Here is a 113330-nt window from a genome sequence, read left to right on the forward strand (position 1 = left end):
CCTCGGGAAGGGCCCCGCACCCTCGCCTCGGGAAGAGCCCCGCACCCTCGCCTCGGGAAGAGCCCCGCACCCTCGCCTCGGGAAGAGCCCCGCACCCTCGCCTCGGGAAGAGCCCCGCACCCCCGCCTCGGGAAAGGCCCCGCACATGCCCACGTCCACGACCACCCAGCACCCCAACCCCGTCCTGCGCACCGCCCCCGCCGCCCCCACGGAAGCCGCCGCCTACTTCCGCGCCTCCCTCCGCTTCCACGCCGACGTGGCCGACGTCGCCGCCGCGCTCGCCACCACCCGCACCCCCGGCACCCCGGGTGACCCCGGATTCGTCCTGCTCGACTCCCGCTCCACCGAGTCCTGGGACCAGGGCCACATCCCCGGCGCCGTCCACCTCCCCACCGCCCTCATCCCCGAACAGGCCGAAGCCCTGCTCGACAAGTCCGTCCCCGTCGTCACCTACTGCTGGGGCCCCGGCTGCAACGGCGCCACGCGTGCCGCCCTCGCCCTCGCCGAACTCGGCTACCAGGTCAAGGAGATGCTCGGCGGGTTCGAGTACTGGGTGCGCGAGGGCTTCGCCTACGAGACCTGGCAGGGGCCGGAGCGCCGCGACGCCGACCCGCTCAGCGCCGTCGCGGGCCCCTGCGGCTGCTGAAGCGACGCCGGGACGGCACGGGCTCTACGACGACGGGCGCGTCCAGGCGCGGACGGCCAGCTTGCCGGTGGTGCCGAGATCGAGGTGGGGCGTCACCGTCACCGGGTCGGCGCCCCGCTTCGCCCACACCCTCACGTACGGGACGTCGACGGCGGTGCCGAACCCGGTGGTGTTGCGCCACATGAGGCCCGACACGGCGCTCTCGCCGGGCTTGAGGACCAGCGGGCGGGCCGGGTCGTCGAAGCCGGTACCGGTGCTGATGCCGCCGTTCCCGTGGAGGATCCGGATGCCGTGGACGGGGGCCAGGTCGCCGTCCAGCAGTTCCAGTCGCGGGTAGCCGGCGAGCGCGTATGTGCGCTTCCCGCAGTTCTCCAGGCGCAGGCCCACCACGCGCAGCCCCATCGCGGCGTCGCCGTCGTCGGCGGTGAGGCGGATGCCGGAGGGCGGGCACGCGCCGGGCGCGGGCGGTGCCTCGGCGGCGGGCACCTTGGTCACCCGGGCGACCTTGACGCGGCCCACCCGGGACGATCCGGGGCCCGGCGCCCCCAGCCGGACCGTGCCGCGCTTCGTCGCGCCGGGGCCGACCGAGCGCACGGTCTCGCGGCGGTTGCCCATGACCTCGCCGGCGTCCGTGGTGAAGTCGAACAGGATCGTGTACGTCAGCGCCTCGGTGCCGTGGTTGGTGACCTCGTAGGCGGCCGAGATCCCGGAGTCGGCGGCGGGGAGACGGTCGGCGTGCACCAAGAAGTCGGACGGGGTGGGGCTGGGCGCGGCGGAGGGAAGGGTCACCGAGGTGATCCGGACGCCGTCCATGGGCGGATCGGTGACGGGAACCCCCGACGCACCCCCGGACCCACCCGCGGACCCACCCCCGGACCCACCCGCGGACCCACCCGCGGACCCACCCCCGGCACCGCCCGCGTGTTCGGACCCGCACGCCGCGAGCAACAGGAGCGCGGCGACGGCCGGAAGAAGTGAGGTGACATGGCGCATCAGCGCATCCCATCAGCGCCGCGAGCAACGGGCCATGGTGGAAGCCACAGTTCCGGCCAGAAGTGTCCCGCCCTCTGAAAGCCGGGCCACGCAACCCGATACGGGCCCGTGCCCTCTTCCTGGACGACGGATCGATGGGGCGAACCGGCCCGGCCGTCGGTCACCGAAGGGGAATCGTTGTTCCGTAACGCAGTCCGGGCCCTGAGCGCCGTCGGCCTTGTCGCAGTGTCCCTGCTGGGAGCGGCCCCGGGAGCAGTGGCCGACGGAGCGGGCCGGGCGTCGTCCGGGAGCCCCGCCCCTGGCGTCCGCCTGGAGTACCACGTACCCGGAGGCAGGCTCCTGACCGCGGGCGACCCGCTCTGGTTCAGCATCGACGGCATGGCGCCGGGCTGGGACAGGGTCACGGTCGCCTCTCCGGCCCTGGAGAAGCCGGTCTTCCTGGTCCCGGTGCGGAAGGGCGCGAGGCAGTCGACGGAACTGGACGAGATCGCGGCACCTCTCGTCCGGCCGGGTCTGCGCGCGGGCACCTACCCGGTCACGGCGACCAGCCACGGCCGTACGGTCGCCACCGCGCGCCTCAGGGTCGCGGCGGCGGACGCGGCGGAGATCTCCCGGTTCGTCATCGGCCCCACGAACAGGTTGCCGGGCGGCGACACGTCCGCCCCGGTACGGCCGGGCAGTGACGTCCGGCTGGTCCTCGTCGATCTGAGGCCCGCGTCGGAAGACAGCCTGACCGTCAGGTCACCCATCTTCGCCGGCCCTGTGACCATCAGGACGGGCAGCGCCGACGACCCCGGATGCAAGTGCGACGATCCCGGCACGGTCTACGCGGGCCACGCACGGGTGCGGGGGGACGTGCCCGCGGGCCGCTACCCGCTGACCGCCGTCAGCCATCACGGGCGGCAGACCACCGAGCGGCACGTCACGGTGGTCGGCGCGCCCGCCGGCCACGGCGGCGGTCACGGGCCGGCCATCGGCGCCGCCGCGGCCGCCGGGGCCGTCCTCGTCGCGGGCGCGGTGGTCGCGGTGCGCCGCCGCGCACGCGCGACCGCGTCGTCCGGGTGACGTCGGACCCGGCACCGGCGGCCCGCTCCTCCCGCGGGTGACGTCACCGGCCGGAGCGCGCCTCGCCGGTGCCCCCTGTCTTCTTCCGCCCGCTCCGGCCATGCCTCCCTGACGCCTTTCTCCGGCCGCTTCCGGTCCGGAGAAAGCCCCCACCACCCCGACCCAGAAAGCGTTCCTTGCCTACCTCGCCCACCTCACGCAGACGAATATCGCGCCTTGTCGTCTCGGCGGCCGGAACCGCCCTGCTCCTGTCGAGCGGGACGAGCCTCGCCCACGCGGCCGAGCCGCACTGGTCGGACGCCGACGCCGTCCGTTTCTGGACACCGGAACGCATGGCCTCGGCCACTGACCCGGCCCGGCCCGCGCAGCCCGCCGGCCCACCCTCACCCGCACGACCCACCGCGGCCGCGGCGGCCGCCATGCCGACCGCCCAGCACACCCCCGGACTGAGATCCGTCGGCACGATCTTCAGCTTCACCACGGACCCGACCACCGACCGGATGCGGGCCCACAAGTGCTCCGCCAGCGTGGTGGAAAGCCCGGGTCACGACCTGATCCTGACGGCCGGCCACTGCGACGGGGGCAAAGCCGTCTTCGTCCCCATGTACACCGCCGCGTACCCGCTCGACAAACAACCGTTCGGCTTCTACCGGATCTCCCGCTGGTACGCCGACAACCGGTACGTGCACGGAACCAAGAAGCCGGTCTCCGACCTGGACTTCGCCTTCGGCCGGCTGGAGCCCTCCGAGAGCGGCGCGCAGGCACAGGACGTGGTGGGCGCGAACAAACTGGTCCGCACTCCCGGCTACCTGAACAAGGTCACGATGGTCGGCTACCCGTCCAGCCACAACCCGAAGGACCAGGCCGTGCGCTGCCCGGCGCAGACGGAGGCACTGCCCGGCTTCTACCAGATCCAGGCCAAATGCCGTGGCATGTGGGGTGGCGTCTCCGGCGGCCCCTGGTTCTCCGCGGTCGACTGGTCGAAGGGCACCGGGACGATCATCGGCAACGTCGGCGGCTACAACGGCGGCGGCAACGACGCCGACGTCGACTGGCTCACCTACAGCCCGATGTACGGCGACTGGTTCTTCCGCCTGTACGAGGAGGCGAAGAGCGACCACCCCACCTCGCACGGCACGTCCTACCAGCAGCCGCCGCTGCCGTACTCCATGGGCGACGGTGAGACCTGGTCCCACGCCCGGCTGCTGGCGTCGGGCGAGTACACGGGGGACGGCAAGGGCGACCTGATCGTCGTGTGGACCGACGGCGAGGTCACCCTCTACACCGGCGACGGCAACGGCGGCTTCACCGGCGAACGCCGGCTCGCCGCGCCCAACGGCACCTGGAAGAACGTGAAGTCCCTCACCGGCGGCGACTTCTCCGGCGGCACCGGCTCGGACCTGCTGGCCGTGTTCGGTTCGGGCGAGGTCAGGCTCTTCCCCGACGTGGGGACCAAGGGCCTGGCGGGCGGGACCAGGCTGGCGGGGTCCGGCTCCGTCTGGAAGAACGCCGCCCAGATCACCGCGGGCGGTTTCGGGACCGGCACGTACGTCACCGACCTGCTGGTGCGCTGGAGCGACGGCGAGGTCACCGACTACACCGGGGTCGGCGACAAGGGCTTCGGCACCGAGCACCGGCTCCAGAAGCCGAACGCCACCTGGAAGCGCGCCACCCTCCTCGCCGCGGGTCAGTTCACCGGAGGCGACCGGTGGGACACCCTGGTGCGCTGGTCGGACGGAAGGGTCTCCCAGTTCCAGGACACCGGCCCCGGCGGCCTCGGAGATCAGCACACCATGTCCTCGGCCGGCAGCGTCTGGTCCCAGGACTCGGTCATGACCGCGGGCGGCTACGACCCCGACGGCAGGCCCGACGACCTCGTCGTCCGCCGGTCCGACGGGGAGACCGGTATGTACGCCCACACCGGCGCGACCTTCGGCACGGAAAGCATGCTCGTCGCTCCGAAGTAGGGGCCCCGCCGCGCGGGGCTCGCCGGGAACGAGCCGCCCGGCATGACCATCCGGCACCCATGTATTAGAGTTATCTCGACATCGAGATATCTGCCGAGGCGCACCGTGGTCGCCACTCCGGTGAGGCGAGGCTGACTTAGCCTGACCTCACTGGACCGGCCGAGCCGGCGTGGCGGCAGGATTGCGGTGGTAGCGCACATCAATGAAGGAGACTGTCGTGTCGGCGAACAGCTTCGACGCCCGCAGCACGCTGCAGGTGGGCGACGAGTCGTACGAGATCTTCCGGCTGGACAAGGTGGAGGGCTCGGCCCGGCTGCCGTACAGCCTCAAGGTCCTGCTGGAGAACCTGCTCCGCACGGAGGACGGCGCGAACATCACCGCCGACCACATCCGTGCCCTCGGCGGCTGGGACTCGCAGGCCCAGCCCAGCCAGGAGATCCAGTTCACGCCGGCCCGCGTGATCATGCAGGACTTCACCGGCGTGCCCTGCGTCGTGGACCTCGCCACCATGCGTGAGGCCGTGAAGGAGCTGGGCGGCGACCCGGCGAAGATCAACCCGCTGGCGCCGGCCGAGCTGGTCATCGACCACTCCGTCATCGCCGACAAGTTCGGCACCAGCGACGCGTTCAAGCAGAACGTGGAGCTGGAGTACGGCCGCAACAAGGAGCGCTACCAGTTCCTGCGCTGGGGCCAGACCGCCTTCGACGAGTTCAAGGTCGTCCCGCCGGGCACCGGCATCGTGCACCAGGTGAACATCGAGCACCTGGCCCGCGTGGTCATGGTCCGCGACGGCAAGGCCTACCCGGACACCCTGGTCGGCACCGACTCGCACACCACGATGGTCAACGGCCTCGGCGTCCTCGGCTGGGGCGTCGGCGGCATCGAGGCCGAGGCCGCCATGCTCGGCCAGCCGGTCTCCATGCTGATCCCGCGCGTCGTCGGCTTCAAGCTCACCGGTGAGCTCCAGCCCGGCACCACCGCCACCGACCTCGTGCTCACGATCACCGAGATGCTGCGCAAGCACGGCGTCGTCGGCAAGTTCGTGGAGTTCTACGGCGAGGGCGTGGCCGCCACCTCCCTGGCCAACCGCGCCACCATCGGCAACATGTCGCCGGAGTTCGGCTCCACCGCCGCGATCTTCCCGATCGACGACGAGACCCTGAACTACCTGCGCCTGACCGGCCGCAGCGACCAGCAGGTCGCCCTGGTCGAGGCGTACGCCAAGGCCCAGGGCCTGTGGCTGGACCCGAAGGCCGAGCCGGACTTCTCCGAGAAGCTGGAGCTGGACCTCTCCACGGTCGTCCCCTCCATCGCCGGCCCGAAGCGCCCGCAGGACCGCATCGTCCTCGCCAACGCCGCGGAGCAGTTCAAGCAGGACGTCCGCAACTACGTGGACGTCGTGGACGAGGCGGGCCAGGAGTCCTTCCCGGCCTCCGACGCCCCGGCCGTCCACCCGAACGGCGGCCCGTCCAACCCGGTCCAGGTCACCGCCGCCGACGGCACGACCTACACGATCGACCACGGCGCGGTCACCGTCGCGGCCATCACCTCCTGCACCAACACGTCCAACCCGTACGTCATGATCGGCGCCGCCCTGGTCGCCAAGAAGGCGGTCGAGAAGGGCCTGACCCGCAAGCCGTGGGTCAAGTCCACCCTCGCCCCGGGGTCGAAGGTCGTCACCGACTACTTCGACAAGGCCGGCCTCACGCCGTACCTGGACAAGCTGGGCTTCAACCTCGTCGGCTACGGCTGCACCACCTGCATCGGCAACTCCGGCCCGCTGCCGGAGGAGGTCTCCAAGGCGGTCAACGACCACGACCTCGCCGTCGTCTCGGTCCTCTCCGGCAACCGGAACTTCGAGGGCCGTATCAACCCCGACGTCAAGATGAACTACCTGGCGTCCCCGCCGCTGGTCGTCGCGTACTCCATCGCGGGCTCCATGAGGGTGGACATCACCCGTGACGCCCTGGGCACCGACCAGGACGGCAACCCGGTCTACCTGAAGGACATCTGGCCCTCCGAGGCCGAGGTGAACGAGGTCGTCGCCGCCGCGATCGGCGAGGACATGTTCGAGAAGTCGTACGCGGACGTCTTCGCGGGCGACGCCCAGTGGCAGTCGCTCCCGGTCCCGACCGGCAACACCTTCGAGTGGGACACCGAGTCCACCTACGTGCGCAAGCCCCCGTACTTCGAGGGCATGGGCATGGAGCCGGCCCCGGTCGAGGACATCACCGGCGCCCGCGTGCTGGCCAAGCTGGGCGACTCGGTCACCACCGACCACATCTCCCCGGCCGGTGCGATCAAGGCCGACACCCCGGCCGGCCAGTACCTCACCGAGCACGGTGTGGAGCGCCGCGACTTCAACAGCTACGGCTCGCGCCGCGGCAACCACGAGGTCATGATCCGCGGTACGTTCGCCAACATCCGCCTGCGCAACCAGATCGCGCCGGGCACCGAGGGCGGCTACACCCGCGACTTCACCCAGGCCGACGGCCCGGTGTCCTTCATCTACGACGCCTCGCAGAACTACCAGGCCGCCGGCATCCCGCTGGTCGTCCTGGCGGGCAAGGAGTACGGCTCCGGTTCGTCCCGTGACTGGGCGGCCAAGGGCACCGCGCTCCTCGGCGTCAAGGCCGTCATCGCCGAGTCGTACGAGCGCATCCACCGCTCGAACCTCATCGGCATGGGCGTCCTGCCGCTCCAGTTCCCGGAGGGCGCCTCGGCCGAGTCCCTCGGTCTGACCGGCGAGGAGACCTTCTCCTTCTCCGGCGTCACCGAGCTGAACAACGGCACCACGCCGCGCACGGTCAAGGTCACCACCGACACGGGCGTCGAGTTCGACGCGGTCGTCCGCATCGACACCCCCGGTGAGGCCGACTACTACCGCAACGGCGGCATCATGCAGTACGTGCTGCGCAGCCTGATCCGCAAGTAAGCGGCCAGGAACGGCGGTCGAGGGCCGCATCCCCGGTGCGGGGGTGCGGCCCTCTGCCGTGCCCCGCGCCTGCTCACCAGTCGCCCGGGTCCGGCGAAGCCAACGACTCCAGCGAGAGACCCGGCACACCCGCCGGCGCCCGCAGCGCCATCTCCGCCCAGATCACCTTGCCCTGCGGCGAGTACCGCGTCCCCCACCGCTCCGTCATCTGCTGCACCAGGAACAGCCCCCGGCCACCCTCGTCCGTCGTCGCCGCGTACCGCAGATGCGGCGAGGTGTTGCTCCCGTCGGCCACCTCGCAGATCAGCGCCCGGTCCCGGATCAGCCGCAGGCGGATCGGTTCGGAGCCGTACCGGATCGCGTTCGTCACCAGCTCACTCAGCACCAGCTCCATCCCGAAGGCCAGATCGTCCAGGCCCCACTCCTCCAGCCGCCCGGTCACGGCGCGCCGCAGCCCGGAGACGGCGGACGGATCGCTGGGCACGTCCCACTCGGCCACCTGCTCGGACGTGAGCGCGTGCGTGCGCGCGACGAGCAGCGCGACATCGTCCTTGGGCCCCTTGGGCAGCAGCTCCTCCACCACCGCCCCGCAGCTCGCGTCCGGGGAGCGGTCGGGATGCCCGGCCAGCGCCCGGCGCAGCAGCTCCATGCCCTCGTCCAGATCGCGCGCGCGGTCCTCGACCAGCCCGTCGGTGTACAGCACCAGCTGCGTCCCCTCGGCCAGCTCCAGCTCCGCCGTCTGGAACGGCATGCCCCCGAGCCCCAGCGGAGGCCCGCCCGGCAGCTCGGGGAAGGTGACGCTGCCGTCGGGACGCACCAGCGCGGGCGCGAGATGCCCGGCCCGCGCCATCGCGCACCGGCGCGTCACCGGATCGTAGATCGCGTACAGACACGTGGCGCCGACGACGCCCGAGTCCTCCGCCAGGCCCTCGTCCTGGTCGATGCGCCCGACCAGGTCGTCCAGGTGGCTGAGCAGCTCGTCCGGCGGCAGGTCGAGGGTCGAGAAGTTGTGTACGGCGGTCCGCAGCCGGCCCATCGTGGCGGCGGCGTGCAGCCCGTGCCCGACGACATCGCCGACGACCAGCGCCACCCGGCTGCCCGGCAGCGGGATCACGTCGAACCAGTCCCCGCTCACCCCCGACTGCGCGGGCAGATACCGGTAGGCGACGTCCAGGGCGCTCTGCTCGGGCAGGGCGCGCGGCAGCAGGCTGCGCTGGAGGGTGACCGCGAGGGTGTGCTCACGGGCGTAGCGGCGGGCGTTGTCGACGCTGACGGCCGCGCGGGCGACCAGCTCGTCCGCGAGCGACAGGTCCTCCTCGTCGAAGGGGTCCCGCTTCGCCCGGTAGAAGTTGGCCATGCCCAGGACGACGCCGCGGGCCTGGATCGGGGAGGCGATCAGCGACTGGATGCCGTAGTCGAGGATGGCCCGGGTGCGCCGCGGGTCCTGGGCCTGCCAGCCCGTGGCGGCGGTCAGGTCGGACACCAGTTCGGAGTGGCCGGTGCCGTAGCCGCGGGCCTGGGGGGTGGACGGCTTGAAGTCGATCAGCCGGCCCTTCTCGTAGAGGGGATGGTCGTTCCGTATGCCGTGGACCGCGATGCGCCGCAGGGTGCCCGCGGTCGGGGCGGGCTCCTCGCCGTGCAGCACGCCGTCGTCCAGGTCCACGGTGACGTAGTCGGCGAAGCGCGGTACGACGATCCGCGCCAGCTCCTCCGCGGTGCGCCGCACGTCCAGGCTGGTGCCGACGCCGAGGCCGGCGTCGTAGAGCAGCTTCAGCCGCTCCCTGGCGACCTCCGCGCGGCCGGAGATGGCCTGGAGCTCGGTGGTGTCGCGCAGGGTGGCCACGGTGCCGCCGGGGACGCCGCCGTGCTCGGTGGGCCGCTGGCTGACCGCGAGCAGCCGCTCCCCGGCGAAGAGCACCTCGTCGGTGGCCTCGCGCCCGGAGGCCAGCAGTTCCAGGGTCTCGGGGTCGAGGCCGGGCAGCTCGGACAGGTGGCGGCCCTCGGCTTCGGGCGGCAGGCGCAGCAGGCGGCGGGCCTCGTCGTTGGCGAGCAGCAGCCGGCCGTCGTCGCCGACGATGAGGACGCCCTCGCGCACCGAGTGCAGCACCGTGTCGTGGTGCTCGTACATCCTGGTCATCTCGTCGGGAGCGAGGCTGTGGGTCTGCCGCCGCAGCCGCCGCCCGACCAGCGCGGTGCCGCCGGTCGACACCGCGAGGGCGCCGGCCCCGCTGCTCAGGATGATCGGGACCTGCCGGTTCACCTCGCTGGTGACGTTCTTGACCTTGAGCCCGGCGGAGACGAGGGCGGTGACCTTGCCGTGGTCGTCCTCGATGGGCACGGTGGCCTGCATCTCGTGGCCCAGGGGTCCCTCCACGCTCTCCGTGTAGGTCTGCCCGGCGAGCGAGGGCGCGATCCTGCCGACGAACCGATGGCCGATCTTGCTCGGCATCGGGTGCGTGTACCGGATGCCGTGGGTGTCCATGACGACGATGAAGTCGACGCCCGCCGCCTTGCGGCCCGCCTCGGTGAGCGGCTGGAGGATCTTGGAGGGCTGCGGGGCGGCCAGTGCCTGGAGGACGCCGGGGGAGTGGGCGAAGGTCTCCGCCACCGCCATGGAACGGCGCTTGGCCTCGGCCTGGGTGTCCCGTTCGGACTGGAGGTAGAGGGCGACGACACCGCTGATCACCAGCAGCACCACCAGGGCCGCCTGGAGCAGGAAGACCTGCCCGGCCAGGGTCCGCTGTCTCCTGCCGACCACAGAACGCCAGAGGAGGCGTCTGAATCGCGCAACGGTGTCCGACATGCGGCATTTGTAGCACCGAGGTCCGCGGTGTGGCCACGGGTCGTCCACAAGGTGGACGGATGTTCTAGGGAGCGGACCGCAGGGGCCGGTGGTGGCTGGTCGGGGCCGGTGCGGCGCAGTCGTGTGCCTACGCCGACCGGCTGGAGGCCGAGGCGTAGGCAGAGGGCGGGTGGGTCAGGCGGTCGCGTAGACGCGGTGGGCGAACTCGGCGACCTGGGTGTCGCTGAGGCTCTTGGCCACGTTGGCCTCGGAGATCATGCCCACCAGCTGGTGACCGCCCTTGACGTCGATCACCGGGAGACGCTTGACCTTGTGCTGCTCCATGGCGCGCAGGGCGTCGGCGGCGGGCGCGTCGGCGTCGATCCAGAAGATCTCGCTCCGCATCGACCCGGCCTGCACCGTCGCCGGGTCGATGCCCTCGGCGCAGCACTTGATGACGATGTCCCGATCGGTGACCATGCCCGCCAGCTTGTTGTTGTCGCCGCAGATGGGCAGCGCGCCGACCTTGAGGTCACGCATCATGCGCGCCGCGTCCTGCAACGACTGGTGCTCGCCGACGCATTGCACGCCGCCGGTCATGATGTCCCGGGCTCGGAGGTTGCCGGCCATGATTCCTCCCGCGATCGCAGGCTTTCACTCCGGAGCGCTTGTCGCTCTCCTGTTCGATGACATCACGGATGGCACAAGATCGCTTCCGGGCCCCGATGTCCCGGTGGTCCGGAGGTCTAGAGCGAGTCGAGACCCAGCTCGTGGTTCTTGATCGCCTCGCGTACGGCGCCCACGAAGCCGTTCCAGAAGTGGTCGGCGCAGGGGCTGCCCGTGCTCGGCACACCGGCGGTCGCCCTGCGCTTGGCCGCGCCCGAGAAGTCGCCGAACATCGCCTTGCGCAGTGCCGTGGAGATCTCCAGCTGGGCGCCCGCGCCGGTACGGGTGCGGTTCACGATGTTGGCCGGGTCGTCGCCGTCGATCGAGGTCGAGGCGTCCGCGAGGACCACGGTGACGTCCCGGTCGGGGTCGGCGGCGGGCGAGGTCAGGCCGTACTTCGTGAACGCCGCGAGCAGGTTGCGCCCCAGCCGCGCGTCCCGGCCGCCGATGATCACCTTCTTCTCGGTCGTCTCGTCGAACCCGTGCAGCGAGACGGCGTAGAGGTTCCCGGTGCAGACGGCGAGCGCCGCCGGGTCGTCGCAGTGGGTGGAAGTGACGTGCTGCGCCGCGGAGTTGGCCAGCGTCTCGAACATCCAGTAGTCCCGCTGCGGCTCGCCCGCCACGGCCGCGCTCGCCGGGTCGGTGTCCGCCTCGAAGGGCGTGTACCCGGAGATCGCCATGCACAGCTCACTCGTACCGGCCTCGATCCCGCCCCCGTGCGGCGCGATCACCGCGGTGCTGCCGAGCGGGCTGCTGGTGGCGCGGGCGTTGTCCGTGACCTGCGCCGGCGCGCCGATCCGGAACCGGCGCACCCAGTCGGTGCCCTCCTTGTCGGCGGTACGGGTGTACAGCTCCGTGTTGGACCCGTACTGGTCCGCGGCGGCGGCCGGGGTGGCACCGGCACCGCTGACGACGGCGTTGACCGTGGGCAGCCCGGCCGCGAGCGCGGCGACGGAGGCGAGGACGGCGCGTCTGCTGTTCATTTGACCGAGGAGGTGAAGGCGGCCCAGGTGAGGGGGCCGACGCGGAGGGTGGGGGCCTTGGCGGGGTCCTGCTTCGAGTCACGGATGTGGAGGGAGTGGGGGCAGGAGGCGACCTCGACGCACGCGCCGCCTTCGCTGCCGCTGTAGCTCGACTTGCGCCAGGCGACGGCCACTTCGAGGCATTCGCCGCCCTCACTGCCGCTGTAGGTCGACTTGAACCACTGAAGCGCTTCGGTGCTCATTGCCCTCCTAGCAGGCGGTCGCGGCGAGTCAAGCTTGGTGAGGGCCTGTGTCCGCAGCATCGCATACGTGCGCGCCATGATGGACACCTCGTCTGCGTCGGAAACCCACTGGCTGCCGCGCTGGCCTTCGATGTATGCCAGGTGCTGATGGTCGGGGGTCTCCAGCAGGACGAAGGGGCCGTCCAGGCCCGCGTGGACATTGCCGGCGAGGGGCAGGAACTGCAATGACACACAGGGGAGCTGAGCCGGTTCGCGCAACTGCTGCAACTGCTCGCGTCGGCCCTCCTGGCCTCCGACTGCCGGACGCAGCACAGGCGCCCGGATGACGAAGCTGAGAGGAGGCGGGAATTCGTGGACGCCGCCACGGACGAGGGCGGGCGCGGGCTGCTGCTGGTGTCGGTGCCGGCCGACGAGCGGGGCGTGGGCGAGCGGCTGCCCGGGAAGATCGTGTGGTGCGAGTTCGCCCTGGCCACACCTGTGACGGGAACGTCGGAAGACCTCCGGCGCCCGGCTACTTCCCGCCCTTCTCGTCGTTCTCCTTGAAGCAGACGACGAACGAGTCGTCGGGACCTGTCTCGGTGAGTGAGCCGGTGGTGCCCGGGACGTCGGAGCACGAGAAGGTGTCGACGATTCCGTTCTTGTCCATCTTCAGGACCTTGTAGTCCGCGTGCGGGTCGGCGCAGTCGAGCTTCCTGGCCTTCGCCGCCTTGTTCGTCCCGATGTTCTCGAAGCAGTCGCCGACCTTGAGCGCCGCGGACTGGTCCTTGGCGTCGCGCGGGCCGAAGGCGCTGAACGCCACCAGGCCGGCGACGACGACGACCAGACCGAGGAGGATCAGGCGGTTGCGGCGTATCTGCGCCGGGGTGTACGAGACGTTCGGGCCGCTCTGGGGCGGTACTTGGGACACGGGCGATTCCTCATGCAGTGGGACCGACGAAGGCGACCACGAACCTAACCCACCCGTCCGCGGTCGTCCTTCGCCCCCCTGCCCCGACCCGCGTCAGCCCAGCAACTCCACCTCCGCCAGCGTCGCCGAACCGTGCAGCACCAGCCGGTACTTGGCGTACGCGCCCGGCGAGGCGATCGTGAACGCCCTGGTCTGCCGGTTCCACGGGAACGCCTCCCCGGAGCGGTGGTCCAGCGTCCGCCACGTCGTGCCGTCGTCGGAGCCCTGGAGGGTCCAGCCCGTCGGGGCCCTGGTGTGGTCCGCCGGGGACGTCAGCGTGTACTGCACCGGCTTCACCGTCCGGCTCACCGGCAGTTCCACGGAGCCGACCGTCGCCTCCGTCGCCGAGGTGTCGTCGAACAGGGCGCCCGCACCGCGAAGGACGTCGGCGCGTGGCGCGGGCACCTTGTCGTCCTGGGTGATGGAGACCGGCCCGGCGTTCTTCCCGGAGCCCCACGCCGAGGGCTTGGGCCCCATGGCGAACGTCAGCTCCCCGCCCTCGGCGAGCAGCGACTGGGGAAGTGAAGTCGACGTCCACGGGCGGCCGTTGAACGTCACACGCTGGATGTAGACGTTCTTCGCGCTGTTCCCCGGCGCGTTCACCACCAGGTCGCGGCCGTTCTCCAGGTGCACGGTGACCTTCCTGAACAGCGGGGACCCGATGGAGTAGTCGCCGCTGCCCATGACCAGGGGGTAGAAGCCGAGCGCGGAGAACAGGAACCAGCCCGACTGCTCGCCGTTGTCCTCGTCGCCGTGGTACCCCTGTCCGATCTCGCTGCCGAGGTACAGCCGGGACAGGATCTGCCGCACCGCCGCCTGTGTCTTCCACGGCCGGCCCGCCGCGTCGTACATGTACGAGACGTGGTGCGCGACCTGGTTCGACTGCCCGAGCATGCCCATGCGCACGTCCCGCGCCTCGGTCATCTCGTGGATGACGCCGCCGTAGGAGCCGACGAACTCGGGGGACGCCGTCTCGGGCGTGGAGAAGAACTCGTCCAGCTTGTCGGCGAGCCGGCTCCGGCCGCCGTACAGGTTGGCCAGGCCACGGGTGTCCTGCGGGGCGGTGAAGGCGTAGCCCCAGCCGTTGGTCTCCGTGTAGTCGTAGCCCCAGACCCTCGGGTCGTAACTCGCCGAGGCCACCCGCCAGTCGCCCTCGGCGTCCTTGCCCTGGAAGAAACCGGCCTCCGGGTCGAAGAGGTTCACGTAGTCGCGGGCCCGGTTGAGGAAGTAGTCCGACTCCTCCTTGTAGTGCTTCTCGCCCGTCTTCTTGTAGAGGGCCGCGCCCATCTCCGCGATGCCGTAGTCGTTGACGTACCCCTCCATCGCCCAGGACAGCCCCTCGGCGGTGTCGGTGCTGGTGTAGCCGAGGAACGGCGAGGTGCTCATGCCCTTGCGGCCGACACCGGACGACGGCGGCACGACGGTCGCGTTCTTCAGCGCCGCCTCGTACGCCGCCTTCGCGTCGAACCTCACGCCCTTCACGTAGGCGTCCGCGAACGCCACGTCCGAGGAGGTGCCGGTCATCAGGTCCGCGTACCCCGGCGAGGACCAGCGCGAGGTCCAGCCGCCGTCCTTGTACTGCTGCACGAACCCGTCGATCATCCGGCCCGCCTGAGAGGGCGTCAGGAAGGAGTACGCCGGCCACGTCGTCCGGTACGTGTCCCAGAAGCCGTTGTTGACGTACACCTTGCCGGACACGATCTTCGCGCCGGTGTGCGTCGGGGTGTCCTGGCTCTGCATCGGCGAGAACGGCGACGCGTACTCGTCCCGGCCGCCCACCTTCTCGAAGCCCGAGTTCGGGTACAGGTACAGCCGGTACATGCTGGAGTACAGCGTGGTCGACTGGTCCGGCGTCGCGCCCTCCACCTCGACCTTGCCGAGCAGCCTGTCCCAGGTGCGCTGCGCCCGCGCCTTCACGGCGTTGAAGGAGGTGCCGTCCGGGATCTCCTGGCGCAGGTTGTCCTTCGCCTGGTCGACGCTGATCAGCGAGGTCGCCAGACGCAGCGTGACGGTGTGGTCGGCGCCCGCCGCGAAGCGCAGATAGCCCTTGACCCCGCTGGACGCCCCGTCCGTCACCGGCTTGTTGAACACCCCGTACACGAACAGCCGCGTCGCGCCGGTCGACAGGCCCGACTTGACGTCCGAGTAGCCGGTGACGACGCCGTGTTCCTTGTCCAGGGTCAGGCCCGCCTGCTCGGTGACGTTGTCGAACAGCACGCTCGCGTCGTCGCCGGGGTAGGTGAAGCGCAGCGCCGCCGCGTGGTCGGTCGGCGCCATCTCCGCCCTGAGCCCGTTCTCGAACCGTACGCCGTAGTAGTACGGCCGCGCCGTCTCGTTCTCGTGCCGGAACGCCAGCGCACGCGCCTGCCGTCCGGTGTCCGGGGTGCCGGCCGCGGCCGACGGCATCACCTGGAAGGTCTGCCGGTCGCCCATCCACGGGCTCGGCTCATGGCTCGCGCTGAACGCCTGGATCGTCGGCAGGTTGGCGTCGTTGTTCGCATGTGCGTACTCGTAGAGCCAGCTCAGCGAAGACGCGTTGGTCACCGGCGTCCAGAAGTTGAAGCCGTGGGGCAGCGCGGTCGCCGGGAAGTCGTTGCCGCGCGAGAAACTGCCGCTGGAGTTGGTGCCGCGCGTGGTCAGCGCGTAGTCGGACAGGTGCGCCTTCGGCCGCTCCGGCGCGACCTGCTTCAGCGACACGTCGTCGATCCAGCCGCGGAACTTCGCCGGCCCGCCGGGGGAGTCGTACCCGACGAGAATCCGGTCGACCGTCTTCCCGGCGGCGACCGCACCGATCCGCGAGACGACGTTGTTCCACTGGTTGACGTACAGCGACTTCGAGTCGCCCTGCCCGCGCGGCGACAGCGGGAACCCGTGCTGGTCCAGGGCGCCCAGGTCGCTGAGGTAGGTGCCGTCGGTGAAGGCCAGGTCGAGGGAGACGTTCGTCGCGTCGTAGTCCCGGTCGCCGTCGGCCATCGAGGGGAAGATCCGGTACGACAGCCGCGTGTCGCCGCCGACCCTGACGTTCACGTCGAACACCTTGTCGTACGAGTACGCGCGGCCGCTCGCCGTGTGCCGCCCGGCGTAGCGCAGCGCCCTCGTGCCGGTGAACCCGACCCGCGCCTTGGCCGTCGGTGAGGCGGTCGGGCCCTTGTCGACCAGCGTCAGCATGTCCTGCGGCACCGGCCCGCCGCTGTCGCCCGTGGAGAACTGCACGTCCGCGAGCTGGAGGATGCCCGACGCGCCGTTGTTCGCGGTCACCTCCAGCCGGAAGTGCTGGTACTCGGCCGGCTGCTGAAGGCCGTACGACTTCGTCTGGAACCGCTCGGCGAAGGTTTCCCCCGAGCGGGAGTCGAGGCTCTTCCAGTCCTTGCCGTCCGTGGAGCCGAGCAGCGTCCAGTCCCGCGGGTCGCGTTCGGCGTAGTCGTTGGCCGAGGTCAGCGCGTACGTCCGCAGCGTGACCGGTTTGTCCAGGTCGAACTCCACCCAGCCGGTGGGCTGGAAGGTCAGCCACTTGGTGCCGGGCTCGCCGTCGGTCAGGTTCTCCTTGACCTCGCCCGCCCCGGTGTTCTCGCCGCTCGCGCGGACCTCGGTGACGTGGTCGTTCACATTGCCCGGTATGCCGGTGCTGTAGCCGCCGTCCACGCCCGAGGCGCGCGGGGTGCCGTCGGGGCCCGTGTCGACCGTGTTCAGCCAGTCCGGCGCGGGGTCCCCCGCTTCGAACGAGGACGCGAACTCCCGGTCGGCCGCCGGGGCCTTGGCGGGCAGGGCGACCGCGGCGCCCTGCCCGCCCACGGCCATGACGAAGGCGGCCGTGAGGACGGCCGCCGGGCTCCATCTGTGCCGAGTTCTCCGCTGCATGTACGGAATTCCCTCCCTGCGCCGATGCGGACAACGTTGTCAGAAGCGGGACACAGGAACCAAGTAGGTGGTCAAGTGAGGGGTGGTGTCAAGGGTGTTGGGCGTGTCATTCCGGGGTTGATGTCGCGCCGATTTCCCAAAGGTCTCACACAGCCCGTTCCCATGTCCGTGAGGTCTCAACTCGGAAAAGACCCGCCGCGAACCCTGTATTCGATCTTGCTCCGCCGACGGGAAGTGGACTATACCTGTCGGCGCCCGGTACAAGAGCAATCCCGGTAGTACACGCACTGCATGCACGAAGAACTTCCTGCACCACCCAGCTTGACCCGACCGCGGTGCCGGGCAGGATCCGGTTCACCGCCTGAGTCCTGGAGAAGGCGAGGACTTGAGCATGGGATCCACTGCGCACCACGACCGTGAGGGTGTCGGCCGCCGAGAACTGATCAGGCGGTCCGCCGCGCTCGGCCTGGTCGCCGTCCCGGGGATGGGCCTGTTGTCCGCCTGCGCGAGCAGCGGGGGCGACGGCCAGAACAAGGCCAAGGCCGGGAAGAAGACCGCCAAGAACCCGCTCGGCGTGAACGACACCGCCAAGATGGAGTTCGTCCTCTTCGACGGCGGCTTCGGCAAGGAGTACGCGCAGGACGCGGTCAAGATCTACGAGAAGGACTTCCCCAAGGCCACGGTGAAGTTCGCCGCCACGCAGAAGATCCAGTCCACGCTCCAGCCCCGCTTCAACCAGGGCAACCCGCCGGACCTCATCGACAACTCCGGCGCCGAGCAGATGGACATGGGCGTCCTGGTCGGCAAGAACCAGCTGGCCGACCTCACCCCGCTGCTCGACGCGCCGTCGTACGACGACCCGAGCAAGAAGGTCCGCGACACGCTGCGCCCCGGCATCGTGGAGATGGGCCAGTTCGACGGCGAGCCGGTGTGGATCCTGTACTACGCCTACACGGTCTACGGCGTCTGGTACTCGCAGAAGGCGCTCGACTCGCTCGACGCCGAGTACCCGAAGACCTGGGACGAGATGCTCCAGGTGTGCGCGAAGGCCAAGAAGAAGGGCATGGCGGGCTGGACGTACGCGGGCAAGTACCCGTACTACATCCCCTTCTCGCTCTACCCGATGATCGGCAAGGTCGGCGGCCGCGGGGTCCTGGACGCCATCGACAACCTGGAGCCGAACGCCTGGAAGCACCCGGCCGTCAAGGCGTGCTTCGAGGCGTACTACGAGCTGTTCAAGAAGGGCTACGTCCTCCAGGGCACCCCGGGCCTCGACCACATCCAGTCGCAGACCGCGTGGGCCAAGGGCGAGGCCCTGTTCATCCCGAACGGCTCCTGGGTGGAGAACGAGTCGGCCAACGTCATCCCCGCGGACTTCGACCTCGCGGTCTCGGCGCCGTCCGGCATCGACAGCAGCGACAAGATGCCCTTCGGCACCATCTGGGCCTCCGGCGGTGAGCCGTTCATCGTGCCCGCCAAGGCGGCGAACCCCGAGGGCGGCATGGAGCAGCTGCGCATCATGCTGTCCGAGGCGTCCTCGAAGAACTTCACCGCCAAGGTGAAGTCGCTGACCGCGTACAACGGCGGCACCAGCGGCGTCGAGCTGACCCCCGGCCTGAAGTCGGGTGTGGCGGCGCTCCAGCTGGCCGGGTCCAACGTGGTGAACCCGCGCCTTCAGGACTGGTACGTCCAGTTGGAGAAGGAAAAGATCGGTGTGGGCGCTCTCGGCGAGATGATGGCGGGCCGGCTCACCCCGGCCGAGGCCATAAAGAAGATCCAGGGCTTCGCGGACGAGGCGGCCAAGGACACCTCCATCAAGCACTACAAGCACCAGTAACCAGCACCCCCGAGCGCACCGGAGTGGCGATGCAGCACGGCAAGTACCGGTTCATCGTGGGGTTCCTGGCAGTGCCCCTGGGACTGTACGCGCTGTTCGTGGTGTGGCCGTTCATCCAGTCCATCTACTACTCGTTCACGGACTGGACCGGCCTGAGCCCCGAATTCAAGATGGTCGGCTTCGACAACTACAAGAGGATGCTGGACGACGACATCTTCTGGAAGTCGTTGCAGCACAGCCTGCTGTTCGCCCTGGTGCTGCCGATCGTGACGATCAGCCTGGCGCTCTTCTTCGCCTTCATGATCAATGTGGGCGGACGGCGCAGAAGGGGAGGCCCCGCGATCACGGGTGTGCGGGGCTCCTCCTTCTACAAGATCGTTTATTTCTTTCCGCAGGTTCTGTCCATCGCGATCGTGGCGCTCCTTTTCCAGTTCGCGTACAACCCGGACAGCGGAGCGATCAATTCGCTCCTGCGCGGCATCGGACTCGATCACGTGCAGCCCCTGTGGCTGGGCGATCCGAGCCTCGCCCTGTGGTGTGTGATGGCGGTGCTCGTGTGGTCCACGACCGGGTTCTTCGTGGTCCTGTTCTCCGCGGGCATGGCCTCGATCCCGGCCGAACTGTACGAGGCCGCGCTGATCGACGGCGCGAGCCGCGCCACCACCTTCTTCCGCATCACCCTGCCCCTGCTGTGGGACACCGTGCAGTCCGGCTGGGTCTACATGGGCATCCTCGCGCTCGGCGCCGAGTCGTTCGCGGTCGTACAGATCATGACGACCGGTCCGGGCGGGCCGGACTACTCGACCACGGTGCTGGTCCTGTACGTGTACCAGAAGGCGTTCCGGGACGGTCAGGCCGCCTACGCCACCACCATCGGCGTCGCCCTGCTGGTCGTCACGCTCGCCTTCGCGGCGATCGTGATGCGGCTGGGCCGTCGCGAGCGGCTGGAGTTCTGAACCGATGAAGACGACCGAGACCCCCGCCCCGCTGCCGGCCGAGCCCGGTGCGAGCGTCTCCAAGGCGGACGTGCCGGTTCCGAAGCCCGGCCGCCGCAAGAGGGAGGGCGCCGTCCTCAACGTCTTCTCGCACGGCGTGCTGGTCATCTGGGCGATCATGGTGGTCATGCCGCTGCTGTGGGCGGTGATGACGTCCTTCAAGGACGACGGTTCCATCTTCGGCTCGCCCTGGGCGCTGCCGGACCGGCTGCACTTCGAGAACTGGGCGCGGGCCTGGACCGACGCCAACATGAGCGACTACTTCCTCAACACCGTCCTGGTGGTGGGCGGCTCGCTCGTCGGCACCCTGGTGCTCGGCTCGATGGCGGCCTATGTGCTCGCCCGCTTCGACTTCCCGGGCAACCGCTTCATCTACTACCTGTTCATCGGCGGGATGAGCTTCCCGATCATGCTGGCGCTGGTCCCGCTGTTCTACGTGGTGAACAACATGGGCCTGCTGAACACCATCCACGGGCTGATCCTGGTCTACATCGCGTACTCGCTGCCGTTCACCGTCTTCTTCCTCACCGCCTTCTTCCGCACCCTGCCGACCTCGGTGGCGGAGGCGGCGTTCGTCGACGGGGCTTCGCACACGCGTACGTTCTTCCAGATCATGCTGCCCATGGCCAAGCCCGGTCTGATCAGCGTGGGCATCTTCAACTTCCTGGGCCAGTGGAACCAGTACATGCTGCCCACGGTCCTCAACACCGATCCCGACAAGAAGGTGCTCACCCAGGGCCTGGTCCAGCTCGCGGTCAGCCAGGGCTACAAGGGCGACTGGTCGGGGCTCTTCGCGGGCCTGGTGATGGCCATGCTGCCGGTCCTCGGGGCGTACATCGTCTTCCAGCGGCAGGTGGTCCAGGGACTCACCGCGGGGGCGCTGAAGTAGCCCTCCCTTCGAGCGGTATCGCTCTCCGTGAGTGTTCGTGCGCACGCCGTTCCGGTCCTCCGGGCGGCGTGCGCCGCTGTGGCGTACCCCGGATCCGGCTCAACCTCTTGACGTGAGTCGCCCCGAAAGGCTCAGCTTAGAGTTCACTAGTTGGACATACACGGGGCCTCGTCGAAGCGGCCCCGCGCTCAGGAGGTCGTCGTGGAGACTCCAGGGTCGCAGTCGTCGCTGCACCGAGCCAACCTGGAGCGGGTGGTACGGGCCGTCCGGCTGGCCGGATCGCTCACGCAGGCGGAGATCGCGCGGACGACCGGCTTGTCCGCGGCCACGGTCTCCAACATCGTGCGGGAGCTGAAGGACGGCGGGACGGTCGAGGTCACACCCACCTCCGCGGGCGGGCGCCGGGCCCGCAGCGTCAGCCTCAGCGGGGACGCGGGCATCGTGATCGGCGTCGACTTCGGGCACCAGCACCTGCGGGTCGCGGTCGGCAACCTCGCCCACCAGGTGCTCGCCGAGGAGGCCGAACCGCTCGACGTGGACGCCTCCGCGGCGCAGGGCTTCGACCGGGCCGAGGAACTCGTCAGCCGGCTGATCGTGGCCACCGGGGTGGACCGCTCCAAGGTCGCGGGCGTCGGGCTCGGCGTGCCGGGCCCGATCGACCTGGAGTCCGGCACCCTCGGGCACAGCGCCATCCTGCCCGGCTGGGGTGGCACCAAGCCCGCCGAGGAGCTGCGTGAACGTCTCGGCGTGCCGGTGCACGTGGACAACGACGCGAACCTCGGCGCCCTCGGCGAGCTGGTCTGGGGCAGCGGCAAGGGCGTGCGCGACCTCGCCTACATCAAGGTCGCCAGCGGTGTCGGCGCCGGCCTGGTCATCGACGGCAAGATCTACCGCGGGCCCGGCGGCACCGCGGGCGAGATCGGTCACATCACCCTGGACGAGTCGGGCCCGGTCTGCCGCTGCGGCAACCGCGGCTGCCTGGAGACCTTCGCGGCGGCCCCGTACGTGCTCCCGCTGCTCCGGCCGAGCCACGGCCCCGATCTGACCATGGAGGGCGTCGTACGGCTCGCCAGGGAGGGCGACCCGGGATGCCGCCGGGTGATCGCCGACGTCGGCCGCCACATCGGCAGCGGCGTGGCCAACCTCTGTAATCTGCTCAACCCCAGCCGGGTGGTCCTCGGCGGCGATCTCGCGGAGGCCGGCGAGCTGGTCCTCGGGCCCATCAGGGAGTCCGTGAGCCGCTACGCGATCCCCAGCGCCGCCCGCCAACTCACCGTGCTTCCCGGGGCACTTGGGGGCCGCGCCGAGGTGCTCGGCGCCCTTGCCCTCGCCCTGAGCGAGATGGGCGATTCGGCGCTTCTGGACGGTTCTGCGGCAGGCACTCCGGCCGTGACCGCGCCTGCCTTCACTTAGAGAACGGATGGCACCGTTGCCATCTCGTTAAGGATTTACTTCTTGACGTCGCACGTGTGGCCGAGTTGACTTCCAGCCACCTCGGCCGCAACGACGCGGCCTCGTCAGGGAGGTTTGAGAAGTGAACACGCGTATGCGTCGTGCGGCCTTCGCCGTTGCCGCTGGTGCCATGGCCGTCTCGCTCGCCGCTTGTGGCAGCGCCAAGGAGTCCGGCGGTGGAAGCAAGTCCTCCGGCGGCGCCAAGAAGGGCGACGCCATCAAGGTCGGTCTGCTCCTTCCGGAGAACCAGACGGCCCGTTACGAGAAGTTCGACCGCCCGTTGATCGAGAAGAAGGTCAAGGAGCTGACGAACGGCAAGGGCCAGGTGGTCTACGCCAACGCCAAGCAGGACGCCAGCACGCAGAACCAGCAGGTCGACACGATGATCACCAACAAGGTGGACGTCCTCATCGTGGACGCCGTGGACTCGGCGGCGATCAAGAGCTCGGTGCAGAAGGCCAAGGACGCCGGCATCCCCGTCGTCGCCTACGACCGCCTGGCGCAGGGCCCGATCAGCGCCTACACCTCGTTCGACAACGAGACCGTCGGCAAGACCCAGGGCGAGGCCCTGCTGAAGGCCCTGGGCTCCAAGGCCAAGGCCGGCAAGATCGTGATGATGAACGGCTCCATCACCGACCCGAACGCCGCGCAGTTCAAGAAGGGCGCCCACGAGGTGCTCGACGGCAAGGTGAACGTCGGCAAGGAGTACGACACCAAGGACTGGAAGCCGGAGAACGCCAACTCCAACATGGAGGCCGCGATCTCGGCGCTGGGCAAGAAGAACATCGTCGGCGTCTACTCCGCCAACGACGGCATGGCCGGCGGTATCATCACCGCCCTCAAGGCGGCCGGCGTCTCCGTCCCGGTCACCGGCCAGGACGCCGAGCTGGCGGGTGTGCAGCGCATCGTCGCCGGTGAGCAGTACATGAGCGTCTACAAGCCGTACGCCCCGGAGGCCGACGCCGCCGCCGAGATGGCCGTGGACCTCGCGCAGGGCAAGTCGCTCGACTCCGTCGCCAAGGACAAGGTCGACAGCCCGACCACCCAGCAGGTGCCCTCCGTCCTCGTCCCGGTCACCGCGCTGACCAAGGACAACATCAAGGACACCGTCATCAAGGACGGCGTCTACACGGTCGCCGACATCTGCACCTCGCAGTACAAGGCCGCCTGCGACAAGCTCGGCCTGAAGTAAGCCGCCGTCACGCGCCTTCTCCCCAGGGGAGTTCACCCCCGTAGCTCCCCGGGGCCCCCTTTCGTGAGGGGAAAGGCGTCCCACTGTCCTCCGGCGTCCCGCGACATACACAGCCCCGCAAGCTCGGCGCGGGGCGCCGGACGGAACCCCCCAGAAAACTTCTGCACAACCTCCCGCCGGGTCAGGCGGCGAAGGAGATGGTTCACGTGTCCGCTACGCCCGTGCTGGCGTTGCGCGGGGTCTCCAAGCGGTTCGGTGCCGTCCAGGCGCTCACCGACGTAGAGCTTGAGGTCCACGCCGGTGAGGTGGTCGCCCTGGTGGGCGACAACGGTGCCGGAAAGTCCACGCTGGTCAAGACGATCGCCGGCGTCCACCCCATCGACGAGGGCGTCATCGAATGGGAAGGCCGCCCCGTCCAGGTCAACCGGCCCAACGACGCCCAGGGTCTGGGCATCGCGACGGTCTACCAGGACCTCGCGCTGTGCGACAACATCGACGTGGTCGGCAACCTCTACCTGGGCCGGGAGCTCCGCACGCGCGGCATCCTGGACGAGGTCGAGATGGAGCGCCGCTCCCGTGAGCTGCTCGACCAGCTGTCGATCCGCATCCCCAGCGTCCGCATCCCGATCGCCTCCCTCTCCGGCGGTCAGCGCCAGGTGGTGGCCATCGCCCGCTCCATGCTCGGCGAGCCCAAGCTGGTCATCCTGGACGAGCCGACCGCCGCGCTCGGCGTCGAGCAGACCGCACAGGTGCTCGACCTGGTCGAGCGGCTGCGCGAGCGCGGTCACGCCGTCATCCTCATCAGCCACAACATGGCCGACGTCAAGGCCGTCGCCGACAAGGTGGCGGTGCTGCGCCTCGGCCGGAACAACGGCGTGTTCGACGTCGCCGCGACCTCGCAGGAAGAAATCATCTCCGCCATCACCGGCGCCACGGACAACGCCGTCACCCGGCGTGCGGCGCGTACCGTCAAGGAGGTCCAGAAGTGAGCCTGGACAAGACCTCCACGCCTCCCGAGGACCACACTCCCGAGGACAGCGCCGTGGAGAACACCGAGGCGGCGGCCGGTACCGTCACCGCCGTCGACCCCCGCCTGCTCGTGCGCGAGCAGGGCTTCGCGGGCTACATCACCGAGTTCAAGCGGAAGATGAAGGCCGGCGACCTGGGCGCGATCCCGGTCATCATCGGCCTGGCGATCATCTGGATCATCTTCCAGAGCCTGAACTCCAACTTCCTCACCGCGGGCAACCTCTCCGACATCTCCGTCACCATGGTCGGTACGGGCATGATCGCCGTCGGCATCGTCTTCGTGCTGCTGCTCGGTGAGATCGACCTCTCGGTCGGTTCGGTCTCCGGTGTCGCGGGCGCCTCCTACGCGGTGCTCACCGTCACCCACGGCATGTCCGCGTGGCTCGCCCTCGTGCTGTCCATCCTGGTCGGCACGGCCGCGGGCGCGCTGCACGGCTTCTTCTTCGCGAAGATCGGTGTCCCGGCGTTCGCCGTCACCCTGGCCGGTCTGCTCTTCTGGAACGGCTTCATGCTCCAGGTCCTGGGCGACAGCGGCACCATCAACCTGGACAGCGAGGGCCTGGTCGCCAAGCTGACCAGCTACTACTTCTCCGACGTCGCCGCGGCCTATGGCCTCGCGCTCGTCGTCACCGTGCTGTTCTTCCTCACGTCGTACCTCGGCAACCGGCGCCGTGAGGCCGCCGGGGTGCCCTCGCGCCCGCTGAGCGAAACCATTCTGCGCACGGTGCTGCTCGCGATCGTGTCCTTCGCCGTCGCGGCCGTCTACAACCAGTACAAGGGCCTGCCGCTGGCCGTCGTGATCTTCGTCGCGGTGCTCGTCGTCACGGACTTCGTACTGCGCCGCACGGCGTACGGCCGCAAGGTGTTCGCGCTCGGCGGCAGCGTCGAGGCGTCCCGGCGCGCCGGCATCAACGTCGACCTGGTCCGCATCTCGGTCTTCGCGATCTCCGGCACCTTCGCGGCGATCGGCGGCCTGTTCCTCGCCTCCAAGATCGCCTCGGCGAACCAGGGCGCGGGAAGCGGTGACCTGCTGATGAACGCGATCGCGGCTGCGGTCATCGGCGGCACCTCGCTCTTCGGCGGCCGTGGCCGCACGTGGAACGCGCTGCTCGGTGTGCTCGTGATCGTCTCGATCCAGTACGGCCTCGCGCTTGAGGGCATCGCGTCGCCGGTGCAGTACATGATCACCGGTGGCGTGCTGCTCGCGACCGTGGTGATCGACGCGGTCACCCGCAAGACGCAGAAGACGGCCGGGCGGGCGTAACACACCCCGCCCCGGTGAACCGCATGTGCCCGGCACCCCGCAAGGTGCCGGGCACGTTCATGCCGGGCGTCGTCGGAAAGTTAGACTCTGGCGAGCCCGGCAAGCTCGATCAGCTCTAATTGCAAGGAGGCACGGGTGCCGCTGCTGACCCGCATCACGGGACCGCGCGATCTGGACCGGCTCAGCCTGGAGGAGCTGGATCAGCTGGCAGGGGAGATCCGGACCTTCCTCGTGGAGGCGGTCTCCAAGACCGGCGGACACCTCGGCCCCAACCTCGGAGTGGTCGAGCTCACCATCGCCCTGCACCGGGTCTTCGAGTCCCCGAAGGACAAGGTGCTCTTCGACACCGGCCACCAGTCCTATGTGCACAAGCTGCTCACGGGCCGGCAGGACTTCTCCCGGCTGAAGATGAAGGGCGGCCTGTCCGGCTACCCCGCGCAGGCCGAGTCCGCGCACGACGTCATCGAGAACAGCCACGCCTCCACGGTGCTGGGCTGGGCCGACGGCATCGCCAAGGCCAACCAGCTCATGAAGCGCGACAGCCACGTCGCCGCCGTCATCGGCGACGGCGCGCTGACCGGCGGCATGGCCTGGGAGGCGCTCAACAACATCGCCGCCGCCAAGGACCGCCCCCTCGTCATCGTCGTCAACGACAACGAGCGGTCGTACGCCCCCACCATCGGCGGCCTGGCCAACCACCTGGCCACCCTGCGCACCACCGACGGCTACGAGCGCTTCCTCGCCCGCACCCGCGAGGTGCTGGAGAAGACCCCCGTCGTCGGCCGGCCGCTGTACGAGACGCTGCACGGCGCCAAGAAGGGACTGAAGGACTTCATCGCCCCGCAGGGCATGTTCGAGGACCTGGGCCTGAAGTACGTCGGCCCGATCGACGGCCACGACATCGAGGCGCTGGAGTCGGCGCTGTCCCGTGCCAAGCGGTTCGGCGGCCCGGTGATCGTGCACTGCCTCACCGAGAAGGGCCGCGGCTACCAGCCCGCCCTCCAGGACGAGGCCGACCGCTTCCACGCCGTCGGCAAGATCCACCCGGACACCGGCCTGCCGATCGCCGCCTCCGGCGCCGACTGGACCTCCGTGTTCGGCGAGGAGATGGTCAAGCTCGGCGAGGAGCGCGAGGACCTCGTCGCCATCACCGCGGCCATGCTCCAGCCGGTGGGCCTCGACAAGTTCGCCAAGCGCTTCCCCGACCGCGTCTACGACGTCGGCATCGCGGAGCAGCACGGCGCCGTCTCCGCCGCGGGCCTCGCCCACGCGGGCGTCCACCCCGTCTTCGCCGTCTACGCCACCTTCCTCAACCGCGCCTTCGACCAGGTCCTGATGGACGTGGCCCTGCACAAGTGCGGCGTCACCTTCGTGCTCGACCGGGCCGGCGTCACCGGCACCGACGGCGCCTCCCACAACGGCATGTGGGACATGTCGATCCTTCAGGTCGTGCCGGGCCTCAGGATGGCCGCGCCGCGCGACGCCGACCAGGTGCGGGCCCAGCTGCGCGAGGCCGTCGCCGTCGAGGACGCGCCGACCGTGGTGCGCTTCTCCAAGGGGGCCGTCGGCCCCGCCGTACCGGCCGTCGGCCGCGTCGGCGGCATGGACGTGCTGCGCGAGGCGGGCACCGAACGCCCGGACGTGCTCCTGGTCTCCGTCGGCGCCCTCGCCCCGATGTGCCTGGAGATCGCCGACCTGCTCGACAAGCAGGGCATCTCCACCACCGTCGTCGACCCGCGCTGGGTCAAGCCGGTGGACGAGGCGATGGCCCCGCTGGCCGAACGGCACCGGGTCGTCGTCACCGTCGAGGACAACAGCCGCGTCGGCGGCGTCGGCTCCACCATCGCCCAGGCGCTGCGCGACGCGGGCGTGGACGTCCCGCTGCGCGACTTCGGCATCCCGCCGCGCTTCCTCGACCACGCCTCGCGCGCCGAGGTGCTCGCCGAGATCGGGCTCACCGCGCCCGACATCGCACGCCAGGTCACCGGCCTGGTCGCCAAGCTGGACGGCCGGTTCGACCGTACGGCGGACACGGTCGGCTCCGTGGAACCCGCGCGCGACTAGGACGAGTGCTCGACCGGGCCGGTCCCGCCGCTTCTTTGCGGTGGCGGAACCGGCCCGTGTGCGTAAGCCTGCCTGTCACGGGGCACTCGCGTCCCGATCCTCTCGATCATGTCGAGCCAGGTCGAGGACGACAAGCGTGGGAGGCAGCAACGTGAGCAGCTCGCTCTTCCGGACGAAGAACGTCGAGCAGTCGATCCGGGACACCGAGGAACCGGAGCACGCGCTCAGGAAGTCCCTCTCCGCGCTCGATCTGACCGTTTTCGGCGTCGGCGTGATCATCGGTACCGGTATCTTCGTGCTGACCGGACAGGTCGCCAAGAACAACGCCGGACCCGCCGTCGCCCTCGCCTTCGTCGCCTCCGGCGTGGTCTGCGCCCTCGCCGCCCTGTGCTACGCCGAGTTCGCCTCGACGGTCCCGGTGGCGGGCTCGGCGTACACCTTCAGCTACGCCTCCCTGGGTGAGCTGCCCGCCTGGATCATCGGCTGGGACCTGGTCCTGGAGTTCGCGCTCGGCACCGCGGTGGTCGCGGTCGGCTGGTCCGGCTACATCCGCTCGCTGCTGGACAACGCGGGCTGGCACCTGCCCGAGTACCTCTCCGGCCGCGACGGCGCCCACGGCTTCGGCTTCGACATCCTCGCCGCGCTCCTGGTGCTCGTGCTGACCGCGATCCTCGTCCTCGGCATGAAACTGTCGGCCCGGATCACCTCGCTGGTCGTCGCGATCAAAGTGGCCGTCGTGCTCATCGTGATCATCGCGGGCGCGTTCTTCGTGCGGGGCGACAACTACCGCCCGTTCATCCCGCCGGCCCAGCCGGTGCCGGCCGGCGCCAGCCTCAAGGCCCCGCTGGTGCAGCTGATGTTCGGCTGGGCGCCCGCCAACTTCGGCGTGATGGGCATCTTCACCGCCGCGTCCGTGGTGTTCTTCGCCTTCATCGGCTTCGACATCGTGGCCACCGCCGCCGAGGAGACCCGCAACCCGCAGCGGGACGTGCCGCGCGGCATCCTCGGCTCGCTGTTCATCTGCACCGTGCTCTACGTGGCCGTCTCCATCGTCGTCACCGGCATGCAGAACTACACCCAGCTGTCCGTGGACGCCCCGCTGGCCGACGCCTTCAAGGCCATCGGGCACCCCTGGTACGCGGGCGTGATCAGCTTCGGCGCCGCCATCGGCCTGACCACCGTGTGCCTGATCCTGCTGCTCGGCCAGACCCGGGTGTTCTTCGCGATGAGCCGCGACGGGCTGCTGCCGCGCTTCTTCTCCCGGGTGCATCCGCGGTTCCGGACCCCGCACCGGCCGACCATTCTGCTCGGTGTGATCATCGCGATCGTCGCCGGTTTCACCAGCCTCAGCGAGCTTGCCGAACTGGTCAACATCGGCACCCTGTTCGCCTTCGTGGTCGTCGCGATCAGCGTGATCATCCTGCGCAGGACGCGACCGGACCTGCCCCGGGCCTTCCGCACCCCGTGGGTTCCGTTCGTTCCGATCCTCTCCGTGTGCGCCACGCTCTGGCTGATGCTCAATCTGCCCGCCGAGACCTGGCTGCGGTTCGCGATCTGGATGGTGATCGGTTTCTTCGTCTACTTCCTCTACGGCCGTTCGCACAGCCGTCTCGCCCATCCCGAGCAGCCGGAACCGGAGCCCGCGCCGCCCATGTCGTGACCCGCGCCGGGGCCGTCGTCACCCACCGGGCGGCGCGGCCGGCTCAGCCGAGCACCGCCCGCGGCCCGGTGACCCGCGCCCCCAGCGCCGACACCCGCCGCCGCAGCTCACGGTCCGCGGTGACGACCAGACAGGTACGGTCCCCGGCCCGCGCCGCCAGCTCCACGATCAGGTCGTCCCCGCTGCCGGGCGCCTCCTCCACCCGCACCCCCGGCACGGACGGCACCCCGCGGGCGGCGCCCTCGACCACCAGCACCAGTTCGAGCGGGCCGGGCAGTTCCGCCGTACCGGAGTCCGCGTACGCCACCAGGCGGTCGCGCAGCCGCTCGGCGGCCCCGCGCCGGTCGCGCCACCAGCCGTCGGGGACGGAGCCGACGACGTTGGCGCCGTCGACGACGAGCAGGGGCAGGACCGGGTCCGGGGCGTCCGGGGTGTGCGTCATGCCTGCCATGCTGCCCCCTCGCCCGCACGGGGGAGGGCGCAGGCCGCGGGCGGTGTGCCCCGGCTTAGAGTGACCGGGTGAACGGAGACTGGCTCCTTCGCGGCCGAGACGGCCGGCTCAGTGTCTACCAGTCGTCGGGCGACGCCGTCCTGTGCCGGGCGGAGCACGGCCCCGGCGGCACCTGGACCGGCCCGCGCAAGGTCGGCGGCGAACAGAAACTGCATCCCGTCCTGGCCCTCGGTCAGGGCGCCGACGGCTATGCCCACCTGGTGTCCTGGCGGCCCACCGCCAAGGGCGAGTCGGGCCTCGTGCACTCCACCCACTTCCGCGCCCACCTCGCCGCCCTGGACTGGAACCCGGTCGGCCACCCCGACAAGAAGGGGGACCGCACCGGTTGGCCCGCCGTCGCCGTGGACGCCGAGGGCCGCGCCCATGTCTTCGTCCGCAACGCGGGGGGCGGCGTCAGCATGCTCGCGCAGAAGGAGAAGGGCGGCTGGGAGCCCTGGCGGGACCTCGGCGGCAAGGACGTCCAGGACGGACTCGCCGCGGTGACGGGGGAGTCCGGCCGGGTCGAGCTGTACGCGGCCACCCCCGAGGGCGTCCTGTACTGGCGTCAGGAGGCCCCCGGCGCCCAGCCGGTACTCCAGGACCCGCTGAAGGCGGCGGTGCGCCCTGGGACCCTCCACGCGCTCGCCACGTCCGCCGAGCGTACGACGCTGTACTACACCGGCACCGGGGGCGATCTGTGCGCCTGGCGGCCCGGTGGCGAGCCGGTCGCCCTGCTGCCCTCCGCCGGGCACGGCCCGGTCGCGGCGGTGCGCTGCGAGCTCGACGGCCACGACTGCACCCTGCTGGCCCAGCGTTCCGCGAGCGGCCGGGTCGCCTTCGCCGCCTATCCGACCGAACTGGAGTCCGCGGGCGCCTGGTGGACCGAGTCCGGCCCCCGGCTCACCGTGGACGCCCGGGTGTGCCTCGCGACGGACGAGGACGGGCGGGTGGTCGCGGCGACGCTGTCCCCGTCGACCGGTCAACTCCTGCTGACCCGCCGCAAGGACGAGGCGGGACTCGCCCTGGAGGCGTGGCGGGCGGTCTGAGCCCCGTCCCGCCCCTGCCTCGGCGAGGGCGTCCGGACCGGCGGGGGTCGCACGGTCCACGCCCTTGGAGTCGTCGCCCGCGACCCTGGAATGCTTGTCCGACAGGCCCACGGCACCGCTTCCCCCTCACCGGTAAGGAACCACGCCATGACCACCCCGCACGCCTTTCCCCTGGAGCCCACCCCGATCCATGTGCCCGAGGAGGTCCTCGACGACCTGCGCGCCCGTCTGGCATCGACCCGTCCGCCGCTGGACGAGGGGAACGACGACTGGTCCTACGGCGTCCCGGACGGCTATCTGCGTGAGCTGGTCGCCCACTGGCGGGACGGATACGACTGGCGCGAGGCCGAGGCCGCCATCAACGCCTACGAGCACTACCGGGTGAGCGTCTCCGGCGTCCCGGTGCACTTCATGCGCAAGCCCGGCCGCGGCCCCCGCCCCGTCCCGCTGATCCTCACCCACGGCTGGCCGTGGACGTTCTGGCACTGGTCGAAGGTGATCGACCCGCTCGCCGACCCGGCCGCGTCCGGCGGTGACGCGGCCGACGCGTTCGACGTCATCGTGCCGTCCCTGCCCGGCTTCGGCTTCCCCGGCCCGCTCACCGGCTTTCCCGACGTCAACTTCTGGAAGGTCTCCGACCTCTGGCACACCCTGATGACCGAGACCCTGGGATACGAGAAGTACGCCGCCGGGGGCTGCGACATCGGCGGGATCGTCTCCAGCCAGCTCGGCCACAAGTACGCCGACGAGTTGTACGGCATCCACATCGGCTCCGGGCTGCCGCTCGACTTCTTCACCGGCCCCCGCGCCTGGGACGTCGCCCGGAACCGGCCCCTCACCGACGACCAGCCCGCCGACGTCCGCGCCCGCCTCGTCGAGCTGGACCGCCGCTCGGCGTCCCACCTCGCCGTGCACATGCTCGACGGCGCCACCCTGGCCCACGGACTCAGCGACTCACCCGCCGGACTGCTCGCCTGGCTGCTGGAGCGCTGGAACGCCTGGAGCGACAACGGCGGTGACGTCGAGTCCGTCTTCACCAAGGACGACCTGCTCACCCACGCCACGATCTACTGGGTGAACAACTCCATCGGCACGTCGATGCGTTACTACGCCAACGCCAACCGCTACCCCTGGACTCCCGCCCACGACCGCACGCCCGTCGTGCAGGCCCCGGTCGGCCTCACCTTCGTCACGTACGAGAACCCGCCCGGCGTCCACGGCACCGAGGAGCGCGTCCGGGCGTTCGAGACCGGCCCGCAGGCCGCCTGGTTCAACCACGTCAACGTCAACGCCCACGACCGCGGCGGCCACTTCATCCCCTGGGAGAACCCCGACGCCTGGGTGAGCGACCTGCGCCGCACCTTCCGGGGCCGCAGGCCCTGACGACCCAGCGGGCTCGGGCGCGTGCGAAAGGGCCCCCGCCGAGGCGGGGGCCCTTCACGCCGTCACCGGTGTCACGCCGGAACGCTCGCCACGCCCGGGGCCAGGAACGGCTTGCCGTTCACGCGCTCCGATACGCCCTCGCGGTCCAGGTACGGCGTGATGCCGCCCAGGTGGAAGGGCCAGCCGGCGCCCGTGATCAGGCACAGGTCGATGTCCTGCGCCTCGGCGACGACACCCTCGTCCAGCATGAGCCCGATCTCCTGCGCCACCGCGTCCAGGACGCGGTCGCGCACCTGCTCCTCGGTCAGGACGACATCGCCCTGCTTGAGGAGCGCGGCGACCTCGGGGTCCAGCTCCGGCTTGCCGCTGTCGTAGACGTAGAAGCCGCGCTTGCCGGCCTCGACCACGGCCTTGAGGTTCGGGGAGACCTTGAAGCGGTCCGGGAAGGCCCGGTTGAGGGTCTCCGAGACGTGCAGGCCGATCGCCGGGCCGACCAGTTCGAGCAGGACCAGCGGGGACATCGGCAGGCCCAGCGGCTCGATCGCCTTCTCGGCGACCTCGACCGGGGTGCCCTCGTCGATGACGTCCTGGATCTCGCCCATGAAGCGGGTCAGGATGCGGTTTACGACGAACGCCGGGGCGTCCTTGACCAGCACCGCGGTCTTCTTCAGCTTCTTGGCGACCGCGAAGGCGGTGGCCAGGGAGGCGTCGTCGGTCCGCTCGCCGCGGACGATCTCCAGGAGCGGCAGGATCGCGACCGGGTTGAAGAAGTGGAAGCCCACGACCCGCTCGGGGTGCTGGAGCTTCGAGGCCATCTCCGACACCGACAGCGAGGAGGTGTTGGTCGCGAGGACCGCGTGCGCCGGGGCGACCGCCTCGACCTCCGCGAACACCTTCTGCTTGACGCTCATCTCCTCGAACACGGCCTCGATGACGAAGTCCGCGTCCGCGAAGCCCTCGGCCTTGTCCAGGACGCCGGTGACCAGCGCCTTGAGGCGGTTGGCCTTGTCCTGGTGGATGCGGCCCTTGGCGAGCAGCTTCTCGATCTCGCCGTGGACGTAGCCCACACCCTTGTCGATGCGCTCCTGGTCGATGTCGGTCAGCACGACCGGCACCTCCAGGCGGCGCAGGAAGAGCAGCGCGAGCTGGCTGGCCATCAGACCGGCGCCGACGACGCCGACCTTGGTGACCGGGCGGGCCAGGCTCTTGTCCGGGGCGCCGGCGGGGCGCTTGCCGCGCTTCTGCACCAGGTTGAACGAGTAGATGCCCGCGCGCAGTTCGCCGCCCATGATGAGGTCGGCGAGGGCCTGGTCCTCGGCGTCGTAACCCTGCTGGAGGTCACCGTCCTTGGCGGCCTCGATGATCTCCAGGGCGCGGTAGGCGGCCGGGGCGGCGCCGTGCACCTTGGAGTCGGCGATGAAGCGGCCCTTGGCGACGGCCTGGTCCCAGGCCTCGCCGCGGTCGATCTCCGGGCGCTCGACGGTGACGTCGCCCTTGAGGACCTTCGCCGTCCACAGGAGCGACTGCTCCAGGAAGTCGGCGCCCTCGAAGATGGCGTCGGCGATGCCGAGCTCGAAGACCTGCTTGCCCTTGAGCTGCTTGTTCTGGTTCAGCGAGTTCTCGATGATGACCGAGACGGCCTTGTCGGCGCCGATCAGGTTCGGCAGCAGGGTGCAGCCGCCCCAGCCGGGGACCAGACCGAGGAAGACCTCGGGCAGCGAGAACGCCGGGATCGCCTGGGAGACGGTCCGGTAGGTGCAGTGCAGGCCGACCTCGACGCCGCCGCCCATGGCCGCGCCGTTGTAGTAGGCGAAGGTCGGCACGGCGAGGCCCGCGAGGCGCTTGAAGACCTCGTGACCGCCCTTGCCGATGGCGAGCGCGTGCTCGTGCTCCTTCAGCAGCTCGACGCCCTTGAGGTCGGCGCCGACGGCGAAGATGAACGGCTTGCCGGTGATGCCGATACCGGCGATCGCACCCTCGGCCGCCTCCTTCTCGACCTGGTCGATCGCCGCGTTCAGGTTCGCGAGCGAGGCCGGGCCGAAGGTGGTCGGCTTGGTGTGGTCCAGGCCGTTGTCCAGCGTGATCAGCGCGAAGCGGCCGGCGCCGAGGGGGAGGTCGAAGTGGCGGACGTGCGCGCTGGTGACGACCTCGTCGGGGAACAGGCCCGAAGCCTGCTTCAGAAGCTCGGTGGTGCTCACTTGTCCCCCTCGAAGTGCGGGTTCTCCCAGATGACCGTCGCGCCCATGCCGAAGCCGACGCACATGGTGGTCAGGCCGTAGCGGACGTGCGGCTGCTCCTCGAACTGGCGGGCCAGCTGCGTCATCAGACGGATGCCCGAGGAGGCCAGCGGGTGACCGAACGCGATGGCGCCGCCGTACTGGTTGACGCGCGCGTCGTCGTCCGCGATGCCGTAGTGCTCCAGGAAGGCCAGCACCTGGACCGCGAAGGCCTCGTTGATCTCGAACAGGCCGATGTCGGAGATGGACAGGCCCGCCTTGGCGAGCGCCTTCTCGGTGGCCGGGATCGGGCCGTAGCCCATGACCTCGGGCTCCACGCCGGCGAAGGCGTAGGAGACGAGGCGCATCTTGACCGGGAGGCCGTTCTCGCGGGCGAAGTCCTCGCTGGCGATGATCGACGCGGTGGCACCGTCGTTCAGACCGGCCGAGTTGCCGGCGGTGACGCGGCCGTGGACGCGGAACGCCGTCTTGAGGTTGGCCAGGCCCTCCAGGGTGGTCCCCGGGCGCATCGGCTCGTCGGCGGTCACCAGACCCCAGCCGGTCTCGCCGCCCACGGGGGTGGTGCGGCGTACCGAGATCGGTACCAGGTCCTGCTGGATCTTGCCGTCGGCGTACGCCTTGGCGGCCTTCTCCTGCGAGCGCACCGCGTACTCGTCGGAGCGCAGCTTGGTGAGGCTCGGGTAGCGGTCGTGCAGGTTCTCCGCGGTCATGCCCATGAACAGGGCCGACTCGTCCACCAGCTTCTCGCTCACGAAGCGCGGGTTCGGGTCGACGGCCTCGCCCATCGGGTGGCGGCCCATGTGCTCGACGCCACCGGCGATGACGGCGTCGTAGGCGCCGAACGCGATGGAGCCGGCCACGGACGTCACGGCGGTCAGGCCACCGGCGCACATGCGGTCGATGGAGTAACCGGGCACGGACTGCGGCAGCCCCGCGAGGATGCCGGCGGTGCGGCCGAGGGTCAGGCCCTGGTCGCCGATCTGCGTGGTCGCGGCGATGGCGACCTCGTCGATCTTCTTCGGGTCCAGGCCGGGGTTGCGGCGCAGCAGCTCCCGGATCGCCTTGACGACGAGGTCGTCGGCGCGAGTCTCGTGGTAGATGCCCTTCGGGCCCGCTTTGCCGAACGGGGTGCGGACGCCGTCGACGAAGACGACGTCCCTGACGGTACGAGGCACGATGGCTCTCCTCCATGGTGCGGGACGCTGAGCGCTTGCTTAAGCCCATGCTACTTGCGAGTAATGTAGCTGCCCAGTCCTGCCGGGGCCAGCGGCGAAGGTCACACCGGTGGCGGACGCCCCACAGCGCGGCGGCGGTCCGCAGGTTGGCGTGATCTGTGCGGCCCGGTCGCACCTCCCGTCAGGGGCGCGGGAAAACGCGCGAGCGGCCACGGGAGACCCGCGGCCGCTCGACGTCACGTACTCCTGCGGCGCTTACGCGCCCTTGGCCGACAGCGCGTCCACCAGGACCGGCGTCACCAGCTCCACCTGCCACGGACGCGCGCCGTACCCCGCGAGCGCCGCGGAGACGGACCCGGCGTCGACCACGGCCGGCGGCTGCCAGCACACGCGGCGGACCGTGTCCGGGGAGACCAGGTTCTCCTGCGGCATGGCAAGCCGCTCGGCGAGGGCGGTCACCGCCGCCCGCGCGGCGGAGAGGCGGGCCGCCGCCGAGGGGTCCTTGTCGGCCCACGCCCGCGGCGGGGGCGGACCCGTCACCGGCTGTCCGGGCTGCGGCAGCTCCGACTCCGGCAGGGCCTTCGCCCGGTCCACCGCCGCCTGCCACTGCTCCAGCTGCCGCCGTCCGGTCCGGTGGCCGAACCCGCTCAGCGCGGCCAGGGCGTGCACATTGCCCGGCACGGCCAGCGCCGCCTCGACGATCGCCGCGTCCGACAGCACCTTGCCCGGCGACACGTCACGCCGCTGTGCGATGCGGTCCCGCGTCTCCCACAGCTCCCGTACGACCGCCAGCTGCCGGCGGCGCCGTACCTTGTGCATCCCGGACGTACGGCGCCACGGCTCCCTGCGGGGCTCGGCCGGCGGGGCGCTCGCGATCGCGTCGAACTCCTGGAGGGCCCACTCCAGCTTGCCCTGGCGGTCCAGCTCCTTCTCCAGGGCGTCGCGCAGGTCCACGAGGAGTTCGACGTCCAGCGCGGCGTAGCGCAGCCAGGGCTCGGGCAACGGGCGGGTGGACCAGTCGACGGCGGAGTGGCCCTTCTCCAGGACGAAGCCGAGGACGTTCTCCACCATCGCGCCGAGGCCGACGCGGGGGAACCCGGCGAGCCGGCCGGCCAGCTCGGTGTCGAACAGCCGGGTGGGGAGCATGCCTATCTCGCGCAGGCACGGCAGGTCCTGCGTGGCCGCGTGCAGCACCCACTCCACGCCGGACAGCGCCTCGCCGAGCGCGGACAGGTCGGGGCAGGCGACGGGGTCGATCAGTGCGGTGCCGGCGCCCTCGCGGCGCAGCTGCACCAGATACGCGCGCTGGCCGTAGCGGTACCCGGAGGCGCGCTCGGCGTCCACCGCGACGGGCCCGGAGCCGGCGGCGAAGGCGGCGACCGCCTCGGCGAGCGCGGCCTCGTCGGCGATCACGGGCGGAATGCCCTCGCGGGGTTCGAGCAGGGGTGTCGGCGCCTCCGTCACAGAAGATCCGGCGTCGTCGGGAGGCGTGTCTCCACTGGTGCGCCGGGTGCTGTCTGCTGCGGTGTCTTGGGCGTCGGTCACCTGTCAAGGGTATCCATGCGTGGACAGCACCCGTCGCCGGAACGTTCCGTCGACGGGCGCCGAGGGGTCGTAAACCAGTCAGCCCGGTGAAACCGCCGGTTCACGGGAGTGAAGCGGTCGCCGTCCGGGAGCGGTCGGTGGAGGGGGAGGCGTAGGGGAAGACGGGGCGTAGGGGGGTGTGGACGGGGCAGGGGGCGGGGGAGCGGAGACGGTCAGTGGATGATCCCGGTGCGCAGGGCCACGGCGACCATGCCGGCCCGGTCGCCGGTGCCCAGCTTGCGGGCGATGCGGGCGAGGTGGCTCTTCACGGTGAGGGCGGACAGGCCCATGGACACACCGATCGCCTTGTTCGACTGGCCCTCCGCGACCAGTCGCAGCACCTCGACCTCGCGTCCGGACAGTTCGCGGTAGCCGCCCGGGTGGCTCGGGGCACCCGGGGGGCGGCGGTGCATGCGGGCGGCGGCGCCGAGGGGGGCCGCACCGGGGCGGGTGGGGAGCCCGATGTTGGTGCGGGTGCCGGTGACGACGTAGCCCTTGACCCCGCCCGCCAGGGCGTTGCGGACCGCCCCGATGTCGTCGGCGGCGGAGAGGGCGAGCCCGTTGGGCCAGCCCGCGGCGCGGGTCTCGGACAGCAGGGTCAGGCCGGAGCCGTCGGGCAGGTGGACGTCGGCGACGCAGATGTCGCGGGGGTTGCCGATGCGGGGACGAGCCTCCGCGATGGACGAGGCCTCGATCACATCGCGCACACCGAGCGCCCACAGGTGGCGGGTGACGGTGGAACGCACGCGCGGGTCGGCCACGACCACCATGGCGGTCGGCTTGTTCGGGCGGTAGGCGACCAGGCTTGCGGGTTGCTCAAGGAGAACGGACACCAGGCCTCCTGGGTGGGGGGACGGGGCCGGCTTGTGGGGAAGAAGCCGGGACGAACCGTGCTTTCAAGGTCACAGTCGTCTTCGGCAGCAAACCTGTCCGCCTTTAGAGAGTGATCACGATCTAGTGAGTAACAATCCGTACAATTCGGACACGCGATCGATCACCCGAAGATCGAATCGGTCCGAGCGGATGCGATTCGAGTGCACAATGTGGCCGTATCGACAAAGAGATGGTCAATAAGGCGCCCTTGAGGGGGACGGCGGCCGTGACACGCCGTCACATCACCGGGACTGCGGGCCCCTGCGCTGCGGCAGCGTCACCACCGAGGCGTCGCCCGGACCGGCCGGCGGCAGACCCCCGACCTGGGCCAGCAGATCGCACCAGGAGGCCAGGTGGGCGGCCGCGTCCGGCACCCCGCCGAGCCCCTCGCGCGGCGTCCAGGAGGCACGGATCTCGATCTGCGAGGCGGGCGGCCGGTCCGCGAGCCCGCCGAAGTAGTGCGAACCGGCGCGCGTGACGGTGCCGCTCGGCTCGCCGTAGCCGAGGCCGCGCGCCCCCAGCGCCCCGGTCAGCCAGGACCAGCACACCTCCGGCAGCAGCGGATCGGCCGCCATCTCCGGCTCCAGCTCCGCCCGCACCAGCGTCACCAGCCGGAACGTGCCCCGCCAGGCGTCGTGCCCGGCCGGGTCGTGCAGCAGCACCAGGCGCCCGTCGGCCAGCTCCTGCTCGCCGTCGACCACCACCGCCTCCAGCGCGTACGCGTACGGCGCGAGCCGCTGCGGTGCGGGGGTCGGCTCCACCTCCACCTGCGGGCGCAGCCGGCAGGCGCGCAGCGCGTCGACCGCGGTCCGGAACGCCGGCGGACCCGCGGCATCCGAGTGCCGGTCCGCCTCCTCGGTGTCCTTCACGTCGCCCAATCCGTCAGCGCCATCCGACCTGTGTCCGTGAGCCGCAGCCATGCGGGGAAGAGTAAGGGGAACCGGGCCTCTGCGCAGGCAGGACACCCCGCGACGTGCGGTTCCTCGCCGCCTGTGCACGGCCCCTCCACGCGGTCGTGCGAGACTTTCCCCGTGACCGCCAACGAGGCCCCCCGGGGCAAGCAGCCGACCGCGACGTACGACAGCGCCTTCCTCAAGGCGTGCAGGCGTGAACCCGTGCCGCACACGCCCGTGTGGTTCATGCGCCAGGCCGGCCGCTCCCTGCCCGAGTACCGCAAGGTGCGCGAGGGCATTCCGATGCTGGAGTCCTGCACGCGGCCCGAGCTGGTCACCGAGATCACCCTCCAGCCGGTGCGCCGGCACGGCGTGGACGCGGCGATCTACTACAGCGACATCGTCGTCCCGCTCAAGGCCATCGGTCTCGACCTCGACATCAAGCCCGGTGTCGGCCCGGTCGTCGAGCGGCCGATCCGCACCCGCGCCGACCTGGCCCGGCTGCGCGACCTCACCCCCGAGGACGTCTCGTACGTCACCGAGGCCATCGGGATGCTCACCCGCGAGCTGGGCCCCACCCCGCTGATCGGCTTCGCCGGCGCTCCCTTCACGCTGGCCAGCTACCTGGTCGAGGGCGGCCCGTCGCGGACGTACGAGAACGCCAAGGCGATGATGTACGGCGACCCCGAGCTGTGGGCCGACCTGCTCGACCGCCTCGCCGACATCACGGCCGCCTTCCTGAAGGTCCAGATCGAGGCCGGCGCCTCCGCGGTGCAGTTGTTCGACTCCTGGGCCGGCGCGCTCGCCCCCGCCGACTACCGGCGCTCGGTGCTGCCCGCCTCGGCCAAGGTCTTCGACGCGGTCGCGGGCTACGGCGTACCGCGCCTCCACTTCGGTGTGGGCACCGGCGAGCTGCTGGGCCTGATGGGCGAGGCCGGCGCGGACGTCGTCGGCGTCGACTGGCGCGTTCCGCTGGACGAGGCCGCCCGCCGCGTCGGCCCCGGCAAGGCGCTCCAGGGCAACCTGGACCCGACCGTGCTGTTCGCCGGCAAGGACGCCGTCGAGGCGAAGGCCCAGGAGGTGCTGGACGCCGCCGCGGGCCTGGAGGGGCACGTCTTCAACCTCGGCCACGGCGTGATGCCCCACACCGACCCGGACGAGCTGACCCGGCTCGTGGAGTACGTCCACTCCGCCGGCGCCCGCTGACGCTCACCACGTGGAGCGGGGCCGCGCGCGCCTGCCGAACAGCAGGCCGGGCGGCTCCGGCGGGGGCGGTGTGCCGGGCTTGAGCGGCAGGGCGACGAGCAGGCCCACGAGGAAGCCGATCACGTGGGCCGCGTACGCCACCGTTCCCGCGTCGGAGACCCCCTGCCCGGACGAGTACACGGCCTGGAGCGCGAACCAGAAGCCCAGCACCAGCCAGGCCGGCAGGCGCAGTGGCAGGAAGACCAGGAGCGGCACCAGCACCCAGACCCGCGCCCTCGGCCACAGCACGATGTAGGCGCCGAGCACCCCGGCGATCGCCCCGGACGCGCCGATCAGCGGGTCCGCCGAACCGGCGTTGAGCAGTGCGAAGCCGTACCCCGCCGCGTAGCCGCAGACGACGTAGAAGACGAAGAAGCGGATGTGGCCCATCCGGTCCTCGACGTTGTTGCCGAAGATCAGCAGGAACAGCATGTTGCCCAGCAGGTGCAGCCAGCTGCCGTGCACGAACATCGCCGTGAACACCGACAGCGGCGGCGACTTGTGGAAAGCGCGCGGCGCCACCACGCAGCCGGGCCCGTGCGGGCCGACGCCCACCCCGCCCGTCGGCACCAGATGCGGCGTCTGGTGGTGGATCAGCTCCCTCGGGACCGCCGCGAAGCGGTCCATGAAGGCCTCCAGATGGCACAGCTGCGCCAGATTCCCCGCGCCGGTCAGGGAACCGGCCATGCCGGGCGTCGACAGGAACACGAGGACGTTCGCGATGATCAGGGCGTACGTCACCCAGGGCGTGCGGCGCACGGGATTGATGTCGCGGACGGGGATGACCACACAGGAGTAGTGCCCGGCGAAACCCCGGCCAATCGAGTGGTCCCCGCGCCGGTCAGTTCCCGCGCACCCGCTGGGCCGCCTTGCGCGCGGCCACCAGGACCGGGTCCCACACCGGCGAGAACGGCGGCGCGTAGCCGAGGTCCAGGGCGGTCATCTGCTCCACCGTCAGCCGCGCGGTCAGCGCCACCGCCGCGATGTCCACCCGCTTGGCCGCGCCCTCGCGTCCCACGATCTGCACGCCCAGCAGCCGACCGGTGCGGCGCTCGGCGAGCATCTTGACCGTCATGGGAGAGGCCCCCGGGTAGTAACCGGCCCGGCTGGTCGACTCGATGGTCACCGCCTCGAACTCCAGGCCGACCCGGCGCGCGTCCTTCTCGCGCAGTCCGGTGCGGGCGATCTCCAGATCGCAGACCTTGCTGACCGCCGTACCGACCACGCCCGGGAAGGTGGCGTAGCCGCCGCCCGCGTTGGCGCCGATGACCTGGCCGTGCTTGTTGGCGTGGGTGCCCAGCGGGACGTACTGCTCCTGCCCGGAGACCAGGTTGAGCACCTCCACGCAGTCGCCGCCCGCCCAGATGTTCTCGTGGCCGCGCACCCGCATGGCCAGGTCGGTGAGCAGCCCGCCATGGGCGCCGAGCGGCAGCCCGGCGGCGCGTGCGAGGGCGGTCTCCGGGCGGACGCCGATGCCGAGGACCACCACGTCGGCCGGGTACTCGGCGTGCTGTGTGGCCACCGCGCGGACCCGGCCGTCCTCGCCGGTGAGGATCTTGGTGACCTCGGCACGGTTCACCATGGTGATGCCCAGACCCTCCATGGCCCGGTGCACCAGGCGGCCCATGTCGGGGTCCAGGGTCGACATGGGCTCCCGGCCGCGGTTGACGACCGTCACCTCTAAACCCCGGTCGATCAGCGCCTCGGCCATCTCCACGCCGATGTACCCGGCGCCGACGACCACCGCGCGCCGCCCCTGGGTGCGGGCCAGGGTGTCGAGGAGCGCCTGCCCGTCCTCCAGGGTCTGCACCCCGTGCACCCCGGGGGCGTCCGCGCCGGGCAGCTCCGGGCGGACCGGGCGGGCCCCGGTGGCGATCACCAGTTTGTCGTACGACGTCCACGACTCGGCTCCGGAACCGACGTCCCGCGCGCGTACCCGCTGCCCCGGTACGTCGATCTCCGTGACCTCGGTGCGCAGCCGCAGGTCGATGCCCCGGGCGCGGTGCTCCTCGGGGGTGCGGGCGATCAGGTCGTCCCGCCCGGGGACGGCGCCGCCCACCCAGTAGGGGATGCCGCACGCCGAGAACGAGGTGAAGCGACCGCGCTCGAACGCCACGATCTCCAGCTCCTCGGCCCCTTTCCGCCGCCGCGCCTGCGACGCCGCCGACATACCCGCGGCATCCCCACCGATCACGACCAGCCGCTCTCGCCCCTGACGCATGCTCATGGGGACACGCTAGAGGGTCTCGGCGGCGGGGTGCGGGCATGGGGCCCGAGAGCCCCGGGGGCCGGGCCCGTCCGAGGGCGCAGGGGCGGGGTCCTGGTGGCCGGGCGGCGTGGGACCTACGGCCCTATCAGGACTCTCAGCGGGGTCTGAGAGAGTGGAGACCATGAGCGCAACGGGTACGAGTTCGGGACACGTCGTCGTCATCGGAGCCGGCGTCGCCGGTCTGGCCGCCGCCCACCGGCTGCTGGAGCGCGGCGCGCGGGTGACGGTGCTGGAGGCGTCCGAGCGGGTCGGCGGCAAGCTGCTGCCCGGCGAGATCGCGGGCGTCCGGGTGGACCTCGGCGCCGAGTCGATGCTCGCCCGCCGCCCCGAGGCCGTGGCCCTCGCCCGCGAGGTCGGCCTCGCCGGCCGGCTCCAGCCCCCGGCCGTCGCGAGCGCCGCGATCTGGACCCGCGGCGCGCTGCGCCCCATGCCCAAGGGCCATGTGATGGGCGTGCCCGGCACCGCCGCCGCGCTCGCCGGCGTGCTGTCCGACGACGGCCTGGCCCGCATCGAGCAGGACGCCGTGCTGCCCCGCACCGAGGTCGGCGACGACGTGGCGGTGGGCGAGTACGTGGCGGCCCGGCTCGGCCGCGAGGTCGTCGACCGCCTGGTCGAACCCCTGCTCGGAGGGGTGTACGCGGGCGACGCGTACCGCATCTCGATGCGCTCCGCCGTCCCCCAGCTCTTCGAGGCCGCCCGCGCGCACGCCTCCCTCACCGAGGGCGTCCGCGAGATCCAGGCCAGGGCCGCGGCCACGCAGCAGACCGGGCCCGTCTTCATGGGCATCGAGGGCGGCGTGGGCACCCTGCCGCTCGCGGTCGCCGAGTCCGTCCGCTCGCGCGGCGGCGAGATCCGCACGAACACCCCCGTCACCGGGCTGCGCCGCGACCCCGCCGGCGGCTGGCGCGTCACCGCGGGCGAACAGCAGCTGCACGCCGACGCCGTCGTGGTCGCCGTACCCGCCCCGGCCGCCGCGCGGCTGCTGCGCCCCGAGTCCCCGGCGGCCGCCGCCGAACTGGCCGCCGTCGAGTACGCGTCGATGGCCCTGATCACCCTCGCCTACCGGCGTGCCGACCTGTCCCTGCCCGAGGGCAGCGGCTTCCTGGTGCCGCCCGTCGACGGACGCACCATCAAGGCCTCGACGTTCGCCTCCCAGAAGTGGGGCTGGATCGCCGAGGAGGACCCGGACACGGTGGTGCTGCGCACCTCGGTGGGGCGGTACGGCGAGACGGCGGTCCTCGGCCGCGACGACGCCGACCTGGTCGAGGTCTCCCGGCACGATCTTCGCGAGGCAGTCGGCATCGAGGCCGCGCCCGTCGAGACCCGGGTCACCCGCTGGACCGACGGGCTGCCCCAGTACCCGGTCGGGCACCACGGGCGCGTGGCCCGCGTCCGCGAGCACATCGCCAAGCTGCCGGGCCTCGCGGTCTGCGGCGCGCAGTACGACGGCGTGGGCATCCCCGCGTGCATCGCGAGCGCGAACGCGGCCGTCGACCAGTTGTCCGGCGATCTGCGCGGGGTCGAGGAGCTGACCGCCCACCCGGTGCAGAGCCTTCACGGCGGAGCAGGAGAATAGGAACATGAGTGACGACGCCCCCATCATCGAGTCCGGCAGGGTCCCCAACAAGGGCAAGCTGGCCAAGGACCTGAACGAGGTCATCCGCTACACCCTGTGGTCGGTCTTCAAGCTGAAGGACGTGCTGCCGGCCGACCGCGCGGGCTACGCCGACGAGGTGCAGGAGCTGTTCGACCAGCTCGCCGCGAAGGACGTGACGATCCGCGGCACGTACGACCTGTCCGGCATGCGGGCCGACGCGGACCTGATGATCTGGTGGCACGCCGAGACCAGCGACCAGCTCCAGGACGCGTACAACCTCTTCCGCCGCACGAAGCTGGGCCGCGCGCTGGAGCCGGTGTGGTCCAACATGGCGCTGCACCGCCCCGCCGAGTTCAACCGCTCGCACATCCCGGCGTTCCTCGCCGACGAGACGCCGCGCGACTACGTCAGCGTCTATCCCTTCGTGCGCTCGTACGACTGGTACCTGCTGCCCGACGAGGACCGCCGCCGCATGCTCGCCGACCACGGCAAGATGGCCCGCGGTTTCCCGGACGTGCGCGCCAACACCGTCGCCTCGTTCTCGCTGGGCGACTACGAGTGGATCCTCGCCTTCGAGGCGAACGAGCTGGCCCGCATCGTCGACCTCATGCGCCACCTGCGCGGCTCCGAGGCCCGCATGCACGTCCGCGAGGAGATCCCGTTCTTCACGGGCCGCCGCAAGGACGTGGCCGACCTGGTGGCCGGGCTGGCGTAAGGCTCAGCCCGCCGCCCGGCCCCGGCCGGGCTCGGGTTCGGCGCGGGGCGCGCACGACGCGTTCCGCGCCGGGAGGCGGCCCCCGAGCAGGTAGTCGTTCAGGTAGCCGTTGACGCAGTCGTTGGGGCCGCCCCCGATGCCGTGCGTGCCCGCGCCCCGCTCGGTCACCAGCAGGGAGCCGGCCAGCCGCCGGTTCATCTCCAGGGCCCCCGAGTACGGCGCCGCCGCGTCCCGTTCGGCCGCCAGGATCAGCACCGGTGGCAGCGCGCCGGGGCCGGTGCGCACGTCCGGCGGCCGCTGCCGCGGCGCGGGCCAGTACGCGCACGGCAGGTTCATCCACGCGTTGTCCCAGGTCTCGAAGGGCGCGACGCGGGCCAGCCGGGTGTTGTCCCGGTCCCACACCGCCCAGTCCGTGGGCCAGGGCGCGTCGTTGCACTCGACGGCCGTGTACACCGCGTCGCCGTTCTCCGCCGCCGCGGCCGACCCGGCGCGCGGCGCGGCCAACTCGACCAGCGGCTTCGGGTCGCCGTGCAGATACGCGGAGAGGGCGGCGGCCCGGCTCGGCCAGTAGTCGTCGTAGTACCCGGCCGTCAGGAACGCGTTCTGCAACTGGCCCGGCCCGACCTTCCCGCCCGCCGGCTTCCGGGCGAGCCGCGCGGCCGCCGTGGCGTAGGCCGCCTGCACCTTCTTCGGCGTGTCGCCGAGCCGGTAGACGTCGTCGTGCCGCGCGATCCAGTCCCGCACGTCCGCCCAGCGCCTCTCGAACGCGACCGACTGGTCGAGGTTGCCGCGGTACCAGATCTTCGCCGGGTCCGGGTCCACCGCCGCGTCCAGCACCATCCGGCGCACATGGGAGGGGAACATCGCCGCGTACAGGGAGCCGTAGTAGGTGCCGTACGACGCGCCCATGAACGTCAGCCGGTCCTCCCCCAGCGCGGCCCGCAGGACCTCCAGGTCCCGCGCGTTGTTCAGGGAGTTGAAGAAACGCAGCCCGGGTCCCGAGCGCCGGGCGCAGCCGCGGGCGTACGCCTTCGCCTCGGCGACGCGCCGCCGCTTGTACGAGGCGGAGGGGTGCGTCGGCGCCTGGGTGGGGCCCTTGCCGAACTGTTTCGGGTCCGCGCAGGACAGCGGCGCGGAGCGGCCGACGCCGCGCGGGGCGTAGCCGACGAGGTCGTAGGCGGCGGCGATGTGCCGCCAGACGGGCAGCGTGCCGGCCAGCGCGAAGTACATGCCGGAGGCGCCGGGGCCGCCCGGGTTGTAGACGAGGGCGCCCTGCCGGGGGACCGCGCGCTTGCCGTCCTCGCCGGTGGCGGGGGTGCGGCTGACGGTCAGCCGGATCTGCTCGCCGTCGGGGCGGGCGTAGTCGAGCGGGACGGAGACGGTGCCGCAGCGCAGGCCGGCGGGGGAGTGCGGGACGGGCGGCACGTCCGCCGGGTCGCAGGCGCCGTAGTGGATTCCGCGCGCGCCGGCTCTGAGGGCGGCCACGACGGTGCCGCGCAGCTCGGCGACCCCGGAGAGGTCCTGCGCGGTACCCCCGGCCGGGGCGGTGGCCAGGGTGGTCAGCAGCAAGGAAGCGGCGGCCGAGCAGAGGGCGACGGCTTTCATCCAGCATCCCTTCGGTCCTGCGGTGAACACCAGGGATGTTTCGTTCCGCCGCCGGGGAAGGCAAGCACCGCCCGGCCGGTGTCGGCCGGCCGTGCCCCGATGCGCCCCCTACCCCCGGTGTGGCGCGTCGCGGTGGGCGAAGGCGGCACGCAGCTCCGGCTCGCCGATGGCGCGGATGCCGCGCAGCGCGACGGAGACGAGGAACGGCCTCTCCACGCCGTCGCGCTGCCGCAGCAGCGCGCCCAGGAGCCGCTGCCCGGCGGGGGAGGCCCAGGGCGAGTACGGGTGCACCTCGAACCGCGCGATGGCCAGGCAGCTCAGCGACAGTATGAACGGCAGGAGGAACCACAGGCCGACCATGAGCCGCGAGGTGTCGGCCTGCGCGGGCAGCAGCAGCGCGGCGACGGCGAGGACCGCCACGGCGAGTGCGGCGGCCCGCACCTGGCGTACCGCCGCGCCGATGGTGAGGCCCGCGGCGTCGGGGACGGCGAGGCCGGTCCGCACGAGGCGGTCGGCGAGGTGTCGTACGGCGTCGGTGCGGGCGGCGCGGGTGCGCACCGGCGCGATCCTCGACTGGCCCTCGGGACCGATCGCTCCTATGACGGACCGCTCGATGTCGTCCCTGCCGTGCGGGTCGACGACGGTGGCCCAGCCGGTGTGGGCGAGGAGCAGGCGCCGCTGGCGGGCCATGGAGACGAGGGTGACGTCGGCGACGCGGGTGGGTCCTCCGGACAGGAACGCCGCCTCGTACAGCGTCAGATCGCGTTCTGCGCCCACCGCTCCGCGGTCCGTGACCGTGTCCGTGGCCGCGGCACGGACCGCCGCCAGGCAGAGCCGGGTGCAGGCCGTACCGGCGAACACCCAGGCCGGGAGCAGGAGGAGGAGCCAGAGCATGAGGTGCTTTGTATGTCAGGGGTGCGGGTGGGCGCCAGGTTTTTTCACATACGGAGCGGACCTTTCCGGTTCGGTGTCCGTCGCCGGGCGCGGGAGCGTCGTGGCCGGTCACGGCCACGCGGCGGAGCCGTGTCCCGGCACCGCCCCTCACTTCACGGGGCGCCCTGGCCGCGGGCGGTCCTGCCCCCTCGGTCCGTGGCTCAGGCCCGCCGCGACAGCACCCTCCGCGCCGCCCGCGCCACCCGCCCCCTCGGTGCCGGTCCCGACCGGTCCAGCCACCACTCCCGCAGCTCCCGCCGCGGCACCCCGGCCCGCTTCCCCTCCAGCAGGAACCCCGCGAAGTCCAGCGCGTCCCACCGGTACCCCCCGCGCATCGGCCGCTCCCGCGCGTACTCCTCGAACGCCTCCCGGTACGACGCCCCCAGCATCACCGGCAGCTCCGGCGCCACCTTCGCCACCACATCGGCCCGCTTCGAGGCGAGCGCCCGCGCCTGAACCCCCATCCGCACCCGGTCGAACCCCTCGGGCAACGGGGTCCCGGCCACCAGCGAGGACAGGACGGCGGCCTGCGCGACCCCGAGCCGCTGCCGTGCCTCCCCGGCATCCGCGTCCCGCGCGTCCTGCGCGTCCTGAGTGACCTTCACGTCCTGTGCGTCCTGCGCGCGCACCGACGGACCGGGCCGCGCGGCCGCGTCCACCCGGCCCCCGCCCTCCACCACCTTCCTGATCTGCGCCAACTCCCGCTCAAGCTCGCCCGGTTCGGGGAAGTTCTCGTCGCGCTCCAGCAGAACCCCGGGCGGGGCCACCCGCGCGGCGAGGTCGGCCAGGATGCCGAGCACCGCGTCCGGCACGGGGTGCGCGTGGCTGTCGTGCCACACGCCGCCCCGCTCGACACCCCCCGCGACATGGACGTAGGCGATCGCCTCCAGCGGCAGCTCGCCCAGCGCCCGGACCGGCTCCTCCCCGCGGTTGACGTGGTTGGTGTGCAGGTTGGCCACGTCGACGAGAAGCCGTACGCCGGTCCGCTCGGCCAGCTCGTACAGGAACTGCCCCTCGGTCAGCTCCTCACCCGGCCAGGAGAACAACGCGGCGATGTTCTCCACGGCGAGCGGCACCGGCAGCGCGTCCTGAGCGATGCGCACGTTCTCGCACAGCACGTCCAGCGCGTCCCGGGTACGCGGCACGGGCAGCAGATGACCCGCCTCCAGCCGTGGCGAGGCGGTGAGCGCGCCGCCCGCCCGCACGAACGCGATGTGCTCGGTGACCAGCGGCGACCCGAGCGCCTCCACGCGCTCGGCGAGCGCCGCGAGCCGCCCGGCGTCGGGCCGCTCGGCGCCGCCGAGTCCGAGGGAGACCCCGTGCGGCACCACGGTCACCCCACGCTCCCGCAACCGCCGCAGCGGCTCGGGGAGATGGCCCGGACAGACGTTCTCCGCCACCACCTCCACCCACTCGATCCCGGGCATGCGCTCCACCGCGTCCGCGATCTCCGGCCGCCAGCCGATGCCCGTCCCCAGTCTCCGCATGACCGTCCCCCTCCGCGCCCCCCGGCGCCCGCGTCGTACATGACCCCGCCGGCCCGCCCCGAATCCCCTCCGGCCGCCTTCAGAGCAACATTTGAGGTTCGGCCCGGCGGAAGCGGATCTCCGACGAGCCGGCCGCGCCTGTCTCCTCGGGCCGGCCACCGGCATCGTGCGCGGTGGTCATTGAAGGGGGCAAGGAGCCCGGCGCCCGGACGGGCCGGCCGGCCCGCACGCCAGGCGTGACGACCCGCCGCCGCTCGGGAGCGGCCGCGCGTCCGCCCGCGGTACGGCGCGCGCAGCGGGACTCGGCCGTGACCGGCCCCGAGCGCGGCGGCCGGGGACCGCACCTGCGCGGCGCCCGCCCGGGAAGCACTCCGCGGTGCACGGCGTCGGGATCCGCCGCCACGGTCCCGCGGAGGTGTCCGTCGGCCGGGGCAGGGCCGTGCCCGGGGCCATGTAGGGTTACCCGGGGATGAACGACGCAACGGAGCGGCTGCGCTCGGCGATTGCCGCGAACCTGCGATACGCCCGGCACGCCCAGGAACTGAGTCTTCGCGACCTCGCCGACCGCGCGGGTGTCAGCAAGGCCCTGCTGTCGCAGCTGGAGCGGGGGGTCGCCAACCCCACCCTTGAGGTGCTCCTGGCGGTCGGCGCCGCCCTCGGCCTGGATCTCGCCGAGCTGATCCGGACCCCGCTCTACGAGCCGCAGGTGCTGCCGGCCCATGTGGTGGAGGCCGGTACCCGCACCCTGTTCTCCAGCCCGGACCGGCGTCGTGTGGAGTTCTACGAGGCCACCGTGGCCGCCCGGCACTCCCACGAGAGCGCCCCGCACGGCCGCGGGTCCGACGAGTTCACCTATGTGGTGTCCGGGCAGGTGACGCTGGAGGTCGGGCAGTGGTCGGTGCCGCTGCGGACGGGTGAGGCGGTGCGTTTCTCCGGCGAGGCCGAGCACCGGTACGTCGCAGGCGGGCGGCCGGTGCGGCTGGTCACCGTGCTGTCGATGCCTTCGGAGTGACAGCCGCCGGGCGGACACCGGACGCATGAGGGCCGCCCGGTGCCGGTGCCCCGTGCCTCAGTGGCCCACGCCCTCGCCGCGCAGCAGCAGCAGGCCCCGGTAGCTGGGCTTTCCGTACCAGGCCAGCCGGTCCAGGGTTGCCGCGGGCAGCGGGAGGTCGTGCGCGTCCAGGTAGGTCTCGCCCAGGTGCGCGTCGGTCCACGGATCGTTGGCGTAGAAGGTGTCCCCGTCCACGTCGTGCACCACGATCCAGTGCGGACAGCTCTCGTCGTGCATGCCGAACTGCTCGACCAGGACCAGCGCGAGGGCGCCGTCGGCGAGTGCCGCGCGCAGGGTGTCCAGGTCGAAGGTCTCGGTGCGTACGCTCAGGCCGCGCTCGGCGGCCTCCGCGCGGAAGCCCCGCTGGACGAAGGCGCGCAGATCCCGGTCCTCGTCGTCGCGGCACAGTTCCAGCAGGACGGGCCGTTCGGTGGACAACAGCACCTGGGGGACCGCGCCGCGGTCGGCCGCCGCCAGGGCGAGGCCCAGCGGGTCGCAGCCGCCGGCGGTGGTGGCCCGGCGCCACAGCCGCAGCTCCTCCTCCCGGGTGGGCTGCGCGAGCAGCCCGAGCGCGGACAGGCCCATCTGCAAGGCCACCGGCCCGCAGGTGAAGTCGGTGGTCTGCCGCATGTAGGGCACCGTCCGGCGAGGGGCTCCGCCGCGGTGGCGCACCTGGCCGAAGACGGTTCCGGGCTGGTGCGGTCCGGCCACCGGTCCGGCCCAGCGGGGGGTCGGCGCCTCCGCCCAGCCGGAGTCCAGCGAGCGCTGCCAGGCGTCGTCCCGGGCACGGAACTCGCGCTTGACCACGACGGCACCCTCGCGCCAGGCCCGCTGCTCCAGGGTCTCGACCAGCAGCCGCTCGGTGAGGGGTTCCGGCGCCCAGACGTCGACGATCTTCCGGTACGTGGTCAGCGGGCGGTGTACCTCGAAGGCGGCTCCCACCAGTTCGCCGTCGATCCTGGCGGTGGCCAGGGTGGCGACCTGGACACCGCCGCGCCGGCTCCAGCGCCGCAGCAGTTCCTCGGGCAGGGCGCCGAGCCCGTCGGCGACGTCGGCCACATCGCCGGTCACCGGTAGTACGTCGACGTGCACAGACACGGGTTCTTCCTCTTTCTCGCTCGGTATGCCAGGCGTGGCCCGGCTTCCGCCGCGGCTAACGGGCGGCGGGCCGACAGGCCAGCAGACGCCGGGTGTACGGATGGGTGGGGGCGGACAGCACGGTGTGCGCCGGGCCGCTCTCCACCACACGCCCCCGGTACATGACGTGCACCCGGTCCCCGACCTGCCGGGCCACGGCCAGGTCGTGGGTGATGAAGACCAGGGACAGCCCCAGTTCGCGGCGCAGCCTGGACAGCAGGTTGAGCACCCCGGCCTGCACCGAGACGTCCAGCGCGGACACCGACTCGTCGCAGATCAGGACCTTGGGGCGCGGGGCGAGTGCCCGTGCGATGGCCACCCGCTGCCGCTCCCCGCCGGACAGCGCGCGGGGCCGGCGGCGGGCGTGGTCGGCGGGCAGCCCGACGAGGGCGAGCAGTTCGGCCACATCCGAGGCCGGCCGCCCGGCGACGGCCAGTGCCTCACGCAGGCAGGCACCGATGGTGAGGCCGGGGTTGAGCGCGGAGTACGGATCCTGGAACACGATCTGTATCCGCTGAGGTCCGGCCGGGAGGCCGGGAATCTCGACGGTGCCCTCGTCGGGCCGCTCCAGGCCCACGATGCAGCGCGCCAGCGTGGTCTTGCCGGAGCCGGATTCGCCGACCACGGCGACCGCCTCGCCCTGGCGTACCGTCAGGTCGACCCCGTCCAGCGCCGGGTGCGGGGCGCCCCGGAAGCGCTTCGCGAGACCGCGGACGGTCAGTGCCGGGGCAGCCCCCTCCCGCGCACTGCCGTGCTCGGGTGCCTCGGCGACCGGCGGCCGCGGGTCGGCCTGCCCGATCCGCAGGCAGGCCGCCAGATGGCCGGGGCGCACCTCGACCGCCCGGGGCACGGTGGTGCGGCAGGCGTCGACGGTCAGGGCGCAGCGCGCCGCGAAGGAGCACTCGACGCCCACGGTGTGCGGCGGCGGCACCGATCCGGGGATGGCCGGCAGCGACGCCAGCCGCAGGTCCAGCGGCGGGTCGCAGGCGGCCAGCCGTGCCGTATAGGGGTGTGCGGGCCGCTCCAGGACCTCGCTGCCCGGACCTCTCTCCAGCACGCGCCCGGCGTACATCACCATGATCTGGTCGGCGCGGCTGCGGGCCACGGCGAGGTCATGGGTGATGAGGACGACGCCCATCCGCCGGACGCGCTGCAAGCGGGCGATCAGGTCCAGCACCTCGGCCTGGGTGCTCACGTCCAGGGCCGTGGTCGGCTCGTCGGCGATGAGCAGCTGGGGGTCGCCCGCAAGGGCGGCGGCGATGGCCACCCGCTGGCGCATCCCTCCGGAGAGTTCGAAGGGGTGGCGGCGGGCCACCTCGGCGGGCAGCCCGACCTCGGCCAGCAGTTCGGCCACCCGCTGGGCGCGGCGGTGCCGGTCGGTCACCGCCCAGCCGATCTGTGTTCCACAGCGGTGGAGCGGGGAGAGGGAGGTGAACGGATCCTGCGGCAGGGTGACGATCCGGGAGCCGCGGATCCGCCTCCACTGCGGCGCCGAGCCGTCGGGGTCCAGCGGTTCGCCGTCCAGTTCGATCTCGCCGGTGGCGTGCAGGCCGCGCGGCAGCAGGCCGCTGAGCGCCTTCACGGCGAGCGACTTCCCGGAGCCGGACTCGCCGACGACGCCCAGCGTGCCGCCGTGTTCCAGGCTGAGGTCCACATCGGTGACGATGGTGCCCTGCGGGCCGGTGACCCGCAGGCCGCGGACGCGCAGCAGCGGCGCGTTCATCGGACCGCCACCGTACGGTCCAGACGCTCGAAGACCCAGTCGCCGAGCAGGTTGACGGCGGTCGCGGTGAGGATGATGAGTACTCCCGGGACGATCGAGGCGAGCGGGTTGTCGCCGAGCAGGTCACGGCCGTCGGCCAGTTGTCTGCCCCAGTCCGGCGCGCCCGGGGGCGCACCGAGCCCGAGGTAGGACAGCGAGGACAGCGCGACCAGGGCGAAGGCCACGTTGAGCAGCACGTTGGCGACGACGGTGGGCACGATGTTGGGCAGGATGTGCCGGATCATGATCCGTCCGGGCCTGATGCCCAGCAGCCGCGCCGAGTCGATGTACGGGCGGGTGGTCTGCTCCAGTACGGCGGCTCTGACCAGGCGGACGTCCGAGGGCGAGAACAGCACCGTCAGAACGGCGACGGTGACCCAGTAGCCGCCACCCAGCAGCCCGGCCACCACCACGGCGAGCAGCACCGCGGGGAGCGCCAGCACCAGATCGGTGTAGCGGCCGACGAGCGCGTCCAGCACTCCGCCGTGGTAGCCGGCGATCATGCCGAGCCAGGCGCCGAGCAGCATGGAGCCGCAGGCCACCAGCACCGGGCCGACCAGCGCCGAACGTGCCCCGGCGACCGACAGTTGCAGGATGTCGCGCCCCAGCTGGTCCGTGCCGAGGAGATGGCCGTCCACCCCGGCGCCCACCACACCGGTGTAGAGGTCCTGGTCCAGTGCGTGCGGGGCGATCAGGGTGCCAGCCGCCGCGCACAGCGCGGCGGCCACCAGCAGCAGGGCCGAGAGGGCGGGGGCCAGCGGCCATCGGGTTCTTGTCGTCCTCACCATCCTCCTCACCGCGCCATCCGGTTGCGTATGCGCGGGTCGACCGTCAGATAGGCGAGGTCGGCCAGCAGCGCGGTCAGCGAGATCAACACGGCCACCACCACGGTCAGTGCCTGCACCACCGGGAAGTCCTTGAACAGGACCGACTGCTCCAGGAGCGCGCCCAGGCCGGGCAGCGCGAAGGTCACCTCGGCCAGCAGGGTGCCGCCGAACAGGTAGCCGACCATCAGCGCGAGGCTCGTGAGGACGGGGACGGCGGCGTTGCGCAGCACGATCCCCAGTACCCTGGCGCGTCCCAGGCCCCGGCTGCGGGCGAAGACCACGTAATCCTCGTCCAGCTCGCGGGCCACCGCCGCCCGGGTCAGCTTCACCACGAAGGCTCCGAGGCCCAGGGCGAGGGTGACCGCGGGCAGGACCAGGTGCCACAGGCTGTCGAGGAACCCGGAGCCGGTCCCGTAGACCGGGAACCAGCCCAGGCCCACCGCGAACACGTACAGCAGGATCAGGCCCACCGCGAACCCGGGGGCGCTGATCCCGACCACGGACCAGCCCACCAGCCCCCGGTCCAGCCATTCACCGCGGTGCAGCGCCGCGACCACCCCGGCGGGGACCGCGGCCAGCACCGACAGCAGGAAGGCGAGACCGGAGACCGCCGCCGTCAGACCCAGGCGCTCGCGCATCATCCGGCCGACCGGCGCACCGGTGCGGATGGAGGTGCCGAAGTCACCGGTGAGCGCGTGCGACAGCCAGTGCGTGTACTGCCACAGGAAGGGCTTGTCCAGGTGGTACTGCGCCCGGACCTGTTCGAGCGCCTGAGGTGTGGCGTTCCTCGTGCCCAGCAGGTTGCGGGCGATGTCCCCGGGCGCAAGGAACATCAACCCGTACACCAGCAGCGACAGTGCGAGCAGCAGCAGCACCGTCATGCCCAGGCGGCGGACGAGGAAGACGAGGATCTGCCGGGTCATTTCGCCGCGTACACCCGGCTCGGCCACTCACCCAGCAGGGTGTAGGAGGTGTAGTCCTTCAACCCCACCGCGTCGGTCAGCGCGACGGCGGACCGGCCCCACCACAGCGGCGCGTAGGCGACGTCTGCGGCCTGGGCGCTCTGCGCCTGGATGAGCAGCTCGGCGCGCTTCGCCGGGTCCGACTCGGTTCCGGCTTCGGTGAGCAGGGTGGTGACCCGGCGGTTGGCGTACCGGGCGGGGTTGTCCGCGCCGAGCAGCCAGGAGGCCAGCTCACCGGGGTCGCCGGTGGTGTTGAAGTACCACATGTAGCCGAGGCCCGGGTGGGTGCCGAGCCGGGAGAGCCACTGCTCGATGGGGAGTTCCTCGACGTGCAGGGTGATGCCGATCTTCTTCAGGTCGGCGGCCAGCGCCAGCGCGGCGGTGCCCAGCTGCGGGCCGGTGTCGGGGTAGGAGATGCTCGTGGTGAAGCCCTTGGGCACGGAAGACTCGGCCAGTTCCCGCCGGGCCTCGTCCAGGCTGTAGTCGTACTGCGGGACCGCCGCCAGCCGCCGGGTGGCCTCGGCGGAGCTCCACAGGCCACCGAACTGCTCGGGGGTGGACAGCGCGGTGGCGACTGCCCCGTGGCCGCGCAGGATGTCCCGGACGATCGCCTGCCGGTCGACGGCGTGGGCGATGGCCTTGCGCACGTGCGCGTCGTCGAACGGTTTGACGCTGGTGTTGAAGGTCAGTCCGACGTAGGAGCGGTCCGGGCTGTAGACGACCCGGGTGCGCGGGGCGCTCTCCCACTGGCGGAAGGCGGCCGGCGGTACGTTGAGCGCGAGGTCCGCCTTGCCGGCCTTCCAGGCCAGTAGCCGGGTGTTGTCGTCGGGGATGAAGTCGAACCGGATCCTGGCGGCCTTCGGGGCGGTGCCCCACCAGGTGTCCACCCGCTCCAACTCCACGTGCGAGTCGGGGGCGAAGTCGGTGACCTTGTACGGGCCGGAGCCCAGCGGCAGCGCGGAGGCCGTGCCGATCCTGCCCTCGGCCTTCTGCCAGGTGCTCTTGGGGAGGATCCACAGGGCGTCGGCGTTGGAGGGGAGCCAGACGAAGGACTCGTCGCCGCTCTTGCTGGTGAGGGTGATCTCGTGGTCGCCGGTCTGCTCGGCGGTGTCGAGGTCCGCCCAGTAGGCGGCGGTGCTCGGGGAGGCCGCGGTGTCCCGGGCCCGCTCGATGGAGTAGAGGATGTCCGCCACGGTGACCGGGCTGCCGTCCTGGAACCTCGCGTTTGACCGGATCGTGTAGACGTACCGCTTGGCGCCTGCCTTGCGGACCTTGGTCGCCAGGCCGGGCACGAGCTGCCCGGACGGATCGACGCCGAACAGGCCCTCCATGCAGATGCCGGCCACGATGTAGTTGAGGATGCCGGACTCCTGACCCGGATACAGGTTGGAGAGCGAGCCGGGCAGGGCCACTCGCAGGAGGGCGATCTGCTTGCCGGTGTCCGCGCCGGCGGTCGCGGCCGCGCCGGCGGACGCCTTCCCGGACGGCTGGGCCCCGCACGCCTCCAGGAGCGCCGAGGCCGACAGCACGCTCGCCCCGGCGAGAACGGTCTTGAGTAGGGTGCGCCGGCCGGAGGAAGCCGGTCCTGAGGTCGATGGCATGCTGAAGCACCTTCCAGACGTCTACTGGAATAGGCCGATTGGGATGCCTCAGTAAACACCTGGGTTCGTGACTCCGCTAGCGGCGACTTTCGCGGGGCGGCCCTCGGGTATCGGCCCCAGGGGCGGGTGCGCCCGAGGGCCGCGGTCACGTCGCGGGACCGTGATGCCCCTCAAGTTCGCTTCGGCTCGGGGAAGTTGCGGAACCCCGGATGCCCGGGCCGGCGGGGGTCGGCCGGGTCCCACGGGCAGCGGGACACACCGCCGTTACACAGAAGACAAGAAGATGTCGCACTGCGGCACGCGCCGACCGGCGGGGCCGGCCGGGCGGAGCGGCTCATCGGCCGCGCACCGTACCGGGAAGCCACCCCCATCCGGGAGCGGCGCAGATGGACGGCGGTCGCGGCCTCTTGCGCGCCCGCGTCGTCCGCGGCGCCCTCAGCGCCGCGGCGGTGATCACGGGTCCACCGGTGGACTGCCGGGCAGGACCTAGCTCAGCGGTCCGCTCCGGCGCAGCGCCGGATGATCCGCGACCACCGTGCACGAACCCGGCGCGATCTCCGTGAAACCCGCGTCGCGGACCAGCGGCAGGCCGCTGTGGGTGAGCCGGGTCCACTCCGCGGGGGTGGCGGTGCGGACGGAGAGGGGGTAGCCGGCGTCCCGCCAGGCGGTGCGGGACTCCTCGGGCAGGGCCCACCAGGCCAGTTGGGCGCCGTGCCCGGTCTGGGCCATGGCCTTGCCGGCCGACATCGCCAGCCCCGGGTTGAGCCACAGCACGGGCCCGGCGCGGTCGGCGTCGAGGGGCGGCTCGGGGTCGTCCAGGTCGGTGCCGGAGACCTGGAGCCTGGCCAGGTCCTTGGGCCAGCCGTCCAGGGGGATCGGCGGGAAGACCCGTACCTCCGCGGACTTGCCGGTCACCGTGATGCCGGGCAGCGTCCCGGCGCGCCGCCACTCCGCGCCCCGGGCCCGCCGGACCACCTTGCGGATCCGGGCGTCCTCCCAGTTCCGCACCGCCTCGGCCCACTCGCCGTCGCCGAGCGCCCGCTCGTCGCCGAGCAGTGTCAGGACCGCCCGCGCGGACGTCTCCAGCGCGTCGGTACGGGCGGGCGGCGCGTCGCGCTCGATACGGACGACGAGGGGCAGCACGAACTGGGGGGCCTCGTCGCGGGGGCTGTCGGCGGGGATCGGGGAATCACTCACGGCAGACCACCCTACGAAGCCGGCAGCCCGGCGATCAACGCGCGTCCCGCATCGCGGGGACCGGCCCCGCGCGGCCGGTGCGCTGCACAAGAATGGCCCCATGCACCGTGACCTGCGCCTGACCGCCGTGGGCCGTCGCTACGGCGTCCGCGGCCCCTGGGTGTTACGAGGCGTCGACCTCGCCATCGCCCCCGGCACCCTGACCCGTGTGGAGGGGGCGAACGGCACCGGCAAGTCGACCCTGCTGCGCCTGCTCGCCCGGCTCGACGCGCCCACCGAGGGCCGGATCACCGGCCGGCCCCGCACGGCGTACGTGCCGGAGCGGTTCCCGTCCGCGCTGCCCTTCACGGCCGCCGGCTACCTGACCCGGCTCGGCACCGTCCACGGCCTGTCCCGCGCGTCCGCCGCCCGCGCCGCCGGGACCTGGCTGGAGCGGTTCGGCGCGGCCGCGTACGCCGGCACGCCGATGGCCCGGCTGTCCAAGGGCGGCAGCCAGAAGATAGCCGTCGCGCAGGCGCTGCTCGCCGACCCCGAGCTGCTCGTCCTGGACGAGGCATGGACCGGGCTCGACGCGGACGCGCGCGACGAACTGGAACGCGCGGTCGCCGAGCGGACCGCCGCGGGCGGCGCCGTCGTCTTCGTGGACCACGACCCGCGACGGCTGGCGGGGGCGCCGGACGCGACGTACGCCGTGGTCGACGGCGGGCTCAAGCCCTGTACGGACGGCGGCGGTCCGGTCGTCGGGCCGCTCGCCGCCGTGGTCGTGCAAGGCGTCGGGCCGGTGCCGCCCGAGGCGGCGCGGCTCGTCACCGCCGCCGAGCAGACCGGCCCCGGACGCCACCGGCTGACCGTCCCCGCCGCCCGATCCGACGTCCTGCTGCGCACCCTGCTCGCGGCCGACCCGCCGTGGCATGTCGTCAGCGTCGTACCACCCCTCGACCCCGGGAGCCGGGCATGACCGCACTCCTGCGTTACCACGCCGAACTGCTGCTGCGCTCCCAGCGCTGGCTGGCGCCGGTGATCCTGTACGCCGCGTTCCTCGGGGTGGGGGTGCAGAGCGGTCAGCCGGTGCTGGACTCGCTCGGGTACACGGCCGCCGGGCTGCTGCCGGTCGCCGCCTGGCTCGTGCGGATCTGTGTCACCGGCGAACCGCCCGCCGCCCGCGCCGTCGTGGCCGCGCCGCACGGGCCCGGCCGGGCGCACCTGGCCTGTCTGCTGACGGCGCTCGTCGCGGCGGCTGTCCTCGGTACGGCGGCGACCCTCGTCGTCACCCTGATCAGCGCCCCGGCGAGCAACGGCGCCCGATTCCGGGTGCCGCGCCTGGACGCCGGCGCGGCCGGACTGTCCGCCGTGCTCACCTGCGCGCTGCTCGGCACGGCCGTCGGCGCGCTCACCCACTGGCCGCTGCTGCGCACCCCCGGCCGCGCGGTGCCCGCGATGCTGCTGGGCGCGCTGCTGGCGACGGTGCTCGTGGGCTCCCCGGCGCAGGCCGCGGTCAGCGGCCTGGTCACCGGTTCGCAGTCCGGCCGGGTGCCGGTTCCGCTGCTGCCGCTGGGCGGGGCGGCCCTGCTCGCCGCCGCGGCCTTCGCCGCGGCCTGCGCGCTCACCGCCCGCAGAACGCCCTGAGCGTCAGCGGTGGCCCCGGCTCTCGCCGATCAGCTGGGAGACCTTCACGAACGTGTAGCCGCGCTTGCGCAGTTCCGGTACGACGGTGCGCACGACCTGCTCGGTGGTGGGGGCGGCGCTGCGGGTGCAGTGCATGATGACCACCGAGCCGGGTTGCACCCCGTCCAGCACCTGCTTGGCCACCGCGTCGGCGTCCGTCGCGAACGCGTCCCCGCTCACCACGTCCCACTGGATCGCGGTCATCCCGAGCCCGCTGAGCGCGCGCAGCGACCGCTGGTCGTAACAGCCGCCGGGGAAGCGGAAGTACGGCAGCGCGTTGCGCAGGCCCGCCTTGCGGAACGCGGTGTACGCGCGCTCGACGTCCGAGCGCATATGGGCGGTGTCGACGGTCGGCAGCCCGTAGCAGCTCGGGGTGAACGCGTAGTGGCTGTAGGAGTGGTTGGCGACCTCGAACTGCGGGTCGCCCCCGAGGCTGCGCGCCTCGTCCGGGTACTGCTCGGCCCAGCGGCCGGTCATGAAGATGGTCGCGGGCACCTTCAGTGTGTGCAGGGCGCCGATCAGACCGGGGTTGTCGAAGTGCTCGCCGGCGGCGGCGCGTGGGCCCTCGTCGGCGGTCATGTCGGCGTCGAAGGTGAACGCCACGGTCTTGCCCCGATCGCGCGGGCCGTGCTCGAAGACCGGGGTGAGACCGCCGGGGCCCGGGGCGAGCACGGGCGGCCGGGTGGCGGAAAGGGAGGCGGAGGCGGGGGACCTGGCCGGGGCCGGACGGGTGCTGCGTGCGGGGTCCGTGGTCCCGCAGGCGGCGAGAGCCGCGCCCAGGGCGCAGACGGCGGTAATACGGCGTGCTAGTGGGATCACCGTACGAACGTAGGACTGATTGATGGTTTGTGTGGCGATATGTCCTATGGCGCGACGATACGGTCACCCGCGCGGCGGCCTGGCCGGGGGTACGGGCGTCACCCCGGCGTCCGCTCCACCGTCACTCGGCGTCCTGCTCGGCGTCGTCCGGTGCCGTGCTCGGGGCGCACTCGACGTCCCGTTGCTCCAACGGCCGGACCGCGGGTCCCTGGAGGACGCGGCCGTCGACGTCGAAGCGGGAGCCGTGGCAGGGGCACTCCCAGGCGCGTTCGGCGCGGTTGAAGGCGACCAGGCAGCCCAGATGGGTGCAGCGGGCCGACACGGCGTGCAGCGCGCCCGCGTCGTCGCGGTGTACGGCGAGCCGTTGCTCCCCGGCCTTGACCAGGGCGCCGTCGCCCGGTTCCAGGGCGTCGAGGTCGGCCGGCGGCTTCAGCCGGTCGCCGACGAAGTGCCGGGCCACCTCCGCCTGCGTCTTCAGCAGCGCGGACGCCTCGCGCACCACCGACTTCAGTCGCCGGGGGTCGTACAACTCCCGCCACGGGCTGTCCCGGCCGGTGATCAGCGCGGTCAGCAGCAGTCCGGCCATGATGCCGCCGCTGAGCCCCCAGCCGCCGAAGCCCGTGGCCACGTACGTGTGCCGGGCGGCCGGGTGCAGCGGGCCGACCAGCGGCACGGTGTCGGTGGCGTCGTTGTCCTGAGTGGCCCACGCGTGGTCGAGCCGCACCCCGGGGAAGTGCTGCTCGGCCCACGCGGCGAGCCTGTCGAATCCTGCGCCCGGATCGCCGGTGCCCGGCGTGAAGTGCTCCCCGGTGACGACGAGCAGCCGCCCGCCGTCGTACGGCGCGGTGCGCACCGAGCGGGTGTTCTCCTCGGGCGTGATGTACATGCCCTCGGGATCGGGGCCCTCGCCCAGCGGCCCGGCGACGACCAGTTCGCGGCGCGGATGCAGCCGGGCGAAGAGCAGCGCGCGGTCGAAGATCGGGTAATGGGTGGCCACGACGACGTCCCGGGCGGTGACGGTGCGGCCCGTCTCGGTCGTCAGCCGGCACGGTCCCGAGGTGCCGCCCTCGTCCAGGCCGACGACGCGCGTCCCCTCGTACACCCGGCCGCCGCGCGCGAGCAGGTCCTCGGTGAGCGCCCGCAGGTATTTCACCGGGTGGTACTGCGCCTGCCCGGTCACCCGCACCGCGCCGGCGACCGGGAACGGCAGCCCGGTCTCCGTGGTGAACGAGGCGTCCAGGCCCGCCTCCCGCGCGGCCCGCGCCTCCGCCTCCACCTCGGCCACGCGCTCCCGGTCGCGGACGTAGGTGTACGCGTCGCGGGTCTCCCACTCGCAGTCGATGCCCAACTCGGCCACCAGACGCGCCGCGTGCTCGATCGCCTCCGTCTGCGAACGGGCGTACAGCCGCGCCCCCTCGGGCCCGCGGGTGCGCCGCAGCCGGTCGTAGACCAGGGTGTGCTGGGCGGTCAGCTTGGCGGTGGTGTAGCCGGTGACCCCGGCCGCCACCCGGCCGGCCTCCAGCACCACCACCCCCAGCCCGGACCGGGCCAGCTCGTACGCGGTGCTCAGCCCCGCCATCCCGGCGCCGATGACGGCCACGTCGGCCTCGGTGTCCTCGGTCAGGGCGGGGTGGGCGGGACCCGGGGCGGTGCCCAGCCAGTACGACTCGGTGACCTTGCGCATGTCCGCCGGGTACCCCCGGCCGGGACCGGCTCACGTCTCCTTCAGCAGCCGCTCCCGGCACTCGGCCAGATCGAATCGGGACTCCGGGTAGCGCGGGTCCAGCTCGCGGAGGTGTTCCAGGAGGAGGCGGCCGACGGCCCAGTTCCGGTACCACTTGTGGTCGGCGGGGATCACGTACCAGGCCGGTTCGGCGCAGTGTTCGAGGGCCAGTTCGTACGCCTCCTGGTAGGCGGGCCACAGGGCGCGCTCGTCGATGTCCGAGGGGGCGAACTTCCAGCGCTTGTCGGGGCGGTCCAGGCGGCGCAGCAGCCGGCGGCGCTGCTCGTCGTAGGACAGGTGGAGGAAGCACTTGACGAGCGTCACGCCGTCCTCGGCGAGGGCGCGCTCGAAGTCGTTGATCTTGCCGTAGCGGCTGCCGATCACGTCGGGCGGGACCAGGTGCCGGACGCGGGCCACCAGCACGTCCTCGTAGTGCGAGCGGTCGAAGATGCCGATCTCGCCGGGCTCGGGGAGCGCCCGGCGCACCCGCCACAGGAAGTCGTGGCGCAGCTCCTCGCCGGTGGGTGCCTTGAAGGCGTGGATACGGCAGCCGGAGGGGTTGAGATGGCCGATCACATGCTTGACCGTGCCGCCCTTGCCGCTGGTGTCCATCCCCTGGAGCACCAGCAGCACCCGGCGCCGGTCGCCCGCGGTGCTCGCCGCCCACAGCCGCTCCTGGAGCCCGGCCAGCTCCTCGCCCATGCGCTCGGCGTCGGCGAGCGAGGTGTGCTTGTCGCCCGGGGCGGCGGGGGTGGCGGCCGGGTCGTGGGCCGACAGGTCGACGCTCTCGCCCGGTGGGAGGCGCAGCAGTCGCCGTAGATCCTTCTTCGCCACGGGCGTCCTTCCGGGTAGGCGTCCTTCGACGGAGCGTCGGCCGGTGCCGGAGTCGCCGGCCCGGTCCGCTCAGTGACCGTAGCGGCCCGTCAGCGTGCCCGTGGCGAGGGTGTGGCCGGACAGCGCGCGCCGGAGGTCGTCGGGGGAGGCGCCGGGGGAGAGGGGCGGTCGGCGGTCGGTGGCGTAGACCGTGAGGACGTAGCGGTGCGGGCGGTCGCCGCGTGGCGGGCAGGGGCCGTTGTAGCCGGTCCTGCCGAAGCTGTTGCGGCCCTCGGCGGCGCCCCGGGGACGCTCCCCGGCGGACAGGCGGCGGGTGCCCGCGTCGATGCCCCAGATCAGCCAGTGGGTGAACGGGGCGCCCGGGGCGTCGAGGTCGCGCACCGTCACGGCCAGGGAGTCCGTGCCCGCGGGGACCCCGGAGAGGGCGAGCGGCGGCGAGACGTCCTCGCCGTCGCAGGTGAAGCGGCGGGGGACGGTGCCGCCGTCGGGGTAGGCCGTGCTCGTCACGGTGATCCGGTGAGGGGCGGCGGGGGTGGTGGTCGTCATGGTGATGGGGGAGGCGGCGCCGGTCGTCCTGGCGGTGCCGCCCGCGCAGCCCGTGACGGTGGTCAGGAGGGCCGCCGCGATCGCCACACTCTTGTTCATGTCCGGCACGTTAGTCCGGGCGGGGGCCTCCGCCGGGGTTCGGCGCGAGGGTCTGGTGGCCGATCTCCAGGTCCGGGGCCGGTGCGCCGTTCACGTCCGGGCCCGGCGCGCGGTCGCCGTTCGAGGTGAACTCCCGAGGGGCGATCTCCGTGGGGCTCTGGTCCGGCTTCTGTCGCGGCTCCCGGTCCCGCTCCGGGCGCGCGTCGTCGGCCGGCGCGTCCCCCCGGTTGCCCCGCTCCAGGAAGTGCAGCAGTTCCACCGGGATCGGCAGGACCAGCGTGGAGTTCTTCTCGGCCGACACCGCCATCACGGTCTGGAGCAGCCGCAGTTGGAGCGCGGCCGGGGTGCCGGACATCTGCTGGGCGGCCTCGGCGAGCTTCTTGGAGGCCTGAAGCTCGGCGTCGGCGTTGATGATCCGGGCCCGGCGCTCCCGGTCGGCCTCGGCCTGGCGGGCCATGGACCGCTTCATCGTGTCGGGCAGCGAGACGTCCTTGATCTCGACCCGGTCGACCTGGATGCCCCAGCCCACGGCCGGACTGTCGATCATCAGCTCCAGGCCCTGGTTGAGCTTCTCGCGGTTGGAGAGCAGATCGTCCAGGTCGCTCTTGCCGATGATCGACCGCAGCGAGGTCTGCGCCATCTGTGAGACGGCGAACTTGTAGTCCTCCACCTTCACCAGCGCGCTCGTCGCGTCGACCACCCGGAAGTAGACGACCGCGTCCACCCGCACGGTGACGTTGTCACGGGTGATGCCCTCCTGGGCGGGGATCGGCAGCGTGACGATCTGCATGTTGACCTTGGCCAGCCGGTCCACGAAGGGAATGATCATTGTGAACCCCGGTGGCCGCACGTCGTCGGCCACCCGGCCGAGCCGGAACAGCACCCCGCGTTCGTACTGCTTGATCACGCGGGCCGCCATCCCCGTGTACACGAGGGCGACGCAGAACAGCGCGACGATCGCCCCCACCAGCTCCTGGACCATGACGACCTCCCCACAGAGGCCCGTTTCATCTGTCTATGCAACGATATGCCACTTTTGACCTAACCCGGAGGGGCACCTCGAAGGGGCGGCTCCGGCTCAGAGCGACTCGAAGGTGTCGGTGTCGGCCCGGTGGGCCCGCACCGCGCCGGTGTGCACCTCGTAGTACCAGCCGTGCAGCCCGAGGCGGCCCTCCGTGAGTCCCCGCTCCACGCACGGATACGAGCGCAGCCGCAGCAACTGGGTCAGCACATGGCTCTGCACGCCCTCGGCGACCTCCGGGTCCTCGGGCGCGCCGGAGGGGCGCGGCGCGGCATGCGCCAGCCAGTCGCGCACGGCCGGTACGGCGGTCAGGTCGTCGCCGCGCACCAGGGCGCCGACGGCGCCGCAGTGCGAGTGGCCGCAGACCACGATGTCGCGGACGCCGAGCACCTCCACCGCGTACTCGATGGTGGCCGCCTCGCTGGTGGGGTGGGTGGAGGTGTGCGGCGGCACGATGTTGCCCGCCGTGCGCAGCTCGAAGAGCTCGCCGGGGCCGGCGCCGGTGATCAGGGCCGGGACGACCCGGGAGTCGGAACAGGTGATGAACAGGACCTGCGGAGACTGGCCGTCGGCGAGCCGGGCGAACTCCTCAGGGCGGTGTCCGAAGTTGCGGGCGTTGTCGATGAGGGGCTGCATAGGGGTTCACGCCTCTCGTGCGAGCCAACCATTGGTCAACGGAAGGTCAAGAAAGACGTTAGCGTGGCAAAGCCCGCCATGGGAGGTGATTCACCCGTTGGGGGGATAGGGCAAGCCCGGTCGGAGGCACTGCCGGGGGCCCGGGGCGGGGCCCCGCGGTCAGGAGCCGACGAGCCCCTTCGCGTCCCGGGCGAGCGCGGTGAGGCGGGATATCGCACGGAAGTACTTCTTGCGGTAGCCGCCCTTCAGCATCTCCTCGCTGAACAGCTTGTCGAACGGCAGTCCGGACGCCAGGACCGGGACCTCGCGGTCGTAGAGCCGGTCGGCGAGCACCACCAGGCGCAGCGCCGTCGACTGGTCCGGCACCGGGCGCACATCGGTGAGGCAGACCGCGGTCAGGCCGTCGGTCAGCGCGCCGTACCGGCTCGGGTGCACCTTGGCCAGGTGCTCCAGCAGATGCGGGAAGTCGTCCAGGGAGGCGCCCTCGGTGGCGTACGCCGCCTTGGCCACCTGCTCGTCGGTGAAGGGCGCCGGGGCCTCGGGCAGGCCCCGGTGGCGGTAGTCCTCGCCGTCGATGCGCAGGGCGCGGAAGTGGGCGGACAGGCCCTGGATCTCGCGCAGGAAGTCGGCGGCCGCGAACCGGCCCTCGCCCAGCTTGCCGGGCAGCGTGTTGGAGGTGGCGGCGAGCGCCACACCGGCCTCGACCAGTTTGCCGAGCAGTGTCGAGACCAGCACCGTGTCGCCCGGGTCGTCCAGCTCGAACTCGTCGATGCACAGCAGCCGGTGCTCGGACAGGGTCTGCACGGTCTGCTGGAAGCCGAGGGCGCCGACCAGGTTGGTCAGCTCCACGAAGGTGCCGAACGCCTTGCGGGAGGGCTCGGCGGGGGTGGCGTGCCACAGGGAGGCGAGCAGGTGGGTCTTGCCGACGCCGTAGCCGCCGTCGAGGTAGACGCCGCGGGGGCCCGCCGGGGTCTTGGGCGCCTTCGCGCGGCCGAAGCCGAGGAAGCCGCGCCGGCCCGCGCCGGAGGCGTGCGCCCCGCCGAGCCCGGCGGCGAAGCCCTCCAGGACCGTGACGGCCTCGCTCTGGCTGGGCTGGTTCGGGTCCGGTATGTAGGTCGAGAAGCGCACCGAGTCGAAGCGCGGCGGCGGCACCATCTCGGCGACCAGCCGGTCCGCGGGGACGTGCGGCTCGCGCTCGCAGAGGGAGAGGGGGCCCGCTTCGGTCAGGGCGCTGGATCCGGGGGCGGTGGTGGAGGACGACACGGTTACCCATGCTAAGCGCCGTGTCACACTGCACGACATGCGACGCCTGTTCCCTGTGACCTACGAAACACCAGCCCAGGCCTCCGGCGGGGGCGGGGACGCCGCCGTGACCGCGGGCCGCGACGAGGGCTTCGCGCGGCCGGCCGCCGAGCGCGACGGGGGCCTCGCCCGGTTGACCGCCGACCACGAGTGGAGCCTCGCGGAGCTGGCCGCCGCCTACGCCTACCCGGCACGGGGGCCCTGGCTGCGCGGCAACATGGTGTCCTCCCTCGACGGTGCCGCCCAGCACGACGGCCACTCCCAGCCCATCTCCAGCGCCACCGACATGCGGATCTTCGGCACGCTGCGGGCGCTCGCGGATGTCGTGGTCGTCGGCGCAGAAACGGTACGGCAGGAGGGGTACCGCCCCGCTCGCGCGCGGGCGGAGTTCGCCGCGGCGCGCAAGGCGGCCGGCCAGGGCCCTGCCCCGGCGATCGCGGTCGTCACCGCGAGCCTCGACCTGGACTTCTCGCTCCCGCTGTTCACCTCGCCCCTCGTGCCCACCCTGGTCCTGACCGGGGCCGCGGCCGCGCCCGAGCGGGTCGCCGCGGCCGAGCGGGCCGGCGCCCGGGTGGTCGTCGCCGGGGAGGGCATGGGCGTCGAACCCGAGCGTGCGGTGCGGGCTCTCGCGGGGCTCGGGCACACCCGGCTGCTCACCGAGGGCGGGCCCCGGCTGCTCGGCCAGCTGATCGCCGCCGAGGTGCTGGACGAGCTGTGCCTGACCCTGTCGCCGACGCTCACCGCGGGGGACGCGCAGCGCATCGCCGGGGGGCCGTCGGTGGCCGTGCCGCGCCGGTTCGAACTCGTGTCCCTCCTGGAGGAGGACGGTTTTCTGTTCGGTCGTTACCGTCGGCCCTGAAAATGGCGGAATGTACCGTTCCGGTCGCCTTTCGGCGGGCACACTTGAACCCGCAGTACCCGTGCAGGCACGGGGAAGGATGGTTTCCGCAGGGGCCTGGCCGTGGCCCCCGGAGGAGAAGAGGCGTTTGGTGTTCACAAGCGTTCTGATGATCGAGAAGGCGCTGACGTCCGCGGACGTCGAGTTCGTCACCACGTTGCACGGCGACGAGCCGGTCGCCTTCCATGTGCTTCTCCAGCCGCGCGGCGACCAGGCGGACCGCCTGCTGCGGGCCATCGACGACATCGCGCTCGGCGAGCTGGACGAGGCGGTGCGCGAGCGCGAGACGCCGGAGGGCGAGGACGCGCGGAGCGTCGGCCGGCAGGCCCTGGACGTTTCCCTGACCGCCCTGCGGGCGTCGGGCAGCGTGGCGGACGGGCGGCTGGTGGAGGACCATCCGCTGGACGCGCTGAAGGCGATGGTGGCGGAGGTGGGGGCGGACGAGGTGATCGTGCTCACCGATCCGCACTACGTGGAGGAGTTCTTCCACCGGGACTGGGCCTCGCGGGCGCGGCACAAGGTGGGAGTGCCGGTGCTGAAGCTGTTCTCCCACAGCAAGGCGTAGGGGCTTCACCGAGGGCGGGGGCCGAGCGCATAGGCTAGGGCCTGCTCAAGCTCGTACCGTCTCTGGGGAGAAACGCATGGCACCCGGCCTTCCTGCCGCCATGGACCGACCGCACTTCATCGGCATCGGCGGCGCCGGGATGTCGGGGATCGCGAAGATCCTCGCCCAGCGCGGGGCGAAGGTGGCCGGCAGCGACGCCAAGGACTCGGCGACCGCGCAGGCGCTGCGGGCGCTCGGGGTCACCGTGCACCTCGGGCACGCCGCCGAGCACCTCGCAGACGACGCCAGCTGCGTCGTCGTGTCGTCGGCGATCCGCCAGGACAACCCGGAGCTGGCCCGCGCCGCCGAGCTGGGCGTCCCGGTCGTGCACCGCTCGGACGCGCTGGCCGCGCTGATGACGGGGCTGCGCCCGATCGCCGTGGCCGGTACGCACGGCAAGACCACCACCACCTCGATGCTGGCGGTCTCGCTCGGCGAGCTGGGCCTGAAGCCGTCGTACGCCATCGGCGGCGACCTGGACGCGCCCGGCTCCAACGCGCTGCACGGCGAGGGCGACATCTTCGTCGCCGAGGCGGACGAATCGGACCGCAGCTTCCACACGTACGCGCCCGAGGTCGCCATCATCCTCAACGTCGAGCTGGACCACCACGCCAACTACGCCTCGATGGACGAGATCTACGAGTCCTTCGAGACCTTCGCCGGGAAGATCGTGCCCGGCGGCACCCTGGTGATCTCCGCCGACCACGAGGGCGCGCGCGAGCTGACCCGACGCCTCGCCCAGTCCGTGAGGACGGTGACGTACGGCGAGGCCGCGGACGCCGACGTCCGAGTGCTCGCCATCGTGCCGCAGGGGCTGAAGAGCCTGGTCACCGCGGTGATCGACGGCGAGGAGCTGACCTTCACGGTCTCCGTGCCCGGCCGCCACTACGCCCTGAACGCCGTCGCCGCGCTCGCCGCCGGCGCCGCGCTCGGCATCCCGGCCACCGAGCTGGCGCCCGCGCTCGCCGCGTACACCGGGGTCAAGCGGCGCCTCCAGCTCAAGGGTGAGGCCGCCGGGGTGCAGGTGATCGACTCCTACGCCCACCACCCCACCGAGATGACCGCCGACCTGGAGGCCATGCGGGCCGCCGCCGGCGACGCCCGGATCCTGGTCGTCTTCCAGCCGCACCTGTTCTCCCGCACCCAGGAGCTGGGCAAGGAGATGGGCCAGGCCCTCGCGCTCGCCGATGCCTCGGTGGTCCTGGACATCTACCCGGCTCGCGAGGACCCGATCCCGGGCGTGACCAGCGAGCTGATCATCGAGGCCGCGCGCGCCGCGGGCGCCGACGTCACCGCGGTGCACGACAAGGCGGAGATCCCGGCCGTGATCGCGGGAATGGCGAGGCCGGGTGATCTCGTTCTCACCATGGGCGCGGGCGACGTGACCGACCTGGGCCCGCTGATCCTGGACCGCCTGTCGCAGCAGTAAGGGGCTGAGACCCATGTCGTACGACATCGAGAAGCCGGACGAGCAGTGGCGCGCGGAGCTGAGCCCGAAGGAGTACGCGGTGCTCCGCCAGGCCGGGACCGAGCCCGCGTTCACCGGTGAGTACACGGACACCACGACCAAGGGCGTCTACTCCTGCCGCGCCTGCGGGGCCGAGCTGTTCACCTCGGCCACCAAGTTCGCCTCCCACTGCGGCTGGCCGTCCTTCTACGACCCGAAGGACACCGACGCCGTGGAGCTGATCGAGGACCGCTCCCACGGAATGGTCCGCACCGAGGTGCGCTGCGCCCGCTGCGGCTCGCACCTCGGCCATGTCTTCGAGGGCGAGGGGTATCCGACCCCGACCGACCAGCGGTACTGCATCAACTCGATCTCGCTGCGACTGGAGCCGGACGAGGGCTGACCACCGCACTTCCGCAGGCGGGAGAGCCTGGCCAAGGACGAGTTGTTCGCTGCGCTGGGGCAACTGATCGGCGAGGACCGGTAGTCGCGGCGCCGCCTGGAACTGGCGGCGCCGCGAGCGTGCGCGGGGACCTCGCCGCCGTCCGGACCCGCATCCGCGATCGGCGCGCCGAGCGGCTCCGGCCGGGCCGCCGACGCGATCACCCTGGCCCGGGAGGCGATGCGGCTGCCGGCCGAGGCGGTGGAGAGCGTCGTCGACTCGGACGGATGGCTCGGGCGGATCGGGGCGGGCCTCGCCGACGCCCGCTCGAAGCGTGCCGTGCGGCACGCCCCGACCCGAAGAACTCGCGCGCCGGCTGGTCGGTCATGCGCTCGGCGACGTCGGCGACGGCCTGACCGACATCGATCCGCTCGATGACGCCGAGACGGAGGCGAACGGTTACCGACCCCGACCTGGTCCTCGTCTAGCCCGTCGCGCTCGCCGGCGGTTGACACGCCCGGCAACTGCCGCCGGAACACCGGGGGGTTCGCCGTCTAGACTCTCGCGGCAACGGCCCGCGTGTCGTGGACCGGCGGGCCGTGGGCGGGCGGACAGCTGTCAAACCCGGGGGTGTTCGGCGTTTTGATACGGATAGATGCAGTCACGAAGCGGTACGACGACGGCACGGTCGCGGTCGACCGGCTGTCGCTGGACATACCGGACCGCGCGATCACCGTCCTCGTCGGGCCCTCCGGCTGCGGCAAGACGACGACCCTGCGGATGATCAACCGGATGGTGGAGCCCACTGAGGGCGGCATCCTCCTGGACGGCGTGGACATCCGGCGGCAGCCGGTCAACTCCCTGCGGCGGTCGATGGGTTACGTCATCCAGAACGCCGGTCTGTTCCAGCACCGCACCGTCCTCGACAACATCGCCACCGTGCCCCGGCTGCTCGGCTGGAGCAAGCAGAAGGCGCGCGGCCGGGCCGCGGAGCTGATGGAGCGGGTCGGCCTCGACGCCTCGCTCGCGCGGCGCTATCCGTACCAGCTCTCCGGCGGCCAGCAGCAGCGGGTCGGCGTGGCCCGCGCGCTCGCCGCCGATCCGCCGGTGCTCCTCATGGACGAGCCGTTCTCCGCCGTCGACCCCATGGTCCGCAAGGGGCTTCAGGACGAACTACTCCGTATCCAGGACGAGTTGGGCAAGACCATCGTCTTCGTCACGCACGACATCGACGAGGCGATCAAACTGGGCACCATGGTCGCCGTGCTGCGCGAGGGCGGCCGGCTGGCCCAGTTCGCCCCGCCCGCCGAACTGCTCAGCGCGCCCGCCGACGCGTTCGTGGAGGACTTCCTCGGCGCGGACCGCGGTATCCGCAGGCTGTCCTTCTTCCCGTCCGCCGGGCTGCCGTTGGAGACCGCGCCGCTCGTCCCGCTGGACGCGGACGCCGAGCGGCTCGCCGCCGGAGCCGACGCTCCCTACCTCCTGGTCACCGACGCCGACGGGAGACCGCTGGGCTGGGCCGAGCCCGGCCGCCCCCTGGAGCGAAACCAACTCCTCGATTACGGGCGGCCGTTCAGGCCCGGCACCGACTCGCTGCGCTCCGCCCTCGACGGGGCCGTGCTGTCGCCGACCGGGTGGGCGGTCGCGGTGGACGGCGAGGGGCGCGCGATGGGTGTCGTATCGCAGCAGGTCATCGGGGAGGCGATCCGCGCCGCCCACGGCCGGGCGGGCGCCGATGCGAAGGCCGTCCGATGAACGGCTTCTTCGATCTGCCGAGCGACCTCCAGTACAGCTATGCCGGCCTCGTCGGCCTGCATCTGCGCGAGGCGCTGATCCCGGTGCTGGCCGGGCTGGTCATCGCGCTGCCGCTCGCCCAGCTGTGCGTCCGGTTCCGCTGGGTCTACCCGCCCGTGCTCGGTCTCACCACCGTGCTCTACTCCGTCCCCTCGCTCGCCTTCTTCGTCGTCCTCATCGACTACTTCGGGCAGAGCGAGACCACGGTGATGGTCCCTCTCGGGGTCTACAGCCTGGTGGTGCTGGTCCCCGGCATCGTGGACGGCGTCCGCTCGGTGCCGCGGGAGACGCTGGCCGCCGCCGAGGCGATGGGCTTCGGCCCGCTGCGCCGCTATCTCCAGGTCCAACTCCCCATCGCCGCCCCGGCGATCATCGCCGGCCTCAGGGTGGCGGTCATCTCCAGCCTGTCCCTGGTCAGCGTCGGCATGCTCATCGGCAACCAGGGCGCGCTGGGCAACATGCTCTACGACGCCAACACCTACCACCTGCCCCTCCTCGCCGTTAACTCCGTACTGACCACGGCGGTGCTGGGCATCCTCGCCGACGCCCTGCTGGTCCTCGTCCGCCGCCTGCTGATCCCCTGGATGCCGCGGAAGGGCGCCGCCCGGTGAACGCACTGAACCTCGCGCGCGCCTTCTTCGGCGACGGCGCCCACTGGCACGGCTACGACGGCATACCGGCCCGGCTCGCCGAGCACGTCACCTACTCGCTGGTGGCGCTGCTGCTCGCCGCCGTGATCGGGCTGCCCGTCGGCCTGGTCACCGGGCACTACGGCCGGGGCGGCAACGCGCTCGCGCTGATCGCCACCGCGGGGCGGGCGCTGCCCAGCTTCGGGCTGCTGGTGCTGATGGTCCTCTGGATCGGGCTGGGGCTGGTGCCGGTGATGATCCCGCTGGTGGTGCTCGCCGTACCGCCGATCCTGGTCACCACCTACGAGGCGGTGCGCACCCTCGACCCCTCCCCGGTGGACGCCGCCCGGGGCATGGGGATGTCCGAGGCCCGGGTGCTGTTCCGGGTCGAGGTGCCGGTCGCGCTCCCGCTGATCCTCTCCGGGCTGCGCACGGCGGCCGTCCAGATCATCTCCACCGCCACCATCGCCGCGTACGTCGGGCTCGGCGGCCTCGGCCGGTACATCATCGACGGCCTCTACCAGCGCGACTACGAGAAGGTCGTGGGCGGTGCCGCCCTCGTCGCCTCGCTCGCCCTGGCGACGCTCGCGCTGTTCTGGGCGGCCTCCCGCCTCACGGTGTCGCGGGGGGTGCGCGCACCCGATTGACCGTCAACTGGACTGAATCACAAAGAGTTTGACGTCCCGACGGGCCGCGCCGCCTTCATCAAGAATGCGTTACAAGAGCGAGACGCGTGGTTGACGGGGCGTCAAGCGCCTGGATTGGATCAGGTGGTGACTTCAACCACCCATATCAGCAGGTCCATACGGAGGAACCGGGGCGCGGCGGCCGCTGTCGCGCTCGCGATGGCGACGGCCCTGCTGGCGGGCTGCTCCTCCAAGTCCGACGGCGTGGTCGTCGGTTCCAACAACTTCCCCGAGAGCAACCTGCTCGCCGACATCTACGGCGAGGCACTCAAGGCCAAGGGGATCGACGTCACGTACAAGCCGAACATCGGCAGCCGCGAGACCACGTACGGTCTGCTGAAGAACGGCTCCCTCGCCGTCCTGCCCGAGTACAACGGCGCGCTGCTGGCCTACCTCGACCCCAAGGCGACCCCGAAGACCGCCGAGGAGACCACGGCGGCCATCAAGGCCAGGCTCGACCCCAAGCTGACCCTGCTGGACGCCTCGTCGGCGCAGGACAAGGACTCCCTGGCGGTCAACGCCGCGACCGCACGGAAGTACCACCTCACCACGCGGTCCAGCGCCGCCGACCTGAAGCCCGTCGCCAAGGACCTGGTGATCGGGGGATCGCCGGAGTTCCAGACCCGGCAGCAGGGCCTGGTGGGCCTCAAGTCCGTCTACGGCCTCGACTTCAAGTCCTTCAAGGCGCTGGACGCGGGCGGCACGCTCACCCAGACGGCGCTGAAGAAGGACGACGTCCAGGTCGCCGACATCTTCAGCACCGATCCCACCATCGCCAAGGAGAAGTTCGTCGTCCTCCAGGACCCCGAGAACCTCTTCGGCTTCGAGAACGTCCAGCCCGTCGTCTCCAGGACCGCCCTGCCCAAGAAGGGCGTCGCCGCGCTCAACGCCGTGTCCGCCAAACTCGACACCGCGACCCTGCTGGACCTGGACGCCCAGGTCCAGCTCCGGCACAAGGACCCGCTGGACGTGGCGAAGGCGTGGCTGAAGTCGGCGGGGCTCGGCTGAGGCCCGCGGTACGCGAGGCGCGGGGGCGCGGCCGGGGACTCCCGGCTGCGCCCCGCCCGGGTCACCCCGCTCAGAGGTCGAACTCGTGCGGCGGCAGCTCCAGCGTGTAGCACGCCTCGCGGACGACGGCCTGTTCGGTCTTGTCGAAGTCGCCGTCGGCGCCGCCGATGACGATGCCGATCTGGACCACGGCGCGGGCCTCGGCGGGCTTCTTCTTGGCCTTGGCGATTTCCTGGAGGACGCTCACCTTGCCGAAGGCGAAGTCGGTGGTGAGCTTGTTCAGGTTGTCCTCGAAGCGGCGGCGCAGGTCGTCCGCGGGGAAGTTCTGCAGCACCTCGTTCGTGGCGATGAGCTGGGCCACGCGCTGGCGCTCGGAGGGGTCGACGGTGCCGTCGGCGGCGGCGACGAGGGCGCACATGGCCATGCTCGCGTCCCGGAAGGCACCGCTCTTCAGGTCGTTCTTCTTCGCCACCAACTGGGTCTGCATCTGCGATGCGGACTCCTTGAGGCGGTCCCACAGGGCCATGCTCGCTCCTCGTGTCCACGGCCGGTGCCCCACGGCACCCACCGGCAACTTCTACAACACAGTAGAAACTGGCGGTGGGGCCGGAAAGTTCCGGGACGTCATGCCGCGGTCGTCTCGGCCTCCTTGGCGAGGGCCCGAGCCTGGCGGCGCTTGCGACGGCTCCTGCGCGGCTCCTGGTCCGGCAGCCAGCCGAAGGCGAGGCAGCTGCCGACGACGCCGAGCAGCAGGCCGATGAAGAAGCCGCCCAGGTTGGAGGTGACCCAGGTGCCCAGCGACAGCAGCACTCCGGTGATGGAGTAGAAGAGCCGCTGGGCGGGGTTGAAGAGGATCAGCAGGCCCAGCAGTGCCATCAGGGCCGGCAGCAGGTAGCCGGCGAGCCCCTGCATGCCGATGTGCATCACGACCTTCAGCGACGCCTTCTCGGACAGCAGGATCTCGGCCCCGCCCAGGGCGAGCAGCAGCCCGCCCCAGAACGGCCGGCGGGACCGCCAGGCCCGGAAGGCGCGCCTGGGTCCCCGTCGTGGACTCTCCGTCACGACGCTCAGCAACCCGAGTCGCTGAAGCGCAGCTTGAGGCCAGGCAGCTTGAACACCCCTGCCGTGGTCGCGTAGTTGGTCTGCCGCAGGTTGTCGATGTGCACACGGTCGGCCTGCTGGCTGAAGACGCCCTTCGGGCCCTTGGCGTTGGCCTCGGTGAGCGTGCTCGCGTCGTTGCCGAGCTCGATGTGGTGGAACAGCGCGTCACCCGACATCTCGGTGGAGTCGGTGGTCAGATCGGACGCCTTGACCTTGGCGGCGCCGTTGCCGGCGGTGATCAGCAGGTTGGTGCCGCCGAGGTCGACGCTCTGGCACAGCTTGGTGAGCGTGGCCTCCTTGATCGCCGAGGTGACGACGAGCACCTGGCCGCCGGTGTCACCGGCGTTGGGGCTGCCGTCGGCCATGTTGTCCAGGCCGCCGAACTGCTCGAAGCCGGTGCCGTCCAGCTGGCTCGCGGCGACCGTGAACGGCATGCCGGAGATCGCGAACTGCACGCCCAGCGCGCCCTGCGCGGTGAGAACCGCGAGGCCGGCGGCGACGAGGGTGGCCGGCACCGCCATCACGGCGGCGCGGCGGGCCCGGACGCGGCCCCGTCTCTCGGCCGCGGTGGTGCCTGTGCTGCTCAGTGCTTCGGACGGCGAACCGCCCGGGTTCTCGGGGGTGTTGTCGGTGGACGGGACGTCCGGGGACGAGGCCATGTCTGCTCCCATGGGCATGGATCAATGCGGGTTGGGCTTCAGTGGCGCGATGTCCTGGCGCGGACAGCGGCCGCCGCGGACGCCTCCTCGCACTCCCGGCGGGTGCAAGGGCTTTCTCGTTACGCGGCGGTAGCCTTTCGAGGAAGTTACCGCCGGTTACTTTTTGGGGTCAAGGGAGATGTGAAAAAAGAGTGTCGACGGTGCGTGCGGGTCGTTCGGGATCTCAACTCCCTCTGCTCATGCAGAAGTTGAACAGTCCAATGACTTGACGCCGATGGTTGACGGGGCTACAAATTCCCCAGATTCCACGGATCCGTGGCGCCGGATCCCCAGAGCGGCAGCGGCCGTGTCCCGCAAGGGCACCGGCCGCGTTCCCGGCCCTCACGCGGCAACCGCTCCATCGCACGGCCGATCGTCTCGAACGCGGGTCGCCGCCACGCCGGCCCTTTCGAGCGGTGGCCGTTTCGCACGGTGATCCCCCCGCACTTCGCGCGAGCACGGCACGGACGGCTCCCCCACGGGTCCGTACCGGCACCCCCCTGTTCGTCCGGCCCGGCCGATTCCCCCCGGGTACCGGCCGGTGTCCGGCCCGCCGCCGTCGCCGGTCCGTCGCGTACGGAGAAGGCGTGACGGACCGCGTCGGCGGCGACACCGCACCACCGGCACCACCGGCACCGCCACGCACCACCAGCACCACCAGTACCGCTCGCACCACCCCCGCACCGCTGCGCACCGCCCACGTCCTGATCTCCCCCACTCATCAGAGAGGCACCCGCATGCGTACGCGAACCCTCATCGCCCTCGCCGGCGCCGCCACGGCCACCACGCTCGCCCTCGTGTCGGCCGGACCCGCCTCCGCGGCCGGCTCCGTCCTCACCACGGGCAGCGCCGGCGGTACCGCCGTCGCGGTCGGCGACACGTTCACCGCGCCCCTGGCGAGCGGCACCTCCGCCACCTTCTACTCCAGCTCGACCGGCACCAGCGGCGTGAAGTGCGGCACCTCCCAGTTCACCGCCAAGGTCACCGCCAACCCCACCGCGCCCGGCACCGCCACCGAGTCCGTCACCGCGCAGACCTTCAGCGGCTGCACCAGCAACGTCACCGGCGTCCTCGGCGTCAACAGCGTGACCATCGACAACCTGCCCTACACGGCATCGGTCAGCTCCGGCGGCGGCCTCACCGTCGCACCCCCGAGCGGCTCCGTCATCCAGTCCACGGTCAAGCTGAGCACCCTGCTGGGCAGCGTCACCTGCGTCTACCAGGGCCCGAGCCTGTCCGGGACGGCGAGCAACGCCGACAACAGCATCACCTTCACCAACCAGCAGTTCACCAAGACCTCCGGGTCCTCGCTCTGCTTCTCCACCGCCTACTTCAGCGCCAAGTACGCGCCGGTGACGGACGGCGGAGCCTCGGTCTACGTCAACTGACCCCCCAAGGCGGCCCCTTCGGGTCGTCGTGAGCACAGCGCCCAGGCGGCGTCGTCCCGGTGCACCCCGGCACCGCGGCGGCGCCGCCCTGCTGTGTGCCGTCGGCCGCGTCGCGGCCGTACTCCCTTACAGGACAGACCAGTTGACCTGTTTCGGACCTCCGGTGAGATCCCGTTGAGGAGCCGGCGGTCCGCCTCGTATCGTGGCGATCATGGGTGCGGCACCGGGTGTCGAGTGTCCGTTCGATGCCAGGGTGCCGGTGCGGGTGGCACGTGTCCCGCAAACGGGTAGCAATCCGGACTCCCGTTGTCATTCGGTGAGTTATCGTATGCAAGGGGTTAAAAACAAACCGCATGTCCCGTTCGTTCGTCTCGCGAGGAGGGGTCCCAGGATGGCGAGGCAGTTACGCGCCGAACAGACCCGGGCCACGATCATCACGGCCGCCGCCGATCTGTTCGACCAGCACGGCTACGAGTCCACGAGTCTCAGCGACATCGTCGCACACGCGAAGGTCACCAAGGGCGCTCTCTACTTCCACTTCGCCGCCAAGGAGGACCTGGCGCACGCGATCCTGGAGCTGGAGGCCCGCGCGGCCCGCCGTCTGGTGGCCGATGTCGAGGGCCGCGGCTTCTCCTCTCTGGAGGGCCTGATGCGCACCACCTTCGGGATCGCCCGGCTCGCCGTGGACGACCCGGTACCGCGCGCCGGGCTCCGTCTCGCCACCGCCGACGTCACGGTGCGGCCGCCGCTGCGCCACCCCTACACCGAGTGGCTGGAGTTCGCCGCCCGCAAGTTCACGGGGGCCGTGCGCGAGGCCGATGTCCACGGCGACCTCGATGTCGGCGCCGCCGCCCACTCGCTCGTCTGCTTCTTCTTCGGCACCCGGGTCGCCGGCCGGTTCGAACCCGTGGGACGCCTGCCGCGCCGGGTCGCCGAGATGTGGCATCTGATGATCCGCGGCCTGGTCCCGGTGCACCGCCGCCCCCGCTACGTCACCCTCGCCACGCAGCTGGAGCGGGAGATCAGAACCGCGTGAGGCGCGCGGTACCGTGACGGACATGCCCGAAACCCCGTTCGCACCCGTGATCCTCGGCAACGAACCCGGCTCGTTCCCGCACGGGGTGCTGACCGAGCGGCACCCGGCGATCATCCGGCAGGTGCGGGCCGCCTTCCCGTACGGACCCGGTCAGCACCGGGCACTGGACGAGCTGCAGGAGAGCTGCGCCGGGGGGACCGTCGAACCCCTGCCCGCCGACGCCCCGGACCGGCCGGCGTGGCACGCGTGGGGCCTGGCCGAGTACGCCGGGCGGTCCTGGTTCGACGTGCCGTGGCTGTGGTCCGAGAGCTACTTCTACCGCCGACTCCTCGAAGCCGTCGGCTACTTCGGCGCCGGGGCCTGGGGGGCCATCGATCCCTTCCGGCCCTTCAAACGCGCCGAGCTGGACGCGCCGGAGACCGACCGGGAACTCGCCGCGCTGGACGACCTGCGGGAGCTGCCGGAGCGGGAGCGGGGGCGCGCCCTGCTGCACGGCTCGCTGTGGGGAAACCGCGCCGACCTCGGCTTCCGGATCTCCGCCGCGGGCGCCGAGGCCCGTGAACCGGCGCCGGCGCTGGTCGCCGACGACAGTGAACGGCTGTGGTCGCTGTTGCCGCCCGGCGGCGCCGCCACCCTCGTCCTGGTCGCGGACAACGCCGGCCGCGAACTCGTCCCCGACCTGCTGCTGATCGCCCACCTCCTCGCCGGGGACCGGATCGCGCGGGCGGTCCTGCACGTGAAGCCGTACCCGTACTACGTCTCGGACGCGACGACGGCCGATGTGATCGACGCCCTCGAACGGGTGCGCGCGGCGCCGGGCGCGGCCGGTGACCACGGGCGGCTGCTGTGGTCCGCCATGGCCGACGGCCGGCTCACGGTGCGCGCCCACCCCTTCTCCTGCGCCCCGCTGCCGTATGCGCGGATGCCCGCGGAGCTGCGGGCCGAGTTCGCCGCGGCCACGCTCACCGTCCTCAAGGGAGACCTCAACTACCGCCGCCTGGTGGGCGATCGGATGTGGCCGCCGACCACGCCCTTCGCGACGGCGACCGCGTACTTCCCGGGCCCGGTGGCCGCCCTGCGCACCCTGAAGTCGGAGGTCGTCACCGGACTGTCCGCCGCCACCGAAGCGAGCCTGGTGGCGGCGGAGGGACAGCGCTGGCGCACGGACGGCACGCACGCGCTGATCCAGGTCAGCCGGTCCGCACCGGCAGCGACTTGATCCCGTTGATGAAGTTCGACACCAGCCGCTCGGCCGGTCCCGCGGGCCGCAGCACGGGCAGGGCCCGCAGCACCTCCGCGTAGAGCAGCCGCAGTTGGAGCCGGGCGAAATGGGCGCCCATGCAGACGTGCGGTCCGTCCCCGAAGGAGACGTGCGGGTTGGGGGAGCGGGCGAGGTCCAGCCGGCCGGGATCGGCGAAGGCCCGCTCGTCGCGGTTGGCGGAGGCGTGGAGCACCACGACCTTGTCGTCCGCCCGGATCCGCCGGCCCGCCAGCTCGGTGTCCTGCGCGGCGGTGCGCCGGAAGGTCAGCACGGGCGGGTGCCAGCGCAGCAACTCATCGACGGCCAAGTCGAGTTCTCCCTTCCCGTCGCGCAGCAGGCGGTACGGCTCCGGGTGCTCGGCCAGTGCCAGCAGGCCGCCGGGGGCCGCGCTGCGGACGGTGTCGTTGCCCGCGACCGTGAGCAGGAAGAAGAACATCTCCAGCTCGGGCCCGTCGAGTTCGGGGTCCTGGGCGAGCGTGGTCATGATGTCGTCGGCGGGGTGCCGGCGTTTGTGCCCGGCCAGCTGGTGGGCGTAGGCGAACATGTCGCGCAGCATGGCCGGGGAGCGCGGGTTCAGCGGCCTGCCCGACGCGTCCAGTACCGACGGGCCCGCCTCGTCCGGGTCCTGGTAGCCGATCACCTGGCGCGTCCAGCGCAGCAGCAGCCGCCGGTCGCTTTCCGGGACGCCCAGCAGGTCCGTGAGGTTGAGCAGGGCGTACTCGTCGGTGACGGCCGCCACCAGGTCGACCGTGCCGTCCCCCCGCGCGGCCCGCTCCAGCGCCGCCGCAAGCAGCGTCCGCGCCCGCTCCCGGGCGACCGCGGCGAACCGCTCGATCCGCCCCGGCGTGAACGCCCGGCTCACCAGGCGCCGCAGCCGGCCGTGACCGGGCGGGTCCTGGTTGAGCATCATGCGCCGGATGAACGGCAGGTCCTCCGGATCGGGGTCCCGGATCTGGGTCGCGCCGAGGTGGGACGAGTACGTGGCCGAGTCCTTCAGGACCCGTACGACGTCCGCGTGCCGGGACACCGCCCAGAAGCCGGGCCCGGCCGGCCAGCCGAGCACCTCGGGCTCCTCCTGCCAGGCCACGGGGTGCTCGTCGCGCAGGACCCGGTAGGCGTCGTACGGCACCCCGGCGGCGTACCGGCGCGGGTCGAAGACGTCGGGCACCGGCACCGCCTCGCGCACGCTCACGCGGGGCCGTCCGCGCGCAGGAAGTCCTCCACCACCCGGATCAGCTCCAGCGGCGTCTCGTCCATCGCGTAGTGCCCGGCCCCGGGCAGGGCGACCAGGTGGCCCCGCGGGTACCAGGACAGCCAGGTCCGCCGCATCAGTTCGGGGGACAGCGCCGGGTCCAGCTCGCCCGCGACGGCCAGCGCGGGCACCTCGCTGCCGGCCACCTCGGCGTGGAAGTCCTCGCCCGCCCACGAGTCCAGCCAGGCCCGGAACGCCTTCGCGTCGCTGCGCCGGAGCGAGGCCGCGACCATCCGGTCGAGCCAGGCGGCCGGGCGGCGGCCACCGGTGGTGAAGTCGATGATCGCGCGCCGGTTGCCCGCCTTGTGCGCCGCGTCCGTGAACAGCGCGCCCTGCTCGCCCGAAAGCGGCATGCCCGCGGCGGGCACCGGGGAGACGCCGACGATCCGGCGCAGCCGCTCCGGGGCGAGCGCGAGCAGCCGCTGGGCCACCGCGCCGCCCATGGAGTGCCCGACCACCGAGAACCGCGTCCAGCCGAGCCGGTCGGCCAGCGCCACGAGATCCGCGGCCGCCCGGGTCGTCGTGTACGGGCCCTCGGCGTCCATAGCCGCGCCGTAGCCGCGCAGATCGACCGGCACATAGGTGAAGGAGGCGCGGTCCAGGTCCGGCAGGACGGCCGCGTAGGCGGACCGGTCGGCGAACCAGCCGTGCACGGCGAACACCCGGTGGGCGCCGTCGCCGTGCAGCTCATGGGGCAGCACGAAGGAGTTCATGCGCCTACCGTGTCCCGGGGACCCGAGCACGGCAAGAGCGCGGACGGGGCACGCCCGAGGGCCGGTTCACGCGATGGTGTGATCATGTCCCGCGCGGCGGATGGGTGTTCAGGGCCGCGGGTAGGGCCCGGCCATGACGCAGCCGTTCGAACTCCCGCACTTCTACATGCCGTATCCCGCGCGGCTCAACCCGCACCTCGACGAGGCCCGCGCCCATTCGACCGCGTGGGCGCGCGAGATGGGCATGCTGGAGGGCTCCGGGATCTGGGACCAGGCAGACCTGGAGGCGCACGACTACGGACTGCTGTGCGCCTACACCCACCCCGACTGCGACGGCCCCGCCCTGTCTCTGATCACCGACTGGTACGTGTGGGTGTTCTTCTTCGACGACCACTTCCTGGACATGTTCAAGCGCACCCAGGACCGCGCCGCCGGCAAGGCCCACCTCGACCGGCTGCCGCTGTTCATGCCGGTCGACCCCGCGGCCCCCGTACCCGAGCCGGAGAACCCGGTCGAGGCGGGTCTGAAGGACCTGTGGGCGCGTACGGTGCCCGCGATGTCCGAGGACTGGCGCCGCCGCTTCTCCGTCGCCACCGAGCACCTGCTCAACGAGTCGATGTGGGAGCTGTCCAACATCAACGAGGGGCGGATCGCCAACCCCGTCGAATACATCGAGATGCGCCGCAAGGTGGGCGGCGCGCCCTGGTCCGCCGGGCTCGTGGAGTACGCGACCGCGGAGGTGCCCGCCGCCGTCGCCGGGACCCGACCGCTGCGGGTGCTCATGGAGACCTTCGCCGACGCCGTCCACCTGCGCAACGACCTGTTCTCCTACCAGCGCGAGGTGGAGGACGAGGGCGAGAACAGCAACGGCGTGCTCGTCCTGGAGACCTTCTTCGGCTGCACCACCCAGCAGGCCGCCGACACCGTCAACGACATCCTCACCTCGCGCCTGCACCAGTTCGAGCACACCGCGCTCACCGAGGTGCCCGCCGCCGCCCTGGAGAACGGCCTCACCCCGGCCGAGACGGCCGCGATCGCCGCCTACACCAAGGGACTCCAGGACTGGCAGAGCGGCGGCCACGAATGGCACATGCGCTCCAGCCGCTACATGAACAAGGGCGCGCGAAGCGACTCGCCCTGGCGGCTCCCGAGCGGGCCCGGCACCTCCGCCGCCCACGTCGGCGCCCTGCTCGCCGCCGCGGCGCAGGAGCGCCTGCGCGCCTACACGCATGTGCCCTACCAGAAGGTCGGCCCCTCGATCCTGCCCGAGTTCCACATGCCGTTCGCCCTGGAACTCAGCCCCCACCTCGACGCCGCCCGCCGCAATCTGCGCACCTGGTGCGACCGGACCGGCATCCTCCGGGAGGGCGTCTGGGACGAGGACAAGCTGCGCGCCTACGACCTCGCCCTGTGCTCCGCCGGAATCGACCCCGACGCCACCCCCGAGGCCCTCGACCTCAGCGCCCAGTGGCTCGCCTTCGGCACGTACGGCGACGACTACTACCCGCTCGTGTACGGCCACCGCAGGGACCTGGCCGCCGCCCGTCTGACCACCGCCCGGCTGTCGGCCTGCATGCCGGTCGAGGGCGCGCCCACGCTCGTGCCCGGCAACGCCATGGAACGCTCCCTGATCGACCTGTGGGCCCGCACCACCGCCGGGATGAGCGCCGACCAGCGGCGCACCCTCAAGGCCGCCGTGGACACCATGACCGAGAGCTGGGTGTGGGAGCTGTCCAACCAGTTGCAGAACCGCGTGCCCGACCCGGTCGACTACCTGGAGATGCGCCGCTCCACCTTCGGCTCCGACCTCACCCTGAGCCTGTGCCGGACGGGCCGCGGCCCCGCGATCCCGCCGGAGGTCTACCGCAGCGGCCCGGTGCGCTCCCTGGAGAACGCCGCCGTCGACTACGCCTGCCTGCTCAACGACATCTTCTCGTACCAGAAGGAGATCGAGTACGAGGGCGAGATCCACAACGCCGTCCTCGTCGTGCAGAACTTCTTCGGCATCGACTACCCGACCGCGCTCGGCGTCGTACACGACCTGACCACCCAGCGCATGCGGCAGTTCGAACATGTCGTCGCCCACGAACTGCCCGTGTTGTACGACGACTTCCAGCTCCCGCGAGAGGCGCGGGAGGCGATGGACGGGTACGTCCTCGACCTGCGGAACTGGCTGGCGGGCATCCTCAACTGGCACCGGAACGTGGACCGTTACAAGGACGCCTGGCTGGGGCGGCGCGCCCATGGCTTCCTGCCGGACCGGACGCTCGCGCCACCGGTTCCCGCACTGGGCTGAACCGCGCCGGACCGACCGGCCGTTTCCGCACCTTCTCGTACGGAACAGGGCATTCAGGGAACTTCGGCGGGCTCTCGGCGGTCTTCACCGGCGAGGGGAACAAGACCACGCGAGAACACGAGGGGTGTTCGAGCTCCGGCAGGAGACGGAGATCGCCCTGCGCCCGACCTGGGTGCGACTGCACCCGCAGCTGCCGCCCACCCTCATGTGGGGCTACGACGGCCATGTCCCCGGCCCGACCATCGAGGTGCGGCGGGGCCGGCGCGTCCGCATCGCCTGGACCAACCGCATCCCCGAGGCCGCCGAGTACCCGGTGACCTCGGTCGAGGTACCGGTCCGCGCGCCCGGCACCGCGCCCGCCACCACCGAGCCCGGCCGGGGCGGCGTCGAACCCGACAAGGACGTCGCCGCCCTGCCCGCCTGGTCCGTCACCCATCTGCACGGCGCCCAGACCGGCGCGGGCAACGACGGCTGGGGGGTACAAGGACGTCTTCCGGGTGCCCGGCAACCAGATGGTGCGGGTCATGGGCCGCTTCGACGGGGCGTACGGCCGTTTCATGTACCACTGCCATCTGCTGGAGCACGAGGACATGGGCATGATGCGCCCGTTCGTCGTCATGCCGCCCGAGGCGATGAAGTTCGACCACGCCGCGGCGCACGGCGGCGGCCACGGGGGGCACATGGGCTGAGCCGGTCCTGCGCCGAATCGGCCCCGAATCGGCCCCGAATCGGCCCCGAATCGGCCCCGAATCGGCCCTGAGCCGGCCCTGAGCCGGCCCTGAGTCACCCTCGAATCGGCCCAGGGCTGGTCCAGGGCCGCCCGAGCCGGCACGGCGACGGGCCGGGGTCCGCGGCGGGTCGTCCGTGGTGACTACCCGCCGCCGGCCGCGGGGCAGTCTCACTCGTTCGTGTCTCGTCGCGGGCCGGTGCGCCGGGTAGATCACCGGCCGGAGGCGAGCGAACCATGGAACACACTGCGTTGCGGCCCAGGCCGCTGCCGGGCCGGGGCCCGCGGACGGGCGGCGGCTCCGCCCCTCACCCGCACGCCGCGTCCTGGCGCGGACGGCGGCTGCGGACCCTGCTGCTCGGCGTCTGCGCGGGCACGCTGCTGGTGCTGTCCGGGGTGGGGATCGGCGCGGTCGGCGCCACGCTGCTCGGCACGGGCGGGCCCGCCGCGCCGCCGCGCCCCCGGTCCGCGCCCGCACCCACGAGGGAAACCGGCCCCGGCGCCACCCTGGGCGTCGAGGCCGTCGACTACGGCAGCCCCGGCGCGCTGGTGGTGGGCGTGCACGTGCCCGGCCCCGGCTACCGGGCCGGCCTGGTCCGCGGCGACGTCCTGCTCCGGTTCGGCGCCGCCCGCGTGGACACCGCCGCCGACCTGGCACGGGCCGTCGCCCGTGCCCGCCCCGGCAGCGAGATCCTTGTCACCGTGCGTCACAGCCGGGGCGGCTTCCAGCAGTTGACGGTGGTGCCGGGGGTGGTGACCTAAGCGGTCCGCACGGCCGTGCGGGACGCCGCCGAGCGTGCGGAATTCGCTGGTCAGTGGGGTTCCGGCGGGTCATCATGGCCGTATGCCGACCGTCCTGCCGACCCCCGCGACCCGTCCCGTGCGGAGCCGTCCCGTGTGGACGCGTGCCGCGCGTGCCGTGATCGTGGGATCGTCCGATCGGGTCGCGTGGCCCGGTCCGGACGGGCAGGATGCTGCCCGGGGGCGCTCGCGCGTCCCGGCACCTGCCCGACCAGCCCGATCCGCCCGGAGGCCCGGATGACCGGTAGTACGACCACGCCCTTCAGCGCAGCCGACCACAGGGCCCGTATGGAGCGCGCCGCGCGCGCCGCGGCCGACGCCGGTCTCGCCGGGCTGCTCGTGGCACCCGGCCCGGACATGGTGTGGCTGACCGGTTACACCCCCACCGCCGTCACCGAGCGGCTCACCCTGCTGGTCCTCGCCCCCGGCCAGGACCCCGTGCTGGTCGTCCCCACCCTGGAGGCCCCGGACGCCGAGAACTCCGCCGCCGGGGAGGCGCTGACGCTGCGCGACTGGACCGACGGCAAGGACCCCTACGCCGTCACCGCCGACCTGCTCGACGGCCGCGGCCGCTACGGCATCAGCGACAACACCTGGGGGATGCACGTCCTCGGCCTCCAGCGCACCCTGCCCGACAGCTCGTACGCCGCCCTCACCGACGCCCTGCCGATGCTGCGCGCGGTCAAGGACGCCGCCGAGGTTCAGCTGCTCGCGGCCGCCGGGGCCGCGGCCGACGCCGCGTTCGAGGAGATCCGCAAGGTGCCCTTCGCCGGGCGCCGCGAGTCGGACGTCGGCCATGACCTCGCCGCGCTGCTGCGCCGCTTCGGCCACTCCCAGGTCGACTTCACCATCGTCGGCTCCGGGCCCAACGGCGCCAACCCGCACCACGAGGTCGGCGACCGCGTCATCCAGCGCGGCGACATGGTCGTCCTCGACTTCGGCGGCCTCAAGGACGGCTACGGCTCGGACACCACGCGCACCGTGCACGTCGGCGAGCCCACCGAGGAGGAGCGCCGGGTCCACGACATCGTGCGCGCCGCCCAGGAGGCCGGCTACCAGGCGGTACGGCCGGGCGTGGCCTGCCAGGAGGTCGACCGCGCGGCCCGTGCGGTGATCACCGACGCCGGGTACGGCGAGTACTTCATCCACCGCACCGGGCACGGCATCGGCGTCACCACGCACGAGCCGCCGTACATGATCGAGGGCGAGGAACTGCCGCTGGTGCCCGGCATGTGCTTCTCCGTGGAGCCCGGCATCTATCTGCCCGGCCGCTTCGGGGTGCGCATCGAGGACATCGTCACGGTGACCGAGGACGGCGGCCGCCGTCTCAACAACACCACCCGCGAGATGGTCATAGTGGACTGACGGCCCAGGCGGGCCCAGGGAGACCGACCCCGACGACACCCGGAACGGCAACGCGCGACCCATGACCGAGGCACCGACCCCCACCGCGGACACCGTCCGCCAGCTGGTCCGTTCGCTGCTCAAGGAAGGCCCGGAGGGCGACGGACCCGACGTCCGCCCCGTGCGGGAGGGGCACGACTACACCTGGTGGGTCGGCACCCGCCAGGTGCTGCGCCTCGCTCCCGACCGCGAGGCGTCCACCCGTCGTCGCCGGGAGCTGCGGCTGCGCGCCCTGGTCCGCCCGCACGTCCCGGTCGCCGTGCCGGTCAGCGTCGCGCGCGCCGACTGGGCGCCCGGCCTCGCCTGCACCCTCGACACCGTGGTGCCCGGCGGCACCGCCGAGGAGCACGAGGTGTCGGCGGCCGGCGAGGCCGATCTCGCCGGGCTGCTCACGGGGTTGCACGCGGTGCCGGTACGGCAGGCCGAGTCGCTCGGCGTGCCGCGCGTGGCGCCGCGTTCGCTGGAGGCGCTGCGCCGGATGGCGGTGCACGCGGCCGAACGGCTCGCCGCCGCCGACGAGTTCGACGCCGCCCCGATGTACCAGCTCACCCCGGCCGGCGCGGCCCAGCTCGCCGCCCAGCCCGGCGTCGCCGTGCTCACCCATCACGGGCTGACGGGCGAACACGTGGTGGTCAGCGCCGACGGGCGGGTGCGGGGCATCCTGGACTGGACCGAGGCGGTGCTCGGCGACCCGGCCGAGGACATCGCGGGACTCGCCGTCGCCGTCGGCTCCCCGGCCGCCGTGCGCGCCGCCACCCTCGCCGGCTACGGCGCCCGCCCCTGTCTGCGCGGCCTGTGGCTCGCCCGCTGCGACACGGTGCTGCGCCTCATGGAGCACCTCGACGGCCGGGCCCCCGGCGACCCGACGCTGCTGCGCACCCAGCTGCGCCGGGCGTGGGAGCCGATCCTGCTGGAGCGGGTGACGGACTTCAAGACGGCGGGCGAGGAGCCGTGACGGGCGTCCGCGCCTCGCGACGCGCCCGCCGCCTCAGGGCTGAGTGAGCACCGCGCATGACTCCCCGGGCAGGTGGAGCAGGCCGTCCGGGCCCGGGGTGTCCACCGGCTCCCATGCGGCGAGTACCAGGGACGGGTGGGGGCCCAGCGGGATGGCGGCCGGTTCCTTGCCGAGGTTCACCGCGACCCGTACGTCGCCGCGTCGGAAGGCCAGCCAGCGGGCCTCCTCGTCGTAGGCCACCTTGGTGTCGGCGAGGTCGGGGTCGGTGAGGTCCGGCTGGTCGCGGCGCAGGGCGATCAGCCGGCGGTACCAGTCCAGCACCCGCGCGTGCGGTGGGCGTCCGGGCTCCGACCAGTCGAGGCAGGAGCGGTCCCGGGTCGCCGGGTCCTGCGGGTCCGGTACGTCCTCCTCGGCCCAGCCGTGCGCCGTGAACTCCCGGCGCCGACCGCGTCGTACCGCCTCGGCCAGCTCGGGGTCGGTGTGGTCGGTGAAGTACTGCCAGGGGGTGCCGGCCGCCCACTCCTCGCCCATGAACAGCATCGGCGTGAACGGCGCGGTCAGCACCAGCGTCGCCGCGCAGGCCAGCAGGCCGGGGGAGAGGTGGGCGGAGAGCCGGTCGCCCTGGGCGCGGTTGCCGATCTGGTCGTGGGTCTGGGCGTAGCCGAGCAGCCGGTGCCCGGCGACCCGCGCGCGGTCCAGCGGACGGCCGTGGTGCCGGCCCCGGAAGCTGGAGTACGTGCCGTCGTGGAAGTACCCCCCGGTCAGCGTCTTGGCCAGCGCGGCGAGCGGTGCCCGCGCGAAGTCCGCGTAGTAGCCCTGGGACTCGCCGGTCAGCGCGGTGTGCAGGGCGTGGTGGAAGTCGTCGTTCCACTGCGCGTGCAGCCCGAGCCCGTTCTCCGTGCGCGGCGCGATGAAGCGGGGGTTGTTGAGATCGGACTCGGCGATCAGGAACAGCGGCCGGGAAAGCTCCGCCGCGAGCTCGTCCACGGCCGCCGACAGCTCCTCCAGGAAGTGCCGGGCGCGGGTGTCGTACAGCGCGTGCACCGCGTCCAGCCGCAGCCCGTCGAGCCGGAAGTCCCGCAGCCACGCCAGCGCGCTGCCGACGAGGAACGCGCGCACCTCGTCCGAACCGGGCGCGTCCAGGTTCATGGCGGCGCCCCACGGCGTGGTGTGCGTGTCGGTGAAGTACGGTCCGAAGGACGGGAGATGGTTGCCGGAGGGTCCCAAGTGGTTGTGCACGACGTCCAGCACGACGCCGAGCCCCAGCTCGTGCGCCCGGTCCACGAACCGCTTCAGCGCCTCGGGGCCGCCGTACGGCTCGTGCACCGCCCACAGCGAGACCCCGTCGTACCCCCAGCCGTGCCGCCCGGGGAACGGGCACACCGGCATCAACTCCACGTGGGTGACGCCCAGTTCCACCAGGTGCCGGAGACGCTCCGCCGCCGCCTCCAGGGTGCCCTCGGGGGTGTACGTGCCCACGTGCAGCTCGTAGAGCACCGCACCCGGCAGCTCCCGGCCGGGCCACGGCGTACGCCACGCGTACCGCTCCTGGTCCACCACCGCGCTGAGCCCGTCCGGGCCGTCCGGCTGCCGGCGCGAGCGCGGGTCGGGCAGGATCGGACCGTCGTCCAGCGCGAACCCGTACCGGGCGCCGTCGCCCGCCTCGGTCTCCCCCCTCCACCAGCCCGCGCGCCCGGGATCGCGCGCCAACGCGTGCGCGACGCCCTCGCACCAGAGTGTCACTCGGTCTGCCTGCGGTGCCCACACCTCGAACTGCACGGACGGTTCCCCTTCGTCTGCTCACCGTGATGTCCCGCGTTCCCCATCGTGCCCGGCCGGGCGATCGATCCGCTTTCGAATCGGGGCCTTTTCCCCGGGTGTCGTGGCGTGTTTCCCGACGGGTGGCGTGGAAGTCGCCGTGCGGGGGCGCCGATTACCCGTTTTCTGGACACCCGCCGTCCGCTGACCGACAATCACAGGCGTGACGTCGTCCTTCGAGTTCTCCACCGCCCCGGCCCCGGCCCCGGCCCCGACGTCCGCGCGGTTGTCCGACGCGGAGCGGGAAGCGGCGCTGGAGGTACTGCGGGACGGCGCGGCCAAGGGCCGCCTGTCGCACGACACGTTCCTGCGCCGCATGGAACTGGCGCTCGCCGCGCGCCACGCCGACGAACTCGCCGTCCTTGTCGCCGACCTGCCCCGCGAGAACGGCTTCTCCCGCGCGGTCTTCGGCACCGTGGAGGCGGTCTCGGGATTCACGGTACGACTGCGCCGCGCCTGGCAGGCCGAGCGGCTGCCCAAGCTGTTGCTGCCGGGGCCCGCCCACACCCGCCCGCTGCGCATAGGCCGCGACCCGGGCAACGGGCTGCGCCTGACCCACGAGACGGTCTCCCGGGTGCACGCCGAACTCAGCCACCAGGGCGGCCTGTGGGTCCTGCGGGACCTCGGCTCCACCAACGGCACCACCGTCAACGGCCGCCGGGTGATCGGAGCGGTCGCGGTCCGCGCGGGCGACCAGGTGGCGTTCGGGCGGGTGGCGTACCGGTTGTCGGTGAGCTGAGCGCGCGTACGGCACCACCGGCCGCGGTCGTTCGAACGGGTGACTCGCCCTGCGGAACGGGGGGCGCCCTGCCGATGCAACGGGCATGACGTACTTCACCAGAGCGACAGCGGCCGCCGGCGTGCTCCTGGCCGCCGCCGGTCTCCTCGCCGTGGGCCCGGCCCAGGCGGCACCCCGTCCGGGCGTCAACCGACTGCACCTCGCGATCACCCGCTCGGGCGACCGGGCCGACAGCGCCCTGCTGCGCTGCCTGCCGCCCCAGGGCCACCCGTACGCGGCCCAGGCCTGCGCCGAACTGATGGCCGCCCGCGGCGACATCGACCGCATCCCGGCCCGCAAGGTGTTCTGCCCGCGGATCTACTCCCCGGTCACCGCCACCGCGCGGGGCCGCTGGAACGGCCGGATCGTCGACTTCCGCAGGACGTACACCAATTCCTGTGAACTGCGCGCGCGGACGGGGGTCGTCTTCGCCCTGGACGACTGACCGGCGGCCTACTGCTCCGCCTGCTCCCGGGCCTGCTGGGCCGCCAGCAGCACCGTGCGGGACTGGTGCTCCACCTGGTGGTCCAACGGCACCCAGCGGGCCCGGAAGCGCCGGGCGAAGGAGTCGGACCAGGCGGCGACGAGCCGTCCGAGGTCCGGCGCCGACCGGTCGTCGGCCTCGCGGAGCACCCGCAGCAGCATCGCGGCCGCGCGCAGCGGCAGCCGCCGCCCGAAGGCGTCCACGCTGCCCACGTAGGCCATCGTCGTGGCGGCCGGCGGGGTGTGCGTCCAGTCCTCGGCCAGGCCCGGGATCAGCTCCAGACCCCAGCGCGCGGCCCGCAGCAGAGGCCCGTCGGCACCGTCGAGCCGGGGCAGCGCCTCGGCCAGCACCCGCTCCACCTCCAGCGCGTCCCGCAGCAGCCGCCGGGCCAGCCGCCGCATCGCGGCCGCCGGTGCCGGGTGCGGCGCCGGGTCGTCCACCAGGTCGCTGGCCCACATCGGCACCTCCACCACGGCGGTGAGCCCCCCGTAGCGGTGGGCGTGGTACCAGGTGCTGCGCCGGGCGTCGTCCGGCATGCTCGGATAGGCCGCGCCCGTCTCCGGCCCCGGCATCACATGCACCCCGGGCCCGGACGTCGGCCAGCCCGCCGCGTCCGAGGCGCCCGTCTCCACCGGGATGTGCAGCTGCGCCGCCGACTTGGCGAACGGCTCCGCGAGACCGGGCACGTCCCGGGTCAACTGCACCCAGCTGCCGCCCAGATCGGTGCCGTGCAGGGTCACCTGGAGGTAGGGGCGCAGCTCGTCGATCACGCCGGTCAGTGCCCGGGTCTCGGGCGGCAGCCGGTCCGGGGGCAGTACGGACGGCGACCACTCCGGCTGCTCGGCGCCCGTGGGCCGGTAGAAGCCGAGGTGGTAGTCGAGCAGGCTGTGCGGCGCCGGGGTGACGTGCAGGGCGGCGCCGTCCGGGTCCGCGCACAGCAGGAAGTGCCAGGAGGTGCCGGTGCGCAACTCGCGCTCGGCCAGCACCCGTCGGGCCAGCACCCGCAGCGTCGAGCCGCCCGTCGGCTCGTTGGCGTGCGCGCCCGCCACCACCAGCACCGAGCGCCGCGCGTGCCCGACCGACAGCAGGTGCAGTGGTCGGCCCGCGCGCGAGAGGCCCACCTGGCGCAGCGCGCACAGCCCGGGTTCCGAAGCGGCCAACACCCGTGCGGAGGCGACCAGTTCGGGAACGCTGGGATAGCGCAGCTCCGGCAGGAGACTCACCCCCGATTCGTCCGCCCTGCTTCGCCCTCCCAGTCCCGCACGGCGCGCGGTGGCTGTCAAGCATCCGGCCGAACACCCCGGGGCCATGTGCCAACCGGAGCCGTGGCCACCGCATTCGGTGTGCTCACCGCTGGTGCAGCCCGCGTCCCGCGAGCGTCGGGAACACCTCGCCCACCGCCTCCGAGAGCGTCGGACGCGGGTGCGCATGCCGGGCCACGTCGCCGGGTTCGGCGTCCCGGCCGACGACCAGCCGGCCCTCGGCGATCGGCTCGGAGACGTGCGGGCCGACCAGATGCACCCCGAGCATCCGCCCGCCCCCGCCCTCCGCGACGACCTTCGCCACCCCGCCCCGGCCGTGCACCATCCCCTTCGCCGGCGCGGTCAGCGGCATGCTGTGCACGGCCCCCTCGGCGAAGGACGGCCGTCTCCAGCAGGTCCCCGTCGGACGGTACGACGAACCCGCGCGCGTCCGCCGTGAGGCCGGCGGCGGCCAGGTCCAGGCCCTCGGTGACCGGCACCCGGCCGACCGCCACCAGCAGCCGCTGCGCCGTCACGGTCCGGGTCTCGCCGCGCGCGGTGCGTACCCGGGCCCGTACGCCGTCCGCCCGTACCTCCGCGTCCAGCACCCGCGCGCCCGCCCACATCGTGCGCGGCGCCGTCGGCGAGGCCTGCGTGCTCCTCACCCCCGACCGGCCTGGCGGCGCCCGCCGGCCGTCTGCGCCCGTGCGGCGCCCACCGGGGCCGCGGCCGCCTTCGTGGAGCTGCCGCGCGCCCTCCGGCCCGTCGTGAGCGCCCTCCCGGGGCGGCACGGCGAAGCGACCCTCACCCCTCCGTGATCCGCTCCAGCAGCGCCACCGGCAACGGACCGAAGAGCTCGTCGAGTCGTACACAGCCGCTGAACTCCCGGCGCGGTGTCAGCACGTCCGCCCACCGTCCGGGCGGCAGCGGCAGGCGGGTGTCCCGCCAGCCGCCCGACTCGGCGAGCCGCAGCGACAGGCGGGTCACCGCCGTGATCACCTCTCCGGAGCGGGTGAAGGCCGTGCAGTGCTCCGCCGCCGCACCCTCGGCGGCCAGCGGCCCGTACGACGCGGACGCGCCGAAGGCACCGGGCCTGCGGGCACGCAGCCGCAGCGCCGCCCGCGTCAACGCCGCCTTCTCGTCCGGGGTTTCCGGCGGCAGACTCACCGCCGCCCGGTTGTCCGGGTCCACCAGCGCCCTGAACTCGCCCTCGGCGCCCTGGTACACGTCCGGCACCCCCGGCATCGTCAGGTGCACCAGCGCCGTGCCGAGGACGTTGGCACGGATGTGCGGCTCCAGCGACTTGCGGAAGGCGGCCACGCGTTCGCCCGGCGGACCGCACGGGCCGGCCGTGACGAAGGCGGCCACCGCCTCCTCGTACGGCGCCTCGCGCTCCGTCCAACTGGTGTACATGCCGGCCTCGCGCACATGCTTCAGCAGGTACCGCCGTACCCGCTCCTCCTCGGCCGGACCCAGCCCGAACACCGTCTGCCAGGCCGCCCAGACCAGCTGCCCGTCCGGTGTGCCCTCCTCGGGCCGGGTCGCCCCGGCCACCAGCTCCGCCCAGCGGCCGGGGCATTCGGTGAGGACGGCGAGGGCGGCGCGGACGTCGGCGCTGCGTTTGGTGTCGTGCGTGGTCACCGCCGTACCGGTGAGCGGCCGGTCGTGCTGGACACGGGCGCAGTACGCGTGGAACTCGCGCGGGGACACGCCGGGCCTGCCCGGGTCGCCGCCCACCTCGGTCGCCGACAGCAGCGGCACATAGCGGTAGAACGCGGTGTCCTCGACGGACTTGGCCCGCAGCGCCGAGGCCGCCTGCGCGAACCGGGTACGCAGCTCCAGCCGGTCGGCGTGGTCCGGCGCGGCCGGGTCGCCGGGCGGCTCCACGAGCAGCCGGCGCACGAGGTCGACGGCCGTCGCCTCCTCGGGCACCACGAAGGCGAGCCGGGCCTCCTCGGCGGCCTGCTCGGTGATGACCGCGGCCGCGTCCCCGCAGGCGTACGGCCGGTACACCCGCATGCGGACCAGGAGTTCCTCCAGGGCCGTGCGCAGCGCCCAGGGCGCCCGGTCGCGCAGCGCGAGGTCCGGCGAGGTGGCGCACAGCCGGGTGGCGACCCGGGTGAGCCGCTCGGTCTCGGTGGCCAGCTCGTGCGTGAGCACCTTGTAGGCGGCCCGGCGCGCCGTGGCGTCCCAGACGCCGCCCCGGTCCGCCTGCGGGGCCGCGAACCGGCGGTATTCCGTGAGGAGTTCGCACGCGCCGTCCGGGTCCGTGAACAGGCCGTCGATCCGGCGCAGGGCGTCGTAGCCGGTGGTGCCCGCGACCGGCCAGGAGGCGGGCAGGTGCTCGTCGTCGGCGAGGATCTTCTCGATCACCGTCCAGCGGCCGCCGCTCGCCTCGTGCAGCCGGGCGAGGTAGGCGTCGGGGTCGGCGAGCCCGTCGGGGTGGTCGACGCGCAGCCCGTCGGCCACGCCCTCGTCCAGCAGCTGGAGGATCTTGGCGTGGGTGGCGTCGAAGACCCCGGGGTCCTCGACCCGCACCCCGATCAGCTCCGAGATGCTGAAGAACCGGCGGTAGTTCAGCTCGGTGCGGGCCAGCCGCCACCACACCGGGCGGTACCACTGGGCGTCCAGCAGCTCGGGCAGCGGCAGGTGCGCGGTGCCGGCGCGGAGCGGCAGGACGTGGTCGCGGTAGCGCAGCACGTCGCCGTCGGCCGCCAGGTGCTCCAGCTCGGCGCCGAGCGGGCCGCCCAGCACCGGCAGCAGCACCCGGCCGCCCCCGGCGTCCCAGTCGATGTCGAACCAGCGCGCGTACGGCGACTCGGGGCCCTCGCGCAGCACCTCCCACAGGGCGCGGTTGTGCCGGGGCGCCGCCGCCATGTGGTTGGGCACGATGTCGAGGACCAGGCCCAGGCCGTGCTCCCGGGCGGTCCTGGACAGGGCCCGCAGTCCCTCCTCGCCGCCGAGCTCGGCGCGGACGCGGGAGTGGTCCACGACGTCGTAGCCGTGCGTGGAGCCGGGGACGGCCTCCAGGACGGGGGACAGGTGCAGATGGGAGACGCCGAGCGACGCCAGGTACGGGACGGCCGCCGCGGCGGCGGAGAACGGGAAGGCGGGCTGGAGCTGAAGCCGGTAGGTGGCCGTGGGCACCCCCGGTCCGGGTCGCGCAGAGGTCATGGGGACCTACGTACCCGTCCCGGAGCATTTCGTGTCACCGGGGCGGCGCCGGTGGGCGAGGCGGCTCACGTCCGCTCGCCCACATGGCCCACCCCGCCCCCGCCGTCCTCCCCGCCCCCGCCGTCCTACGCCGGCCGCTGGAGGACCGTGAGGCTGCGGTCGTCCAGCGTCAGCCGGTCGCCCGCCCCCACCTTCGCCCCCGAGCCCGGCGCGATCCCTTCCGGGCGGGCCGTGTCGACCACCACCTGCCACTGTCTGCCGTGGTCCACCGGTACCCGGAATTCCAGCGGCGCCGGGGAGGCGTTGAACATCAGCAGGAAGGAGTCGTCGGTGATCCGCTCCCCGCGCGGACCCGGCTCGGAGATGGCGTTGCCGTTGAGGAACACCGTCAGCGCGGACGCCCGCGCCGAGTTCCAGTCCCGCTGGGTCATCTCCGCGCCCTCGGGGGTGAACCAGGCGATGTCGGACAGCTCGTCGTGGGTGCCCTCCACCGGGCGGCCGTGGAAGAAGCGGCGGCGGCGCAGCACGGGGTGGTCGCGGCGCAGCCACACCATCGTGCGCAGGAACTCCAGCAGCTCCCCGCCGTCCTCGGGCCAGTGCAGCCAGGACAGCTCGTTGTCCTGGCAGTAGGCGTTGTTGTTGCCGCGCTGGGTGCGGGCGAACTCGTCGCCGTGGCTGATCATCGGCACGCCCTGGGACAGCATCAGCGTGGCGAGGAAGTTGCGCGTCTGGCGGTCGCGCAGCGCGCGCACGCCCGGATCGTCGGTGTCCCCCTCCGCACCGCAGTTCCAGGACCGGTTGTGGCCTTCGCCGTCCTGGTTGTCCTCCCCGTTGGCCTCGTTGTGCTTCTCGTCGTACGACACCAGGTCGCGCAGGGTGAAGCCGTCGTGGCAGGTGACGAAGTTGACGGAGGCCAGCGGGCGGCGGCCGTCGTCCTGGTAGAGGTCGGAGGAGCCGGTCAGCCGGGAGGCGAACTCCGCGAGCGTCCGCGGTTCGCCGCGCCACAGGTCGCGCACGGTGTCGCGGTACTTGCCGTTCCACTCGGTCCACAGCGGCGGGAAGTTGCCCACCTGGTAGCCGCCCTCGCCCACGTCCCAGGGCTCGGCGATCAGCTTCACCTGCGAGACCACAGGGTCCTGCTGCACCAGGTCGAAGAACGAGGACAGCCGGTCCACCTCGTGGAACTGCCGGGCCAGGGTGGCGGCGAGGTCGAAGCGGAAGCCGTCGACGTGCATCTCGGTGACCCAGTAGCGCAGCGAGTCCATGATCATCTGGAGTACGTGCGGGGAGCGCATCAGCAGCGAGTTGCCGGTGCCGGTGGTGTCCGTGTAGTAGCGGGGATCGTCCGCGAGCCGGTAGTACGAGGGGTTGTCGATGCCCTTGAAGGACAGCGTCGGGCCCAGGTGGTTGCCCTCGGCGGTGTGGTTGTACACGACGTCCAGGATGACCTCGATCCCGGCCTCGTGCAGCGCCCGGACCGCCGACTTGAACTCCAGCACCTGCTGGCCGCGGTCGCCCCAGGAGGCGTACGCGTTGTGCGGGGCGAAGAAGCCGATGGTGTTGTAGCCCCAGTAGTTGCTCAGGCCCAGGTCCGCCAGCCGGTGGTCGTTCACGAACTGGTGTACGGGCATGAGTTCGAGCGCGGTCACCCCGAGCTTGGTCAGGTGTTCGATGACCGCCGGGTGGGCGAGCCCCGCGTAGGTGCCGCGCAGTTCCTCCGGAAGGTCCGGGTGACGCATGGTCAGGCCCTTGACGTGCGCCTCGTAGATCACCGTGTGGTGGTACTCGGTGCGCGGCGGCCGGTCGTCGCCCCAGTCGAAGTACGGGTTGATCACCACCGAGGCCATGGTGTGCGGCGCCGAGTCCAGGTCGTTGCGCCGCTCGGGCGCGTCGAAGTGGTAGCCGTACACCTCCTCGCCCCACCGGACCGAGCCGCTGACCGCCTTCGCGTACGGGTCGAGCAGCAGCTTCGCCGCGTTGCAGCGCAGCCCGCGCCCGGGGTCGTAGGGGCCGTGCACCCGGAACCCGTACCGCTGCCCGGGCATCACCCCCGGCACGTACGCGTGCCGCACGAACGCGTCGCTCTCGCGCAGTTCCACCGCCGTCTCCGAGCCGTCGTCGTGCAGCAGACACAGCTCCACTCGGTCCGCGGCCTCCGTGAAGACCGCGAAGTTGGTACCGGCGCCGTCATAGGTGGCGCCGAGCGGATACGCCTCGCCAGGCCAGACCTGCATGGACACGACTCTCCCAGGTGGGCGGCCCGCCCGGGGGCCGGTCCGCGCGACGGCACGAAGTCTCCCCGAAAGCGGGAACGGACCCGGCCGGGTACCCACGGCTATGAAACCGCTCACTCCCCGTGCGCGGACGGCGGGGAACGGCCCCGAAACGCCAAGCAGTTGAGCAAAGCAGGCGGAGAACCGACCTGTCCATCCGGCTGCACCGCGCAGCGCTCCCGGAGTACCCTTCCTTGATCGTTGAGACGGGAAAGGCCCGGGGACGGAAGGCGGTGCACGGGTGGGCTCGGGAGGGCTGGAGCTGCCCCCTGGTGACGAGGGTCACGAGGGGAACTCCCCGGACGTCCCGCCCGGCGCGGTGTCCCTGGCACGGCCGATGGACGCGGGGTCCATCGGGCCGGAGCTGGACTGGGGCGCCGACGCCTGGCACGAGGTGCGCACCCGCGCCCAGCGGGCCGGCCGGGCCTACATCTGGCTGAACCTCGTGGAACAGCGGCTGCGTTCGGTCGTCGCCGCGGTCCTGCGCCCCGTGTACGAGCCGGTGCACGGCGACGAGTGGGTGGTCGCCGCCGCCGGACCGGCCGGCCAGGAATGGGTGCAGCGCGCGGTCGCCGTCCGCGAGGTCAGCCGCCGCAAGGGCTACTTGCTCGACCCGGCCGACGACAACGTGCTCAGCTTCCTGACGCTGCCCCAGCTGCGCGAGCTGATGGTGCAGCACTGGCCCTGCTTCGAGCCCTACTTCGACGAGCGCCGCGACCTCGAACTCGCCCTGGACGAGCTGGAGGTGACGCGCAATGTCGTCTCCCGCAACCGCGCCCTGTCCGAGGCGGTGCTCGGCCAGGCGGAGCGCGCCTCGGCCCGGCTCCTGGAGATGCTCGGCGCGGGCGGCGACGTGCCCTCCGCGCGCCGGCTGCCGGTCGACGCGGTCGAGGACCTGGTCGGCGACCGGTACGCCGACGTGGTCGCCGTGCACTCCGACCGGGTGCGGCTGATGCGCCAGTTCCCGGCCGAGGACATCTTCGGCGGCGCCCGCCGCCTGGACGCCATCGGCATCGGCCTCAACCTGCTGGTGCAGAACTTCTCCGGGCGGCGCCTGGTCCGGCTCGCCGAGTCCGGCTGCCGGGTCCGGCTGCTCTTCCTCAACCCCGCCTCCAGCTCGGTCAAGCGCCGCGAGCGCGAACTCGGGATGAAACGGGGCGAACTGAGCCGCTCCGTCGAGATGAACATCCTGCACATGCGCCGGGTGCGCGCCCGGCTGCGCGACCCGGGCGCCTTCGAGATCCAGGTGTACGACGAGACGCCCCGCTTCACGGCCTACCTGGTGGACGGCGACGGCGCCGACGGCGTCGCCGTGGTGCAGTCCTATCTGCGCGGGGCGCGGGGCATGGAGTCGCCGGTCCTGGTGCTGCGCAACGGCAGCCGCCTGGTCACGTCGGACGACGCGGTCGAGGCCGGGCTCTTCCCGACCTACCGCGAGGAATTCGAGCTGGCTTGGACGGATTCGCGCCCTGTGTCCTGAAGTATCCCCGGGGGAAGCGGAACGCGGTCCTCTGATTGTCAGTGCCCCGTGCGAGGGTGGAGACCACTGGGGGAACGCACCACACAGAAGGGGGACCGCCCATGGGCTGGCACCAGGAGCTGCTGGTCGGCTTCGACCTGGAGACGACCGGCACGGATCCGCGCGAGGCGCGCATCGTCACCGGCGCGGTGATCGAGGTCAGAGCAGGTGAGCCGCTGGGCCACCGGGAGTGGCTGGCCGATCCGGGCGTGGAGATCCCGGCCGACGCGGTCGCCGTGCACGGGATCAGCAACGAACGGGCGACGGCCGAGGGCCAACCCGCCGACCGGGTGGCCGACGCCATCGCCGAGGCGCTGGTGTCGTACTGGAGGACGGGCGTCCCGGTCGTCGCCTACAACGCGGCCTTCGACCTCACCCTGCTCTCCGCCGAACTGCGCCGCCACGGACTGCCGTCCCTCGCCGACCGCCTCGGCGGGCTCGCCCCCGCCCCGGTGATCGACCCGTACGCCATCGACCGCTGGGTGGACCGCTACCGGCGCGGCAAGCGGAACCTGGAAGCGGTCTGCGCGGAGTACGGCACGGTCCTGGACGCGGCGCACGACGCGTCCGCGGACGCCCTCGCCGCGGCCCGCCTGGCCGCCGCGATAGCCGTCCGCCACCCGAAGATCGCCGCCCTCGGCCCGGCGGAACTGCACCGCCGGCAGATCGAGTGGTACGCCGCGTGGGCGGCCGACTTCCAGGCCTTCCTGCGCCGCAAGGGGGACGCGACGGCGGTGGTGGACGGGATGTGGCCGCTGCGGGAGCTGACGGCCGAAGCGGTGTGAGGGGGCCGTCGGGGCCTCGGCGACGGTGCCGGATCAGAACGGATACCAGCGCACCGACTCGTCCCCGTCCCGAAGGGACGCCACCCTGCGGCGGAACTCGGCCAGGGCCTTGGGATTGCTCGGCGCGTGCTGGGCGACCCAGGCGCAGCTGGCGGTCTCGCGGGCGCCGCGCAGCACCGAGCAGCCCTCCCACTCGCGCACGTCCCAGCCGTAGGCCTCGGTGAAGGAGTAGTACGACTCGGCCGGCAGCCCGTACCGGTCGCGGGAGAGGGCCATCACCACCAGGTCGTGCTCGCGCAGGTCGGCGGAGAAGGTCTCCAGGTCGACCAGGACCGGTCCCTCGGGCCCGATGTGCACATTGCGGGGCAGCGCGTCGCCATGGATGGGGCCCGGCGACAGACGGGGCGTCAGCGCCGCCGCGGCCGCCGCGAAGCCGTCCCGGCGCTCGCGCAGATAGGCCGCGTCCCCGGGGTCGATCGCCTCGCCCGCGAGCCGCAGCCAGCGCTCCACCCCGCCCAGCAGCTCCCGGGGCGGCAGCGCGAACGGGGCGTCGGGCAGCGCGTGCACGAGCCGCAGCAGCTCGGCCAGGTCACGGGGCTCGGCGGGTCGCACGGCGTCGGGCAGCCGGTGCCACACGGTCACCGGGTGGCCCCCCACCAGCCGAGGCTCCGGCTCGGCCGCCCGCACCGCGGGCACGCCCGCCTCCGCGAGCCAGCCGGCGATGCGCACCTCGCGCCGCGCCCGCTCCAGCAGTTCTGCGTCGCGCCCCACCTTGACGACCAGGTCGCCTGCCGCGAACACCGCGTTCTCGCCGAGCGCGAGCAGACTCGCGTCACCGGCCGCGACCGCGGGTACTCCCGCCGCGGCCAGTACGTCCCGCGCCCGTGCCTCGTCCATCGTGGTGCCTCCGTGCCGCCGTCTTCCGAGCCGCTGTCCGGGGACCCGGCACATGCCGTTTCCCCCGGTCAGTCTCCCACTCGCGCGGGCCCGCGCCCGCCGGGCGTCTTGGGATGTCCGTTCCGCCGTCAGAGATCCACTTTGTGATTACGAAAGCTTGTTGAACAAGTCACAGCTGTGTTCAGAGGTTGATCCGGCCCCCGTCGAACGGGCATTGTTTCGCGCAGCCCGCCCCCACGGGGGTCGGGCCCCGGTCGTCGTGCCCGCCCCCACGGGGCACGACGGCCGCTCTAAGCTGACCGTGTGACGACCTATGCGGCGCTGTTGCGCGGGATCAATGTCGGCGGCAACCGGAAGCTCCCGATGGCCGACCTGCGCACGCTGCTCGGCGGCCTCGGACACCGTGGCGTCCGCACCCATCTCCAGAGCGGTCAGGCGGTGTTCACCGCCGATCACGGTGACGAGGGTTCTCTGGCAGCCGAGTTGACCCGGGCGATCGAGGAACGCTTCGGCTTCACGGTGGACGTGCTCGTGCGCGACCACTCCTATCTGGCGGCGGTGGTGCGCGACTGCCCCTTCCCGGCCGCCGAACTGGAGGGCAGGCAACTGCACGTCACCTACTTCTCCGCCGCCGTCACCGCCGACCGCTACGCGAACATCGATCAAGTCGCCCACCTCCCCGAGGAGTTCCGCCTCGGCGACCGCTGCCTCTACCTGTACGCCCCCGACGGTCTCGGCCGCTCCAAGCTCGCCGAGGCGCTGAGCCGGCCGCGGGCCACCAAGGACCTGATCGCCACCAGCCGGAACTGGAACACCGTGGTCAAACTGACGGAGCTGACCGCGCCCCCGGCGTGAGCACGGGTGAGGGAATCTGACCATGCGCTACATCGTGATCGGAGCGGGAGCGGTCGGCGGAACCGTCGGCGGGCGGCTGGCCCAGGCCGGCCGCGAAGTCGTCCTCGTCGCCCGCGGCAGCCATCTGACGGCACTCGGTGAGCACGGGCTGCGACTGCGGGTGCCCGAAGGGGAGTCGACGTACCGGTTGCCGGCCGTCGACGGCCCCGGGCCGCTCGGCGGGCTGCGCGCCGACGACGTCCTGCTGCTCGCCGTGAAGACCCAGGACACCGTGGCCGCCCTGGACGCCTGGGCCGACGTGCCCGTGGCCGGCGGCGGCACCGCGGGCGAACGGCTGCCGCTGCTCTGCCTGCAGAACGGCGTGGAGGGCCCCCGGCTCGCGCTGCGCCGCTTCCGCCGGGTGTACGGCGTCTGCGTCTGGCTGCCCTGCACCTTCGTGGAGCCCGGCGTCGTCTCCGCCGCGGGCACCCCGCTCACCGGCGTCCTCCACCTGGGCCGCGCCCAGGGCGGCACCGACGACACCGCCCGCCGGATCGCCGCCGATCTCGCCGCCGCGCACTTCGAGGCGCCGGTCGTACCGGACGTGGCCCGCTGGCAGTACGCCAAGCTGCTCGCCAACCTCGCCAACGCGCAGGAGGCCCTGAGCGGCCCCGTCGAGGGCGAGGCCGCCAAGGCGCTGTGCGCGCGGGTGCGGGCCGAGGGGGAGGCCGTGCTGGACGCCGCCCGGATCGCCTACGCGAGCCCCGAGGAGCAGCGTGCGGCGCGCGGCGACAAGGTGACCCTGGTCCCGCTGGACGGGGCCCCGCGCGGCGGCGGGTCCTCCTGGCAGTCCCTCGTGCGCGGCACCGGCAGCATCGAGGCGGACTACCTCAACGGCGAGATCGCCCTCCTCGGCCGCCTGCACGGCGTCCCGGCCCCGCTCAACGAACTCCTCCAGCGCCTCGCCGGCGCCTTCGCCCGCGAGCGCCGGCCCGCCGGTTCCCTGCCGCTCGCCGACCTGGTCCGGATGGCCGACGAGGCCGAGCGGGCGCCGGACCGCACCGTCGGCGAAGTCCGCATGCCCTGAAGCGGAGTTCGAACAGCGGCTCACCGATGTGGCCGATAACCGCCCCTGAGGAGCGCCGACTCGACTTTCCCCTGTGACAACCGGGCCGCTCCGGACGCAGAACGGAGTGCCGTCGTGGTCCGACGTCACAGGGGAACGCCGGACCGCGGCGGCTTGTACCACGTCCTCACCCGTAAGGGGACGGCTCCGCGAACAACGCGACAAGTCCGCCCCGTTGTCCCTAGGGTGATGCACGCCGGACGGCCGGAACGACACCCTACGGCCCCGCACCGGAGCGTCTGCACGCCCTTCCGCTACCGCGTCCACGGCCGTCAACGGACACCGGTCACCTGGAGGAGCGGCGATTTTCGGCCTACCTCCGACCACGAGCGAGGACTGGACATGAGCACCTATGACTACGGACACGTCAACGGCCCCGGCCCCTACGGTGAGTTCGTCGGCCTCGACCTGACCCACGGCACCCCGCCCCTGGAGGCGCTGATCGCCGTCTCCGCCCGCCTCACCGAGGCGCTGCGCAGGGAGTGCCCCGGGCTCGTCCGCCAGGGCCAGATCATCGAGGCGGCGTTCGCGGAGTCCGCCGAGGACGGACTGCCGCCCAACCGCGGCCGCATCCGCTCCGCCCTGGACGACATCTGCATCGGGGCGTCGGCGGGCACGGCGAGCCTCGCCTACACCCGGCAGCTGGTGCAGGCCCTGGGCCTGTGACGCCCCGCGAGCCTGCCGTGGCCGACGACCGGAGGGACTAGGCGCCGAGCGCCTGGAGCGCCGGGCGGCACGCGGCGTCGTAGCGGCGCAGCAGCAGGCGCGCCACCTCCGGCGCGGGCCCCAGGACCTCCGCGAGGACGTCCGCGCCGGCCGCGCCGCGCGCGATGCGGTCCGGCAGGAAGCCGGGGGCGAGGACGTACGGCGCCACGGCGACCCGGGCGCAGCCGAGCGCGCGCAGGTCCCGTACGGCGTCCTCGGTGCGCGGCAGGGAGGCGGAGGCGAACGCGGGTCGCACGGCGCACCAACCGGTGTGCCACCACTCCCGCGCGATGTCGGCGATCACCGCGATCGCCTCCGGGTCGCTGGACCCCGCCGAGGCCAGCACGACCCCGGTCGAGGACTTGTCGGCGGGGCTGAGCCCGGCCTCGTACAGCCGTCGCTCCAGCGCCGCGAGCAGCAGCGGCGAGGGGCCGAGCACCTCCGCCTGCCGGATCCGCAGCCGCGCCGGGGCCGCCCGCAGCACCGCCGGGATGTCGGCCTTGGCGTGGAAGGCACGGGTGAGCAGCAGCGGCAGGGCCACGACGTCACGGACACCCTCCGCAGCCAGTGACTCCAGCACCCCGTGCACCGACGGCACGTTGAAGTCCAGGAAGCCGGTCTCCACACGCAGCCCGGGACGCTGTGCCCGTACCCGCTCGACCAGGGCGTGCACGGTGCGGGCGTGCCGCGCGTCGCGGCTGCCGTGGGCGATGACGAGGAGCACGGGCGCCGCCATGCCGGTCAGCCTTTCACCAACAGGCCGCGGCTGCGCAGCACCCACCGCTCCAGCGGACTGAAGATCAGCAGGTCGATGGCGATGCCGACGAACAGGATCAGCAGGATGGCCTCGAACACCATGGCCATGTCGCTGGCCGTGCGGGCGTTCTCCAGGAGCTGGCCGAGGCCGGTGCCGAGGTCGGGGAAGCTCGCGATGATCTCGGCGGCCATCAGCGAGCGCCAGGAGAAGGCCCAGCCCTGCTTCATGCCGGCCACATAGCCGGGCAGGGCGGCGGGCAGGGTGATGTGCCAGGTGCCCTTGACCCCGGTGGCGCCGAGCGTGCGGCCCGCGCGCAGGAACAGCGGGGGCACCTGGTCCACGCCGGAGACCAGCCCGTTGGCGATGGACGGCACGGCGCCGAGCAGGATCACGGTGTACATCATGGAGTTGTCCAGGCCCAGCCAGATCACGGCCGGGGGCACCCAGGCGACCGACGGCAGCGACTGGAGGCCGGACAGGATCGGCCCGATGGCCGCGCGCACGAACTTCACCCGCGCCACCAGCAGTCCCAGCGGGGTGCCGATCAGCAGCGCGAGGCAGAAGCCGAGCAGACCGCGCGAGACGGAGGTCCAGATGTAGCCGAGCAGCTTGCCCTGGAGCCAGTCCTCGCGGAAGGCGCCCCAGACCGCGCCCGGCGTGGGCAGTCTGGTCGGGTCGTCCACGATCTTCAGGCTGATCAGGCCCTGCCAGACCACCAGCACCACGAGGATCGCGGCGAGGGGCGGCAGGACCTTGTCGACCAGGGTCCTGCGAAGCGGCGTACGGCTCGACTGCGTGGTCTCCAGCGCGTCGAGTCCCGCCTCCACGCTGCCCGCGGCCGCGGCGTTCGTGGTGGTCGTGTCAGTGCTGGCCATGGCGGCGGATCTCCCCACGCAGTACTTCGGTGATCTCCAGGGACAGTTCCGCCACGGGCGCGTCCTCGATGCGGCGCGGCTGCGGGATGCCGACCTCCCACTCGCGGGCCACGCGGCCCGGACGGGAGGACAGCAGCACGACCCGCTGGGCGAGACGCACGGCCTCGCGCACGTTGTGCGTGACGAACAGCACCGACAGTCCGGTCTCCGACCAGATCCGGGTCAGCTCGTCGTGCAGCACGTCCCGGGTGATGGCGTCCAGGGCCGCGAACGGCTCGTCCATCAGGAGCAGTTGGCTTTCCTGGGCGAGTGCGCGGGCCATCGCGACCCGCTGGCGCATGCCGCCCGACAGCTCGTGCACGCGCTTGCCGTACGCGCCCCCCAGGCGGACGAGTTCGAGGAGTTCCTCGGCCTTGCCGCGCCGCTCGGAGCGGGGGACCCCCCGCAGCCTGAGGGCGAGTTCGATGTTCTTCCCGGCGGTGAGCCAGGGGAACAGGGCGTGTTCCTGGAACATCAGCGCGGGGCGGCCGTCGGTGCGGATGGTTCCGCCGGTGGGCTCGTCCAGGCCCGCCACCAGGTTGAGCAGGGTGGACTTGCCGCACCCCGAGGCCCCCAGGAGGGTGACGAACTCGCCGGGTGCGACATCGAGGCTGATGTCGTCCAGGACGAGCTGGGACCCGTCCGGTGTGGCGAAGGACTTCGAGACATGCTCAAGGCGTGCGGCGTACTCCACCGACCGCGCGGCCTTGGCGAGGGTCGTGGCCATGGTCGTCACCTCCTGGGACGTCTTCGGGCGGGTGTCAGCTGCTGCCGAGGCCGGCGGCGTCGACAGGGCGTCCGCCCTCGGCCTTGAGCACCTGGTTGAGGATCGTCAGGTCGTAGATCCCCTTGAGGTCGGGCTTGTCCAGCAGACCGGCCTTGACCGCGTGCGCCGCCTCGGTGCCGAGGCTGGCGGCCAGCGGGTCGTCGGTGAACCGGACGGACTTCCACGCCGGGTCGAGCACCGCGGCCGGCAGTGCCTTGCCGGAGTCGTCCGCGAGCTGCTTGTTCGCGGCCTGCTTCGCCTGCTCCGGGTTGGCGTTGATCCACTTGTTTGCCTCGACGGACGCCTTCAGGACCGCCTCGACCGCCTTCGGGTGCTCCTTGAGGAACGCCTGCCGCACGATGATGTTGGTGATCACGAACGTGTGCCCCGGCCACAGCGAGGACTCGTCGAGCAGCACCTTGCCGCCCTCGGAGACCAGCTTGGACGCGGTCGGCTCCGGCACCCAGGCGCCGTCGACGGAACCGGACCTGAAGGCGTCCGGGGTCACCTTGTTGTCGCTGCGCACGACCGTGACGTCGCCCTCGCCGCTCTGCGGATCGACCTTCCAGCCCTGCTCCGCCACCCAGTTGAGGAACGCCACGTCCTGCGTGTTGCCCAGCTGCGGGGTGGCGATCTTCTTGCCCCTGACGTCCTTCAGGGAGGTGATCTTCTTCGGGTTCACGACCAGCTTGACCCCGCCGGACGCCGAACCGCCGATGATCTTCAGGCTCTTGCCGTCGGACTTGGTGTAGCCGTTGATCGCCGGGGACGGGCCGATCCAGCCGATGTCGATGGAGCCGGAGTTCAGCGCCTCTATCTCGGAGGGCCCGGCGTTGAAGGTGGCGTAATCGGCCTTGGTGGCGCCCAGTTCCTTCTGGAACAGGCCCTGCTCCCGGCCCACCAGCGCGGTGCCGTGGGTGAGGTTCGGGAAGTAGCCGATCTTGACGGAGTCGAGGCCGTCGATCTTCCTGGCCCCGGCGGCGACCTTCGCGGTGTCGTCGTGACCGGCCTGGGAGCCGTAGCCGCAGGCGGCGAGCGCGAGCAGGGGGAGGGCGAGGAGCGCGGTCATACCGCGGCGCGGGAACGGGGAGTTGATGGCAGGCACGGGAGGGGTTCCTCTCGTTGGCCCGGCGGGTCACGGTCTCTTCAGGTCGTGGCCGGGAGGTCGGCAGGTCTTCGTCTGTGGCGGTGGGGGGCGAGGGCGCGCGAGCGGTGCGCGTACGTCAGCGCGCACATCGCGCCACCCCGCCCTGTCCGCTGCCGAGGGCCCCGCTGCCGACGCGGCCGCCCTCCTTCGCGAACATCGAGTAGAAATCGGAGGAGTTCATGCTCAGAAGTCCCAGCCGTCCTCGTCGGCCGCGTCCTTGACCGGATCGGGCGCGGCGAAGGACTCGCCGACCATGCCCGCGGTGAGCGTGGTGCCGTCGGCGGGGTCGATCAGGATGAAGGAGCCGGTGCGGCGCGAGTCGGCGTAGGCGTCGACGGGCAGCGGTTCGGCGGTGCGGATCTTCACCCGGCCGATGTCGTTGGCGGCGAGCCGGCCGGGGTGGGGGTGCAGGGACAGGTCGTCCAGGGTGAGCCGGGAGGGGATGTCCTTGACGATCGCCTTGACGGTGCGGGTGCCGTGCTTGAGCAGGACCCGGTGGCCGACGGCCAGCGGCTGGTCGGCGACATGGCAGACCGTCGCCTCCACGTCCCGCGTGGTCGGCGGCGCGTCCTTGGCCGGCACGATCAGGTCGCCGCGCGAGACGTCGATGTCGTCCGCCAGCAGGAGGGTCACGGACTGGGTGGTCCAGGCGACGTCGACCGGCTCGCCGAGCAGGTCGATGCCGGAGATCGTCGTGGTGAGCCCGGACGGCAGGACCATGACCTCCTCGCCGACGCGGAAGCTGCCGGCGGCGATCTGGCCCGCGTAGCCCCGGTAGTCGGGGTGCTCGGCGCTCTGCGGGCGGATCACGTACTGCACGGGCAGCCGGGCGTGGCAGTGGGCCAGGTCGTGACTGACGGGGACCGTCTCCAGATGCTCCAGGACGGTGGGGCCGCCGTACCAGTCCATGTGCGCGGACGGCTCCACCACGTTGTCGCCGGCGAGCGCGGAGATCGGGATCGCGGTGACCTCGGGGATGCCCAACTCGGTGGCGTAGGCGGTGAACTCCTCGGCGATCGCCGCGAAGACGGGCTCCCGGTAGCCGACGAGGTCCATCTTGTTGACGGCCAGCACCACGTGCGGGACGCGCAGCAGGGCGGCGATCGCGGCGTGCCTGCGGGTCTGCTCGACCACGCCGTTGCGGGCGTCGACCAGGATCACCGTCAGCTCGGCGGTGGAGGCGCCGGTGACCATGTTGCGGGTGTACTGCACATGGCCGGGGGTGTCGGCGAGGATGAACCGCCGCCGGGGCGTGGCGAAGTAACGGTACGCCACGTCGATCGTGATGCCCTGCTCCCGCTCGGCGCGCAGCCCGTCGGTGAGCAGGGCGAGGTCCGGGCCGTCCTGGCCGCGGCTCGCCGACGCCCGCTCCACGGCCTCCAGTTGGTCGGCCAGCACCGACTTGGAGTCGTGCAGCAGCCGCCCGACGAGGGTGGACTTGCCGTCGTCGACGGAGCCGGCGGTGGCGAACCGGAGCAGCGTGGTGGCCGACAGCGCCTCGGTCGTGACAGTGCTCATGGTTAGAAGTACCCCTCGCGCTTGCGGTCTTCCATCGCGGCCTCGGACAGCTTGTCGTCCGCGCGGGTGGCGCCCCGTTCGGTGAGCCGGGACGCGGCGATCTCCGCGATCACGGCGTCCAGGGTCGTCGCGTCCGAGTCGACGGCGCCGGTGCAGGACATGTCGCCGACCGTGCGGTAGCGCACCAGGCGCTTCTCCACCGTCTCGTCCCGCCGCGGCCCGCCCCACTCGCCGGCCGTCAGCCACATCCCGGCGCGCCGGAACACCTCGCGCTCGTGCGCGAAGTAGATCTGCGGCAGCTCGATCCCCTCGCGGGCGATGTACTGCCACACGTCCAGCTCGGTCCAGTTCGACAGCGGGAACACCCGCACGTGCTCACCGGGCGCGTGCCGGCCGTTGTACAGGTTCCACAGTTCGGGGCGCTGGCGGCGCGGGTCCCACTGGGAGAACTCGTCGCGCAGCGAGAACACCCGCTCCTTCGCGCGGGCCTTCTCCTCGTCGCGGCGTCCGCCGCCGAAGACCGCGTCGAACCTCTCCGACTGGATCCTCTCCGTCAACGGCAGCGTCTGCAGCGGGTTGCGGGTGCCGTCCGGGCGCTCCTTGAGGACCCCCCGGTCGATGTAGTCCTGGACGGAGGCCACATGCAGGCGCAGCCCGTGCCGCTCGACCGCGCGGTCGCGGTAGTCGAGTACCTCGGGGAAGTTGTGCCCGGTGTCCACGTGCAGCAGTGAGAAGGGGACCGCCGCGGGGGCGAACGCCTTCAGCGCGAGGTGCAGCATGACGATCGAGTCCTTGCCCCCGGAGAACAGGATCACCGGGTTCTCGAACTCGCCCGCCACCTCACGGAAGATGTGCACGGCCTCGGACTCCAGCGCGTCCAGGTGCGACAGCGCGTACGGGCTGTCCGTACCGCCTTCGACCTCGGCGAGCGTGGTCATATCAGTCCCCTCTCGCTGAGCAGGGCGGACACGGCGGCCGCGGACTCCTGCACGGTCTGGTGCTGCGACTCGATGCGCAGCTCGGGCGACTCGGGCTCCTCGTACGGGTCGTCCACACCGGTCAGCCCGGTCAGCTCGCCCGCGGCCTGCTTGGCGTACAGCCCCTTCACATCGCGGACGCTGCACACCTCGACCGGCGTCGCCACGTGCACCTCCAGGTACGGGGTGGCGTTCTCCGCGTGCCGCTTGCGCACGGCGTCCCGGCTGTCCGCGTACGGCGCGATCACCGGCACCAGCGCCAGCACGCCGTTGCGGGCGAGCAGTTCGGCGACGAAGCCGATGCGCTGCACATTGGTGTGCCGGTCCTCGCGGGAGAAGCCGAGGCCCGCGGAGATGAACTCGCGGATCTCGTCGCCGTCGAGCACCTCGACCCGGTGGCCCCCGGCGCGCAGCCGGCCCGCCAGTTCGTGGGCGATGGTGGTCTTGCCGGCGCTCGGCAGGCCCGTGAGCCAGACGGTGGCTCCGGTGGTCACGTCGTTCTCCTGGGTCTGGGTCTGGGTCTTCGTCCGGGGTCGTATCCCGGGCTGGATCTGGTCAGTGGTCATCCGTGCAGCCCGCACTCGGTCTTGGCGCGCCCCGCCCAGCGTCCGGCGCGCGCGTCCTCGCCCTCCAGCACCCGGCGGGTGCAGGGGGCGCAGCCGATGGAGGCGTAGCCGTCCATCAGCAACGGGTTGGTCAGCACGCCGTGTTCGGCGACGTAGGCGTCCACGTCGTCCTGGGTCCAGCGCGCGATGGGGGAGACCTTGACCTTGCGCCGCTTCTCGTCCCAGCCGACCACCGGGGTGTTCGCCCGGGTCGGGGACTCGTCGCGGCGCAGGCCGGTCGCCCAGGCCCGGTAGTTCGCCAGGCCCTGCTCCAGGGGCCGCACCTTGCGCAGGGCGCAGCACAGGTCGGGGTCGCGGTCGTGCAGCCTCGGGCCGTACTCCGCGTCCTGCTCGGCCACCGTCTGCTCCGGCGTGAGCGTGATGACGCGGACGTCCATCACCGCGGCCACCGCGTCCCGGGTGCCGATGGTCTCCGGGAAGTGGTAGCCGGTGTCGAGGAAGACCACGTCCACGTTCGGGCGCACCTGCGAGGCGAGATGGGCGACCACGGCGTCCTCCATCGAGGAGGTGACGCAGAACCCCCCGCCGAAGGTGTCCACCGCCCAGCGCAGGATCTCCGGCGCGGAGGCGTCCTCCAGCTCACGCCCCGCGCGCTCGGCCAGCTCACGCAACTCGTCGTCGGTACGCGTTTTCTGTTCCGTCGTCATGTCCGCTCGCCCTCTTGGTCGTCGGCTCGCCGCAGACCCTGCGCGAGCAGTCCGAGGAACTTCAGCTGGAACGCCCGGTTGCACGCCCCGCACTCCCACGCACCATGGCCCTGCTCGCTCGGCCGCAGGTCCTCGTCGCCGCAGTAGGGGCAGTAGAAGGGGGCGGCGCGCTCGCTCACGACAGAGCCTCCTCGGAGGCACGGGACGCCCAGACGGCGAACCGCTCGCCGTCCGTGCGCTCGGCGAGGTAACGCCGCAGCACCCGCTCGATGTAATCGGGCAGTTCCCGCGCGGTGACCTTCAGGCCGCGCACCTTGCGGCCGAAGCCCGCCTCCAGCCCGAGCGCGCCGCCCAGGTGCACCTGGAAGCCCTCGACCTGGGTGCCGTCGTCGTCCAGGACCAGCTGGCCCTTGAGACCGATGTCGGCCACCTGGATGCGGGCGCAGGCGTTCGGGCAGCCGTTGATGTTGATGGTCAGCGGTTCGTCGAACTCCGGGAGCCTGCGCTCCAGTTCGTCGATCAGGGAGCTGCCGCGCTCCTTGGTCTCCACGATCGCGAGCTTGCAGAACTCGATGCCGGTGCAGGCCATGGTGCCGCGCCGGAAGGGCGAGGGGGAGACGGTGAGGCCGAGCGCGTCGAGGGCCGCCGACAGCGGCTCGACCTGGTCCTCCTCGACGTCCAGCACGATCATCTTCTGCTCGACGGTGGTGCGCACCCGACCGGAGCCGTGGGCCTCGGCGACATCGGCGATCTTGGCCAGCGTGGCGCCGTCGACCCGGCCGACGCGCGGCGCGAAGCCGACGTAGAAGCGGCCGTCCCGCTGCCGGTGCGCGCCGACGTGGTCGCGCCAGCGCTCCACGGGCTGCGCGGGCGCCGGGCCGTCGAGCAGCTTGCGCCCGAGGTACTCGTCCTCCAGTACCTGCCGGAACTTCTCCGCGCCCCAGTCGGCGACCAGGAACTTCAGCCGGGCCCGGTTGCGCAGCCGCCGGTAGCCGTAGTCGCGGAAGATCGAGATGACGCCCTCGTGGACGTCCGCGACCTCCGCCAGCGGCACCCAGGCGCCGAGCCGGACACCGATCTTGGGGTTGGTGGACAGTCCGCCGCCGACCCACAGGTCGAAGCCGGGCCCGTGCTCGGGGTGCTCGACCCCGACGAACGCGACGTCGTTGATCTCGTGCGCCACGTCCAGCAGCGGGGAGCCGGAGACCGCGGTCTTGAACTTGCGCGGCAGGTTCGAGTAGGCCGGGTTGCCGATGACGCGTCGGTGGATCTCCTCGATGGCGGGGGTGCCGTCGACGATCTCGTCCTCGGCGATGCCGGCGACCGGGGAGCCGAGGATCGCGCGGGGCGTGTCACCGCAGGCCTCGGTGGTGGACAGCCCGACCTCTTCGAGTCGCCGCCAGATCTCCGGCACGTCCTCGATGCGCACCCAGTGCAGCTGGATGTTCTGCCGGTCGGTGATGTCGGCGGTGCCGCGCGCGAACTCCTGGGAGACCTCGCCGATCACCCGCAGCTGCCGGGTGGTCAGCCGGCCCCCGTCGATCCGCACCCGCAGCATGAAGTACTCGTCGTCCAGCTCCTCCGGCTCCAGGATCGCGGTCTTGCCGCCGTCGATCCCGGGCTTGCGCTGGGTGTACAGACCCCACCAGCGCATCCGGCCACGCAGATCGGTCGGGTCGATGGAGTCGAAGCCGCGCTGGGCGTAGATCGTCTCAATACGTGTCCGTACGTTGAGACCGTCATCGTCCTTCTTGAACTGCTCGTTGCCGTTGAGCGGTGTGAAGTGGCCCTGGGCCCACTGGCCCTCGCCGCGGTGACGGCTCACCTTGCGGCGGGGCGCGGAGGCGGCTGGGTTCTGTGGGGTGGCAGCCATGGTTGCTACGTCCTTCGGACAGGCTTCGGACATGGGAGAAGTGGCGCTGAAGAGCTCTGACCTGCGTGGATAGGGGCGCACGGGCGACGAGTGCGGGCCGTGCGCGGGCAAGGGTCAGGCGGGGGCCCGAGTAAGGGGAGCGGCGGTGCTGGAAGGGTCAGCTCGCCGGACAGATGGCGCTGGACATGCGGCCGAGGTCGACGTGCCGCCGACTCACCAAGGCAATTCCAGTTCCAGGCATGACGGCAGCGTGTCACGGCGATCTGGACAGAGTCCAGCTTCTTCCGTCATGTGGACACCCCTGTCTCGCATCGCGGGACAAGGGTGCGATCGCTCACATGTGTCGCAGGGAGGCTTGTCGGGGCAGGTCAGGCAGGGTAGGCGCCCGGCCACGGGCCCGGGTTCGACACGTCGGGCTCCAGTTCGACCTTGGTTTCGTACAGCTTGAAGCCGCGTCGCTGGTAGTTGGCCATGGCGAACTCGCCGTCCTTGTCGCAGGTGTGGACCCACACCCGCTTCGTCGGCGTCCGCCCGGGCCAGCGCTCGGCGAGGTCCCAGGCGCGGGCGGTGCCGTACGCCAGCAGGTGCCCGCCGATGGCGCGGCCGCGGAAGGCGGGGATCAGCCCGAAGTAGAGGATCTCCACCGCGCCGTCGTCCTGCGCCTCCAACTCCAGGAAGCCGGCCGGGGTGCCGCGGTCGTACGCCACCCATGTCTCGACGCCCGGCCGGTCCAGCAGCTCCCGCCAGCGCGCGTACGACCACCCGAGCCGGTCGGTCCAGCGGATGTCCCCGCCGACCGCCGTGTACAGGAACCGGTTGAACTCGGGGGAGGGCACCTCCGCCCGTACGATCCGCACGTCGCCCTCGGGTGCGGCGGCGGGCAGCAGATCGGCCGGGGACGTCTGCTCCAGGAACCATGTCGTGACAGGGATGCTGCTCATGCGGGCCAGGGAATCATCCCGCCCCGGTGTCTGTCGATCGACCGCCCCCGGTGCGGGGTCAGCCCAGTGACCGGTCCAGCTCCGCCAGCGGCACCGCGAACAGCATCCGCCCGGACAGGGACCACACCTCGCCGGTCTCCCGCCAGTACGACAGGGAGCCCGCGGACTCGGCCCAGCAGTGGTGCGTGGCGTCCGCGCCGCACTCCGCCGCCCGCGCGCCCCGGGTGTCCTGCCGCCACAGCCCGCCGTGGCCGTCTTGCGCCTCGGGCAC

General features: G+C 72.2%; 98 protein-coding genes and 4 pseudogenes (1 of these 102 running past the window's edge). 46 read left to right on the forward strand and 56 right to left on the reverse strand.

The features are described 5' to 3' along the window. Positions 1–145: 145 nt before the first annotated feature. A complete protein-coding gene (locus ACWDD7_RS02910) occupies positions 146–646 on the forward strand; it encodes a rhodanese-like domain-containing protein (protein WP_450455922.1) in 501 nt (166 codons plus the stop codon). 24 nt (positions 647–670) lie between these two features. Here ACWDD7_RS02910 and ACWDD7_RS02915 read toward each other — a convergent pair whose 3' ends face one another. Further along, the gene (locus tag ACWDD7_RS02915; protein WP_450455924.1) at positions 671–1459 is read right to left on the reverse strand and encodes a DUF4232 domain-containing protein; all 789 of its coding nucleotides are present in this window, start codon (positions 1457–1459) and stop codon (positions 671–673) included. 435 nt (positions 1460–1894) lie between these two features. Between ACWDD7_RS02915 and ACWDD7_RS02920 the strand changes: the two genes are divergently transcribed. From ACWDD7_RS02920 to acnA, 3 genes are all read left to right on the forward strand, one after another. After that, the gene (locus tag ACWDD7_RS02920) at positions 1895–2704 is read left to right on the forward strand and encodes a hypothetical protein (protein WP_450455926.1); all 810 of its coding nucleotides are present in this window, start codon (positions 1895–1897) and stop codon (positions 2702–2704) included. 332 nt (positions 2705–3036) lie between these two features. Then, complete coding sequence (locus ACWDD7_RS02925; RefSeq protein ID WP_450455928.1) at positions 3037–4671, forward strand: trypsin-like serine peptidase; 1635 nt, start codon at positions 3037–3039, stop codon at positions 4669–4671. Between the two features lie 217 nt (positions 4672–4888). After that, positions 4889–7606 carry an aconitate hydratase AcnA gene (acnA, locus tag ACWDD7_RS02930; protein ID WP_450455930.1) on the forward strand — a complete coding sequence of 906 codons (2718 nt, stop codon included), beginning with the start codon at positions 4889–4891 and terminating at the stop codon, positions 7604–7606. A 73-nt stretch (positions 7607–7679) separates the two neighbouring features. Here the strand turns inward: acnA and ACWDD7_RS02935 are convergent, their stop codons facing one another. From ACWDD7_RS02935 to ACWDD7_RS02955, 5 genes and pseudogenes are all read right to left on the reverse strand, one after another. Beyond that, positions 7680–10409, reverse strand: a complete 2730-nt coding sequence (locus ACWDD7_RS02935) for a SpoIIE family protein phosphatase (RefSeq protein WP_450455932.1) — start codon at positions 10407–10409, stop codon at positions 7680–7682. Positions 10410–10583: 174 nt separating this feature from the next. After that, positions 10584–11018, reverse strand: a complete 435-nt coding sequence (locus ACWDD7_RS02940; RefSeq protein WP_450455934.1) for a CBS domain-containing protein — start codon at positions 11016–11018, stop codon at positions 10584–10586. A gap of 116 nt (positions 11019–11134) precedes the next feature. Then, positions 11135–12037, reverse strand: coding sequence for a poly-gamma-glutamate hydrolase family protein (locus ACWDD7_RS02945; RefSeq protein WP_450455936.1), 903 nt, complete (start codon positions 12035–12037; stop codon positions 11135–11137). Next, a complete protein-coding gene (locus ACWDD7_RS02950) occupies positions 12034–12279 on the reverse strand; it encodes a DUF397 domain-containing protein (RefSeq protein WP_450456348.1) in 246 nt (81 codons plus the stop codon). The genes ACWDD7_RS02945 and ACWDD7_RS02950 overlap by 4 nt, the downstream gene beginning before the upstream one ends. 84 nt (positions 12280–12363) lie before the next feature. Continuing rightward, a pseudogene (locus ACWDD7_RS02955) lies at positions 12364–12591 on the reverse strand (Scr1 family TA system antitoxin-like transcriptional regulator); the annotation flags it as partial. 51 nt (positions 12592–12642) lie between these two features. Here ACWDD7_RS02955 and ACWDD7_RS02960 point away from each other — a divergent pair. Continuing rightward, positions 12643–12822: pseudogene (locus ACWDD7_RS02960) on the forward strand (hypothetical protein); the annotation flags it as partial. Here the strand turns inward: ACWDD7_RS02960 and ACWDD7_RS02965 are convergent. Next, complete coding sequence (locus tag ACWDD7_RS02965; RefSeq protein ID WP_450455938.1) at positions 12791–13186, reverse strand: LppU/SCO3897 family protein; 396 nt, start codon at positions 13184–13186, stop codon at positions 12791–12793. The pseudogene ACWDD7_RS02960 and the gene ACWDD7_RS02965 overlap by 32 nt on opposite strands. A gap of 93 nt (positions 13187–13279) precedes the next feature. Further along, entirely contained in the window at positions 13280–17083 is a 3804-nt protein-coding gene (locus ACWDD7_RS02970) for a GH92 family glycosyl hydrolase (protein WP_450455940.1), read from the reverse strand. Positions 17084–17474: 391 nt separating this feature from the next. Between ACWDD7_RS02970 and ngcE the strand changes: the two genes are divergently transcribed. The 9 genes from ngcE (at position 17475) to ACWDD7_RS03015 (ending at position 29465) form a co-directional block, all read left to right on the forward strand. Continuing rightward, positions 17475–18920: an N-acetylglucosamine/diacetylchitobiose ABC transporter substrate-binding protein gene (ngcE, locus tag ACWDD7_RS02975; RefSeq protein ID WP_351875484.1), complete on the forward strand. Its 1446-nt coding sequence runs from the start codon at positions 17475–17477 to the stop codon at positions 18918–18920. Between the two features lie 29 nt (positions 18921–18949). Continuing rightward, positions 18950–19876: a carbohydrate ABC transporter permease gene (locus tag ACWDD7_RS02980; protein ID WP_351875481.1), complete on the forward strand. Its 927-nt coding sequence runs from the start codon at positions 18950–18952 to the stop codon at positions 19874–19876. Positions 19877–19880: 4 nt separating this feature from the next. Continuing rightward, positions 19881–20804, forward strand: coding sequence for a carbohydrate ABC transporter permease (locus ACWDD7_RS02985; RefSeq protein ID WP_351875479.1), 924 nt, complete (start codon positions 19881–19883; stop codon positions 20802–20804). Between the two features lie 201 nt (positions 20805–21005). Beyond that, a complete protein-coding gene (locus ACWDD7_RS02990) occupies positions 21006–22217 on the forward strand; it encodes an ROK family transcriptional regulator (protein ID WP_351875476.1) in 1212 nt (403 codons plus the stop codon). Positions 22218–22350: 133 nt separating this feature from the next. Next, on the forward strand, positions 22351–23448 hold the full coding sequence (locus ACWDD7_RS02995; protein WP_351875487.1) for a sugar ABC transporter substrate-binding protein: 1098 nt from the start codon (positions 22351–22353) through the stop codon (positions 23446–23448). A gap of 197 nt (positions 23449–23645) precedes the next feature. Further along, on the forward strand, positions 23646–24437 hold the full coding sequence (locus ACWDD7_RS03000; RefSeq protein ID WP_450455944.1) for an ATP-binding cassette domain-containing protein: 792 nt from the start codon (positions 23646–23648) through the stop codon (positions 24435–24437). After that, a complete protein-coding gene (locus tag ACWDD7_RS03005; RefSeq protein WP_351875471.1) occupies positions 24434–25741 on the forward strand; it encodes a sugar ABC transporter permease in 1308 nt (435 codons plus the stop codon). Before ACWDD7_RS03000 ends, ACWDD7_RS03005 begins: the two co-directional genes overlap by 4 nt. A gap of 135 nt (positions 25742–25876) precedes the next feature. Continuing rightward, the gene (gene dxs, locus ACWDD7_RS03010) at positions 25877–27805 is read left to right on the forward strand and encodes a 1-deoxy-D-xylulose-5-phosphate synthase (RefSeq protein ID WP_351875468.1); all 1929 of its coding nucleotides are present in this window, start codon (positions 25877–25879) and stop codon (positions 27803–27805) included. 151 nt (positions 27806–27956) lie between these two features. Next, positions 27957–29465: an amino acid permease gene (locus tag ACWDD7_RS03015; RefSeq protein WP_351875465.1), complete on the forward strand. Its 1509-nt coding sequence runs from the start codon at positions 27957–27959 to the stop codon at positions 29463–29465. Between the two features lie 43 nt (positions 29466–29508). Here the strand turns inward: ACWDD7_RS03015 and ACWDD7_RS03020 are convergent, their stop codons facing one another. Beyond that, the gene (locus tag ACWDD7_RS03020; protein WP_450455947.1) at positions 29509–29907 is read right to left on the reverse strand and encodes an NTP pyrophosphohydrolase; all 399 of its coding nucleotides are present in this window, start codon (positions 29905–29907) and stop codon (positions 29509–29511) included. A 77-nt stretch (positions 29908–29984) separates the two neighbouring features. Between ACWDD7_RS03020 and ACWDD7_RS03025 the strand changes: the two genes are divergently transcribed. Beyond that, a complete protein-coding gene (locus ACWDD7_RS03025; RefSeq protein WP_450455949.1) occupies positions 29985–31001 on the forward strand; it encodes a hypothetical protein in 1017 nt (338 codons plus the stop codon). Between the two features lie 147 nt (positions 31002–31148). Continuing rightward, positions 31149–32384 (forward strand): epoxide hydrolase family protein, encoded by a 1236-nt coding sequence (locus ACWDD7_RS03030; protein WP_450455951.1) that lies wholly within the window; start codon positions 31149–31151, stop codon positions 32382–32384. Between the two features lie 71 nt (positions 32385–32455). Here ACWDD7_RS03030 and ACWDD7_RS03035 read toward each other — a convergent pair whose 3' ends face one another. The 5 genes from ACWDD7_RS03035 to ACWDD7_RS03055 all read right to left on the reverse strand — a co-directional run bounded on the left by ACWDD7_RS03035 (position 32456) and on the right by ACWDD7_RS03055 (position 39173). Next, positions 32456–34582: a 3-hydroxyacyl-CoA dehydrogenase NAD-binding domain-containing protein gene (locus ACWDD7_RS03035; RefSeq protein ID WP_450455953.1), complete on the reverse strand. Its 2127-nt coding sequence runs from the start codon at positions 34580–34582 to the stop codon at positions 32456–32458. After that, entirely contained in the window at positions 34579–35796 is a 1218-nt protein-coding gene (locus ACWDD7_RS03040) for a thiolase family protein (protein WP_450455954.1), read from the reverse strand. Before ACWDD7_RS03040 ends, ACWDD7_RS03035 begins: the two co-directional genes overlap by 4 nt. Before the next feature lie 255 nt (positions 35797–36051). Continuing rightward, positions 36052–37341, reverse strand: a complete 1290-nt coding sequence (locus tag ACWDD7_RS03045) for an HRDC domain-containing protein (protein WP_450455956.1) — start codon at positions 37339–37341, stop codon at positions 36052–36054. A gap of 212 nt (positions 37342–37553) precedes the next feature. Then, positions 37554–38213 (reverse strand): response regulator transcription factor, encoded by a 660-nt coding sequence (locus ACWDD7_RS03050; protein WP_030777669.1) that lies wholly within the window; start codon positions 38211–38213, stop codon positions 37554–37556. A 282-nt stretch (positions 38214–38495) separates the two neighbouring features. Beyond that, complete coding sequence (locus ACWDD7_RS03055) at positions 38496–39173, reverse strand: DUF3000 domain-containing protein (protein ID WP_351875446.1); 678 nt, start codon at positions 39171–39173, stop codon at positions 38496–38498. Positions 39174–39284: 111 nt separating this feature from the next. Here ACWDD7_RS03055 and hemE point away from each other — a divergent pair, with 111 nt between their 5' ends. After that, complete coding sequence (gene hemE, locus ACWDD7_RS03060) at positions 39285–40352, forward strand: uroporphyrinogen decarboxylase (RefSeq protein WP_351875444.1); 1068 nt, start codon at positions 39285–39287, stop codon at positions 40350–40352. A gap of 3 nt (positions 40353–40355) precedes the next feature. Here hemE and ACWDD7_RS03065 read toward each other — a convergent pair whose 3' ends face one another. Continuing rightward, positions 40356–41180: a rhomboid family intramembrane serine protease gene (locus ACWDD7_RS03065; RefSeq protein ID WP_351875441.1), complete on the reverse strand. Its 825-nt coding sequence runs from the start codon at positions 41178–41180 to the stop codon at positions 40356–40358. Between the two features lie 52 nt (positions 41181–41232). After that, on the reverse strand, positions 41233–42618 hold the full coding sequence (locus ACWDD7_RS03070) for an FAD-dependent oxidoreductase (RefSeq protein WP_450455959.1): 1386 nt from the start codon (positions 42616–42618) through the stop codon (positions 41233–41235). 163 nt (positions 42619–42781) lie between these two features. Here ACWDD7_RS03070 and hemG point away from each other — a divergent pair, with 163 nt between their 5' ends. Both hemG and hemQ read left to right on the forward strand, forming a co-directional pair. Next, complete coding sequence (gene hemG / locus ACWDD7_RS03075; protein ID WP_450455961.1) at positions 42782–44236, forward strand: protoporphyrinogen oxidase; 1455 nt, start codon at positions 42782–42784, stop codon at positions 44234–44236. Positions 44237–44240: 4 nt separating this feature from the next. After that, complete coding sequence (hemQ, locus tag ACWDD7_RS03080; RefSeq protein ID WP_450455963.1) at positions 44241–44972, forward strand: hydrogen peroxide-dependent heme synthase; 732 nt, start codon at positions 44241–44243, stop codon at positions 44970–44972. 3 nt (positions 44973–44975) lie between these two features. Here the strand turns inward: hemQ and ACWDD7_RS03085 are convergent, their stop codons facing one another. The 3 genes from ACWDD7_RS03085 to ACWDD7_RS03095 all read right to left on the reverse strand — a co-directional run bounded on the left by ACWDD7_RS03085 (position 44976) and on the right by ACWDD7_RS03095 (position 48997). Continuing rightward, on the reverse strand, positions 44976–46577 hold the full coding sequence (locus ACWDD7_RS03085) for an alpha/beta hydrolase (RefSeq protein ID WP_450455965.1): 1602 nt from the start codon (positions 46575–46577) through the stop codon (positions 44976–44978). A 108-nt stretch (positions 46578–46685) separates the two neighbouring features. Beyond that, positions 46686–47471, reverse strand: coding sequence for a TIGR04222 domain-containing membrane protein (locus ACWDD7_RS03090; RefSeq protein WP_450455967.1), 786 nt, complete (start codon positions 47469–47471; stop codon positions 46686–46688). A 200-nt stretch (positions 47472–47671) separates the two neighbouring features. Then, the gene (locus ACWDD7_RS03095; RefSeq protein WP_450455969.1) at positions 47672–48997 is read right to left on the reverse strand and encodes a DUF692 domain-containing protein; all 1326 of its coding nucleotides are present in this window, start codon (positions 48995–48997) and stop codon (positions 47672–47674) included. Positions 48998–49466: 469 nt separating this feature from the next. On the opposite strand from ACWDD7_RS03095, the gene ACWDD7_RS03100 reads away from it, so the two are divergent. Continuing rightward, positions 49467–50009, forward strand: a complete 543-nt coding sequence (locus tag ACWDD7_RS03100) for a helix-turn-helix domain-containing protein (RefSeq protein ID WP_285552990.1) — start codon at positions 49467–49469, stop codon at positions 50007–50009. A gap of 57 nt (positions 50010–50066) precedes the next feature. Here ACWDD7_RS03100 and ACWDD7_RS03105 read toward each other — a convergent pair whose 3' ends face one another. From ACWDD7_RS03105 to ACWDD7_RS03130, 6 genes are all read right to left on the reverse strand, one after another. Then, positions 50067–51146, reverse strand: coding sequence for a peptidase C39 family protein (locus tag ACWDD7_RS03105; protein ID WP_450455971.1), 1080 nt, complete (start codon positions 51144–51146; stop codon positions 50067–50069). 55 nt (positions 51147–51201) lie between these two features. Then, positions 51202–52908: an ABC transporter ATP-binding protein gene (locus ACWDD7_RS03110; protein WP_351880716.1), complete on the reverse strand. Its 1707-nt coding sequence runs from the start codon at positions 52906–52908 to the stop codon at positions 51202–51204. Further along, positions 52905–53735, reverse strand: a complete 831-nt coding sequence (locus ACWDD7_RS03115) for an ABC transporter permease (protein ID WP_351880713.1) — start codon at positions 53733–53735, stop codon at positions 52905–52907. Before ACWDD7_RS03115 ends, ACWDD7_RS03110 begins: the two co-directional genes overlap by 4 nt. Positions 53736–53740: 5 nt before the next feature. Further along, positions 53741–54697, reverse strand: coding sequence for an ABC transporter permease (locus tag ACWDD7_RS03120; protein WP_351880711.1), 957 nt, complete (start codon positions 54695–54697; stop codon positions 53741–53743). Continuing rightward, the gene (locus ACWDD7_RS03125) at positions 54694–56337 is read right to left on the reverse strand and encodes an ABC transporter substrate-binding protein (RefSeq protein WP_450455974.1); all 1644 of its coding nucleotides are present in this window, start codon (positions 56335–56337) and stop codon (positions 54694–54696) included. The genes ACWDD7_RS03120 and ACWDD7_RS03125 overlap by 4 nt, the downstream gene beginning before the upstream one ends. A gap of 486 nt (positions 56338–56823) precedes the next feature. After that, entirely contained in the window at positions 56824–57534 is a 711-nt protein-coding gene (locus tag ACWDD7_RS03130; protein ID WP_450455976.1) for a peptidyl-tRNA hydrolase, read from the reverse strand. 100 nt (positions 57535–57634) lie between these two features. On the opposite strand from ACWDD7_RS03130, the gene ACWDD7_RS03135 reads away from it, so the two are divergent. After that, positions 57635–58492 (forward strand): ABC transporter ATP-binding protein, encoded by an 858-nt coding sequence (locus tag ACWDD7_RS03135; protein ID WP_450455978.1) that lies wholly within the window; start codon positions 57635–57637, stop codon positions 58490–58492. Continuing rightward, on the forward strand, positions 58489–59160 hold the full coding sequence (locus ACWDD7_RS03140; RefSeq protein ID WP_450455980.1) for an ABC transporter: 672 nt from the start codon (positions 58489–58491) through the stop codon (positions 59158–59160). The genes ACWDD7_RS03135 and ACWDD7_RS03140 overlap by 4 nt, the downstream gene beginning before the upstream one ends. 3 nt (positions 59161–59163) lie before the next feature. On the opposite strand, the gene ACWDD7_RS03145 is transcribed toward ACWDD7_RS03140, so the two are convergent. The 7 genes from ACWDD7_RS03145 to zapE all read right to left on the reverse strand — a co-directional run bounded on the left by ACWDD7_RS03145 (position 59164) and on the right by zapE (position 66140). Further along, complete coding sequence (locus ACWDD7_RS03145) at positions 59164–60018, reverse strand: polysaccharide deacetylase family protein (protein WP_450455982.1); 855 nt, start codon at positions 60016–60018, stop codon at positions 59164–59166. Positions 60019–60139: 121 nt separating this feature from the next. Beyond that, entirely contained in the window at positions 60140–61702 is a 1563-nt protein-coding gene (locus ACWDD7_RS03150; protein WP_450455984.1) for an FAD-dependent oxidoreductase, read from the reverse strand. 30 nt (positions 61703–61732) lie between these two features. After that, entirely contained in the window at positions 61733–62575 is an 843-nt protein-coding gene (locus tag ACWDD7_RS03155) for a PPK2 family polyphosphate kinase (protein WP_450455986.1), read from the reverse strand. A gap of 69 nt (positions 62576–62644) precedes the next feature. After that, complete coding sequence (locus tag ACWDD7_RS03160; RefSeq protein WP_450455988.1) at positions 62645–63220, reverse strand: YbhB/YbcL family Raf kinase inhibitor-like protein; 576 nt, start codon at positions 63218–63220, stop codon at positions 62645–62647. A gap of 10 nt (positions 63221–63230) precedes the next feature. Further along, positions 63231–64202 (reverse strand): slipin family protein, encoded by a 972-nt coding sequence (locus ACWDD7_RS03165; protein WP_450455990.1) that lies wholly within the window; start codon positions 64200–64202, stop codon positions 63231–63233. Positions 64203–64298: 96 nt separating this feature from the next. Then, a complete protein-coding gene (locus ACWDD7_RS03170; protein WP_450455992.1) occupies positions 64299–64877 on the reverse strand; it encodes a carbonic anhydrase in 579 nt (192 codons plus the stop codon). A gap of 159 nt (positions 64878–65036) precedes the next feature. Further along, complete coding sequence (gene zapE, locus ACWDD7_RS03175; protein WP_392211753.1) at positions 65037–66140, reverse strand: cell division protein ZapE; 1104 nt, start codon at positions 66138–66140, stop codon at positions 65037–65039. Positions 66141–66177: 37 nt separating this feature from the next. On the opposite strand from zapE, the gene ACWDD7_RS03180 reads away from it, so the two are divergent. From ACWDD7_RS03180 to ACWDD7_RS03215, 8 genes are all read left to right on the forward strand, one after another. Next, positions 66178–67038: a pyrimidine reductase family protein gene (locus ACWDD7_RS03180; RefSeq protein WP_450455995.1), complete on the forward strand. Its 861-nt coding sequence runs from the start codon at positions 66178–66180 to the stop codon at positions 67036–67038. A 130-nt stretch (positions 67039–67168) separates the two neighbouring features. Beyond that, positions 67169–67642: an indole-3-glycerol phosphate synthase gene (locus tag ACWDD7_RS03185; RefSeq protein WP_351877870.1), complete on the forward strand. Its 474-nt coding sequence runs from the start codon at positions 67169–67171 to the stop codon at positions 67640–67642. Between the two features lie 76 nt (positions 67643–67718). Continuing rightward, the gene (gene murC, locus ACWDD7_RS03190; RefSeq protein ID WP_450455997.1) at positions 67719–69110 is read left to right on the forward strand and encodes a UDP-N-acetylmuramate--L-alanine ligase; all 1392 of its coding nucleotides are present in this window, start codon (positions 67719–67721) and stop codon (positions 69108–69110) included. Positions 69111–69123: 13 nt separating this feature from the next. Beyond that, entirely contained in the window at positions 69124–69531 is a 408-nt protein-coding gene (gene msrB / locus ACWDD7_RS03195) for a peptide-methionine (R)-S-oxide reductase MsrB (RefSeq protein WP_351877874.1), read from the forward strand. A gap of 621 nt (positions 69532–70152) precedes the next feature. After that, the gene (locus ACWDD7_RS03200) at positions 70153–71265 is read left to right on the forward strand and encodes an ABC transporter ATP-binding protein (protein WP_450456000.1); all 1113 of its coding nucleotides are present in this window, start codon (positions 70153–70155) and stop codon (positions 71263–71265) included. After that, complete coding sequence (locus ACWDD7_RS03205) at positions 71262–71915, forward strand: ABC transporter permease (protein ID WP_450456002.1); 654 nt, start codon at positions 71262–71264, stop codon at positions 71913–71915. Before ACWDD7_RS03200 ends, ACWDD7_RS03205 begins: the two co-directional genes overlap by 4 nt. Next, positions 71912–72580, forward strand: coding sequence for an ABC transporter permease (locus ACWDD7_RS03210; RefSeq protein ID WP_351877880.1), 669 nt, complete (start codon positions 71912–71914; stop codon positions 72578–72580). The genes ACWDD7_RS03205 and ACWDD7_RS03210 overlap by 4 nt, the downstream gene beginning before the upstream one ends. 126 nt (positions 72581–72706) lie before the next feature. Continuing rightward, positions 72707–73627 carry an ABC transporter substrate-binding protein gene (locus ACWDD7_RS03215; protein ID WP_392211761.1) on the forward strand — a complete coding sequence of 307 codons (921 nt, stop codon included), beginning with the start codon at positions 72707–72709 and terminating at the stop codon, positions 73625–73627. A 70-nt stretch (positions 73628–73697) separates the two neighbouring features. Here ACWDD7_RS03215 and ACWDD7_RS03220 read toward each other — a convergent pair whose 3' ends face one another. From ACWDD7_RS03220 to ACWDD7_RS03230, 3 genes are all read right to left on the reverse strand, one after another. Then, complete coding sequence (locus ACWDD7_RS03220) at positions 73698–74153, reverse strand: tellurite resistance TerB family protein (RefSeq protein WP_392211762.1); 456 nt, start codon at positions 74151–74153, stop codon at positions 73698–73700. A gap of 98 nt (positions 74154–74251) precedes the next feature. Next, complete coding sequence (locus tag ACWDD7_RS03225; RefSeq protein WP_392211763.1) at positions 74252–74689, reverse strand: DUF6114 domain-containing protein; 438 nt, start codon at positions 74687–74689, stop codon at positions 74252–74254. 5 nt (positions 74690–74694) lie between these two features. Next, entirely contained in the window at positions 74695–75387 is a 693-nt protein-coding gene (locus ACWDD7_RS03230) for a DUF6230 family protein (RefSeq protein WP_450456005.1), read from the reverse strand. Between the two features lie 776 nt (positions 75388–76163). On the opposite strand from ACWDD7_RS03230, the gene ACWDD7_RS03235 reads away from it, so the two are divergent. The 3 genes from ACWDD7_RS03235 to ACWDD7_RS03245 all read left to right on the forward strand — a co-directional run bounded on the left by ACWDD7_RS03235 (position 76164) and on the right by ACWDD7_RS03245 (position 79069). Further along, positions 76164–76814, forward strand: a complete 651-nt coding sequence (locus ACWDD7_RS03235; RefSeq protein WP_351866552.1) for a Tat pathway signal sequence domain protein — start codon at positions 76164–76166, stop codon at positions 76812–76814. A gap of 391 nt (positions 76815–77205) precedes the next feature. Continuing rightward, a complete protein-coding gene (locus ACWDD7_RS03240; RefSeq protein ID WP_351866412.1) occupies positions 77206–77850 on the forward strand; it encodes a ScbR family autoregulator-binding transcription factor in 645 nt (214 codons plus the stop codon). A gap of 22 nt (positions 77851–77872) precedes the next feature. After that, on the forward strand, positions 77873–79069 hold the full coding sequence (locus ACWDD7_RS03245; RefSeq protein WP_450456007.1) for a damage-control phosphatase ARMT1 family protein: 1197 nt from the start codon (positions 77873–77875) through the stop codon (positions 79067–79069). Here the strand turns inward: ACWDD7_RS03245 and ACWDD7_RS03250 are convergent. Further along, complete coding sequence (locus ACWDD7_RS03250) at positions 79041–80303, reverse strand: cytochrome P450 (RefSeq protein WP_450456009.1); 1263 nt, start codon at positions 80301–80303, stop codon at positions 79041–79043. The two genes, ACWDD7_RS03245 and ACWDD7_RS03250, sit on opposite strands and share 29 nt — an antisense overlap. Next, a complete protein-coding gene (locus tag ACWDD7_RS03255) occupies positions 80300–81076 on the reverse strand; it encodes an alpha/beta fold hydrolase (protein WP_450456011.1) in 777 nt (258 codons plus the stop codon). The genes ACWDD7_RS03250 and ACWDD7_RS03255 overlap by 4 nt, the downstream gene beginning before the upstream one ends. Before the next feature lie 133 nt (positions 81077–81209). Between ACWDD7_RS03255 and cyc2 the strand changes: the two genes are divergently transcribed. The 6 genes and pseudogenes from cyc2 to ACWDD7_RS03285 all read left to right on the forward strand — a co-directional run bounded on the left by cyc2 (position 81210) and on the right by ACWDD7_RS03285 (position 87259). Beyond that, positions 81210–83372, forward strand: a complete 2163-nt coding sequence (gene cyc2, locus ACWDD7_RS03260; RefSeq protein WP_450456013.1) for a germacradienol/geosmin synthase Cyc2 — start codon at positions 81210–81212, stop codon at positions 83370–83372. Positions 83373–83502: 130 nt separating this feature from the next. Beyond that, positions 83503–83847, forward strand: a pseudogene (locus ACWDD7_RS03265) (multicopper oxidase domain-containing protein); the annotation flags it as partial. A gap of 22 nt (positions 83848–83869) precedes the next feature. Beyond that, entirely contained in the window at positions 83870–84061 is a 192-nt protein-coding gene (locus tag ACWDD7_RS03270) for a multicopper oxidase domain-containing protein (RefSeq protein WP_450456014.1), read from the forward strand. Positions 84062–84336: 275 nt separating this feature from the next. Then, complete coding sequence (locus ACWDD7_RS03275) at positions 84337–84861, forward strand: PDZ domain-containing protein (RefSeq protein ID WP_450456016.1); 525 nt, start codon at positions 84337–84339, stop codon at positions 84859–84861. A gap of 276 nt (positions 84862–85137) precedes the next feature. Beyond that, positions 85138–86265 (forward strand): aminopeptidase P family protein, encoded by a 1128-nt coding sequence (locus ACWDD7_RS03280; protein ID WP_351866427.1) that lies wholly within the window; start codon positions 85138–85140, stop codon positions 86263–86265. A 61-nt stretch (positions 86266–86326) separates the two neighbouring features. Continuing rightward, positions 86327–87259 carry an aminoglycoside phosphotransferase family protein gene (locus ACWDD7_RS03285; RefSeq protein WP_450456018.1) on the forward strand — a complete coding sequence of 311 codons (933 nt, stop codon included), beginning with the start codon at positions 86327–86329 and terminating at the stop codon, positions 87257–87259. 33 nt (positions 87260–87292) lie between these two features. On the opposite strand, the gene treZ is transcribed toward ACWDD7_RS03285, so the two are convergent. Then, positions 87293–89038: a malto-oligosyltrehalose trehalohydrolase gene (gene treZ / locus ACWDD7_RS03290; protein WP_450456020.1), complete on the reverse strand. Its 1746-nt coding sequence runs from the start codon at positions 89036–89038 to the stop codon at positions 87293–87295. Between the two features lie 202 nt (positions 89039–89240). Between treZ and ACWDD7_RS03295 the strand changes: the two genes are divergently transcribed. Both ACWDD7_RS03295 and ACWDD7_RS03300 read left to right on the forward strand, forming a co-directional pair. After that, entirely contained in the window at positions 89241–89816 is a 576-nt protein-coding gene (locus tag ACWDD7_RS03295; protein ID WP_351866435.1) for a DUF1707 and FHA domain-containing protein, read from the forward strand. 85 nt (positions 89817–89901) lie between these two features. Next, positions 89902–90300: an SSI family serine proteinase inhibitor gene (locus ACWDD7_RS03300; RefSeq protein ID WP_450456022.1), complete on the forward strand. Its 399-nt coding sequence runs from the start codon at positions 89902–89904 to the stop codon at positions 90298–90300. Positions 90301–90308: 8 nt separating this feature from the next. Here the strand turns inward: ACWDD7_RS03300 and ACWDD7_RS03305 are convergent, their stop codons facing one another. The 4 genes and pseudogenes from ACWDD7_RS03305 to glgX all read right to left on the reverse strand — a co-directional run bounded on the left by ACWDD7_RS03305 (position 90309) and on the right by glgX (position 96988). Continuing rightward, entirely contained in the window at positions 90309–91562 is a 1254-nt protein-coding gene (locus ACWDD7_RS03305) for a M14 family zinc carboxypeptidase (protein WP_450456024.1), read from the reverse strand. A gap of 124 nt (positions 91563–91686) precedes the next feature. Continuing rightward, positions 91687–92200: pseudogene (locus tag ACWDD7_RS03310) on the reverse strand (dihydrolipoyl dehydrogenase); the annotation flags it as partial. 184 nt (positions 92201–92384) lie between these two features. Beyond that, entirely contained in the window at positions 92385–94754 is a 2370-nt protein-coding gene (gene treY, locus ACWDD7_RS03315) for a malto-oligosyltrehalose synthase (protein ID WP_450456026.1), read from the reverse strand. Positions 94755–94879: 125 nt separating this feature from the next. Then, a complete protein-coding gene (glgX, locus tag ACWDD7_RS03320; protein ID WP_351866445.1) occupies positions 94880–96988 on the reverse strand; it encodes a glycogen debranching protein GlgX in 2109 nt (702 codons plus the stop codon). Positions 96989–97268: 280 nt separating this feature from the next. Between glgX and ACWDD7_RS03325 the strand changes: the two genes are divergently transcribed. Both ACWDD7_RS03325 and ACWDD7_RS03330 read left to right on the forward strand, forming a co-directional pair. Beyond that, entirely contained in the window at positions 97269–98507 is a 1239-nt protein-coding gene (locus tag ACWDD7_RS03325) for an SAV2148 family HEPN domain-containing protein (protein ID WP_351866448.1), read from the forward strand. A gap of 101 nt (positions 98508–98608) precedes the next feature. Continuing rightward, positions 98609–99331, forward strand: coding sequence for a 3'-5' exonuclease (locus tag ACWDD7_RS03330; RefSeq protein ID WP_351866450.1), 723 nt, complete (start codon positions 98609–98611; stop codon positions 99329–99331). A 33-nt stretch (positions 99332–99364) separates the two neighbouring features. Here the strand turns inward: ACWDD7_RS03330 and ACWDD7_RS03335 are convergent, their stop codons facing one another. Then, entirely contained in the window at positions 99365–100228 is an 864-nt protein-coding gene (locus ACWDD7_RS03335; protein ID WP_450456028.1) for a phosphotransferase, read from the reverse strand. A gap of 303 nt (positions 100229–100531) precedes the next feature. On the opposite strand from ACWDD7_RS03335, the gene ACWDD7_RS03340 reads away from it, so the two are divergent. The 3 genes from ACWDD7_RS03340 to ACWDD7_RS03350 all read left to right on the forward strand — a co-directional run bounded on the left by ACWDD7_RS03340 (position 100532) and on the right by ACWDD7_RS03350 (position 102854). Continuing rightward, positions 100532–101083, forward strand: coding sequence for a DUF1697 domain-containing protein (locus tag ACWDD7_RS03340; protein ID WP_450456029.1), 552 nt, complete (start codon positions 100532–100534; stop codon positions 101081–101083). A 22-nt stretch (positions 101084–101105) separates the two neighbouring features. Further along, entirely contained in the window at positions 101106–102149 is a 1044-nt protein-coding gene (locus ACWDD7_RS03345; RefSeq protein WP_450456031.1) for a ketopantoate reductase family protein, read from the forward strand. Between the two features lie 381 nt (positions 102150–102530). Next, positions 102531–102854 (forward strand): hypothetical protein, encoded by a 324-nt coding sequence (locus ACWDD7_RS03350; protein WP_351866461.1) that lies wholly within the window; start codon positions 102531–102533, stop codon positions 102852–102854. A 37-nt stretch (positions 102855–102891) separates the two neighbouring features. Here ACWDD7_RS03350 and ACWDD7_RS03355 read toward each other — a convergent pair whose 3' ends face one another. The 13 genes from ACWDD7_RS03355 to ACWDD7_RS03415 form a co-directional block, all read right to left on the reverse strand. Next, a complete protein-coding gene (locus ACWDD7_RS03355) occupies positions 102892–103629 on the reverse strand; it encodes a sirohydrochlorin chelatase (RefSeq protein WP_450456033.1) in 738 nt (245 codons plus the stop codon). Positions 103630–103634: 5 nt separating this feature from the next. After that, entirely contained in the window at positions 103635–104525 is an 891-nt protein-coding gene (locus tag ACWDD7_RS03360; protein WP_450456035.1) for an ABC transporter permease, read from the reverse strand. Further along, on the reverse strand, positions 104512–105291 hold the full coding sequence (locus tag ACWDD7_RS03365) for an ABC transporter ATP-binding protein (RefSeq protein WP_450456036.1): 780 nt from the start codon (positions 105289–105291) through the stop codon (positions 104512–104514). Before ACWDD7_RS03365 ends, ACWDD7_RS03360 begins: the two co-directional genes overlap by 14 nt. A 34-nt stretch (positions 105292–105325) precedes the next feature. Continuing rightward, on the reverse strand, positions 105326–106399 hold the full coding sequence (locus ACWDD7_RS03370; protein ID WP_450456349.1) for an aliphatic sulfonate ABC transporter substrate-binding protein: 1074 nt from the start codon (positions 106397–106399) through the stop codon (positions 105326–105328). A gap of 261 nt (positions 106400–106660) precedes the next feature. Then, positions 106661–107995, reverse strand: coding sequence for a sulfate adenylyltransferase subunit 1 (locus ACWDD7_RS03375; protein ID WP_351866472.1), 1335 nt, complete (start codon positions 107993–107995; stop codon positions 106661–106663). Positions 107996–107997: 2 nt separating this feature from the next. Next, a complete protein-coding gene (gene cysD, locus ACWDD7_RS03380; protein WP_351866475.1) occupies positions 107998–108933 on the reverse strand; it encodes a sulfate adenylyltransferase subunit CysD in 936 nt (311 codons plus the stop codon). Further along, positions 108930–109538 (reverse strand): adenylyl-sulfate kinase, encoded by a 609-nt coding sequence (gene cysC / locus ACWDD7_RS03385; RefSeq protein ID WP_450456038.1) that lies wholly within the window; start codon positions 109536–109538, stop codon positions 108930–108932. The genes cysD and cysC overlap by 4 nt, the downstream gene beginning before the upstream one ends. Then, positions 109535–110245: a phosphoadenylyl-sulfate reductase gene (locus ACWDD7_RS03390; protein WP_450456039.1), complete on the reverse strand. Its 711-nt coding sequence runs from the start codon at positions 110243–110245 to the stop codon at positions 109535–109537. The genes cysC and ACWDD7_RS03390 overlap by 4 nt, the downstream gene beginning before the upstream one ends. After that, positions 110242–110424 carry a hypothetical protein gene (locus ACWDD7_RS03395; protein ID WP_351866480.1) on the reverse strand — a complete coding sequence of 61 codons (183 nt, stop codon included), beginning with the start codon at positions 110422–110424 and terminating at the stop codon, positions 110242–110244. The genes ACWDD7_RS03390 and ACWDD7_RS03395 overlap by 4 nt, the downstream gene beginning before the upstream one ends. Continuing rightward, the gene (locus tag ACWDD7_RS03400; protein ID WP_450456042.1) at positions 110421–112118 is read right to left on the reverse strand and encodes a nitrite/sulfite reductase; all 1698 of its coding nucleotides are present in this window, start codon (positions 112116–112118) and stop codon (positions 110421–110423) included. Before ACWDD7_RS03400 ends, ACWDD7_RS03395 begins: the two co-directional genes overlap by 4 nt. A 157-nt stretch (positions 112119–112275) precedes the next feature. Beyond that, positions 112276–112359, reverse strand: coding sequence for a putative leader peptide (locus ACWDD7_RS03405; RefSeq protein WP_310739661.1), 84 nt, complete (start codon positions 112357–112359; stop codon positions 112276–112278). Positions 112360–112486: 127 nt separating this feature from the next. Next, complete coding sequence (locus ACWDD7_RS03410) at positions 112487–113059, reverse strand: GNAT family N-acetyltransferase (RefSeq protein WP_450456044.1); 573 nt, start codon at positions 113057–113059, stop codon at positions 112487–112489. A 58-nt stretch (positions 113060–113117) separates the two neighbouring features. Next, positions 113118–113330, reverse strand: the end of a protein-coding gene (locus ACWDD7_RS03415) for a hypothetical protein (RefSeq protein WP_450456046.1). 1122 nt of this gene lie beyond the right edge of the window; 213 of the gene's 1335 nt are visible here — the last part of the coding sequence; its start codon lies beyond the right edge, outside the window — the gene reads right to left on this strand; the stop codon is at positions 113118–113120.

The sequence above is a fragment of the Streptomyces sp. NPDC001056 genome (assembly GCF_053598955.1).

What these genes read in the sequence shown, in the direction of transcription:
- ACWDD7_RS03280 (WP_351866427.1), top strand. Translation starts at nt 85,138, where the DNA reads ATGACCGGTAGTACGACCACGCCCTTCAGCGCAGCCGACCACAGGGCC.
- ACWDD7_RS03100 (WP_285552990.1), top strand. Translation starts at nt 49,467, where the DNA reads ATGAACGACGCAACGGAGCGGCTGCGCTCGGCGATTGCCGCGAACCTG.
- ACWDD7_RS02995 (WP_351875487.1), top strand. Translation starts at nt 22,351, where the DNA reads ATGCGTCGTGCGGCCTTCGCCGTTGCCGCTGGTGCCATGGCCGTCTCG.
- hemQ (WP_450455963.1), top strand. Translation starts at nt 44,241, where the DNA reads ATGAGTGACGACGCCCCCATCATCGAGTCCGGCAGGGTCCCCAACAAG.
- ACWDD7_RS03275 (WP_450456016.1), top strand. Translation starts at nt 84,337, where the DNA reads ATGGAACACACTGCGTTGCGGCCCAGGCCGCTGCCGGGCCGGGGCCCG.
- ACWDD7_RS03345 (WP_450456031.1), top strand. Translation starts at nt 101,106, where the DNA reads ATGCGCTACATCGTGATCGGAGCGGGAGCGGTCGGCGGAACCGTCGGC.
- murC (WP_450455997.1), top strand. Translation starts at nt 67,719, where the DNA reads ATGGCACCCGGCCTTCCTGCCGCCATGGACCGACCGCACTTCATCGGC.
- ACWDD7_RS02980 (WP_351875481.1), top strand. Translation starts at nt 18,950, where the DNA reads ATGCAGCACGGCAAGTACCGGTTCATCGTGGGGTTCCTGGCAGTGCCC.
- ACWDD7_RS03370 (WP_450456349.1), bottom strand. Translation starts at nt 106,399, where the DNA reads ATGACCGCGCTCCTCGCCCTCCCCCTGCTCGCGCTCGCCGCCTGCGGC.
- ACWDD7_RS03375 (WP_351866472.1), bottom strand. Translation starts at nt 107,995, where the DNA reads ATGAGCACTGTCACGACCGAGGCGCTGTCGGCCACCACGCTGCTCCGG.
- ACWDD7_RS03110 (WP_351880716.1), bottom strand. Translation starts at nt 52,908, where the DNA reads ATGAACGCGCCGCTGCTGCGCGTCCGCGGCCTGCGGGTCACCGGCCCG.
- ACWDD7_RS03335 (WP_450456028.1), bottom strand. Translation starts at nt 100,228, where the DNA reads ATGGACGAGGCACGGGCGCGGGACGTACTGGCCGCGGCGGGAGTACCC.
- ACWDD7_RS02925 (WP_450455928.1), top strand. Translation starts at nt 3,037, where the DNA reads ATGGCCTCGGCCACTGACCCGGCCCGGCCCGCGCAGCCCGCCGGCCCA.
- ACWDD7_RS03355 (WP_450456033.1), bottom strand. Translation starts at nt 103,629, where the DNA reads ATGGCGGCGCCCGTGCTCCTCGTCATCGCCCACGGCAGCCGCGACGCG.
- ACWDD7_RS03230 (WP_450456005.1), bottom strand. Translation starts at nt 75,387, where the DNA reads ATGGCCTCGTCCCCGGACGTCCCGTCCACCGACAACACCCCCGAGAAC.
- ACWDD7_RS03410 (WP_450456044.1), bottom strand. Translation starts at nt 113,059, where the DNA reads ATGAGCAGCATCCCTGTCACGACATGGTTCCTGGAGCAGACGTCCCCG.
- ACWDD7_RS03400 (WP_450456042.1), bottom strand. Translation starts at nt 112,118, where the DNA reads ATGGCTGCCACCCCACAGAACCCAGCCGCCTCCGCGCCCCGCCGCAAG.
- treY (WP_450456026.1), bottom strand. Translation starts at nt 94,754, where the DNA reads ATGACCTCTGCGCGACCCGGACCGGGGGTGCCCACGGCCACCTACCGG.
- glgX (WP_351866445.1), bottom strand. Translation starts at nt 96,988, where the DNA reads ATGCAGGTCTGGCCTGGCGAGGCGTATCCGCTCGGCGCCACCTATGAC.
- ACWDD7_RS03070 (WP_450455959.1), bottom strand. Translation starts at nt 42,618, where the DNA reads ATGAGCATGCGTCAGGGGCGAGAGCGGCTGGTCGTGATCGGTGGGGAT.
- ACWDD7_RS03300 (WP_450456022.1), top strand. Translation starts at nt 89,902, where the DNA reads ATGACGTACTTCACCAGAGCGACAGCGGCCGCCGGCGTGCTCCTGGCC.
- ACWDD7_RS03330 (WP_351866450.1), top strand. Translation starts at nt 98,609, where the DNA reads ATGGGCTGGCACCAGGAGCTGCTGGTCGGCTTCGACCTGGAGACGACC.
- ACWDD7_RS03360 (WP_450456035.1), bottom strand. Translation starts at nt 104,525, where the DNA reads ATGGCCAGCACTGACACGACCACCACGAACGCCGCGGCCGCGGGCAGC.
- ACWDD7_RS03245 (WP_450456007.1), top strand. Translation starts at nt 77,873, where the DNA reads ATGCCCGAAACCCCGTTCGCACCCGTGATCCTCGGCAACGAACCCGGC.
- ACWDD7_RS03170 (WP_450455992.1), bottom strand. Translation starts at nt 64,877, where the DNA reads ATGCAGCCCCTCATCGACAACGCCCGCAACTTCGGACACCGCCCTGAG.
- ACWDD7_RS03180 (WP_450455995.1), top strand. Translation starts at nt 66,178, where the DNA reads ATGCGACGCCTGTTCCCTGTGACCTACGAAACACCAGCCCAGGCCTCC.
- ngcE (WP_351875484.1), top strand. Translation starts at nt 17,475, where the DNA reads ATGGGATCCACTGCGCACCACGACCGTGAGGGTGTCGGCCGCCGAGAA.
- cysC (WP_450456038.1), bottom strand. Translation starts at nt 109,538, where the DNA reads ATGACCACTGACCAGATCCAGCCCGGGATACGACCCCGGACGAAGACC.
- ACWDD7_RS02915 (WP_450455924.1), bottom strand. Translation starts at nt 1,459, where the DNA reads ATGGACGGCGTCCGGATCACCTCGGTGACCCTTCCCTCCGCCGCGCCC.
- ACWDD7_RS02910 (WP_450455922.1), top strand. Translation starts at nt 146, where the DNA reads ATGCCCACGTCCACGACCACCCAGCACCCCAACCCCGTCCTGCGCACC.
- ACWDD7_RS03235 (WP_351866552.1), top strand. Translation starts at nt 76,164, where the DNA reads ATGCGTACGCGAACCCTCATCGCCCTCGCCGGCGCCGCCACGGCCACC.
- ACWDD7_RS03020 (WP_450455947.1), bottom strand. Translation starts at nt 29,907, where the DNA reads ATGACGCACACCCCGGACGCCCCGGACCCGGTCCTGCCCCTGCTCGTC.
- ACWDD7_RS02985 (WP_351875479.1), top strand. Translation starts at nt 19,881, where the DNA reads ATGAAGACGACCGAGACCCCCGCCCCGCTGCCGGCCGAGCCCGGTGCG.
- ACWDD7_RS02950 (WP_450456348.1), bottom strand. Translation starts at nt 12,279, where the DNA reads ATGAGCACCGAAGCGCTTCAGTGGTTCAAGTCGACCTACAGCGGCAGT.
- ACWDD7_RS03085 (WP_450455965.1), bottom strand. Translation starts at nt 46,577, where the DNA reads ATGAAAGCCGTCGCCCTCTGCTCGGCCGCCGCTTCCTTGCTGCTGACC.
- ACWDD7_RS02945 (WP_450455936.1), bottom strand. Translation starts at nt 12,037, where the DNA reads ATGAACAGCAGACGCGCCGTCCTCGCCTCCGTCGCCGCGCTCGCGGCC.
- ACWDD7_RS03220 (WP_392211762.1), bottom strand. Translation starts at nt 74,153, where the DNA reads ATGGCCCTGTGGGACCGCCTCAAGGAGTCCGCATCGCAGATGCAGACC.
- ACWDD7_RS03120 (WP_351880711.1), bottom strand. Translation starts at nt 54,697, where the DNA reads ATGACCCGGCAGATCCTCGTCTTCCTCGTCCGCCGCCTGGGCATGACG.
- ACWDD7_RS03285 (WP_450456018.1), top strand. Translation starts at nt 86,327, where the DNA reads ATGACCGAGGCACCGACCCCCACCGCGGACACCGTCCGCCAGCTGGTC.
- ACWDD7_RS02935 (WP_450455932.1), bottom strand. Translation starts at nt 10,409, where the DNA reads ATGTCGGACACCGTTGCGCGATTCAGACGCCTCCTCTGGCGTTCTGTG.
- msrB (WP_351877874.1), top strand. Translation starts at nt 69,124, where the DNA reads ATGTCGTACGACATCGAGAAGCCGGACGAGCAGTGGCGCGCGGAGCTG.
- ACWDD7_RS03390 (WP_450456039.1), bottom strand. Translation starts at nt 110,245, where the DNA reads ATGACGACGGAACAGAAAACGCGTACCGACGACGAGTTGCGTGAGCTG.
- hemG (WP_450455961.1), top strand. Translation starts at nt 42,782, where the DNA reads ATGAGCGCAACGGGTACGAGTTCGGGACACGTCGTCGTCATCGGAGCC.
- ACWDD7_RS03055 (WP_351875446.1), bottom strand. Translation starts at nt 39,173, where the DNA reads ATGGCTGCGGCTCACGGACACAGGTCGGATGGCGCTGACGGATTGGGC.
- cysD (WP_351866475.1), bottom strand. Translation starts at nt 108,933, where the DNA reads ATGACCACGCTCGCCGAGGTCGAAGGCGGTACGGACAGCCCGTACGCG.
- ACWDD7_RS03115 (WP_351880713.1), bottom strand. Translation starts at nt 53,735, where the DNA reads ATGGTGAGGACGACAAGAACCCGATGGCCGCTGGCCCCCGCCCTCTCG.
- ACWDD7_RS02970 (WP_450455940.1), bottom strand. Translation starts at nt 17,083, where the DNA reads ATGCAGCGGAGAACTCGGCACAGATGGAGCCCGGCGGCCGTCCTCACG.
- ACWDD7_RS03095 (WP_450455969.1), bottom strand. Translation starts at nt 48,997, where the DNA reads ATGCGGAGACTGGGGACGGGCATCGGCTGGCGGCCGGAGATCGCGGAC.
- ACWDD7_RS03090 (WP_450455967.1), bottom strand. Translation starts at nt 47,471, where the DNA reads ATGCTCTGGCTCCTCCTCCTGCTCCCGGCCTGGGTGTTCGCCGGTACG.
- ACWDD7_RS03160 (WP_450455988.1), bottom strand. Translation starts at nt 63,220, where the DNA reads ATGAACAAGAGTGTGGCGATCGCGGCGGCCCTCCTGACCACCGTCACG.
- ACWDD7_RS03140 (WP_450455980.1), top strand. Translation starts at nt 58,489, where the DNA reads ATGACCGCACTCCTGCGTTACCACGCCGAACTGCTGCTGCGCTCCCAG.
- ACWDD7_RS03365 (WP_450456036.1), bottom strand. Translation starts at nt 105,291, where the DNA reads ATGGCCACGACCCTCGCCAAGGCCGCGCGGTCGGTGGAGTACGCCGCA.
- ACWDD7_RS03000 (WP_450455944.1), top strand. Translation starts at nt 23,646, where the DNA reads ATGGTTCACGTGTCCGCTACGCCCGTGCTGGCGTTGCGCGGGGTCTCC.
- ACWDD7_RS03350 (WP_351866461.1), top strand. Translation starts at nt 102,531, where the DNA reads ATGAGCACCTATGACTACGGACACGTCAACGGCCCCGGCCCCTACGGT.
- ACWDD7_RS03165 (WP_450455990.1), bottom strand. Translation starts at nt 64,202, where the DNA reads ATGGTCCAGGAGCTGGTGGGGGCGATCGTCGCGCTGTTCTGCGTCGCC.
- ACWDD7_RS03150 (WP_450455984.1), bottom strand. Translation starts at nt 61,702, where the DNA reads ATGCGCAAGGTCACCGAGTCGTACTGGCTGGGCACCGCCCCGGGTCCC.
- ACWDD7_RS03405 (WP_310739661.1), bottom strand. Translation starts at nt 112,359, where the DNA reads ATGCCTGGAACTGGAATTGCCTTGGTGAGTCGGCGGCACGTCGACCTC.
- ACWDD7_RS03205 (WP_450456002.1), top strand. Translation starts at nt 71,262, where the DNA reads ATGAACGGCTTCTTCGATCTGCCGAGCGACCTCCAGTACAGCTATGCC.
- ACWDD7_RS02940 (WP_450455934.1), bottom strand. Translation starts at nt 11,018, where the DNA reads ATGGCCGGCAACCTCCGAGCCCGGGACATCATGACCGGCGGCGTGCAA.
- ACWDD7_RS03030 (WP_450455951.1), top strand. Translation starts at nt 31,149, where the DNA reads ATGACCACCCCGCACGCCTTTCCCCTGGAGCCCACCCCGATCCATGTG.
- ACWDD7_RS03240 (WP_351866412.1), top strand. Translation starts at nt 77,206, where the DNA reads ATGGCGAGGCAGTTACGCGCCGAACAGACCCGGGCCACGATCATCACG.
- ACWDD7_RS03135 (WP_450455978.1), top strand. Translation starts at nt 57,635, where the DNA reads ATGCACCGTGACCTGCGCCTGACCGCCGTGGGCCGTCGCTACGGCGTC.
- ACWDD7_RS03125 (WP_450455974.1), bottom strand. Translation starts at nt 56,337, where the DNA reads ATGCCATCGACCTCAGGACCGGCTTCCTCCGGCCGGCGCACCCTACTC.
- cyc2 (WP_450456013.1), top strand. Translation starts at nt 81,210, where the DNA reads ATGACGCAGCCGTTCGAACTCCCGCACTTCTACATGCCGTATCCCGCG.
- ACWDD7_RS03255 (WP_450456011.1), bottom strand. Translation starts at nt 81,076, where the DNA reads ATGAACTCCTTCGTGCTGCCCCATGAGCTGCACGGCGACGGCGCCCAC.